Annotated in this window: 103 protein-coding genes and 1 pseudogene (1 of these 104 running past the window's edge); 61 read left to right on the forward strand and 43 right to left on the reverse strand. The window is 61.4% G+C overall.

The window, feature by feature from the left end; all coding sequences use genetic code 11:
- The 7 genes and pseudogenes from ACCD05_RS02795 to ACCD05_RS02825 form a co-directional block, all read right to left on the reverse strand.
- Positions 1-199: pseudogene (locus ACCD05_RS02795) on the reverse strand (hypothetical protein); the annotation flags it as partial.
- A gap of 1 nt (position 200) precedes the next feature.
- On the reverse strand, positions 201-1,421 hold the full coding sequence (locus tag ACCD05_RS02800) for a M20/M25/M40 family metallo-hydrolase (protein ID WP_112949732.1): 1,221 nt from the start codon (positions 1,419-1,421) through the stop codon (positions 201-203).
- A 22-nt stretch (positions 1,422-1,443) separates the two neighbouring features.
- Positions 1,444-3,075 (reverse strand): ABC transporter ATP-binding protein, encoded by a 1,632-nt coding sequence (gene nikE, locus ACCD05_RS02805; RefSeq protein ID WP_112949731.1) that lies wholly within the window; start codon positions 3,073-3,075, stop codon positions 1,444-1,446.
- Positions 3,076-3,085: 10 nt separating this feature from the next.
- Positions 3,086-3,910: an ABC transporter permease gene (locus ACCD05_RS02810; protein ID WP_112949730.1), complete on the reverse strand. Its 825-nt coding sequence runs from the start codon at positions 3,908-3,910 to the stop codon at positions 3,086-3,088.
- A complete protein-coding gene (locus tag ACCD05_RS02815; RefSeq protein WP_111560509.1) occupies positions 3,903-4,850 on the reverse strand; it encodes an ABC transporter permease in 948 nt (315 codons plus the stop codon). Before ACCD05_RS02815 ends, ACCD05_RS02810 begins: the two co-directional genes overlap by 8 nt.
- A 63-nt stretch (positions 4,851-4,913) precedes the next feature.
- Entirely contained in the window at positions 4,914-6,464 is a 1,551-nt protein-coding gene (locus ACCD05_RS02820; protein ID WP_112949729.1) for an ABC transporter substrate-binding protein, read from the reverse strand.
- A 25-nt stretch (positions 6,465-6,489) separates the two neighbouring features.
- Positions 6,490-7,803 carry a M20/M25/M40 family metallo-hydrolase gene (locus ACCD05_RS02825; protein ID WP_112949742.1) on the reverse strand — a complete coding sequence of 438 codons (1,314 nt, stop codon included), beginning with the start codon at positions 7,801-7,803 and terminating at the stop codon, positions 6,490-6,492.
- A 154-nt stretch (positions 7,804-7,957) separates the two neighbouring features.
- Here ACCD05_RS02825 and ACCD05_RS02830 point away from each other — a divergent pair, with 154 nt between their 5' ends.
- Positions 7,958-8,683, forward strand: coding sequence for a GntR family transcriptional regulator (locus tag ACCD05_RS02830; protein ID WP_413391080.1), 726 nt, complete (start codon positions 7,958-7,960; stop codon positions 8,681-8,683).
- A gap of 113 nt (positions 8,684-8,796) precedes the next feature.
- On the opposite strand, the gene ACCD05_RS02835 is transcribed toward ACCD05_RS02830, so the two are convergent.
- A complete protein-coding gene (locus tag ACCD05_RS02835; protein ID WP_112949728.1) occupies positions 8,797-11,586 on the reverse strand; it encodes a bifunctional aconitate hydratase 2/2-methylisocitrate dehydratase in 2,790 nt (929 codons plus the stop codon).
- 566 nt (positions 11,587-12,152) lie between these two features.
- Here ACCD05_RS02835 and ACCD05_RS02840 point away from each other — a divergent pair.
- Together ACCD05_RS02840 and ACCD05_RS02845 are read left to right on the forward strand one after the other, a co-directional pair.
- On the forward strand, positions 12,153-12,482 hold the full coding sequence (locus tag ACCD05_RS02840; RefSeq protein WP_111560513.1) for a metalloregulator ArsR/SmtB family transcription factor: 330 nt from the start codon (positions 12,153-12,155) through the stop codon (positions 12,480-12,482).
- Between the two features lie 223 nt (positions 12,483-12,705).
- A complete protein-coding gene (locus ACCD05_RS02845; protein WP_111560514.1) occupies positions 12,706-13,533 on the forward strand; it encodes an inositol monophosphatase family protein in 828 nt (275 codons plus the stop codon).
- Positions 13,534-13,538: 5 nt separating this feature from the next.
- On the opposite strand, the gene ACCD05_RS02850 is transcribed toward ACCD05_RS02845, so the two are convergent.
- From ACCD05_RS02850 to ACCD05_RS02885, 8 genes are all read right to left on the reverse strand, one after another.
- On the reverse strand, positions 13,539-14,399 hold the full coding sequence (locus tag ACCD05_RS02850; protein ID WP_112949727.1) for a glycerophosphodiester phosphodiesterase family protein: 861 nt from the start codon (positions 14,397-14,399) through the stop codon (positions 13,539-13,541).
- A complete protein-coding gene (locus ACCD05_RS02855; RefSeq protein WP_112949726.1) occupies positions 14,374-15,453 on the reverse strand; it encodes an ABC transporter ATP-binding protein in 1,080 nt (359 codons plus the stop codon). Before ACCD05_RS02855 ends, ACCD05_RS02850 begins: the two co-directional genes overlap by 26 nt.
- A gap of 36 nt (positions 15,454-15,489) precedes the next feature.
- On the reverse strand, positions 15,490-16,317 hold the full coding sequence (locus ACCD05_RS02860; RefSeq protein WP_047504024.1) for an ABC transporter permease: 828 nt from the start codon (positions 16,315-16,317) through the stop codon (positions 15,490-15,492).
- Positions 16,314-17,195, reverse strand: coding sequence for an ABC transporter permease (locus ACCD05_RS02865; protein ID WP_413391084.1), 882 nt, complete (start codon positions 17,193-17,195; stop codon positions 16,314-16,316). Before ACCD05_RS02865 ends, ACCD05_RS02860 begins: the two co-directional genes overlap by 4 nt.
- An 11-nt stretch (positions 17,196-17,206) precedes the next feature.
- The gene (locus tag ACCD05_RS02870; protein WP_112949724.1) at positions 17,207-18,352 is read right to left on the reverse strand and encodes an extracellular solute-binding protein; all 1,146 of its coding nucleotides are present in this window, start codon (positions 18,350-18,352) and stop codon (positions 17,207-17,209) included.
- A gap of 181 nt (positions 18,353-18,533) precedes the next feature.
- Entirely contained in the window at positions 18,534-19,481 is a 948-nt protein-coding gene (locus ACCD05_RS02875) for a lytic transglycosylase domain-containing protein (RefSeq protein ID WP_112436669.1), read from the reverse strand.
- A 124-nt stretch (positions 19,482-19,605) separates the two neighbouring features.
- On the reverse strand, positions 19,606-20,595 hold the full coding sequence (locus tag ACCD05_RS02880) for a LacI family DNA-binding transcriptional regulator (protein WP_111560520.1): 990 nt from the start codon (positions 20,593-20,595) through the stop codon (positions 19,606-19,608).
- Positions 20,596-20,613: 18 nt separating this feature from the next.
- Positions 20,614-21,618 carry a Gfo/Idh/MocA family protein gene (locus tag ACCD05_RS02885; RefSeq protein WP_112436668.1) on the reverse strand — a complete coding sequence of 335 codons (1,005 nt, stop codon included), beginning with the start codon at positions 21,616-21,618 and terminating at the stop codon, positions 20,614-20,616.
- Positions 21,619-21,815: 197 nt separating this feature from the next.
- On the opposite strand from ACCD05_RS02885, the gene ACCD05_RS02890 reads away from it, so the two are divergent.
- The 6 genes from ACCD05_RS02890 to gabD all read left to right on the forward strand — a co-directional run bounded on the left by ACCD05_RS02890 (position 21,816) and on the right by gabD (position 28,543).
- Positions 21,816-23,108 (forward strand): ABC transporter substrate-binding protein, encoded by a 1,293-nt coding sequence (locus tag ACCD05_RS02890; protein WP_111560522.1) that lies wholly within the window; start codon positions 21,816-21,818, stop codon positions 23,106-23,108.
- Positions 23,109-23,193: 85 nt separating this feature from the next.
- On the forward strand, positions 23,194-24,081 hold the full coding sequence (locus ACCD05_RS02895) for a carbohydrate ABC transporter permease (protein ID WP_111560523.1): 888 nt from the start codon (positions 23,194-23,196) through the stop codon (positions 24,079-24,081).
- A 1-nt stretch (position 24,082) separates the two neighbouring features.
- Positions 24,083-24,994, forward strand: a complete 912-nt coding sequence (locus ACCD05_RS02900) for a carbohydrate ABC transporter permease (RefSeq protein WP_111560524.1) — start codon at positions 24,083-24,085, stop codon at positions 24,992-24,994.
- A 21-nt stretch (positions 24,995-25,015) separates the two neighbouring features.
- Positions 25,016-26,101 carry a sn-glycerol-3-phosphate ABC transporter ATP-binding protein UgpC gene (locus tag ACCD05_RS02905; RefSeq protein WP_112949723.1) on the forward strand — a complete coding sequence of 362 codons (1,086 nt, stop codon included), beginning with the start codon at positions 25,016-25,018 and terminating at the stop codon, positions 26,099-26,101.
- A gap of 25 nt (positions 26,102-26,126) precedes the next feature.
- Positions 26,127-26,873: a ThuA domain-containing protein gene (locus ACCD05_RS02910; RefSeq protein ID WP_112949722.1), complete on the forward strand. Its 747-nt coding sequence runs from the start codon at positions 26,127-26,129 to the stop codon at positions 26,871-26,873.
- A 215-nt stretch (positions 26,874-27,088) separates the two neighbouring features.
- Complete coding sequence (gene gabD, locus ACCD05_RS02915; RefSeq protein ID WP_112949741.1) at positions 27,089-28,543, forward strand: NADP-dependent succinate-semialdehyde dehydrogenase; 1,455 nt, start codon at positions 27,089-27,091, stop codon at positions 28,541-28,543.
- A gap of 478 nt (positions 28,544-29,021) precedes the next feature.
- Here gabD and ACCD05_RS02920 read toward each other — a convergent pair whose 3' ends face one another.
- From ACCD05_RS02920 to ACCD05_RS02935, 4 genes are all read right to left on the reverse strand, one after another.
- On the reverse strand, positions 29,022-30,437 hold the full coding sequence (locus ACCD05_RS02920; protein ID WP_413391090.1) for a LysR substrate-binding domain-containing protein: 1,416 nt from the start codon (positions 30,435-30,437) through the stop codon (positions 29,022-29,024).
- Positions 30,438-30,459: 22 nt separating this feature from the next.
- Positions 30,460-32,040, reverse strand: a complete 1,581-nt coding sequence (gene ahpF / locus ACCD05_RS02925) for an alkyl hydroperoxide reductase subunit F (RefSeq protein WP_112988761.1) — start codon at positions 32,038-32,040, stop codon at positions 30,460-30,462.
- A gap of 105 nt (positions 32,041-32,145) precedes the next feature.
- Complete coding sequence (gene ahpC / locus ACCD05_RS02930) at positions 32,146-32,709, reverse strand: alkyl hydroperoxide reductase subunit C (RefSeq protein ID WP_111560530.1); 564 nt, start codon at positions 32,707-32,709, stop codon at positions 32,146-32,148.
- A 189-nt stretch (positions 32,710-32,898) separates the two neighbouring features.
- Complete coding sequence (locus ACCD05_RS02935) at positions 32,899-33,603, reverse strand: SDR family oxidoreductase (protein WP_111560947.1); 705 nt, start codon at positions 33,601-33,603, stop codon at positions 32,899-32,901.
- Positions 33,604-33,731: 128 nt separating this feature from the next.
- Between ACCD05_RS02935 and gcvA the strand changes: the two genes are divergently transcribed.
- Positions 33,732-34,637, forward strand: a complete 906-nt coding sequence (gcvA, locus tag ACCD05_RS02940) for a transcriptional regulator GcvA (protein WP_112949720.1) — start codon at positions 33,732-33,734, stop codon at positions 34,635-34,637.
- A 24-nt stretch (positions 34,638-34,661) separates the two neighbouring features.
- On the opposite strand, the gene ACCD05_RS02945 is transcribed toward gcvA, so the two are convergent.
- Genes ACCD05_RS02945 through ACCD05_RS02955 form a run of 3 tightly spaced genes read right to left on the reverse strand, consistent with a single transcriptional unit; the run spans position 34,662 to position 36,216 of the window.
- Complete coding sequence (locus ACCD05_RS02945) at positions 34,662-35,294, reverse strand: glutathione S-transferase family protein (protein ID WP_112949719.1); 633 nt, start codon at positions 35,292-35,294, stop codon at positions 34,662-34,664.
- Positions 35,294-35,959, reverse strand: a complete 666-nt coding sequence (locus ACCD05_RS02950) for a Rieske (2Fe-2S) protein (protein ID WP_112949718.1) — start codon at positions 35,957-35,959, stop codon at positions 35,294-35,296. The genes ACCD05_RS02945 and ACCD05_RS02950 overlap by 1 nt, the downstream gene beginning before the upstream one ends.
- Positions 35,956-36,216, reverse strand: coding sequence for a hypothetical protein (locus ACCD05_RS02955; RefSeq protein ID WP_112949717.1), 261 nt, complete (start codon positions 36,214-36,216; stop codon positions 35,956-35,958). The genes ACCD05_RS02950 and ACCD05_RS02955 overlap by 4 nt, the downstream gene beginning before the upstream one ends.
- 311 nt (positions 36,217-36,527) lie before the next feature.
- On the opposite strand from ACCD05_RS02955, the gene ACCD05_RS02960 reads away from it, so the two are divergent.
- From ACCD05_RS02960 to guaD, 6 genes are all read left to right on the forward strand, one after another.
- Complete coding sequence (locus tag ACCD05_RS02960) at positions 36,528-37,649, forward strand: BMP family ABC transporter substrate-binding protein (protein WP_111560535.1); 1,122 nt, start codon at positions 36,528-36,530, stop codon at positions 37,647-37,649.
- A 76-nt stretch (positions 37,650-37,725) separates the two neighbouring features.
- The gene (locus tag ACCD05_RS02965) at positions 37,726-39,300 is read left to right on the forward strand and encodes an ABC transporter ATP-binding protein (RefSeq protein WP_413391095.1); all 1,575 of its coding nucleotides are present in this window, start codon (positions 37,726-37,728) and stop codon (positions 39,298-39,300) included.
- Between the two features lies 1 nt (position 39,301).
- Positions 39,302-40,345 (forward strand): ABC transporter permease, encoded by a 1,044-nt coding sequence (locus ACCD05_RS02970; RefSeq protein WP_111560537.1) that lies wholly within the window; start codon positions 39,302-39,304, stop codon positions 40,343-40,345.
- A 10-nt stretch (positions 40,346-40,355) separates the two neighbouring features.
- Positions 40,356-41,291, forward strand: a complete 936-nt coding sequence (locus ACCD05_RS02975; protein ID WP_111560538.1) for an ABC transporter permease — start codon at positions 40,356-40,358, stop codon at positions 41,289-41,291.
- An 88-nt stretch (positions 41,292-41,379) separates the two neighbouring features.
- Entirely contained in the window at positions 41,380-42,234 is an 855-nt protein-coding gene (locus tag ACCD05_RS02980) for an aromatic ring-hydroxylating oxygenase subunit alpha (RefSeq protein WP_111560539.1), read from the forward strand.
- Positions 42,235-42,396: 162 nt separating this feature from the next.
- A complete protein-coding gene (gene guaD / locus ACCD05_RS02985) occupies positions 42,397-43,764 on the forward strand; it encodes a guanine deaminase (protein ID WP_413391098.1) in 1,368 nt (455 codons plus the stop codon).
- Positions 43,765-43,771: 7 nt separating this feature from the next.
- Here the strand turns inward: guaD and mmsB are convergent, their stop codons facing one another.
- Positions 43,772-44,647 carry a 3-hydroxyisobutyrate dehydrogenase gene (gene mmsB, locus ACCD05_RS02990; RefSeq protein ID WP_111560541.1) on the reverse strand — a complete coding sequence of 292 codons (876 nt, stop codon included), beginning with the start codon at positions 44,645-44,647 and terminating at the stop codon, positions 43,772-43,774.
- A 157-nt stretch (positions 44,648-44,804) separates the two neighbouring features.
- Here mmsB and ACCD05_RS02995 point away from each other — a divergent pair, with 157 nt between their 5' ends.
- From ACCD05_RS02995 to ACCD05_RS03010, 4 genes are all read left to right on the forward strand, one after another.
- Entirely contained in the window at positions 44,805-45,992 is a 1,188-nt protein-coding gene (locus ACCD05_RS02995) for an acyl-CoA dehydrogenase (RefSeq protein WP_111560542.1), read from the forward strand.
- A gap of 95 nt (positions 45,993-46,087) precedes the next feature.
- A complete protein-coding gene (locus ACCD05_RS03000; RefSeq protein WP_111560543.1) occupies positions 46,088-46,546 on the forward strand; it encodes a DUF4126 family protein in 459 nt (152 codons plus the stop codon).
- A complete protein-coding gene (locus ACCD05_RS03005; RefSeq protein WP_112949379.1) occupies positions 46,546-47,913 on the forward strand; it encodes an FAD-containing oxidoreductase in 1,368 nt (455 codons plus the stop codon). The genes ACCD05_RS03000 and ACCD05_RS03005 overlap by 1 nt, the downstream gene beginning before the upstream one ends.
- Before the next feature lie 39 nt (positions 47,914-47,952).
- Positions 47,953-48,528, forward strand: a complete 576-nt coding sequence (locus tag ACCD05_RS03010) for a DedA family protein (RefSeq protein WP_111560545.1) — start codon at positions 47,953-47,955, stop codon at positions 48,526-48,528.
- Between the two features lie 11 nt (positions 48,529-48,539).
- Here ACCD05_RS03010 and ACCD05_RS03015 read toward each other — a convergent pair whose 3' ends face one another.
- Complete coding sequence (locus ACCD05_RS03015) at positions 48,540-49,583, reverse strand: NAD(P)-dependent alcohol dehydrogenase (protein ID WP_112949380.1); 1,044 nt, start codon at positions 49,581-49,583, stop codon at positions 48,540-48,542.
- 331 nt (positions 49,584-49,914) lie between these two features.
- On the opposite strand from ACCD05_RS03015, the gene ACCD05_RS03020 reads away from it, so the two are divergent.
- The 5 genes from ACCD05_RS03020 (at position 49,915) to ACCD05_RS03040 (ending at position 55,399) form a co-directional block, all read left to right on the forward strand.
- Positions 49,915-50,940 (forward strand): sulfate ABC transporter substrate-binding protein, encoded by a 1,026-nt coding sequence (locus ACCD05_RS03020; protein ID WP_112949381.1) that lies wholly within the window; start codon positions 49,915-49,917, stop codon positions 50,938-50,940.
- Between the two features lie 8 nt (positions 50,941-50,948).
- Positions 50,949-51,806, forward strand: coding sequence for a sulfate ABC transporter permease subunit CysT (cysT, locus tag ACCD05_RS03025; RefSeq protein ID WP_112949382.1), 858 nt, complete (start codon positions 50,949-50,951; stop codon positions 51,804-51,806).
- Positions 51,796-52,671: a sulfate ABC transporter permease subunit CysW gene (cysW, locus tag ACCD05_RS03030; RefSeq protein WP_112949383.1), complete on the forward strand. Its 876-nt coding sequence runs from the start codon at positions 51,796-51,798 to the stop codon at positions 52,669-52,671. Before cysT ends, cysW begins: the two co-directional genes overlap by 11 nt.
- A gap of 9 nt (positions 52,672-52,680) precedes the next feature.
- Complete coding sequence (locus ACCD05_RS03035; protein ID WP_112949384.1) at positions 52,681-53,721, forward strand: sulfate/molybdate ABC transporter ATP-binding protein; 1,041 nt, start codon at positions 52,681-52,683, stop codon at positions 53,719-53,721.
- 223 nt (positions 53,722-53,944) lie between these two features.
- On the forward strand, positions 53,945-55,399 hold the full coding sequence (locus ACCD05_RS03040; RefSeq protein ID WP_111560551.1) for a sensor domain-containing diguanylate cyclase: 1,455 nt from the start codon (positions 53,945-53,947) through the stop codon (positions 55,397-55,399).
- Between the two features lie 22 nt (positions 55,400-55,421).
- On the opposite strand, the gene ACCD05_RS03045 is transcribed toward ACCD05_RS03040, so the two are convergent.
- The 3 genes from ACCD05_RS03045 to ACCD05_RS03055 all read right to left on the reverse strand — a co-directional run bounded on the left by ACCD05_RS03045 (position 55,422) and on the right by ACCD05_RS03055 (position 58,972).
- Complete coding sequence (locus tag ACCD05_RS03045) at positions 55,422-56,471, reverse strand: alpha/beta hydrolase (RefSeq protein ID WP_413391104.1); 1,050 nt, start codon at positions 56,469-56,471, stop codon at positions 55,422-55,424.
- A gap of 120 nt (positions 56,472-56,591) precedes the next feature.
- Positions 56,592-57,413: an endonuclease/exonuclease/phosphatase family protein gene (locus tag ACCD05_RS03050; protein WP_112949386.1), complete on the reverse strand. Its 822-nt coding sequence runs from the start codon at positions 57,411-57,413 to the stop codon at positions 56,592-56,594.
- A 95-nt stretch (positions 57,414-57,508) separates the two neighbouring features.
- Positions 57,509-58,972 (reverse strand): phospholipase D-like domain-containing protein, encoded by a 1,464-nt coding sequence (locus tag ACCD05_RS03055; protein WP_112949387.1) that lies wholly within the window; start codon positions 58,970-58,972, stop codon positions 57,509-57,511.
- 291 nt (positions 58,973-59,263) lie between these two features.
- On the opposite strand from ACCD05_RS03055, the gene ACCD05_RS03060 reads away from it, so the two are divergent.
- Positions 59,264-59,524 (forward strand): DUF2934 domain-containing protein, encoded by a 261-nt coding sequence (locus tag ACCD05_RS03060; protein ID WP_112949388.1) that lies wholly within the window; start codon positions 59,264-59,266, stop codon positions 59,522-59,524.
- Positions 59,525-59,599: 75 nt separating this feature from the next.
- Here the strand turns inward: ACCD05_RS03060 and ACCD05_RS03065 are convergent, their stop codons facing one another.
- Positions 59,600-59,740: a hypothetical protein gene (locus ACCD05_RS03065; protein ID WP_413391107.1), complete on the reverse strand. Its 141-nt coding sequence runs from the start codon at positions 59,738-59,740 to the stop codon at positions 59,600-59,602.
- An 82-nt stretch (positions 59,741-59,822) separates the two neighbouring features.
- Between ACCD05_RS03065 and ACCD05_RS03070 the strand changes: the two genes are divergently transcribed.
- From ACCD05_RS03070 to glgX, 4 genes are all read left to right on the forward strand, one after another.
- A complete protein-coding gene (locus tag ACCD05_RS03070) occupies positions 59,823-59,996 on the forward strand; it encodes a hypothetical protein (RefSeq protein WP_413391109.1) in 174 nt (57 codons plus the stop codon).
- A 90-nt stretch (positions 59,997-60,086) separates the two neighbouring features.
- Complete coding sequence (locus ACCD05_RS03075; protein ID WP_112949389.1) at positions 60,087-60,818, forward strand: glutathione S-transferase; 732 nt, start codon at positions 60,087-60,089, stop codon at positions 60,816-60,818.
- Positions 60,819-60,895: 77 nt separating this feature from the next.
- Entirely contained in the window at positions 60,896-61,690 is a 795-nt protein-coding gene (locus ACCD05_RS03080) for an SDR family oxidoreductase (RefSeq protein WP_112949390.1), read from the forward strand.
- Positions 61,691-61,789: 99 nt separating this feature from the next.
- The gene (glgX, locus tag ACCD05_RS03085; RefSeq protein WP_112949391.1) at positions 61,790-63,880 is read left to right on the forward strand and encodes a glycogen debranching protein GlgX; all 2,091 of its coding nucleotides are present in this window, start codon (positions 61,790-61,792) and stop codon (positions 63,878-63,880) included.
- 36 nt (positions 63,881-63,916) lie between these two features.
- Here glgX and ACCD05_RS03090 read toward each other — a convergent pair whose 3' ends face one another.
- Positions 63,917-65,437: an adenylate/guanylate cyclase domain-containing protein gene (locus ACCD05_RS03090; RefSeq protein WP_413391234.1), complete on the reverse strand. Its 1,521-nt coding sequence runs from the start codon at positions 65,435-65,437 to the stop codon at positions 63,917-63,919.
- 532 nt (positions 65,438-65,969) lie between these two features.
- Between ACCD05_RS03090 and ACCD05_RS03095 the strand changes: the two genes are divergently transcribed.
- The gene (locus tag ACCD05_RS03095) at positions 65,970-66,800 is read left to right on the forward strand and encodes an MBL fold metallo-hydrolase (protein ID WP_112436644.1); all 831 of its coding nucleotides are present in this window, start codon (positions 65,970-65,972) and stop codon (positions 66,798-66,800) included.
- Here ACCD05_RS03095 and ACCD05_RS03100 read toward each other — a convergent pair.
- Complete coding sequence (locus ACCD05_RS03100) at positions 66,797-67,549, reverse strand: polysaccharide deacetylase family protein (RefSeq protein ID WP_112949392.1); 753 nt, start codon at positions 67,547-67,549, stop codon at positions 66,797-66,799. The two genes, ACCD05_RS03095 and ACCD05_RS03100, sit on opposite strands and share 4 nt — an antisense overlap.
- Positions 67,549-68,634, reverse strand: a complete 1,086-nt coding sequence (locus ACCD05_RS03105; protein ID WP_112949393.1) for a glycosyltransferase family 4 protein — start codon at positions 68,632-68,634, stop codon at positions 67,549-67,551. The genes ACCD05_RS03100 and ACCD05_RS03105 overlap by 1 nt, the downstream gene beginning before the upstream one ends.
- Positions 68,635-68,826: 192 nt before the next feature.
- Between ACCD05_RS03105 and ACCD05_RS03110 the strand changes: the two genes are divergently transcribed.
- Together ACCD05_RS03110 and ACCD05_RS03115 are read left to right on the forward strand one after the other, a co-directional pair.
- Positions 68,827-70,545 (forward strand): adenylate/guanylate cyclase domain-containing protein, encoded by a 1,719-nt coding sequence (locus ACCD05_RS03110; protein WP_112949394.1) that lies wholly within the window; start codon positions 68,827-68,829, stop codon positions 70,543-70,545.
- Positions 70,545-71,423 carry an FkbM family methyltransferase gene (locus tag ACCD05_RS03115; RefSeq protein WP_112949395.1) on the forward strand — a complete coding sequence of 293 codons (879 nt, stop codon included), beginning with the start codon at positions 70,545-70,547 and terminating at the stop codon, positions 71,421-71,423. Before ACCD05_RS03110 ends, ACCD05_RS03115 begins: the two co-directional genes overlap by 1 nt.
- Here the strand turns inward: ACCD05_RS03115 and ACCD05_RS03120 are convergent, their stop codons facing one another.
- Positions 71,424-71,903 carry a class I SAM-dependent methyltransferase gene (locus ACCD05_RS03120; RefSeq protein ID WP_111560949.1) on the reverse strand — a complete coding sequence of 160 codons (480 nt, stop codon included), beginning with the start codon at positions 71,901-71,903 and terminating at the stop codon, positions 71,424-71,426.
- A gap of 316 nt (positions 71,904-72,219) precedes the next feature.
- Here ACCD05_RS03120 and ACCD05_RS03125 point away from each other — a divergent pair, with 316 nt between their 5' ends.
- Entirely contained in the window at positions 72,220-73,395 is a 1,176-nt protein-coding gene (locus tag ACCD05_RS03125; protein ID WP_112949397.1) for a DUF3095 domain-containing protein, read from the forward strand.
- Here the strand turns inward: ACCD05_RS03125 and ACCD05_RS03130 are convergent.
- Complete coding sequence (locus ACCD05_RS03130; protein ID WP_112949398.1) at positions 73,385-74,725, reverse strand: nucleotide sugar dehydrogenase; 1,341 nt, start codon at positions 74,723-74,725, stop codon at positions 73,385-73,387. The two genes, ACCD05_RS03125 and ACCD05_RS03130, sit on opposite strands and share 11 nt — an antisense overlap.
- A gap of 429 nt (positions 74,726-75,154) precedes the next feature.
- On the opposite strand from ACCD05_RS03130, the gene ACCD05_RS03135 reads away from it, so the two are divergent.
- From ACCD05_RS03135 to ACCD05_RS03180, 10 genes are all read left to right on the forward strand, one after another.
- Positions 75,155-76,498, forward strand: a complete 1,344-nt coding sequence (locus ACCD05_RS03135; protein ID WP_112949399.1) for an adenylate/guanylate cyclase domain-containing protein — start codon at positions 75,155-75,157, stop codon at positions 76,496-76,498.
- Between the two features lie 148 nt (positions 76,499-76,646).
- Complete coding sequence (locus tag ACCD05_RS03140; protein WP_112949400.1) at positions 76,647-78,545, forward strand: ABC transporter ATP-binding protein; 1,899 nt, start codon at positions 76,647-76,649, stop codon at positions 78,543-78,545.
- A complete protein-coding gene (locus ACCD05_RS03145) occupies positions 78,539-80,449 on the forward strand; it encodes an ABC transporter substrate-binding protein (protein WP_112949401.1) in 1,911 nt (636 codons plus the stop codon). Before ACCD05_RS03140 ends, ACCD05_RS03145 begins: the two co-directional genes overlap by 7 nt.
- A gap of 3 nt (positions 80,450-80,452) precedes the next feature.
- Positions 80,453-81,451, forward strand: a complete 999-nt coding sequence (locus ACCD05_RS03150; RefSeq protein WP_047504155.1) for an ABC transporter permease — start codon at positions 80,453-80,455, stop codon at positions 81,449-81,451.
- Entirely contained in the window at positions 81,451-82,623 is a 1,173-nt protein-coding gene (locus tag ACCD05_RS03155) for an ABC transporter permease (RefSeq protein ID WP_162717986.1), read from the forward strand. Before ACCD05_RS03150 ends, ACCD05_RS03155 begins: the two co-directional genes overlap by 1 nt.
- An 85-nt stretch (positions 82,624-82,708) precedes the next feature.
- A complete protein-coding gene (locus ACCD05_RS03160; RefSeq protein ID WP_047504158.1) occupies positions 82,709-83,917 on the forward strand; it encodes a glycosyltransferase family protein in 1,209 nt (402 codons plus the stop codon).
- An 11-nt stretch (positions 83,918-83,928) separates the two neighbouring features.
- A complete protein-coding gene (locus tag ACCD05_RS03165) occupies positions 83,929-85,176 on the forward strand; it encodes a glycosyltransferase (protein ID WP_112949402.1) in 1,248 nt (415 codons plus the stop codon).
- Positions 85,173-86,312 carry a glycosyltransferase gene (locus ACCD05_RS03170; RefSeq protein WP_112949403.1) on the forward strand — a complete coding sequence of 380 codons (1,140 nt, stop codon included), beginning with the start codon at positions 85,173-85,175 and terminating at the stop codon, positions 86,310-86,312. The genes ACCD05_RS03165 and ACCD05_RS03170 overlap by 4 nt, the downstream gene beginning before the upstream one ends.
- A 185-nt stretch (positions 86,313-86,497) precedes the next feature.
- A complete protein-coding gene (locus tag ACCD05_RS03175; protein WP_112949404.1) occupies positions 86,498-89,212 on the forward strand; it encodes an ABC transporter ATP-binding protein in 2,715 nt (904 codons plus the stop codon).
- Between the two features lie 94 nt (positions 89,213-89,306).
- A complete protein-coding gene (locus tag ACCD05_RS03180; RefSeq protein WP_018901196.1) occupies positions 89,307-89,774 on the forward strand; it encodes a cyclic nucleotide-binding domain-containing protein in 468 nt (155 codons plus the stop codon).
- Between the two features lie 83 nt (positions 89,775-89,857).
- Here ACCD05_RS03180 and ACCD05_RS03185 read toward each other — a convergent pair whose 3' ends face one another.
- A complete protein-coding gene (locus ACCD05_RS03185; RefSeq protein ID WP_112949405.1) occupies positions 89,858-91,189 on the reverse strand; it encodes an MFS transporter in 1,332 nt (443 codons plus the stop codon).
- Positions 91,190-91,575: 386 nt separating this feature from the next.
- On the opposite strand from ACCD05_RS03185, the gene cyoA reads away from it, so the two are divergent.
- The 7 genes from cyoA (at position 91,576) to ACCD05_RS03220 (ending at position 97,883) form a co-directional block, all read left to right on the forward strand.
- Positions 91,576-92,712, forward strand: a complete 1,137-nt coding sequence (cyoA, locus tag ACCD05_RS03190) for a ubiquinol oxidase subunit II (RefSeq protein ID WP_112949406.1) — start codon at positions 91,576-91,578, stop codon at positions 92,710-92,712.
- 49 nt (positions 92,713-92,761) lie between these two features.
- Positions 92,762-94,765, forward strand: a complete 2,004-nt coding sequence (gene cyoB, locus ACCD05_RS03195; protein WP_018896980.1) for a cytochrome o ubiquinol oxidase subunit I — start codon at positions 92,762-92,764, stop codon at positions 94,763-94,765.
- 4 nt (positions 94,766-94,769) lie between these two features.
- Positions 94,770-95,390: a cytochrome o ubiquinol oxidase subunit III gene (cyoC, locus tag ACCD05_RS03200; protein WP_018896979.1), complete on the forward strand. Its 621-nt coding sequence runs from the start codon at positions 94,770-94,772 to the stop codon at positions 95,388-95,390.
- Entirely contained in the window at positions 95,387-95,788 is a 402-nt protein-coding gene (cyoD, locus tag ACCD05_RS03205) for a cytochrome o ubiquinol oxidase subunit IV (RefSeq protein WP_112949407.1), read from the forward strand. Before cyoC ends, cyoD begins: the two co-directional genes overlap by 4 nt.
- Before the next feature lie 50 nt (positions 95,789-95,838).
- Entirely contained in the window at positions 95,839-96,591 is a 753-nt protein-coding gene (locus tag ACCD05_RS03210; RefSeq protein WP_413391119.1) for an SURF1 family protein, read from the forward strand.
- Positions 96,592-96,688: 97 nt separating this feature from the next.
- Entirely contained in the window at positions 96,689-97,450 is a 762-nt protein-coding gene (locus tag ACCD05_RS03215; RefSeq protein WP_112949455.1) for a phosphoglycerate mutase family protein, read from the forward strand.
- A 202-nt stretch (positions 97,451-97,652) separates the two neighbouring features.
- Positions 97,653-97,883 (forward strand): hypothetical protein, encoded by a 231-nt coding sequence (locus ACCD05_RS03220; protein WP_413391121.1) that lies wholly within the window; start codon positions 97,653-97,655, stop codon positions 97,881-97,883.
- Between the two features lie 20 nt (positions 97,884-97,903).
- Here ACCD05_RS03220 and ACCD05_RS03225 read toward each other — a convergent pair whose 3' ends face one another.
- From ACCD05_RS03225 to ACCD05_RS03240, 4 genes are all read right to left on the reverse strand, one after another.
- Positions 97,904-98,737 (reverse strand): ABC transporter permease subunit, encoded by an 834-nt coding sequence (locus ACCD05_RS03225; RefSeq protein WP_112949409.1) that lies wholly within the window; start codon positions 98,735-98,737, stop codon positions 97,904-97,906.
- Entirely contained in the window at positions 98,737-99,561 is an 825-nt protein-coding gene (locus ACCD05_RS03230; protein ID WP_112949410.1) for an ABC transporter permease subunit, read from the reverse strand. The genes ACCD05_RS03225 and ACCD05_RS03230 overlap by 1 nt, the downstream gene beginning before the upstream one ends.
- A 144-nt stretch (positions 99,562-99,705) precedes the next feature.
- Positions 99,706-100,839, reverse strand: a complete 1,134-nt coding sequence (locus ACCD05_RS03235) for an extracellular solute-binding protein (protein WP_018896972.1) — start codon at positions 100,837-100,839, stop codon at positions 99,706-99,708.
- A gap of 54 nt (positions 100,840-100,893) precedes the next feature.
- Entirely contained in the window at positions 100,894-102,024 is a 1,131-nt protein-coding gene (locus ACCD05_RS03240; RefSeq protein ID WP_112988765.1) for an ABC transporter ATP-binding protein, read from the reverse strand.
- 303 nt (positions 102,025-102,327) lie between these two features.
- Between ACCD05_RS03240 and ACCD05_RS03245 the strand changes: the two genes are divergently transcribed.
- The 5 genes from ACCD05_RS03245 to ACCD05_RS03265 are packed head-to-tail and all read left to right on the forward strand — an operon-like array spanning position 102,328 to position 107,386.
- The gene (locus tag ACCD05_RS03245; protein ID WP_112435228.1) at positions 102,328-103,164 is read left to right on the forward strand and encodes a metallophosphoesterase family protein; all 837 of its coding nucleotides are present in this window, start codon (positions 102,328-102,330) and stop codon (positions 103,162-103,164) included.
- A complete protein-coding gene (locus ACCD05_RS03250) occupies positions 103,161-104,324 on the forward strand; it encodes an ABC transporter ATP-binding protein (protein WP_112949412.1) in 1,164 nt (387 codons plus the stop codon). Before ACCD05_RS03245 ends, ACCD05_RS03250 begins: the two co-directional genes overlap by 4 nt.
- On the forward strand, positions 104,317-105,243 hold the full coding sequence (locus tag ACCD05_RS03255; RefSeq protein ID WP_047504204.1) for a carbohydrate ABC transporter permease: 927 nt from the start codon (positions 104,317-104,319) through the stop codon (positions 105,241-105,243). Before ACCD05_RS03250 ends, ACCD05_RS03255 begins: the two co-directional genes overlap by 8 nt.
- A gap of 11 nt (positions 105,244-105,254) precedes the next feature.
- Complete coding sequence (locus ACCD05_RS03260; RefSeq protein ID WP_112949457.1) at positions 105,255-106,091, forward strand: carbohydrate ABC transporter permease; 837 nt, start codon at positions 105,255-105,257, stop codon at positions 106,089-106,091.
- A 29-nt stretch (positions 106,092-106,120) separates the two neighbouring features.
- Positions 106,121-107,386 carry an ABC transporter substrate-binding protein gene (locus ACCD05_RS03265; protein ID WP_112949413.1) on the forward strand — a complete coding sequence of 422 codons (1,266 nt, stop codon included), beginning with the start codon at positions 106,121-106,123 and terminating at the stop codon, positions 107,384-107,386.
- Between the two features lie 51 nt (positions 107,387-107,437).
- On the opposite strand, the gene ACCD05_RS03270 is transcribed toward ACCD05_RS03265, so the two are convergent.
- Positions 107,438-108,430 (reverse strand): substrate-binding domain-containing protein, encoded by a 993-nt coding sequence (locus ACCD05_RS03270; protein ID WP_112949414.1) that lies wholly within the window; start codon positions 108,428-108,430, stop codon positions 107,438-107,440.
- A gap of 357 nt (positions 108,431-108,787) precedes the next feature.
- Between ACCD05_RS03270 and ACCD05_RS03275 the strand changes: the two genes are divergently transcribed.
- Together ACCD05_RS03275 and ACCD05_RS03280 are read left to right on the forward strand one after the other, a co-directional pair.
- Positions 108,788-109,888 carry a siderophore-interacting protein gene (locus tag ACCD05_RS03275; protein ID WP_112949415.1) on the forward strand — a complete coding sequence of 367 codons (1,101 nt, stop codon included), beginning with the start codon at positions 108,788-108,790 and terminating at the stop codon, positions 109,886-109,888.
- Positions 109,889-110,100: 212 nt separating this feature from the next.
- Positions 110,101-110,331 carry a hypothetical protein gene (locus tag ACCD05_RS03280; RefSeq protein WP_018896963.1) on the forward strand — a complete coding sequence of 77 codons (231 nt, stop codon included), beginning with the start codon at positions 110,101-110,103 and terminating at the stop codon, positions 110,329-110,331.
- A gap of 58 nt (positions 110,332-110,389) precedes the next feature.
- On the opposite strand, the gene minE is transcribed toward ACCD05_RS03280, so the two are convergent.
- The 3 genes from minE to minC are packed head-to-tail and all read right to left on the reverse strand — an operon-like array spanning position 110,390 to position 112,213.
- Entirely contained in the window at positions 110,390-110,647 is a 258-nt protein-coding gene (gene minE, locus ACCD05_RS03285; protein ID WP_018896962.1) for a cell division topological specificity factor MinE, read from the reverse strand.
- Positions 110,644-111,459, reverse strand: a complete 816-nt coding sequence (minD, locus tag ACCD05_RS03290) for a septum site-determining protein MinD (protein ID WP_018896961.1) — start codon at positions 111,457-111,459, stop codon at positions 110,644-110,646. Before minD ends, minE begins: the two co-directional genes overlap by 4 nt.
- Positions 111,460-111,490: 31 nt before the next feature.
- A complete protein-coding gene (gene minC, locus ACCD05_RS03295) occupies positions 111,491-112,213 on the reverse strand; it encodes a septum site-determining protein MinC (RefSeq protein WP_112949416.1) in 723 nt (240 codons plus the stop codon).
- A gap of 393 nt (positions 112,214-112,606) precedes the next feature.
- On the opposite strand from minC, the gene ACCD05_RS03300 reads away from it, so the two are divergent.
- The 3 genes from ACCD05_RS03300 to ACCD05_RS03310 form a co-directional block, all read left to right on the forward strand.
- Positions 112,607-113,500 (forward strand): substrate-binding domain-containing protein, encoded by an 894-nt coding sequence (locus ACCD05_RS03300; protein WP_112949417.1) that lies wholly within the window; start codon positions 112,607-112,609, stop codon positions 113,498-113,500.
- A 174-nt stretch (positions 113,501-113,674) separates the two neighbouring features.
- On the forward strand, positions 113,675-115,192 hold the full coding sequence (locus ACCD05_RS03305; protein ID WP_112949418.1) for a sugar ABC transporter ATP-binding protein: 1,518 nt from the start codon (positions 113,675-113,677) through the stop codon (positions 115,190-115,192).
- Positions 115,189-115,343: the start of an ABC transporter permease gene (locus tag ACCD05_RS03310; protein WP_018898013.1), read on the forward strand. It continues 808 nt past the right edge of the window; 155 of the gene's 963 nt are visible here — the first part of the coding sequence; its start codon is at positions 115,189-115,191; its stop codon lies off the right edge, out of view. Before ACCD05_RS03305 ends, ACCD05_RS03310 begins: the two co-directional genes overlap by 4 nt.

Below are 115,343 nucleotides of genomic sequence, written 5' to 3' on the forward strand. Positions count from 1 at the left end.
CGTCCCCCCCCAAAAACAACTCCATCCCCCCCCCGCCGCCCTCAAACCGCCCCCCCCGATACATGGTCTCGGAGACGGTATAGCCCGTCAGCCAAGCGAGAAGCTCGCCGCTATCGACAAGCAAGAGATCAGCGCTCGAAGACGCCATGGCATCTCGGGCGAGAGCGATACGGCGATCATATTCCGCCCGGGAGAACATGTTATGCCACCTCGCAGATATCGACGATGGTCAGCATGTAGACGCGGATCATGTCGAGGAAGTCGATGATGTCGACGCGCTCGTCGGGCATGGTGTTGTAGCGGCCGCCGGGACCGCAGACGATGCCTTCCATTCCGAGCTCGTGATGGAGATGACCGGCATCGGTGCCATAGAAGCGGGTTGGCGTAATCGCGCCGGTAGGCTGCTTTTCGCCTCGGACGGCTTCATAGGCGGCGTTGATCGACTTCACGATACGGCTGTCCGGAGAAACCTCGAAGGGCGGCATCAGCGGACGGCCTTCGATCATCTCGGGGACCAGCTTGGCTTTGAGGCCCGGGAAGCGCTCTTCGAGCGCGCGCAGTTCGCGCTCGAGGTCGGCAAGCACGCCTTCCTGCGTCTGGCCGGGAGCATAGCGGCAGGAGCCCTTGAGGCGGACGAAATCGGCCACCTGTGGCGGACGCCACTCTTCCAGATCGCGGCCGAGCGCGCCATGGACGACGCCGACATGGCCACGATTGATCGAACGATGCACGTCGCTTTTTGCGCCGCTGAAAATCATGGCATTGATGCGCGGGATGATGTCGCAAGCGGCTGCGATAGCATCGACGGATTCTTCGCGCTTGGACAGATGGCGCGTGTCGCCGGTCAGTTCGATGACGTAGCTGAGCGCTGCCGCGTGCATGGTGACGGCAACAAGGTCGCTTGGCTCGCTGTTGATGAAGTAATCGGCCTTCACGCCGCTGTGGATCGCCGCTAGCGTGCCGACGCCGCCCTGCAACTCGCCGACCACGAAGGTGAGCGTCACGTCGCCCTTCAGCTTCACGCCGGCATCGAGCAGCGTCCTCACCGCGCAGAAATAGGCGGCGTCGCCGGCCTTCATGTTGGAGACGCCGATGCCGTAGATGAACTTTTCGTCTACAAGGCCGGCATAGGGATCTACCGTCCAGCCTTCGGTCACCGGGTTCGTATCGAGATGGCCGTTGAACAGCAGGCTCTTGCCCCCGCCAGTTCCCTTCAATCGGCCGATCGTGTTGAAGCGGCGGCCTTCGTCGAACGGCTGGAGTTCGGCGTGGAAACCGATCTTCTCAAGCTCTTTCGCCATCCAGCGGGCGAGATCCTTCTCGCCTTCGGTTTCCGAGTGGCTCTTGTGCTGGACCATCTTCGACAGGAAATCGAGGCAGGCCTTTTCGTCGATCCGGTCCAACAGGGACTTCGGGTCCATTGTCATGCTCCTTGATGCGGTATCACTGGTATTGTGCGGCGGCGCGCGGCACCGCCTCGATCAGGCGGCGCGTGTAGTCCGTCCGGTTTGGGCTATCGATCTCGTCGGCCCTCACTACCTCGATCAGGTCACCGCGATACATCACGGCGATCCGGTGGGCGATCTGGCGGATCAGGTTGAGATCGTGGGTGATGAACAGATAGGCCGTGCCGCTAGCCTTCTGCAGATCGAGCAGAAGCTCGACGACGGAGGCTTGGACCGACACGTCGAGTGCCGAAGTGATCTCGTCGCAGATGACGAGCTTCGGCTTCGATGCGAAGGCGCGCGCGATCGCCACGCGCTGCTTTTCGCCGCCGGACAGCTGGTGCGGATAACGGTTGGCATGGGTGCGCGGCAGGCGCACCTGTTCCAGCATGTCGCCGATCCGCTTGTCCAGATCGGTGCCGTCGCCAAACAGTTTCAGCGGGCGCGAGAGGATTTCGGAAATCTTCTGGCGCGGATTGAGCGAGGCATCCGGATGCTGGAAGATGATCTGCACGTCCTTGCGATAGGCATTGTCCATGTCGCCGAGGCCTTTGATCTCGCGGCCGTCGAACCAGATCTTCCCCTCGAACCGGTTGAGACCGGTCATCGCCTTGGCAAGCGTCGACTTGCCCGAGCCGCTCTCGCCAACGATGCCGAGGATTTCGCCCGGATTGACGCTGAGGCTGATCGCATTGTTGCCGGTCACCCGTTCCATTTTCTTGCCGGTCAGTGCGGCGAGGAAAGGCTTGCGGCCGAAATGCACGCTGACATTCTCGACCTTGACCAGCGGCGTGTCGGCCACGACCACGTCTCCCTTGACCAGCCGATGGGCGGGATTGGGAACGGCCGCGATCAGTTCGCGGGTATAATCCTGCTGCGGGTTGGTGAAGATGTCGCGGACATTGCCCTGTTCGACGATATCGCCGCGCCTGATGACGGCGACACGGCTTGCGGTACGGGCGACCAGCGCCAGGTCGTGCGAGATATAGAGCGAGGCAACGCCGGTTTCGGCCTGCAGTTCGACGAAGAGATCGAGGATCTGGCGCGAGGTGATCACGTCGAGCGCCGTGGTCGGCTCGTCGAAAATGATGCATTCCGGGTTGCAGGCAAAGGCCGACGCTATAACGACGCGCTGCTTTTCGCCGCCGGAAACTTCATGCGGCATGCGGTGCATCATCCGCGCCGGCGTCTTCAGCCCCACATGGGCGAGCCGTTCCTCGCCTTCTTTCCACGCCTGGCTCCGGGTCAGGCCCCGATGACGGACGAGAACTTCCGCCAGCTGGGTGCCGAGCGACAAGGTCGGGTTGAGCGAGGTGCTCGGGTCCTGGAACACCATGCTGATGCGCCGGCCCCGAATGGCTTCCATCTCGCGCTCCGACTTGTCGACAAGATTGTCGCCGCCAAGCAAGATTTTCTCGCCAGGTTCGCGGGCGTTCTTCGGCAGGTAGCGCATGATCGACCAGGCAAGCGAGGTTTTGCCCGAGCCGCTTTCACCGACGAGGCCGAGGATCTCGCCGCGGTTGATGGCGAGATCGATGTTTTTCAGCGCGTGATAAGGGCCGTTGGCGGTCTCGTAATCCAGCGAGTAGTTCTCGATCGCGAGGACCGGCTTGTTTGCGGTATTGGTCATGGGTGTCACCTCAGGTCCGCGGATTGAGGGCATCGCGGAGACCGTCGCCCAGAAGGTTGAAGCCGACGGCGACGATCGCGATCGCCACGCTCGGCCAGATCAGGATGCCGGCGGAAAGATGCATGTAGCGACGGGCTTCCGAGACCATCAGGCCCCATTCGGCGGCCGGCGGCTGGGCACCGAGACCGAGGAAGCTCAAGGTGGCGAACAGCATCACGGCAAACGACACGCGGATGGTCATCTCGACGATGATCGGGGCAATGACGTTCGGCAGCATTTCGCGGCGGATGATGTAGGCGGAGCTTTCGCCACGGGCGATTGCCGCATTCACATAGTCCTGCTTGCGCACCGACAGCGCCACGCTTCGGGTGATGCGGGCCATGCCTGGGGCAAATGCGATGGCGACTGCGACAAGCGCATTGACCGTGCTAGAGCCGAGAAGATTGACCACGAGGAGCGCGAAAAGCAGGCTTGGGATCGACATGACGGCATCGATGGTGCGCATGATGAATTCGTCGGCTCGGCCGCCGAGGAAGGCGGAGGCGGTGCCAATTAGGGCGCCGATCAAGGTGCCCACGATGGTGGCGAAAACAGCCATGACGACGGTGGCACGCGCGCCGATCAGCAGACGGCTGAAGATGTCGCGACCATACTGGTCGGTGCCGAGCCAGTAGGCGGCGCTCGGTCCCTTGTAGCGGGCAAGCGGCGACAGCTTTTCCGGGTCGTAGGGTGCGATCATTGGGCCGAACACGACGATGGCGAGGACCAACACGACGAGGAAGGTGCCGATGGCGCCCTGTGGCGTCCTTAGCAGGCGTTTCATGAACTCAGTCATACTGGATCCTCTTGTCGAGCCATGCATAGAGGATGTCGGCGATGAAATTGACGATCGAATAGGTGGCGGCCATGATCAGCACGCCGGCCTGGATGGCGGGCAGGTCGCGCGCCTGGATGGCGACGATCAGCTGGCGGCCGATGCCGGGAATGGCAAAGATTTCCTCGACGACGATGACGCCGCCGAGAAGATAACCGACATCAAGCGCGACGATGGTGATCGTCGGCAGAAGCGCATTGCGCAGTGCGTGACGGCGAAGCACATGGCCGCGCGACATGCCTTTCAGCCTTGCCGCGCGGATATAATCCGTGTGCAGCACATCGACGAGTTCGGAGCGCACCATGCGCGAAACGTGGGCAATTAGGATGATCGAGATGACGCAGACCGGCAGGACGAGATGCGAGATGCCATCGACAAAATCATCCGTCAGCGGGACATAGCCCGTCGGCGGAAGCCACTTCATCCAGTCGGCGAAGATTAGGACTGCCAGCGTTGCGGTGACGAATTCAGGCAATGCCACGCCTGCATAGGAGATCAGGCTGACGACCATGTCGGCGACCTTGCCGCGCCGGATGGCGGCAATGATGCCGAGCGGAATGGCGAGGATCAGCATCAGACCGATAGACAGGAAGGCGAGCAGCAGCGAGCGCCCGAGGGCCTCGAACATGACCGGGCCGACGGGCTGGCCGGTACGCAGCGATGTGCCAAGATCACCTTGCAGCACATGGCCGAGCCACGTCGCATATTGCTGCCAGATCGGCTGGTCGAGACCCATGCTCTGGCGCAGCGCATCAAGCGCATCCTTGGTGGCGTTTTCGCCCAGCATCATGACGGCGGCGTCGGCGGGCAGGATCTGGGTGATGGCGAAGACGATGAGCGACACGACGAGAAGCGTGTAGACGATCATCACCAGCCGCTTGGCTATGTAGTTCGGAGACAGGTGCGTGTTCCTTGGTCAAAAGGGCCGGACGCCCGATTCAGGCGTCCGGCGAAGTTGACGTCATCAGCCGCGCTTCGGCGCCTTTTCGGTGAGCGAAGCGTAGTCGAGGCGGAAAACCGATGCGCGGGGATGCGCTTCGAACCCTTCGACCCAGCTGCGCTTTGCGGCCAGAACGTCGAAGAAGGACGGGATGATCGAGGGAACATCCTCGTTCATGATTTCCTGCGCCTTGGTATAGAGTTCGGTGCGCTTGGCCTCGTCGATCGTGCCGCGCGCCTCGGAGATTAGCGCGTCGAATGCTTTGTTGTTCCAGCGCGTCTCGTTCCACGAGGCGTCCGACGTATAGAGAAGCTTGAAGATGCCGTCGGGCGTGGGCTGCATGTTGTAGAAGCCGACGTAGAAGCTGCCCTTCTTCCAGACCTGTTCGAGGTAGGTCGCGTGCGGCATGGTCTGCACGTTGATGGTGACGCCAGCGTCCTTCGCCATTTCCTTCAGCGCAACGGCGAGCTGCGTGCGAACCGCCGGGCGATCCGACGCGATGAGGGTTGCTTCGAGGCCGTTCGGGAAACCCGCTTCAGCAAGCAGCTTCTTGGCTTCCTCGATGTTCTTCTCGCGCTTCGCCACGTCCTTGAAGAAGCGGTAGGAAGCATTAAGCGGCGTGTCGTTGCCTTCGGTGCCGAAGCCTTCGGTCACGAAACCGACCATCGCTTCGCGATCGACCGTCAGCGCGATCGCGCGGCGAACGCGGGCGTCGTTGAACGGCGCCGTGTCGCAGCCGAAGTTGATGTTGCAGAACTGGCCGGACGGCGTACGCAGGCCGACAAGACCATCGGTCCCGTCGATGCGCAGGAACTCGGTCGGCTGGATCGTCGAGATGACATCGATATCGCCGGCGATCAGGGCCGAGGTTTCGGCCGAATTGTCGGGGAAGACCTGAACTTCGACACGATCGACATAGGGACGAGCCGGATCGTGGTACTTCTCGTTGCGTTCGACGACGATCAGGCGGTCCGGCTCGTAGGACACGAGCTTGAACGGACCGGTGCCGACGGCCTTGGTGGACAGGCTCTTCAGGTCGCCGGTGGCGATCGAGGCCGGGATGATGCGCGCATTGGTATAGGCCATGGCGACAGGCAAGTCGGCATAGGCGCCAGAGAGCTTGAACAGCACGGTCGCATCGTCGACGGCGACGATATCGGCGATCGGGCCGACATTGTTGCGGCCGGGAGAAGCCGTTGCCGGATCGAGGATGGCCTTGAAGGTGGCGACAACATCATTTGCCGTGAAGGCGGAGCCGTCGTGGAAGGTAACGCCCTTGCGCAGCTTGAAGGTCCATTCTGTCAGGGCATCGTTGGGGCTCCAGCTCTCGGCGAGATCCGGCTCGATCGACATGTCGACCTTGAGGCGCGTCAGGTTGCTGTAGAGCAACTCGGTGACCATGTATTCTGGGTTGACGCGCGTCAGCAGCGGATGGATGACGCTCGCCGCCTGATCGATGGAAATACGCAGCGTGCCGCCTCTGGAAGGCGTTGCCGATTGCGCCAGGCCTAACGCCGGCGCGGCGAAAATGGCGGCGGTCCCCGCCAGGAAGAAGCGGCGTTTCATTTCCAACATGTGTCAGTTCCCTCTTTTGATATAACTAAATGCGGTGTTCTGGAATGGCGTCGGCGGCGAAGTCCGCCGCGAGATAGGCGAGAATACTCTTGGCAAGCGCGACGATGTCCTGTCGCGTCGTGTGTTCTTCCGGGCCATGGATGCAGCTTTCCGGACGACCCAGCCCGCCGAGGAGCACTTCGGGGCCGAAACCCGCCTTCTGGACGTAGCCAAAGTCCGAGCAGCTCGCGGCGCCCCACTTGTGAAAATCCTCGGGCTGGTAGCCAAAGCCGAGCGACAGTGCCCGTTGCCAACGGGGCCAATGCGGACCATCGGGATCATCGGTCGGGATAAGGTGGCCCACGAGGTCGATGGCGAGCCCGAGTTGGGTTCCCGCGACGCAGTCTCGGATCGCAGCCTCGACCTCCGCCCTCGCCTGCTCATAGCTCTCTTCCGGCGCATAGCGGCGGCTGACGAGGATCTTGATCTCGGCGGGAACCTGACCACCGGCCGTTCCGCCATTGACCGCGGATATCGTCAGCTGTGGCCGCAGCGGCCCGCTGGCATGTGGCGGAGGCGCCAGCTTCGACGCGCGGGCGGCCACGATGGGTTTCAGGGCCGCCAGTGCGTTTAGAACCGGCAGCGCGCCTTCGATCGCGTTGACGCCGGAGCCGGTGCGGTTGCCCTCGCCCGCATGCACGGCGTGACCGGTGATCGTCACCTGCAGATTGAAGATGCCGAAGCACCCGGCCCACAGGCGAGGCGCGGCGGACCCGTTGAAGTTGAGAATATGGCCCTTGAGCATGCCCTGCTCCGCCAGATAGCGAATGCCGGGATAAAGCCCCCCCTCTTCGTCGGTGCACAGAAGCATCATCGGGTCGTAGGCAAGCGAGGTTCCGGCTTCCTTGGCTGCGCGCAGGGCCAGAAGCGTCGCGGCGATCGTGCCCTTCATGTCGGCGGCGCCAAGGCCGTAGAGGTCATCGCCCTCGACCGTCAGCGCCAGCGGATCGCGTGACCAGCCCGGAGCCACCGGAACGGTATCGACATGGTAGTAGAGACCACACACCGGACGGCTGGTCTCGCGGCTGGCGATGAGATTGGTGCGTTCACCAGAGGCCGGGCCGCCAGCGACATACCAGAGATCGCGAGGAACGGTCACCCGCTCGAAATGGAACCCAAGCGGCGCCGCCAGTTCGGTCATCAGGTCCGCAAAGGCGTCATAGCCAAGGCCGGGTGGAAAGGACGTATCGACAGCCACCATCCGCGCCAAATCCCGCACCGCCGTCTCGACATCGCGCTCGATCACTGCCATGGCCGACGTGAAAGCGTCTTGATGCGGGACGGAATTCGGCTCAGACATGGTACGGTCCTTGGCATGCATGCGCCGGCTTGTGAGCTTGCGCTTTCATATAAACTATATAGTAATACTGCTTACATCCATTCCATGAGTCAACTCCAAAGAAGAGGCAAAATAATTGCCGGAATCGCCCATTATTTCAGCAGATGCGCCGCGATTGAGCGAGTTATCCGTCCCGCTCTATGAGGTCGTCAAGCGCCAGATCACGGAAGCGATCATGCTTGGAAAACTCGCTCCGGGCTCTGTCCTGCCGAGCGAAGTGGCGCTGTCGCAAACCTATGGGGTCGCCGTTGGGACTATCCGACGCGCATTGATGGATCTCACCAATGACGGACTGCTCAGCCGGCGTCGCAAGACCGGCACGATCGTCACCGGCCGACAGCCGCAACACAGCCTGCGCTTGTTTTTCCAGTACTTCCGGCTGCATGGTCTCGACGGCTCGCTGCGACAATCTATTACTCGGGTCACCGAGATCGCGCGCGGGACGGCTTCGGCGCAGGACGCGCGAAAGCTACAGATAGATGAGGGTGCTGAGGTCGTGACATTCCACCGCGTGCGCAGCGTCGACGAACGGCCGATCATGCATGAAACGCTGACGCTACCGCTGGCACGCGTGCCTGACTTCCCCAATAGGCCGGAGGATATCCCGCCGCTTTTCTATCTCCACCTGCTGGACAACTACAACATCCGCATTTCAGCCATACGCGAACAGATCGGCGCGGACTTGGCCACGGAACAGGATGCACGTTGGCTTGATCTGCCGCAGCCTTTCGCCGTGCTGACGATTGACGAGATTGCCTACGACCAGCTCGCGGTTCCGGTTCTCATATCCTCGCATCGCGCCACGACCGCCAATCATCGCTACGTCAACGAAGTGCAGTGAAGCGGGCTGCTTGGTGAATGATTGATCGCGACAACCGCCGATAGTTCATTGTCCTGAAACGAAAACGCCCCTCAATGGATCGCATTGAGGGGCATTTCTGTCAGATCAGAGCCTTAGTAGTGAACCGACCGGCTATCGATTGGCGTCGTCTTCGGCGGAGTGAACTTCGTCAGGTTGATACCTTCGACGGCGACGCGATATTCCTCGATGCTCGGCGTACGGCCAAGGATCGCGGAGAGAACGACCAGCGGCGTCGAGGCAAGCAGCGACTCGCCCTTCTTTTCCGCCGTATCTTCAACCACCCGGCCCTGGAAGAGGCGGGTCGAGGTGGCGAGAACGGTATCGCCCTTTTCGGCCTTTTCCTGGTTGCCCATGCACAGGTTGCAGCCCGGACGCTCGAGATAGAGGATGTTCTCGTACTCGGTGCGGTTCGCGGTCTTTGGCTTCACGTCATCGAACTCGAAGCCCGAATACTTCTGCAGGATCTCCCAGTCGCCTTCGGCCTTCAGCTCGTCGATGATATTGTAGGTCGGTGCGGCGACGACGAGCGGTGCCTTGAACTCGACCTTGCCCTCGTTCTTCTCGATGTTCTTCAACATCTGGGCGACGATTTTCATGTCGCCCTTGTGCACCATGCAGGAGCCGACGAAGCCGAGGTCCACCTTCTTGGTGCCGCCATAGTAGGAGACCGGGCGGATCGTGTCGTGGGTATAGCGGCGCGAGACGTCGGCATTGTTGACGTCGGGGTCGGCGATCATCGGCTCGTCGATGAGGTCGAGATCGACGACGACTTCGGCGAAATACTTCGCGTTATCGTCCGGCGTTAGCGCCGGCTTTTCGCCCGAACGGATCTCGGCGATGCGGCGATCGGCCTTGGCGATCAGGCCCTTCAGGGTCCGCGCCTCATTGTCCATGCCCTTGTCGATCATGATCTGCATGCGCGACTTGGCGATTTCCAGCGACTCGATCAGCGTCTCGTCTTCGGAGATGCAGATGGATGCCTTGGCCTTCATCTCGGCCGTCCAGTCGGTGAAGGTGAAGGCCTGGTCGGCGAGCAGCGTACCGATATGGACTTCGATGACGCGGCCCTGGAAGACGTTGTCGCCATGCTGCTTAAGCATCTGCGCCTGGGTGGCGTGAACGACGTCGCGGAAGTCCATGTAGGGCTGCATCGTGCCCTTGAAGGTGACCTTGACCGACTGCGGGATCGGCATCGTGGCTTCGCCGGTGGCAAGCGCCAGCGCGACAGTGCCCGAGTCGGCGCCGAAGGCCACGCCCTTCGACATACGGGTGTGGCTGTCGCCGCCGATGATGATGTCCCAATCATCGACAGTGATGTCGTTCAGCACCTTGTGGATGACGTCGGTCATCGCATGGTAACTTCCCTTCGGGTCGCGGGCGGTGATGACGCCGAAGTTGTTCATGAAGGACATGAGCTTCGGAATGTTGGCCTGGGCCTTCTTGTCCCAGACGGATGCCGTGTGGCAGCCAGACTGGTAGGCGCCATCGACCAACGGCGAGATGACGGTGGCCGCCATCGCTTCCAGTTCCTGCGCGGTCATCAGGCCGGTCGTGTCCTGGGAGCCAACGATGTTCACCTTGACGCGGACGTCGGAGCCGGCATGCAGCACCTTGCCAGGCGTCACGCCGACTGCGTTGCGGTTGAAGATCTTCTCGACCGCCGTCAGGCCCTGGCTCTCGATGGCGATTTCCTTGTTCGGTGCGAAGACCGGTGTCGCTTCGACGCCGAGCGTCTGGGCGGCGAAGGTCTGGAGCTTCTTGCCGAAGACGATGGCGTAGGACGAGCCGGCCTTCATGAACTCCATCTTCTGCGGCGTGAAGGAAGACGCCACATCGACGAGCTCGTTGCCGGCCTCGTCGCGCAGCTTCTTGTTCTTCGTGTCGATCTTCAGAACGGTGCCGGTTTCGACCGAGAACTTCTGCTCAAGGATCGGGTTGCCGTCATTGTTGAGGATCGGCTTGCCGCTGTCGTCGAGCTTCTTGACCCAGTTCTTCAGGTTGAGGCCGATGCCGCCGGTAACGTCGACGGTGGTCGCGAAGATCGGCGAGATGCCGTTGGTACCCGCGACGACTGGGGCGAAGTTGACGAAGGGAACGTAGGGGCTCGCCTGCTTGCCGGTCCACAGCGCCACGTTGTTGACACCGGACATGCGCGAGGAGCCGACGCCCATCGTGCCCTTTTCGGCGATCATCATCACCCGCTTGTCCGGGTGCTGCTGCTGCAGGGCGACGATCTCGGCCTGTGCCTCAGGCGTGATCATGCACTGGCCGTGCAGCTGGCGGTCGGAGCGCGAGTGCGCCTGATTGCCGGGAGACAAGAGGTCGGTCGAGATATCGCCTTCGGCGGCGATGAAGGTCACGACCTTGATCTCGTCCTCGACATCGGGAAGCTTGGTGAAGAATTCGGCCTTGGCGTAGCTCTCGAGAACGTCCTTGGCGACGGCATTGCCGGCCTTGTAGGCATCGCGCAAGCGGAACATGTCGGCGTCGTAGAGGAAAACCTGGGTCTTCAGCACGTCGCCGGCCTGACAGGCAATTTCGGCGTCCTTGCCGAGTGCGACGTCGAGCAGCACTTCGACTGACGGACCACCCTTCATGTGCGACAGCAGCTCAAGGGCGAATTTCGGCGTGATCTCGGGGACGATGGCCTCGCCGAGGATGATCTTCTTGAGGAAGGCGGCCTTGACGCCGGCGGCGCTCGTCGTGCCCGGGAGCGTGTTGTAAATGAAGAATTTCAAAGCATCGGCGCGGTGTTCGCTGCCGGTATCCTCGATCAGGGCAATGATTTCGCCGGTCAGCGCGCCGTCATCGATCGGCTTGGGGGCGAGCCCTTGAGTTTCTCTGCTTTTGATTTCGGCCAGGTATTCCAAGTACAGGTTCATCGCAATCCCAACGTCATGGTGTGTGGGGCGCTGACGCGCGGCGCCACCGAACGGCAGTGTTCATCAACCGAGGTCTTTATAGCGTTCACGCGCGACAACCAAGGCCATCCGTGCAGATACCGCAATTCAACAAAAAAAAAATTACTTTAGATCGGCCACTGACGATTTTCGGCTGCAATCGCGCTGGCGCGCCGGACGGTGCTTGGCCATGATATCGTCCGCAGATGAGCGTGCGTCCGGCATCCATAAATCCAATTTTTCATGGGTTTGAAGCGCAGTCGTTAACCATCTTTTCAACAGTGTGAACGATTGTGGCAGAGTAACTTCAACCGGGTGAACATGATGTCCACTATTCCATCACAGCATGGCCAGCCGCCCCATATGGCGGAAAATGCGCTGTTGCCGCCACGGCTTCCACATTGGCTTCCAATACATTCATCCGTCGCCCCTCGCGGGACTGCCCGCCGTATCGGGCTAGTCGTTCAATTTCGTGCTTAAGCTCCGGGGACGACGGACCGCGCAATATCGTGGACGACGCTTCCCGCCTATTTCATTGGGAAAATCATATGCAGGAAGACAATCAGAACCCGCGGAGCATTGCTGCTCTGGCGGAGCAGCTCGCGGTTCTCGGAAACGCAAACCGCCTCGCGATCCTGACCAACCTCGCCGAGGGCGAGATCCAGGTCAACGTGCTTGCCAAGAAACTCGGCCTCGGCCAATCGGCGCTCTCGCAACACCTCGCCATCCTGCGGGCCTGCGAATTCGTCTCGACGCGGCGCGCGTCGCAATCCGTGTTCTACTCGATACAGCCGCGCTCGATCGCAGCGACGCTCGCAAATGTTCGAGATCTGCTGGTTGGCGCGCGAGATGGCGAAGCGGAGCGCGCGATCGGGTAGCTGGTCGGCAAAGCTCAGTCGACGGGCGCCCAGGGTGGGAAAGTTCGGCGCGGGCAAAGCGAACGACCGACGTTTCTCGAGCTATCCGGACGCAGGCCGATTGGAGGCGTGGCCAAGGCTGGCCTAAACATCATGTTTGGAAAGCGCCGCGTACGTCACGAAATCGTCACGCGGCTCTGCCATGCGTGCTGGCCGTATTGCAGTTTCATTACCCGGGTTCCCAATGACATCCTCCCTCATCTCCTCTCGTCTTTCGCCGACCGCCTCCCCGCGCCTGATCAACCTCGCGACGACGGTCGTGAAGGCCGGCGAAACGGCTCGCCGGTCGTTGCAGCGTCGGCGCATCAGCGATGTCGTGTCGAAGGGGCCGCGCGATTACCAGACCGAGATCGACGTTGCTGTCGAGCGGATCATCGTGACCGATATGATCGCGGCCTTCCCCTCCTACTCCATCAAGGGCGAGGAGGATGTCGGCAACAGGGTGGTGGGCGCGGATGCGCCTATTATCTACATCGATCCAATCGATGGGACGACCAATTTCGCCTGGGGCATCCCGCATTTCGGCATGACGATCGCGATCGCCGAAGGCGGCAAGATCGTTGCTGGCGTGGTCTATGACCCCATGCTCGACGAGCTGTTCAGCGCCGAACTCGGCGGCGGCGCCTATCTCAACGGCGAGCGCATCTCGTGCGTCGACAATGCCGACATCGAGAATGTCGTGGTCGGCGCCGGTTTGCCGGTTCCCGGTCAGGTGAAGGCTGTTGCAACGGACGTCTATCTCGAGGCTTTGAAGCGATTGATGGGCAATACCGCCGGCGTGCGGCGGCTGGGCTCGGCGGCATTGTCGATTGCCTATGTCGCAAGCGGCCGCCTGGACGGCTTCTTTGAAGATGGCCTGTCGCCGCATGATTATGGCGCGGCGGCACTCTTGGTCACAGAAGCCGGCGGCACGGTCTCGGCCTTCAAGGGCGGCCCCGTGACGGCGAATGGCGACATCCTCGCCGCCAACACCGCGCTGCACCCCTGGCTCGTGGAAGGCTTCGAAGGCTAGCAGCCCTAGCCGAGAAGCAACCCTTCCAAGCCGACCGGGTCATCGGTGGTGATCTGGTCGACCCTCAGCGCCAGAAGACGGCGCACGACAGGCAATGCCGCCGGAATTGCCGAATTGATGGTGTAGGCGTCGACGCCGCGCCCGGCGCGATGGAAGGAGGCAACGAGGTCGTATCCGGCATCGTCGGCAAACAGAACCAGCTGATGATGCAGGTAGATCATCCCCGCGCGGGGCGAGGCAGCCACGGCATCAGCGACGAAACCGTCGAAGTCACGGCTTTGCTTCAGCCGCTCGATCGCGCCGTGGTGGCACGGGTCGTAGCCGATCGGCATGTCGGGCACGGCTTGGGACAAGCGTTCGACAGCCTCGGGATCGCCGGCAGAGAGGATGACCGACTTTGCGACCGGCGAGATCGCGGCGGCGAAAGCGGCGATATCCTCTTCGCGGATATCGGGGGAATCTTCCTTGAGATCGAGCTGGAGAACAGCACGGCCGTCGCTGCCTACACGCTTTAGTAGTTGGCCGAGATCATCGATCAACATCACCTTGTGGGCCGTCGGCTCGCCGAAGGGGTCGCGCAGATGCAAAGCGCGCAAGTCACTCTCCGTCGCATCGATTACGCGCCCCTCGCCCGTTGTCGCCTTGTTCAGCGTCTCGTCGTGCAAAACGGCGAAGCCGGCGCCATTGAAGCGCACCAGATCGATCTCGATGCTGGCGCCCAGCGCCATCGCCTCGGCGATGCGCTGTCCCGTAAACGAGATGTCGCCGGCATAGCGGTGGCCGCGATGCCATTTCAGCCAGGTCTTGTGGCCGGCCTGATCGATCGCGATGCCGCTGCGATCAAGCGTTTCCGAGGATTCGATCATGATGTCGCTCGCCTGAGGTTGCCGATTGGTAAACCAGCTGGTTGTCACGGAAGGCACGGAATGCTGAAGCTGTCGGCTCGATGCCTACACCCTTGACCCAGTTGCTATCCGGTGCCGTCATCGCCTTCAAGCGCGTCCCATCAGCAAGGTCGATATCCACGATCTTGTGCGTGCCGAAATCGATGCTGCGATGAACGATGGCGGTCGAGAGCGTCTTCGATGGCTGCAGCGACAACGCCTCGGGGCGAAACGCTAGAACGACGTCGCCATCTTCGATCGGCACGGCAACGGGAAAGGCCGGATGCTGGCTGACGCCGCCACGGATGCTGGTCTTCACGAAATTCATCGAGCCGATGAAGCCCGCCACGAATTCCGTCTGCGGCTCGCGGTAGACGATATCGGGTGGCGCGATCTGCTCGGTACTGCCGTCGCGCATGACGACGATGCGGTCGGCGAGCGCCAATGCCTCATCCTGGCCGTGGGTGACGAAGAGCGTGGTGATGCCCACGCGCTGCTGGATGTCGCGCACTTCCTCACGCAGCCGTTCGCGCAGATGCTGGTCGAGGCTGGCGAATGGCTCGTCGAGCAGCAGGATCTTCGGCTCCAGCACCAGCGAACGGGCCAACGCCACGCGCTGCTGCTGGCCACCCGACAACTGCGTCGTCATGCGCCGGCCGTAGTCGGCGAGACCGACCAGCGCCAGGGCGTTTTCGACACGCTCGCGGATCTCGATTTTCGGCAGGCGACGAAGCTTGAGGCCAAAAGCGATGTTGTTGAAGACGTCCATATGGGTCCAGAGCGCGTGGCTCTGGAAGACCATGCCCGTGGGGCGCTTTTCCGGCGGAAGCGTCGTCACGTCCCTGGCATCGATAAGGATCGAGCCGCCGCTCGGCTGCTCGAAGCCGCCAATCATGCGAAGCAGCGTCGACTTGCCGGATCCGGACGGACCAAGCAGGCAGACGAGCTCGCCGTCTTCCACATCGAGCGAGAAATCACGGACCGCGAACGAAGTGCCGAACGTCTTCGAGACATTCTTGATCGTCAAGCGTGCCATATCAAGCCTTTCCTCGGGCGAAGCCCGATCCTAACGTCACGCGCCGAAGCCGCGAGCAAACGCACCCGTTCCGACGACACGGCGGGCAAACATCAGCGCGATGAACGACGGCACCCAAAGCATCACCGAGAGAACGGCGCCATACTGCACCACGATCTGATTGTTGATGAAGGTGATCATCAACACCGGCATGGTGCGGATTTCAGGAGCGCCGATCAGCCATGCGCCTTCGGTTTCATAAAATGTGCCGACGAAGGTCAGCAGCAAAGCGGCAAAGATCGTTGGTGCTGCCTGCGGCAGCGTGATCGACCAGAACACACGCAACGGCCCGGCGCCCGCATCGCGAGCGGCTTCCTCCATCCGACGATCGATATTCTGGAAAGCCGCCACCGGGATCCAGATCATCAGCATCAGCGTCCCGACCAACTGGATCAGGACGACGCCCCAGAAGGTGCTGATCAACCCGAGCTTGAGGAAGATACCGGCGATAGCCACCAACAGGCCGAACTTCGGAAAGGCGTGCGATGCCAGGAACGACAGGAAGAGCACGTTCTTTCCGGGAAACGACATGCGCGCGAAGGCGTATGCCGCCGGCAGACAGATGATGGCGGAGAGAAGCGTGACCGTCGTTGTCAGCCGCAAGCTCAGGAAGAGCGCGTCCCACACATCCGCGCGCGACAGCGTCTGCGACCAGAAGCGGAAGCCGAACTGCTGCGGAATGACCGATGGGTAGCGCCAGACCTCGGTGAATGCCCAGGTGCCGACCACGATCAGCGGCACGGCGATGAAGAGCGTGAGCAGCACGGCAAACAGAATGCCCGCCCAATCGATCTCGGAGCCGTTGACCTTGCTTGCGATCTTCATCGCGACGCCTCCCGGTTTTTGGCGATCGAGCGCACATAAAAGATGCCGAAGACCAGGCAGAAGCCGAAGGAGATCACGGCCTGCGTCAGCGCATTCAGCGGATCGTTCACATCGGAGAAGGTGCGCTGCATGAACGGCCCCATCATTTCCGGCGATGCCGGGCCGAGCACATAGGGCAAGGTGAAGGATGAGAAGATGCCAAGGATGGCGAAGGATGCCGTGACCAGGAGCGAATTGCCCATGCGCGGCAGGATGATCGAGACGAAAACGCGCATCGGCGAAGCACCGACATCACGGGCAGCCTCGACCGAGCTCTTTGGAATATTGCCAAGCCCCGCCGTCAGCATCAGCACCGTCAAAGGAAGATTGTCCCAAACCAGCCCGATAACAGGGCCCCATGGGGTCAGATAGGGAGACGGAATTTTCGGTAGCCCGACAGCGTTCAACAGCAGATCGACGGTGCCGTTGGGCCCGATCGTCCGGATCAGCGCGTAGGACAGGATGATCGATGGCACGAACATCGGGAAAATCGCCATACCCTGCACATAGGCGGGAAGACGTCCCTGCGAAAAGCGCAGATAAAGCGCGATCGGCAAGCCGATCACCAGCAGCAGAACGCCACAGACAACAGTCGTCCACAACGTCACCCATAGATTGGCGAGGCTGTAGGAATCGCTGAAGAAAAATGCATAGGAGGCGAGCGATACCGCCCTCGTGCCATCCGCCTGCGGAATGAACACGGTGGTGATCACGGCCGAAAAGATCGGGTAAACGATCAGCCACCCGAGCAGGAATACCGGCAGGGCGACCAGCAGAAGCCCCACCGGATTTTGCGCTTTGCCCGGCGCGGTTGCCCGCGCCGGCAGCGACAATGTCATGCCTCTACGCATCAGGTGCGGCTGATGCCCGGAGCAACGTTACGGTACCAACCGTCGTTGATGTTGCTTTCCCAATCGCCGGCCGGGAAGGTCGGGATCGTCGTCGGGATGACGTCGGCGTATTTCTGACGGAGTTCGTCGGAGATGTGATCCCAGGAAACGCCGGGGAAGCCACCGATCTCGGTGATGATCGCTTCCTGGATTTCCTTGCTCAGCATGAAGGCCGCGAGCTTCAGCGCGGCGTCCTTGTTGGCACCGTTGGAGAACACCGTCATGCGCGAGAAGCCGCCGCAGAGCGCCAGATCGCTCAGCTGAACAAGGCCGGTCGTCTCAGGCAGGACACCCTGCGACAGAGCCTGCAGCACCTGGTCGGACCAAACCGGCGTCATCGTGACAACGCCTTGGGCGAGCAGCTGGATCGACTGTGTGTTGCCGGCCGTGTAGGCGCCCTTTTCGTAAAGCGACGGCGCGAGATCGTTGAGGATCGCCCAAGCCGGCGTCAGCATCTGGTTGCCAAGCTCGGCGGTATAGTTGTCGGTGGTGAACTTCTTCGGATCACGGCCGTTGGCCTCATGGATCGCGCGGCGCACGAAGTTGCCGCCGGAGCCGCCCTTGTCCGGGCGGTTGTAGATGAACTGACCAGGATTGGCCTTGATCCATGCCGTCAGCTGTTCCCAGGTCTTCGGCGCATCCTTGGGATCGAGCTTGGTCTTGTCGTAGGCGAGCAGCACCTGCGAACCGCGATAGGGAAGCGAATATTCGCTGTCGAAGCTCAGCGGATTGACGTTCGCGAAGCCGTCGATGTTTTCGGCCGAGAACTTGACCCAGAGGCCGGCATCGATAGCGCCAGCAGGCAAACGTGGATCGAAGTGTTCGAAGATATCCGACTGCGGATCCGTCTTCGACTTGAGCGCTGCAAGCGCACGATCTGCAATCGCACGCAAGCCGGCGTTGTCACCTGCATCGGTGACCTTCACGGCAGCTTCAGGGTGGGCCTTTTTGAAGGCCGGAAGCACGGTGTTGTTCCAGAAATCGATGATGTTGGCGTCGGAGCCACTATAGAGGTTGATCGTGCCATCTGCAGCCATCGCAAAGCGTGGCAGGGCCAGCAGACCGGCTGCCGCCGATGATGTGACAAGAAACTCGCGTCTGTTCATGACCGTCTCCATTCGGTTTTGGGGCACTGCCCTTAGGACTGTGGTTTTGCTATCGCCGACGCGTAACAGTGACATGACAAGATAGGGCCGGAATTCATTTTTTTGCACAGCCGTGCAATTTAATTCGCCGAATGGGCCGGGGGCGTCGCGGAAGATCGCGGATGCCACCCAGCGCGACGCCTCAGTTCTTGAAAACCAAGCAGATCTGGTTGGTCTTGCGGATCTGTTTGCAGACATCATTGGCCTCCCCCCTCGTCTGCCGCGCGATGCGGGTCACATAGCGCGGCCGGAAGCCGAAGCTGCGGTCGCGCTGCCGCAGGATCAGCGGCTGCTCCTGATCAAGCGGCGCCGGAAACTGCGCGACAGCCTCGAAGAAGAGGCGACGGGCGACATCGGGATTGGCGCTCGCCGCGATCTGCACGCCCCACGGCGCCCAATTCCCCTCTGGCCGCCAGACCGGCTCGGTCATCTTGCGGCGATCGGCAAGGGCCACGCAGCTCTCGATGAACGGCTGATCTTCGGCCAACGGGCCAGCAGCCTTGTCGGGTGCCGAGGATTTCCACTCCTCGACGCTATGGGCGGTAATCGCCATCACGTAACTGCGCGTCTCCGTCGGCAGGCCGCCGCCATTGAGGAAGTTGGACAGCCCGTTTTCGCCGGCATTGTAGGCCGCGGCCGCGAGGCCGAGGTTACCGAAGCGGTCGCGCAATTCGTCGAGATATTCGGCCGACTTCTGCAAGGCCTCCAGTACATCATAACTATCCTGCAGCCCGCGCAGCTTGGCGGTACCCGGCATGAACTGCGCGATACCCTGCGCACCCTTATAGCTCAGCGCGTCCGGCCTGAACCGGCTCTCGCGCCAGATCAGCCGGGCGAAAAAATCCGGAGGCAGGTCGTGCTCGGCCGCGGTCCTTTCGATCGCGCCGCAGAGATCGCGGTTGAAACTGTCCTTGCGTATGCAGAGTGTCTTTGCCGAGCCGGTCATCGGGCGTGTGTAGAGGCAGGCTGCCTCCGGCTGGGTCTCGGTGGGCTCGGCGGCGCTGGCGGAACCAATCAGCGTCATGCAAAGGGAGAGGCGGAAACCCCACGACACGAATAGACCGATGCTGCGCCGCCTGATCGCGATCATTTGCTCTCGGCGCCACGCTGGCGGCGCCGCCATTGGATGATGTCAGGCGTGCATACCATTTGGTTTGGAGCCCGTAGTCAAGTCACCGCTAAAACAGCGGTCTGTTCGCGCGATGTGGACCGCGTCACGCGGTGGATCCCCAGCGAGCATTACAGGTCAGTGTTATGCTGTGCGGCCCCGGCAGATCGGCATCGTGGCGTTCGATGAGATCGACAACCGCGTCTATGAAGGCGACATGATCGAGGCTGAGCGTCGTAAGATCGTTGCAATCCCATGCGGCCATGGCGATGCCATCCTGGCCGACGATGGCGATGTCATCAGGCGTGTTCTTGCCGAGCATGCGCCGCGCGGCGTCTCGCGCGCCGATCGCCATCACGTCGTTACCGCAAATGATGGCATCAACCTTCGAGCGATGCATCAGAAGTACCGCTTCCTTGAAGCCGGAATCATAGGTGTAGTCGCCAAAGGCCTCGGCCTCGATGGTCAATCCGCGCTTGGCGAGCGCATCGGCGAACCATTTGCGTCGAAGCTTGTCGATCCAGCTCGATTTGGTGCCGGAGAGATAGGCGAAGCGCTTCTTGCCGTCATTGACGATCTTCTCGATGATCTCGTCGGCTGCCGCCGAGCCATCGATGCGGATATTGGAGACGTTCTCATTCTCGAGCGGTTCGAACGAGACGATGATCGGCTTGGTCGTATGGAAGATATCGACCGCGTCCTGCATCGACACCATGTCCGAGAAAACCACGACATGATCCACCTGATAGGTGGATGCCAGCCGCATCAGTTGCAGCCGGTCGTCGTGATCGGCGCAACACAGGATGATTGGAAGCAACTGGCGCGCCTGCAGTCTGTGGACCAGCAATTGCTGCTCCTCGGCCTCGCAAGGGTTTCCGATTGCATTGACGACGAGGGCGACCAGCCTTGAGCGTTGATTGTTCAGCGAGCGGGCAATCGCGTTCGGCTGATAGCCGTGTTCGCGCGCGACCGAAAGAATTCGATCGCGCGTGGCGCTGCCGATCCTGGAATCGGGCGAGAATGCGCGGGAAATGGTGGCGGAGGATACCCCGGCGAGCTTTGCCAGTTCCTTCGAGGTGATCCGCCGCTTGTTCATGTCTGTTGTCCGATACGACTATTCGGCGGGCCGGACGGGCATGCCGTCGGCTGCCGCCGATTCCTTGATTGCGTCCCACAGCCTAGCGAAACGCAGACCCATTTCAACGGAGCCGGTGTTTTCCATCTCACCGGCGCGAATGGCAAGGAAGTTCTTCATCGGGTTTCCGAGGATCTCCGCCTCCTCGCGCGGCTCGTTGACCCGCCCGACGCTGATTTCGCGCCAGCCGCCCCAGGCATCGATCCGAACGATCGCCTTCGAGTAGAAGAAGGTGATGTAGGAGGCGCAGCCGGGAGGCCCCTCGCCTGCAGCTGTCAATGTCGCCATGGCGCCGTTCTTCAGGCGGGCGGAAACGGCGGTGGCGATATCGACCTTGCGGCCGTGCCTGTTCATATAGGCCGATACGCTGGCGAAGTCGGAATTGGCCAGCAAGCAGACGGTATTCATCATGTGCGCGCCGGTGTCGAACATGAAGCCGCCGCCCGAGATTTCCGGCTCCTGCTTCCAGTGACCGGCATAATTGTCGGCCCAGCTTTCCCAGATCATGCCCGATATCGCGATAAGCTCGCCGAACTCGCCTGCAAGCGCGCGTTTGCGCGTATCGATCACCAGCGGCGAGAGGCCGCCCTGGAAAGCAGTAACAACAGTGACGCCGCTCTTCTTCTGTTCCGCGATCAGCGTCTCAGCCTCGGCAACGGTCGTGACCATCGGCTTTTCCAGAAAGAGATCGATGCCGGCCTCGACGACGGCCGCCGCCTGCTCGCCATGAAAGGTGTGCGGCGTGGAGATGTAGACGATGTCTAGCTCATCCCGGCATTTCGTGAGCATCTCGCGGTAGTCCTCGAAGCTCTTCGGTGCCGCTGCGCCGGTTGCGGTGCAGACGTCGATCAGACGCTGGCGCGACGAAGCGGTCGTATCGGCAAGCGCTACGAACTCGATCTCCGGCATCGCTGCCCAGCTCGCCGCATACTCGGCAGCCTTCAGGCCGGCGCCGATAACGCCAAGCCGCAATTTCCGTGTCATGAAACTCCTCCCAGATGATTGTGTACACGATTACACAAACGGAAAACTTGGCGCAAGTTCTATTTTATTACGTAAAATCAATATATTATATGTCGCTGTAAATTCTTTGAGAGATCCGCCTTGCCTCATTGAGGAATGCGTGTACATTTTTCACACGGTGCTGGAGGGCGCCGCCAATCAAAAAGGGAGGACTTCCGTTGAAGAAGACGGTCATTGGTGGCCTGTGCGCCATTTTGCTGAGCGCGGTCTCGACGCTGGCACATGCCGAAACAATCCGAATTGCAAATCACGGCCAGGCCGGCATCGACGCCATGAAGTCGACGGTCGAGGCGATCGAAAAGAAATACGGAGTGACCGTCGAGGTCGTCGAATACCCGGCGCCCGACAAGGACTACCTGACGAAGCTGCTCACCGAGCTTGGCGCCGGCAATGCGCCCGATCTCTTCTCGATCCCGTCGACGGCGGCCGTGGCCGATATGGTCGAAGCCGGATACCTCGCCCCTGTAACCAAGGAGATCACCGCCTGGGACGGCTACGCCAACTTCTATGACGTCGCAAAGCAGCTGGCCGTGAGCCCCGATGGGGAGACCTACGTCATGCCGTTCATGCTCGGCATTCAGGAAATCTACTTCCGCAAGGATGTGCTGGAGAAAGCCGGCATTTCGACCGAACAGCCGAAGACCTGGCGGGAACTGCTGGATCGCGCCGCCGAGGTGAAGGCGAAGACCGGCGCTTATGGCCTGCTCTTCCCGGCCGGTGTGTCCTGGGGCAGCGGTGCCTTCGATGAAGGCTTCCAGCATCTCCTCGTTGGCTCCAAGACGCCGCAGCTGGTCGATGCCGACGGAAAGCTCGATCTCAGCGGCGAAGGCATCAAGGATGTCTTTGGCGTCTACAAGGAGCTGATCGACAAGGATCTGATGCCGACCCAGCCGCTGCTTGGTCCAGAGCCGTGGGTCATTCCCAAGTACCAGATGTTCCCTGAGGGCAAGCTTGCCGCGACCACTTGTGGTTCCTGGTGCTACATCTTCGATTGGGGCAGAGAGAGCAAGAACCCGATCCCGGAGGTGACAAAGATCGTCGGCACCTGGACGGTCCCCGGCCAGACGGGCGGTCAGTACGTGCTCGCGAACCTTGCTGCTCCGTGGGCCGTCAATGCGAAGTCCGCGAACGTGGAACTGGCGACGAAGGCGCTGCTTGAGATCGGCTCGGTCGACACGCAGGTCTCCTACGCCGCGCGCATCGGCAATATTCCGGCAAGCAAGGATGCGGCCAAGAGCGCCGAGTTCCAGAAGCTGACGGAACTCGTTCCGATCCACGCCGCGGCCGGCAACGGCGTCTTCCTGAAACAGGCGTCCGGCTTCGGCACCATCGCCGAAGGCGTGGCACGGGCAACCGAAGCGCTACTGCGCAAGGAGACGGACGCCGCCGGCGCCCAGAAGATCCTTGTCGATTACGTCAAGGAAACGCTCGGCGACGACGTGGTGAAATAAGCCTCAAGCCCTTCGACTTCCGCCCAAGACCGCAGGCGCGGCCCAATGGCCGCGTCTGCGATCATCAGACAAGGTTGCGAGCTTCATGGTCCTCAATTCCCACGAACGACGCGTCGAGCGACAGCTCCTCGTGATCCTGCTGCCGTCGCTGGTCCTGCTTCTGGCTTTCGTGATCTATCCCGCACTTTATTCCGTCTATCTGAGCTTCACCAACGAAGCCCTCACCGGCGCCGCGGCCCTTCGTCCGCGCTTCGTGGGCATTCGCAACTATATGCGGCTTCTCAACGACGCCAAATTCTGGAACGCGCTCATCGTGACGTTCTTCTTCGTGGTCGGCTCCGCGGTGATCGGCCAGTTCGTTCTAGGGCTGATTTCGGCCATTGCCCTGCGTCGGAAAATCATGTTCCGCCAGATTTTCTCCTCCATGATCCTGCTGCCCAACGCGGCACCCGAGGTCGTTGCCGGTTTCATGTGGATTTCGATGCTGGCCGGCGGCGAGAACGCCACGCTCAGCCGCATCGTGAGTTTCTTCGGCGTGACACCCACCGATTGGCTTCAGGTCTTCCCGCTGACGATGATCATCGTCGTCAACACCTGGCGCGGTATCGCCACCGCGATGATTCTCTTGACCGCGGGGCTCAGCACCATTCCGAGCGAAATCTATGAGGCTGCCCGCATGGACGGCGCCACGCCATCACAGATGTTCCGCCGCATCACGCTTCCCCTGATGATGCCGACGATCCTTCTCTACATGCTGATCTCCGCCGTCTCGACGATCGCGGTCTTCGGTCTCGTCTATGCGCTGACGCGCGGCGGCCCTGGTGGTGCGACCGAAGTCATCAGCATCTACATCTACAACCAGTCCTTCACTGCCTTCCAGCTCGGTTACGGCGCCGCGGTCGCGGTCGTCACTCTGGTGATCTCGCTGATCCTCGGCATCGCATACGTGCGGGCAATGAAAGTGGAGGTCTGACATGGCAGTGCTTTCCCCGACAGAAAACGCAAACAAGACCCGATCCGATCTGCTCGCCTACGCCACGCTGTCGCTGATCTCGATCTTCTGCGCCATCCCGTTCCTCTGGGTTCTGCTCGCCTCGCTCGATGGCAATGCCCAGCTCTTCCTCCGCTGGCCGGAGCAATGGACGCTCGACAATTATCTGCGTGTCTTCACCAAGGAGGACGGGGCGAAGTGGCTCTTCAATTCGCTCTTCGTCGTCGGCTCGGCGACGGTGCTGGTCATGGTGCTGGCCGGCCTCGGCGGTTACGCATTGTCGCGCACGCGGGCGTGGTGGAAACTGCCGTTTCTCTACGCGATCCTTCTGATCCGCGTGTTGCCGCCGACAGCACTTGTGGTGCCGCTCTACAAGTTCCTGCTGACGCTCAACAATGCCGAGGGCGCGATACTTCGACCGATCTTCGGCGAATATGCCCGACCGATCATGCGCTGGACTGGCTTCATCGACGGTTACCTCGGCCTGATCCTGGTGCTTGCGACCATGCAGCTGCCGCTTGCGCTGTGGATCATGAAAACCTTCTTCGACGGCCTTCCCCGCGATTATGAGGAAGCAGCCCTGATGGACGGCGCAACGATGACGCAGCGCATCCGTCGCGTATTGATCCCGCTGGCGCTGCCGGGGCTGGCCGCGGCCGGCTTGTTCGCTTTCATGTCGGCATGGGGTGATTTCCTGTTGCCGTTGATCTTCCTCTCGTCACCGGAGCTGCAAACGCTTCCCCTCGGCCTCTTTCGCGCTTTCCTGCGCATCAACGAGATCGATTACGGCCTGCTCGCCGCCCTCGCCTTTATCTACCTCCTGCCGGCCGTGATCGCCTTCGGCTTCGCCCGGCGCTTCCTCGTCCAGACCTTCGCGGGCGGCGTCAAAGGCTGATATCCAGAAAGAGTTTCACAGATGATCAATCTCAAGAACGTTCGCAAGTTCTATGGCGCCCTGGAGGTCATCAAGGGCGTCGACATCACCGTCGAGGACGGCGAGTTCGCCGTGTTCGTCGGCCCGTCCGGTTGCGGCAAGTCGACCCTTCTGCGGATGATCGCCGGGCTGGAAGGCATCGACGACGGCGACCTCATCCTGAACGGCAAGCGCATCAACGATGTGCCGCCGGACAAGCGCGGCATCGCCATGGTGTTTCAGTCCTACGCTCTCTATCCGCATATGACGGTTGCGCAGAACATCGGCTTCTCGCTCAGCCTGAAGAAAGTGCCGGAAGCGGAAATCCGCAAGCAGGTCGAAGGCGTCGCCGAAATCCTGCAGCTAACTGACTATCTCGACCGCCGGCCCGCCGCACTATCCGGCGGCCAACGACAGCGCGTCGCGATCGGTCGCGCCATCATCAAGAAGCCGTCGCTGATCCTGTTCGACGAGCCGTTGTCCAACCTCGATTCCGCGCTGCGTGTACAGATGCGCGCCGAGTTGCAGCGCTTGCACCGCGAATTGAAGGCGACCGTCGTTTACGTCACCCACGACCAGGTCGAGGCCATGACCATGGCGGACCGCATCGTCGTCTTGAACAAGGGGCTTGTCGCCCAGCAGGGCGCGCCGATGGATCTCTATCACAAGCCCGACAACGAATTCGTCGCCACCTTCATCGGCTCTCCACGCATGAACACCGTTCCCGTGACGATCAGCAAGCCACGGGCCGGCGGGCTGCGCGTGCAGAGCCCGATTGGCTTGACGCTCGACCTGCCGGATGGCGCTGGAACGGTGCCCGAGGGGGCCGCCACGCTCGGTATCCGCCCCGAACACTTCAAGATCGCACCCGAGGGCCAGGGCAATTTCACGGCCGACGTCGTCGTTGTCGAGCGCCTTGGCGTCGAGACTTACATGACCGTCGGCTCCGAGGAGCAGCCGATCGTCGTGCGCGCCGAAGGCGATATCGCGGTGCGGCCGGGAGACCGCGTCTCGCTCACAGCCGATAGCGCCGCTTGCCATCTGTTCGACACCACCGGGCGCCTCATCCGCTCGGCTCAAGCATCCTAATCACGTTGATAACATCGAGGACATCATGACGATCAAGGTCACCATCTGGAACGAGGGACGCCACGAGCAGCTGCACAAGGAGGTTCAGGAGATCTATCCTGACCGCATCGACGGTGCGATTGCGGCAGGCATCGCACATCCGGATTTCGAGATTCGCCGAGGCACGCTCGATGATCCCGACGAAGGCCTGCCCGATTCAGTGCTCAACGATACCGACGTCCTGCTCTGGTGGGGCCATATGGCCCATGAGGACGTCAGCGACGGGCTGATCGACCGCGTCCAGCAGCGCGTGCTCAAGGGGATGGGGTTGCTCGTCCTGCATTCCGGGCACCACTCCAAGCTCTTCCGTCGCCTGATGGGCACCAATGCCAACCTCTCCTGGCGCGAAACGCCGGAGGGCGACCTCGAGCGCGTTTGGGTGGTTAATCCGTCTCACCCGATCGCCGAGGGACTGCCGCCCTATTTCGAGGTGAATGCATCGGAGATGTACGGCGAGCCCTTCGACATCCCGCAGCCCGACGAGCTGGTATTCATTTCCTGGTATTCGGGTGGCGAGGTGTTTCGCAGCGGCTGCACCTTCCAGCGCGGCCGGGGACGCATCTTCTTCTTCAGCCCCGGTCACGAGAGCTACCCGATCTATCACGACAAGACCATTCACAAGGTCATCTCGAACGGAATTCGCTGGGCAAAGCAGAACCACACCGACGGCCGCATCCTGGAAAACTGGCACCGCGCCGAGCCGCTGCATGGACGCCCCGCGAAAAAGGTCTGACACCTGCCGATCCGTTGGCTGAACACCGGCGCGGCCCATGGTCGCGCCGTTTTCGGCTTTGAGAAAGGCGTCGCCGGCTCCCGTTGCAAGTCCACAGCAATTCGGCCAATTTGACGTTGCCGGACGGGACACCAGTTTATCCTCCGCACAAGAAAGACGCTGGCCCGATCAGTTCCGGCAGCCATGCCGGCAACGTGTCAAACAGGATGAATGCGATGCAGCTGAAAGACCCCTCCCTTTTTCGCCAGGCCGCTCTTGTTGGCGGAGAATGGATCGATGCCGATCCCGCCAATGCGATCGAGGTGAATAATCCGGCCACCGGCGAGATCATCGGCCGCGTGCCCAAGCTCGGCGGTGCTGAGACGAAGACAGCGATCGAGGCCGCGCGCGTCGCGCAGAAGGGCTGGGCCGCGCGTACCGCCAAGGAGCGTGCCGGCATCCTGCGCAAGTGGTTCGATCTGATGATCGAGAACAAGGACGACCTTGGGCGCATCCTGACGCTCGAGCAAGGCAAGCCGCTCGCTGAAGCCACCGGCGAGATCATCTACGGCGCGAGCTTCATCGAATGGTTCGCGGAAGAGGCACGGCGCATCTATGGCGACCTGATACCGGGCCACCAGCCAGACAAGCGCATCATGGTGATGAAGCAGCCGATCGGTGTGGTCGCGGCAATCACGCCCTGGAATTTCCCGAACGCGATGATCACCCGCAAGGCCGGTCCGGCGCTGGCGGCTGGTTGCGCCATGGTGTTGAAGCCGGCATCGCAGACGCCGTTTTCGGCGATCGCGATCGCGGTGCTTGCCGAGCGCGCCGGCCTGCCGGCGGGACTTTTCTCGGTGCTGACAGGCTCCGCCGCCGCCATCGGCGCGGAGATGACGTCGAACCCCACGGTGCGCAAACTCACCTTCACCGGATCGACCGAAATCGGCGCCGAGCTCTACAAGCAGAGCGCGCCGACAATCAAGAAGCTCGGGCTCGAGCTCGGCGGCAATGCGCCGTTCATCGTCTTCGACGATGCCGATCTCGACGCCGCCGTGGAGGGAGCCCTGATCGCCAAGTTCCGCAACAACGGCCAGACCTGCGTCTGCGCCAACAGGCTTTACGTGCAGGATGGCGTCTATGACGCATTCTCCAAGAAGCTCGCCGAAGCCGTCGGCAAGTTGAAGATCGGCAATGGCTTCGATGAGGGCGTGATCCTCGGGCCGCTGATCGACGAGCCTGCGCTTGAGAAAGTCGAGGAGCATGTGGCCGATGCGCTCGCGAAAGGCGCCAACATCATCCAGGGCGGCAAGCCGCACGCGCTGGGCGGCACCTTCTACGAGGCCACCGTTCTCGCAAACGTCACGAAGGATATGGCGGTCGCGCGCGAGGAAACGTTCGGCCCGCTTGCTCCCCTCTTCCGCTTCAAGGACGAAGCTGATGTGATCGAACAGGCAAACGACACCGAATTCGGCCTCGCTTCCTATTTCTACGCCAAGGACCTCGCGCGCGTGTTCCGCGTGGCCGAGGCGCTGGAATACGGGATGGTCGGTGTGAATACGGGCCTGATCTCGACGGCGGAAGCGCCGTTCGGTGGCGTGAAGCTCTCAGGCCTCGGCCGCGAAGGCTCGCGATACGGCATCGAGGAGTTCACCGAGATCAAATATGTCTGCCTCGGCGGCATCAGCTGACGCAAGACCACGAAAGGCGCGCAAGCCGAATGGTTTGCGCGCTGGCGCTACCGTTTGATCCGGAAAACTGAAAGCTGAAGAACGCGTGGGCCAGAATAGAAAAAGCCTGCCGCGGGAGGAGGTGCGACAGGCTTTTCGAAAATAACCGAATGACAGCTGGGAGGAGGAGTGCTGTCATTCCCACAGGCGCCCTTGGGAGGAGGATAAGGCCACCTGCAACTCGAAGCTCTGCGGGAGGAGATGCATCGCTTCGATGATTTGTTTATACAGCAAGCGCGCTCAAATCATAGGCACAATTCTGCAGAACAGCTATGCGCTATGCGCGGGACGCGCAGCTTCTGTCGCGGATCTGCGCCACATGGCCGTTGCGGCGCAGATCGCCGGCCCCTTGGAATTTCCGCGTTTTCTGCTACCACGCGCCGGAAAACATGAGGAAACGCCGATGAGCGCCGCATTTTATCGTGCCTATGTTGTCGATCTAAAGGCACGTATCGACGATCTGCATACCGACCCCAGCGCCTATCAGACTTACGATCTGACAATGGAGCTGCTCGCCCAGAAAAATCTGATCAGCTACGCGATGAGCCGCAAGCAGAGCCAGGTGGACAGCCTGTTCTACCGTCGCGACACGGCAAGCGGACAGGGTACGCAAATGTCGCAGGAGACAGCGTACCGGGTATTCTCCGGCTTCTTCGGACTGGGCCAGTTCCTGGCGTCGACGGGCCGGGCCAACGGCCTCGGCGAGGAAGCGTTCGCGGAGACACTGACGGCGGGATGGGAATATCCCACCTGCGCGGTCCAGTTCGCCTACCGGAAGAAGGGCCGGCCGCGCGGTGCTTCGATGAAGATGCTGTTTGTCGGACTGAATGGTGACGCGGATGCCGCGACCTTCGAGGCCAAGCTCACGCAGCCCGAGCTCCTGATCGGAACACGACCGTTTTCCTCCACGGTCTTGTGGGAATGGAAGTGAAGTCGCCTTAGGCGGCCGGTGAGCGCCTGATATCGGCGAGCAGTTCCTGGGCAACGTCGCGCAGGAGACCAGCGACAGTTTCCAGAAAAGCGCCCATCGCTGAACCCGTGCGCCAGCAGATGCCGATCCGCCTGTTCGGCGATATGCCCTCGAAACGCAGCAGCCTGATATCCCGGACGCCGGATGCAGCGCGGCGAGCTCCGGCAGAAGCGTGATCCCGACATTGGCGCCGACCATCTGGCGCAGCGTCTCCAGGCTGGTGGCGCGAAACGAGGTGCGCTCGCTCGCACCCGACAAGCGGCACACATCGAGCGCCTGGTCGCGCAGGCAGTGCCCCTCTTCGAGCAGCATGAGGTCGTAACGATCGAGGTCCGCGAGCGTCAGCGACCGCCGCTTTGCCAGCGGATGCGTGCCGGGAACGGCGAGCAGGAAGTCCTCCTCGAAGAGAAACTCTGACTTCAGGTGATCGTCGTTGACGGGGAGAGCGAGGATGGCTGCATCGAGATTGCCGCTTCTGAGACGCGCCAGGAGCGCATCGCTCTTTTCTTCGATCAGCAGCGTCTCCAGCCGCGGGAACTGCCTATAGATGCGCGGCACCGCATGCGGCAGGAAATAGGGTGCAAGCGTCGGGAAGATGCCGAGACGCAGGGTGCCAACCTCCGGATTGAGGCTACGCAAGGCCGATGATTTGATCTCGGCGACCTCTTGCATGATGCGCCTTGCCCGCTTGACGGTATCCTCGCCGAACGGTGTCAGCATGACCGTGCGAGGCGTTCGCTCGATCAAGGGAGCGCCTAGCGTCTCTTCAAGCTTCCGGATCTGCGTCGACAGCGTCGGCTGGCTGACCAGGCACGCCTCGGCGGCCCGGCCAAAATGCCGGTGGTCCGCCAAGGCAATCAGGTACTCCAGCTCGCGAAGCGTCATTTCAGGACCGTGTCGATCAGCCTCAAGCCGCCTTCACCGCATCCTCGTCCGGGCTAGACGTGCGGATCAGATGATCAAAGGCCGCAAGCGATGCCTTGGCGCCCTCGCCGAGCGCAATCACGATCTGCTTGTAAGGCACCGTGGTGCAATCCCCCGCGGCGAAGACGCCGGGGACCGACGTCTGGCCGTGATGATCGACGATGATCTCGCCGCGCGGCGACAGTTCGATGGCGCCCTTCAGCCATTCGGTGTTCGGAAGCAGGCCGATCTGGACGAAAATACCTTCGAGATCAAGCCTGTGCCGCTGACCCGCAACGCGGTTTTCGTAGACGAGCCCGGTCACCTTCTGGCCGTCGCCCAGGACTTCCGTCGTCTTGGCGGAAAGCAGGATATCGACGTTGGGAAGGCTGCGCAGCTTGCGCTGCAAGACGTCGTCGGCACGCAGCTTGTTGTCGAACTCGATCAGCGTCACATGGCTGACGATGTTGGCAAGATCAATCGCCGCTTCAACGCCGGAATTGCCGCCGCCGATGACGGCAACGCGCTTGCCCTTGAACAGTGGACCGTCGCAATGCGGGCAATAGGCAACGCCCTTGTTGCGATACTGGTCTTCGCCGGGAACACCCACCTGCCGCCAGCGCGCGCCGGTGGACAGGATAACCGTCTTCGAGCGCAGCGTCGCGCCATTGGCGAGTTCGACCGCGATCATGTCCTTGCCGGGAACGAGCTTCTCAGCGCGCTGCAAGTTCATGATATCGACGTCGTATTGCTTCACATGCGCTTCCAGCGAGGCCGCGAACTGTGGGCCCTCGGTGTGCTGCACGGAGATGAAGTTTTCGATCGCCATCGTGTCAAGAACCTGACCGCCGAAGCGCTCGGCGGCAACGCCGGTGCGGATGCCCTTGCGAGCGGCGTAAATGGCCGCCGCAGCGCCGGCCGGACCGCCGCCGATGACGAGCACGTCATAGGCGTCGCGGCCATTCAACTTTTCCGCAGCGCGCGCAGCCGAGTTGGTGTCGAGCTTGGAGACGATCTCCTCGACTTCCATTCGGCCCTGACCGAACAGCTGGCCGTTGAGATAGACCGTCGGCACCGACATAACCTGGCGGCTTTGAACTTCTGCGGGGAACACGCCGCCATCGATCGCCACATGCTTCACGCGCGGGTTCAAGACGGCCATCAGGTTTAGCGCCTGCACGACGTCGGGGCAATTCTGGCAGGTGAGCGAGAAATAGGTTTCGAAGAGGAAATCGCCGTCGAGATCCTTGATCTGATCGATGATTGCCTGCTCCGTGCGCGGCGGGTGACCGCCGACCTGCAGCAGAGCGAGCACCAGCGAGGTAAACTCGTGACCCATCGGAATGCCGGCGAAACGCAGGTTGATGTCGTGGCCCGGGCTGGTCAGCGCGAAGGAGGGTGCGCGCTCGCCGTCATCGCGGGTTTCCACGACCGAGATCTTGTCGGAAAGCGCGACCAGTTCGGCCAGAAGCTCCGACATCTCTTTCGACTTGGCGCTGTCATTGACCGAAGCGGTGATCGCGATCGGGCGAACGACCCGTTCCAGATAGCCCTTCAACTGGGATTTCAGATTGTCGTCGAGCATGGGACACTCCGCTAAAAATGGATGGCCGCGCCGCGTTTAAGGCGCTGAATATGGTATTGGGTGCCGCCTTCCGCATGGACCGGAAGGCGGCTTGTCATTTGAACGTCAGATCTTGCCGACGAGGTGCAGCGACGGAGCGAGCGTCTTTTCGCCCTCTTCCCACTTGGCCGGGCAAACTTCACCCGGATGCGCGCGGACATACTGAGCAGCCTTGATGCGACGCAGCAGGTCGACGGCGTTGCGGCCAATGCCTTCGGCGGTGACTTCCATCGCCTGGATGACGCCATCGGGATCGACGACGAAGGTGCCGCGATCGGCAAGGCCTTCGGCTTCGCGCATGACCTCGAAGTTGCGGCTGATCGTTCCGGTCGGGTCGCCGATCATCGTGTACTGGATCTTGCCGATCGTCTCGGAGCTGTCGTGCCACGCCTTGTGGGTGAAGTGCGTGTCGGTCGAGACGGAATAGACCTCGACATCGAGGCGCTGCAGCTCGGCATAGTGATCGGCGACATCGCCGAGTTCCGTCGGGCAAACAAAGGTAAAGTCAGCAGGATAGAAGAAGAATACCGCCCACTTGCCCTTGGTGTCGGCATCGGTCACTTCAATGAATTTGCCCTGCTTGAAGGCCTGCGCCTTGAAGGGCTTAATGGATGTGTTGATAAGGGACATGAAGGCTCCTGTAAAATTGCTGCGAAGCGAAAAACCGCTTTCGCAGCGCAACATAAACAGGGGCCGGCGATAAATGAAATAGATAAAGAAAAATATTTCGATAGATAACCTCTATCGCAGGCCTGCGACGTGACGTTTATCAAGCGGCCGTCAAAAAGCCGCTTGATTCCGCGACGTCAACCGTTTCGATCACACCGATCGGCCGAGCCCGCCATCCACCTTGATATTTTGCCCAGTGATATATCCGGCACCTTCCGATGCCAGAAACGCGACGGTCGCCGCGATCTCTTCGCTCGTGCCATAGCGCTTCATCGGCACCGACTCGCGGCGTTCCTCGGTTGCCGGCAGGCTGTCGATCCAGCCCGGCAGGACGTTGTTCATGCGGACGTTATCTGCCGCATAGGTGTCGGCGAAGATCTTGGTGAAGGAGGCGAGACCGGCGCGGAAGACCGCCGACGTCGGGAACATCGCCGACGGCTCGAAGGCCCAGGCTGTGGAGATATTGACGATCGCGCCAGACTTCTGCGCCTGCATGATCGGCGTGACGATCCGGGTCGGGCGGATGACGTTCATCAGGTAGACATCCATGCCCTTGTGCCAATCCTCGTCGGTGATATCGAGGATCGGCGCGCGCGGGCCGTGGCCGGCGCTGTTGACGAGCACGTCGATGCGGCTCCAGGCCTGCATGGCGAGATCCACAAGGCGTTTGATATCGTCATTCGACTGGTTCGAGCCCGTGACGCCGACGCCACCGAGTTCCTCGGCCAGAGCCTCGCCTTTGCCCGAGGAAGAGAGGATGGCGAGCTTGAAGCCATCGGCCGCCAGACGCTTGGCGGCATCCGCGCCCATGCCGCTGCCGCCCGCTGTCACCAGTGCCACTTTTTCTACTGTCATGACATCCACCCTTTCGTCGTTTGTCTTGCGCATCGCGCATATTTTCAGCTTTGATGCCGCATGATACCATTGGTAAGGCATCGCTTCGAGCCAATTCGATTGGCATCAATCAGTAGAAAATCTATCGCATGAACGATCCGCTTTTTCGCTTTCCGCCGCTGAATGGTCTCCGCGCTTTCGAGGTCGCCGCCCGCCATCTCAACTTTCGCGCCGCGGCCGAGGAACTGGGCGTCACGCAGGCTGCCGTGGCGCAGCAGGTTCGCGGATTGGAGAAGGAACTGAACCTTGCCCTATTCGAGCGCCTCCCCCGCAAGCTTGCCTTGACCGAGGCCGGACGGGGCTATGCCGAAAGCATCCGGCGCGCCTTTGAACTGATCTCCGATGCGACCGCGACTTTGCGGCCGGAGCCGTTGCGGCTGACGATCAGCGTCACGCCGACTTTCGCGTCGAAGTGGCTGATCCCGAGGCTGCCCGATTTCCTGGCCGCCCACCCGGACCTCGATATGCGCATTCTCGCCAGCGAACGCGTCGCCAACTTCCAGTCAGATGACGTTGATATCGCCGTCCGGCTGGCGCGACCGCCCTTTCCGGCCTCGCTGGAGGCCGATCTGCTTCTCGAGCAAGAACTTGTCCCGGTTTGCAGTCCGGCGCTGATGCCGCCTACCGGTCGCCTCGACCCCGCCGATCTCGCGCGTTTCGTGTTGCTCCACGACACCCAAAATCAGTGGCCGGAATTCATCGCCACGATCGCGGGCGCAAGCCCTGTCGCCACATCGAAAAGCGTTCGATTCAACCAGACATCCCACGCCATCGAGGCCGCGCTTGCCGGCCAGGGCATCGCACTGGCAAGCGCGGTCTTCGTCAACGAGGATATCGCCGCCGGCCGTCTGGTGCCGGCTTTCAGGGAAACTACGCATGCGCACTCGGACTTTTACGTCGTCTCGCTCCGAAAGCCGAGGCAAGTCCAATCCGTTGCCAAGGTCAGGGCGTGGTTGCTTCATCATGCCGGCCTGAAAGGCTCCCGCCTCTCGTGAACAGGCCGGCATGTCTTGGCCGGTTCAGTGATAGTCGGGGATACCTGGCATCGTCAGGAAGCCCTTCACCGTGCGGACACGCCGGATCCAGCGGCGCAGCACCGGATACTCGTCATGATCGATCCCGTAGTCACGGCTGAGCGCGAAAGACGGGAACAGGGCAAGATCGGCAAGGGTCGCGTCCTCGCCCACGAACCATTCCTTCCCGTCAAAATGGCGGATCGTCATGTGATCATCCATGATGCGGAAGGCGGCGCGCGCCGATTGGTGAAGCGCATCCGTGTCTCCCGGCAGGTCGAACAGCGCCTGTAACCGCGCCTCGACGGCGGCTGCCAGCGACGTCTCAAAGAAGCTGAGCCAGTGGCTGAGCGCGCCGAAAGTGGCGGCATCATCGGGCAGCCAGCGCTTTGCCGGATCGTAGGCCTTCGCGAGATAGAGCATGATCGCGGTCGTACCGGAGAGGACGAACTCCCCATCGCGCATCACCGGTAGCGCGCCCCGCGGATTGAGCGCCAGCATCGGCGGCTTCCGGTGCTCCCCGCCCGGAAACATGTCGATCGGGACCGTCGACCACTCCAGTCCCAACACGGACAGCGTCAGGCGCGCGCGGTAACTCTGTTCGTCCAGTTCGTAATTGTAGAGCGTGATCGCGGACATCAGGCGACCTCTGCCTTGCGCGATTGCTCGAGCGCGTAGCGAAGGCGTTCGGCCCATTGCGCATAATGCTTCTGCTTGGCGCCACGATAGATCGCGGAAGCCCCGAGGATGATGATATGGGCAGCAGTCTTGGTGTCACGTATCTCCTGGAGACCGATCAGCAAGACGTCGTCTCCCAGGACGAGCCTGCCCGTCTCCGCCGTCAGCGCGGTCATTCCCGCACGCACAAAAGCATCCCTGACGTCTTCAACGGAGCGATCGACGTAGAGACTGCGAACGGGTGTGGCCTCCGACGCGTCCATACATGGCATCATGCTCGCTTCATCGGTCGTCGCCCAGACGATCCCGAATTTCTCCTGGGCGAGATAGGTCGGGACCTTGATCGTCTGCGGCACGTCCAGCGTCGGGTGTGCGGGAATATAGCGACATTGACCGGCGGCGTCGTATTGCCACCCGTGGTACAGGCAGGCGATATGATCGCCTCGTACGAATCCGAAGCTCATGCGCATGCCGCGATGCGGACAGCGATCCTCCCAGACATGGGCCTTCCCGCTGCTGTCGCGCCAGACGACGATCTCGCTGCCTTGGACAATCGCGCCCGCCGACGTGCCCGCCTCGATGGACGATGACAGCGCAACCGGCACCCATCCTTCACTCAATTTCATGTTCCACTCCTGTTGGCGCCGCCGCGCTCGATATCGAGTATGAGGCAATCATAGGGGCCAAGACTGCAGGCCATTTCGAAGGCATCCACGAGATCCTCCTGGCCTTTCACCAAGAGCGTCGCGGACGCTCCGTCGCAAGTATCGACATTAATCGCGAGATCCAGGCGACGGGCGCGGTGAAGCGCGAATTCGATGAAGCTCTCGCGAACGAGCCGCCCCCGAAATATGAAGCGTGCGCATTCGATCACCCCCGACATTCCTTGCCTATCGCCCGCAACAACCGCAACCCATGTTTAAGAATTAACCGAAATGCACAATAACGTATCATGCCCTCATTTTGTGCATTCTAGCCATTGTCGCGCGCGAAATTCAAGTCGGCTCAACTCTGTTCGTTGGTATCGAACTTTGCCGCCATTGAAAAAGCACGCCGGAAAATCGCCGGTTGGCCGCGCGATGCGCACACATCAACGGGGCGGCGGATTGGCATGATTGTTGCGTCGAGAGAGTTCGGGCCAAGACAATCGCAGAACTAGCGCGATCATTCGCGCCAAACAAGTGAGGGGACTAAATGATCGACCTGCGCGCACTCTCCCGCCGCGGATTTCTGAACATGGCAGCCGCCGGCGCCGCCGCGACCATGCTGCCATCAGGCTTCGCACATCAGGCGTTCGCCGCTTCGGCGTTTCCCGCAATCAAGGAAGAGGACGCGGTCGTTGGCTTCGGCCATGTTGGTCCGATCTCCGATGAGGGCTGGACCTGGGCACACCATCAGGGGCTGCTGGCCGTCAAGGAAGCCTATCCCAAGCTGAGGAAGGTCCTGGAAGTCGAGAACGTCCCCTACTCGGCCGACGCGACGCGCACCTATCGACAGTTCGTCTCCGAAGGCGCGAACATGATCTTCGACACCTCGTCCAGCGGTGACTTCCTGCATGAGGTCGTCAAGCGCGCGACCGACGTGGCCTTCATGGAATGCAACGGCCACGTCACGATGGACAATCTCGGCTGGTATTATCTTGCGCATTGGTATCCGACCTATGTGCTCGGCGTTGCCGCGGGCCATCTGTCAAAGACCGGCAAGCTTGGCTACGTGGCCTCGTTCCCGGTTGCCTCGGTCTACGCTTCGACCAACGCCTTCCTGATGGGCGCGCGCACAGTCAACCCGAACGCAACGGTGCAGACGATCGTTATCAACTCCTGGTTCGACCCGCAGGCGGCAACGCAGGCTGGCACCGCCCTGATCGATAATGGCTGCGACTTCCTGTTCGGCATCATGGACGAAGCGGGCTATCTGCAGGTCGCGGAAAAGCGCGGCGTATGGGCAGCCATGTGGAACACCGACATCCGTCGCTACGGCCCGAATTCCTACGTCTCGTCGATCCTGATCGACTTCACCAAGTTCTACGTCGATCAGGTCGCCAAGCGTCTTGCGGGCACCTGGGCGCCGAGCGAGCAGCTGTTTGCGATGGGCGCCGGCGTCGATCGCGACAAGTGGGGCGACAAGGTCCCGGCGGACGTTGCCGCGGCAGCCGATGCGGTACGCGACAAAATCATGAGCGGCTGGTCGCCGTTCACCGGCGAGCTGAAGGATGCGACCGGCAAGGTGCGCGTCGCCGCCGGCCAGAGGATGACCGAGGTCGAACTCTACAACTGGGATTGGTCCGTTGAAGGGGTCACCGGCCTGTCCGCCTGATCCAAGAATGCCCAAGAAAGTGAGCCCGGCCGCCAAGTGCAGGCCGGGCCAATAACCATCCATCTCGGTGACATTGATGACTGAACACGCCACCCGCCATACCCCGCCCGCGGGCACGCCGCCTCTTGTGCGGCTGAAGGGTATCGCCAAGTATTTTCCCGGCGTGATCGCCAACGAAAATGTCGACCTGGAAGTGATGCCTGGCGAAATCCACGCGCTCCTAGGTGAAAACGGGGCCGGCAAATCAACGCTGATGAACATTCTGACCGGCATCTACCAGCCGGATGCGGGCGAGATCATCATCGATGGTAACCGTCAGGAATTTAGTACGCCGGCACAGGCGATTGCATCAGGCATCGGCATGGTGCACCAGCATTTCAAGCTTGTTCAGGCATTCACTGTCGCCGAGAACATTCACCTCGGGTGGGCCGAGACGCCGCCCCGCGCATCCGCCCAGGTGCTCGAACAGCGTACCGCCGCGCTGGCGTCCAAATTCAACCTGCAGACCCGCCCCGGCGCGCGCGTGAGCGAGCTATCCACCGGCGAACAGCAGCGTGTCGAGATCCTGCGTGTTCTGGCGCGGCAAGCCCGCATCCTGATCCTCGACGAACCGACCGCCGTCTTGACGCCCGCCGAAGCGCGCGAACTCTTCAAGGCGCTGCGCGAGTTCGTGGCCGCCGGCAACGCCATCATCTTCATCAGCCACAAGCTTGACGAAGTGCTAGAGATCTCCGACCGCATCAGCATCCTTCGCGGCGGGCGCAAGGTCGCCACGGAAAACACAGCGGATTGCAATCCGCGCATGCTCGCCAAGCTTATGGTTGGCCGCTACATCGTGCTGGCCGACATGCGCCAGCGCCCGGCAGGCGCGGCCCCGATGTCGACGCAGCCTGTGCTGTCACTCGAAAACGTCTCGGCGATCGGCGACGCCGGCAACGAAGCACTGCACGGCATCTCGCTCGATGTCAGGGCCGGCGAGATTGTCGGCGTCGCGGGTGTCGCCGGCAACGGCCAGCGCGAGCTCAGCCAGGTCTTGACCGGCATTCGCCCGGTGAGCGTCGGCCGAATCCTGATCGCCGGCAGACCGGTCGACAGGAGCAATGCCGCGGCCTTTGCTGAAAGCGGCATCGGTCATATCCCGGAAGATCGCCTGCACAGCGGCCTCGCACCGGCGCTAAGTATCACGGTCAATGCCGTGATGCGCGAATACAAGAAGCAGCCCGTCTCATCTGGCGGAAGCTACAAGCCGGGCGCGGCAGCCGCGCTCGCCAAGGAGATCGCCTCGGCCGCCGAGGTCGCTATTCCTGATTTCGCCATGCCGATCCGCAATTTGTCCGGGGGCAACCAGCAGCGCCTTGTTGCCCGGCGCGAAATGCGCATTGCCGACAAGGTTCTGATTGCCGCCTATCCGAGCCGTGGCCTCGACGTTGGCGCGATCAACACGATGCTGCGTTACATCGTCGAGCTGCGCGACGCCGGCGCAGGCATCATCCTGATTTCCGAGGAACTCGAGGAGCTGCTCAACCTCTCCGACCGCATCGCCGTGCTTTATGAAGGGAAGATCATGGGGATCGTCGACAATGACAAGACCGACATCGACGAAATCGGCATGCTGATGGGCGGCCGGCCCCTGGTCCGCGAGGTCGCATAGCATGGCAGGTTCCTTCCGTTTGCAGCGCCTGCCATCCGCCTCGCCCGGGATCGCGCTGGCTGCCCGAGCGGCCGCCATCATTCTCGCGCTCGTCTTTGCCGGCATCATTCTGGCGATAACAGGTGCCAATCCGATCGAACTTGCCTCTGAAGTCGTGGACGCCAGTTTCGGCTCCAGCTTCGGCATGGAAGACCTGGGCGTTCTCGTCATTCCGCTGATTTTGACCGGCCTGTCGGTCGCCGTCGCGCAGCAGATCGGTGCCTGGAACATCGGCGCGGAGGGGCAGTTCTATGCCGGGGCCTTCGCGGCTGCTGTCGTCGGCCTCTTCGTGCCGGGGCCGCCAGCACTCATTCTTGTGCTGATGTTCGTTGCCGGCCTGGTTGGCGGTGCCGTCTGGATCCTCGTGCCGACGTTGGCGCGCGCCTATGCCAGCGTCAACGAACTGATTACCACGCTGTTGATGAACTTCGTGGCGATCCTGCTCGTCTACTATGTCTCCACCAATGCCTGGCGTGACAAGATGGCAAATTCGGCGACGCGGCGGCTTTCCGCTGAAATTCCGGAGCTCTGGGGCTCGATCCATTGGGGGCTGCCGATCGCAATTCTCATCGCGCTTCTGGTCGCCGGTCTGCTTGCCTATTCCCGCTGGGGCTATGAGGTGCGGCTCGTCGGCTCCAATCCAGCGGCGGCGAAATATGCCGGAATGCCGGTCCGCAGGCATCTGATCACCGTCATGCTTCTATCGGGCGCCATTGCCGGGCTCGCCGGCATGCTCGAGATCGCCGGCACGGTGCACCGTCTACAGGGCGGCATCTCCAACAATTACGGCTACCTCGGCATCATGGTGGCTGTCCTCGCCAGAAGCTCCGCCGTCGGCGCCATCTTCTCGGCCGCATTGATGGCTTTCATCCTGAACTCCGGCATCATCCTGCAGACGCAGGGCCTGACGACGTCGACGGTTTTGGCCATCACTGGCCTCATTCTGTTTCTGACGGCAATTGGCGACGAGCTCGCCCATTACCGCATCGCGCGCGACAAGGCTTGAGGAGAGCGACATGGATCTTTTGACCGGCCTCTTCACAACGGCCTTCCTGGCAGGCGGCGTCCTGGCGCTTGCAGCTCTCGGCGAGGTGCTCGCCGAGCGCGTCGGCGTTGTCAATCTGGGCGTCGAAGGCCTGATGGCGATGGGCGCTCTGGCCGCGATCGCAACTGTGGCAGCGATACCCTCGCCCACCATCGGCTTCGTCTCCGCTCTCGCGGTCGGCGCCTTGTTCGGCGCCCTGTTTGCGTTTGCGACCGTCATCCTGCGCGCCAATCAGGTGCTTTGCGGTCTAGCTTTGACCCTCATGGGCAGCGGTATCGCATCCACCATTGGCCGCGCCTACTCCGGCATGCCGGCCCGCGCAACCTTTACGCCGATCGAGGTGCCGCTGTTGAGCAAGATTCCGTTCATTGGCCCGGCCTTCTTCTCGCAGAATATCCTGCTTTATCTGATCTTCATCATCCTGCCGGTCGGTCTGAGCTATCTCATGTTCCGCACTCGCCATGGCTTGAACTTGCGGGCGGTTGGCGAGAACCCGGCGGCGGCTGACGCTGCCGGCATTCCCGTTAATCTCATCCGCTTTGCCTACGTGACGGCAGGCTCCGCGCTCGCCGCGGGCGCCGGAGCCTATCTGACGCTCACCTTCGTGCCGTCCTGGTCCGATGGTGTGGTCGCCGGGCGAGGCTGGATCGCCGTGGCGTTGGTGATCTTTGCGGGATACCGCCCCATTCCAGCGGTTCTATCCGGCCTGCTCTTCGGCTTCATCACGGCGCTCGGCTTCGTCGGTCAGGCGCGGGGCTGGCCAATCGCGCCGGCGTTTCTGTCAATGCTGCCCTATCTCGGCACCATGGCCTTCATCATCGTGCCCGTTCTCGCCTGGCAGCGCATGCGCCGCATCATGGCGGCGCCTGCCGCAATCGGCCTGCCCTACTATAGGGACGTCAGATGACAATGGCCTGCTACTCGACCGTGCGGCATTGCCGAAGGACCACCGAACTGCAAGAATTAGATCCACGAGCAATGAAGGAGAGCGCGTCATGAGATGCTCCGACAAAGCGGCCCTCGATCAATGGTATCCGCTTGGCACAAAAAAAGAGATAGCCCTCGGCCGCACGAACACTCGCCTATTGGGAACAGCGTTGACGATCGATCGCGCCGTGGATGGCTCTCTTGTGGTCATGGCCGATGACAGCGATCGACCGCTTCCGATCATCAACCGCTTCGGCCTAGTCTGGACCACGCTTGGGGAGCCAGCCGGCGGGCTTTTCGCGCTTCCCGAAGCAGACGAAGAGGACCGCCGCGTCGTCAATTGCGGTTCGGTCATGGTGCGGTCATCGGGGTTGCGGATCATCGAGAATTTTCTCGACATGGCGCACTTTCCGTTCGTCCACACGGACATTCTGGGCGCCGAGCCACACACCGAGGTGATGCACTACAACGCTGAAATCCGCCGGGATGTCGACGAGGTCTGGGCCACCAATTGCCAGTTCTTCCAGCCCCAAGCGGCGCTATCGGCGACCGACGGAATCATGACCGACTATATTTACCGGGTGATGACGCCGTTCACGACGCTGCTTTACAAGACCTGTCCGAATTCGGCCAATCGCTGGGACGTTATCTGCCTCTTCGTTCAGCCGCTCGATCCCGACCGCTGTATCGCCCATCCCGTGATGTTCCTGATCGACGACGTGTCGACGACGACGGAACTCGTTCACTTCCAGCAGCTGATCTTCCTGCAGGACCGCATCATTCTGGAAAACCAGCGCCCGCTGCTTCTGCCCATGGAACCGCGTGCGGAAATCCCGACCCGCGCCGACGCGAGCTCAATCGCCTATCGCCGCTGGCTAAAGGAAAAGGGCGTCACCTACGGCACGACGGCCATGGCGGCCTGAGACCGGGCGATTCTCGCTCGCGTTGGAAGCGTCCCATCATTGCACGGCAGCCACCACGAAAACGCAGGGCTCCGGCGATGGACCCCGTCGCCATTCGCTATAGATTTAAATTCGTGCATACGTGCGCCGATACTGACGCGTTGATCGAATTGGAATACAGCATTGGACTTGCGGAATAAAACGCTCTGCGCCTCCGGATTTCACGCACCGGAGCGCGGAAAGATCGATATCCTGGACGAGGTGCTGATCGACATCGGCGCGGATGGCACGATCGCAGCCATGCATCGCCCGAGCGATCCGAACTACCGGACCATTCGCGAGGCCCGCGAGGAAGGCGGCGAACTGGTCACGCTGCCCGTAGGCTCTTATCTCCTTCCGGGTTTCATCGATCTTCACGTCCATGCGCCGCAATATCCCCAGCTTGGCAGCGCGCTCGATGTGCCGCTCGAAGTGTGGCTGCAGAAATACACCTTCCCGCTGGAAGCCCGCTACGAAGACCTTGCCTTCGCGAAGCGCAGCTATGGCCTGCTCGTCGACGACCTCCTCGCAAACGGTACGACCACCGCGCTCTATTTCGCGACCGTGCACCAGGATGCGACGCGATCGCTCGCGGACATATGTCTGGAGAAAGGCCAGCGCGCCCTGATCGGAAAAGTAGCGATGGACAATGCCGACGAGTGTCCGGACTATTATCGTGACGCCTCTTCCGAAGAAGCCATTGAAGGCACGCGCGCACTGATTGAATACATCAACAATCATCCTGATAATGTTGAAAAGAAAGTGCTTCCCGTCATCACGCCGCGCTTCGTGCCATCCTGCACCGACGCGACGCTTGAGGGATTGGGTGCTCTCGCCATGGAGTGCGGCTGCCACGTGCAGACCCACTGTTCGGAGAGCGACTGGGCGCATCGCTATGTGTTGTCCCGCCATGGCGTGACCGATACCGAGGCGCTCGATCGCTTCGGCCTGCTCGGCCGCCGCACGGTTCTGGCACATGCCAACTTCCTGACGGATGGCGACATGGAGAAGGTGCGGGAGCGCGAAGCGGCCGTCGCCCACTGCCCGCTCTCCAACGTATACTTCGCCAACGCCGTCTTCCCTCTCAAGGCCGCGCTCGACAAGGGTATGCATGTCGGTCTCGGTACGGATATCTCCGGCGGACCAAGCGCTTCCATGCTTGAGAACTGCCGCGGCGCGATCCTGATGTCGCGGGCGCTCGAAAGCGGCGTGGATCCTAAGCTCAACGCTGTGGCGCGCGCCAGCTACGGGCCGGCGCAGATCGATTTTGGCGATGCCTTTTACATCGCGACGGCAGGCGGTGGCGTGGCGCTCGATCTGCCGATCGGCCTGTTCAAGCCCGGCTATCTCTTCGATGCCATCGTCATCGACACCAAGGCGCTGAAGGGATCGGTGCGCTTGTTTGACGAGTTCGATAGCGGCGAGCAGATCCTGCAGAAGATCATCAACACGGCCTCGAAACCCAATATCGCGACCGCCTGGGTCGGCGGCACGAACCTGCGCCTGCCGTAACAGGACGTCAGCCGCGCAACATCTCGATGATCGCCGAGAAGTCGCGGCCGCCATTGCCCTGCTTTTCGAAGAGAGCGAACAGCTGCGCGGCTTCGGCGCCAAGCGGCGTCGAGGCGCCTGTCGCGAGCGCCGCCTCCTGTGAGAGGCGCAGATCCTTGAGCATCAAGGCGGCCGCGAAGCCCGGCTTGTAATCGTTGTTGGCGGGCGATGTCGGCACCGGGCCGGGAACCGGGCAGTAGATATTGATCGACCAGCATTGGCCCGATGACGTCGAGGCGACATCGAACAGCGCCTGGTGCGAGAGGCCGAGCTTTTCGCCCAGCGCGAACGCCTCGCAGACGCCGATCATCGATATGCCGAGGATCATGTTGTTGCAGATCTTCGCCGCCTGTCCAGCGCCGGCCTCTCCGCAATGCACGATCTTTCGGCCCATTGCCTCGAGTACAGGTTTGGCTCTGTCAAAGCTCTCCGGCGTTCCTCCCGCCATGAAGGTTAGCGTCCCGGCCGCTGCCCCGCTCGTTCCGCCGGATACTGGTGCATCGAGCGACGGGCAATCGGCCGCTTTTGCCATATCATGCGCCTTGCGCGCGCTATCGACGTCGATCGTCGAGCAATCAATGACAAGCGTTCCCGAGGGAATGGCGCCAAGAATATCCGTCCACGCTGTCAGGACATGCCTACCCTGCGGGAGCATGGTCACCACAACGTCGGCACCACTCACGGCCTCCGAGATATCGCTCGCCGGCTGAACGCCGGTCGCTTGCGCGGCCTGCAGCAACGCCGGCACCAAATCGAGGCCCGTGACCGTGTGCCCCGCCTTGACCAGATTTGCCGCCATCGGCCCACCCATATTGCCGAGGCCGATAAACGCGATTTTTGCCATATCCTGCTCCCATCGTCAGATGCTCCCATGGAAGGATAGCTATGTCATGATCGCGCGCAGTCGAGAGCGACGGGGACCGCCGCGTGTTGACGCTCCCTCGCCCCGGCGGTATCCCAATAGGGTCCGCGACACGCCGATGGATCGAGGAGGATGAACCATGCAGCACACCCGCGAGAGTTTCGACTGGTCCGATCCGTTCCGGCTCGTCGAGCAATTGACGGACGAGGAGCGCATGGTGCTCGACACCGCGCATTCCTATGCGCAGGAAGAGCTTGCGCCGCGTGTGCTCGAAGCCTTCCGCCACGAGAAAACCGATCCCAGCATCTTTCGCGAGATGGGCGAACTCGGCCTGCTGGGCCCGACGATATCACCCGAACATGGTGGCGCGGGCCTCGGATACGTCGCCTACGGGCTGATCGCCCGCGAGGTCGAGCGGGTCGATAGCGGCTATCGCTCCATGATGAGCGTCCAGTCCTCGCTGGTGATGGTGCCGATCGATGCGTTCGGATCCGAAGCGCAAAAGCAGAAATATCTGCCGAAACTAGCCACCGGCGAATGGATCGGCTGCTTCGGCCTTACCGAGCCGAACCATGGTTCCGATCCGGGGTCGATGGCGACGCGCGCAAGAAAGGTCGATGGCGGCTACAGCCTTTCCGGCGCCAAGACGTGGATCTCCAATGCACCGATCGCCGACGTCTTCGTGGTCTGGGCGAAGACCGAGGATGGCGTGATCCGTGGCTTCATCCTTGAAAAGGGCTGGAAGGGCCTCACGGCGCCCGCGATTCACGGCAAGATCGGCCTGCGCGCCTCGATAACAGGCGAAGTGGTGATGGACGGCGTCTTCGTGCCGGAAGAGAACCTGTTGCCAAACGTCTCCGGCCTAAAGGGCCCATTCACCTGCCTCAACTCCGCCCGGTTCGGCATCGCATGGGGTGCGCTTGGCGCCGCCGAGGATTGCTATGCGCGGGCGCGTCAATACACCCTCGACCGAAAGCAGTTCGACCGGCCGCTCGCCGCCAATCAGTTGATCCAGCGGAAGCTCGCCGACATGGCGACCGAGATCACGCTGGGGCTGCAGGGCTGCCTGCGCCTCGGGCGCATGAAGGAAGACGGCCACCCACCGGTCGAGCTCACCTCGATTTTGAAGCGCAATTCCTGCGGCAAGGCGCTCGATATCGCCAGAATGGCGCGCGACATGCTTGGAGGCAACGGGATATCCGATGAGTTCGGCGTCGCGCGACATCTCGTCAACCTCGAGGTGGTCAACACCTATGAGGGCACGCACGACATTCACGCGCTGATCCTCGGCCGCGCGATAACGGGGATAGCGGCCTTCTCGAACTGAGAGAGAATTCTTCGCCGCCAAATTGCAACAGACCCGGCAATATGCAAACTTTCCCCCATCGCGGGGATACCCTGCGCTGCGATGGGGGATTGCGCATGCTTCTGTTTCTCGCATTTCTGATTGGCATCATCGCCGGGCTGCGCGCGCTGACAGCGCCCGCGGCCGTCGCCTGGGGCGCGGCGCTCGGCTGGTTCGACGTATCTCAGACACCGCTCGCCTTCATGGGCTATCGCTGGGCACCGTGGATTTTCACACTGCTGGCGCTGGTCGAACTGGTGACGGATCAATTGCCGTCCACGCCTTCAAGAAAAGCGCCGATGCAGTTCGGCGCGAGGCTGATCATGGGCGCGCTGTCAGGCGCCAGCATCGGCGCCGCTGGCGGATCGCTGATACCAGGGCTCATCGCCGGCATTCTCGGCGCGGCCGCGGGCACACTCGGCGGTGCCGCGGCGCGCGCTAAATTGGCAAGCGTGTTTCAGAAAGATCCGCCGGCCGCCATTCTCGAGGACGCGGTCGCCATTGTCGGCGCGATCCTGATCGTGGCGTCGGTCTGATGCGCGGCTTCGACGCCATCGTTGTCGGCGCCGGCCAATCCGGCCCCTTCCTCGCCGCCCGGATGGCGGAGAAGGGCATGAAGGTCGCGCTGATCGAGCGCAAGTATCTCGGCGGAACATGCGTCAACACCGGCTGCATGCCGACCAAGACCCTCGTCGCCAGCGCCCGCGCGGCCTATGTGGCACGTAATGCCGGCGGCTATGGCGTGACGATCCCGGGCGATATCCGCATCGACATGGCGATCGTGCGCAACCGAGCCGAGACGGTAACCATGGAGGCCCGCAATGGGCTGATCTCCTGGTTCGCGGGCATGGACAACGTGACCGTGATCTACGGCCATGCCTGTTTCGAAAACGAGCGCACAATCAGCGTCAACGGCGAGCTGCTCACCGCGCCGCGCATCTTTATCAACGTCGGCGCGCGGCCCGCCATTCCCGATATGCCTGGGATCGGCGAAATCGACTATCTGACCAGCACATCGATCATCGCGCTGGGCACTTTGCCCCGGCATCTGGTGATCATTGGCGGAAGCTATATCGGCCTCGAGTTCGCGCAGATGTATCGCCGCTTCGGCGCCGAGGTTACGGTCGTCGAGCGCGGCCCCAAGCTCGCCTCGCGCGAGGATGACGATATCTCGGACGCGATCGCCGATATTCTGCGCGCCGAGGGAATTACCGTCCACACCGGCGCGGACCGCATCGCGTTCAAGAACGGCGCGAATGGGATAGAGGTCACGGTCGCCGACGGCATAGCCGAGATCACGGCGAGCCATGTGCTGATTGCAACCGGCCGCGTGCCCAACACCGACGATCTCGGCCTCGATCGCGCCGGCGCCGCCACCGACAAGCGTGGCTACATCACCGTTGACGACAAGCTGGCGACCAATGTCGAGGGCATATGGGCGCTTGGCGACTGCAATGGCCACGGCGCCTTCACGCATACGTCCTACAACGACTTCGAGATCGCGGCCGCGAACCTGCTCGACGGCGAGGATCGCAAGCTCAGCGACCGCATTCTCGCCTACGCGCTCTACATCGACCCGCCGCTCGGCCGCGTCGGCATGTCGGAAAAACAGGCGCGCGCATCGGGCCGCGAGATCATGATCTCGACCCGGCCGATGACCAAGGTCGGCCGCGCCAAGGAGCGGGGCGAGACGAAGGGCTTCATGAAGGTGATCGCCGACGCGCAAACCAAGCAGATCCTGGGTGCCGCCATTCTCGGCATAGAGGGCGACGAGGCGATCCACGGCTTCATCGACGCGATGAACGCCGGGACAACCTATCCCGAGCTGAAATGGGCCGTGCCGATCCACCCGACGGTCTCCGAATTGATCCCGACATTGCTTGGCGACCTCAAGAGCGTGTAGCCTTCAACCCGGCAGGCCAGAAACGCTGAGGGATCAATCGTGTCCATAGAACATCTGATCGAACACTATGGGATTATCGCGATCTTCCTTGGCACCGCGTTCGAGGGAGAAACCGCGGCCTTTTTAGGCGGCATCATCTCCCATCGCGGGCTGCTCACCTATTGGTCGGCCTCGCTGATGGCGTCGGCGGGTTCATTCGCCGGAGACCAGATGTGGTTCTTCGCTGGCCGCTATGCGGCCCGCTGGCACGTCGTCCGCCGGCTGATGGAGACGCCGACGCTGGCGCGGGTCACGTCCCTCCTCGAGCGCTACCCGACAGGCTTCATCCTGGCGTTTCGCTTTCTCGTCGGCCTCCGGACGATCAGCCCGATCGTGATCGGCACGACGCGAATCTCGACCGGAAAGTTCATGATGCTGAATGCGGTCGCGGCACTTGTATGGGGACAGCTGTTCACGGCGCTCGGCTATCTCTTCGGACACGGGATCGAGCAGATCCTCGGTCGTCTGCCGCTGCACCATCACCTCTTTGTGGGGCTCGGGGCCGCGGCCATCGTGGCTGTCGCGGCCCTTGTCTTCAGAAGAGCTTTCAGAAAGACGTCGATTAGCGCGAGCTAACCGACAGGCGCCTATTCCATCACGATCTGGAGCTTCACATCGCTCGGCCGCGCTTCGACCGCGCGGTCGAAAGCCTTGATCGCGTCCTCGAAGCCGAAAGTCTCTGAAATCAGAGGCTTCAGATCAACGCGTCCGGAGCCGAGAAGCGCAATCGAGCGCTCATACTGATGCGCGTAGCGGAATACCGTTTCGATGCGGATTTCCTTGGTCGAAGCAGTCGAGACGTCGAAACCGATCGGGTTGACCGGCAGACCGACGGCAACGATGACCCCGCCGGGGCGCGCCAGATCCATGATCGTTTCCCAGGCCTTCGGCGAACCGGAGCATTCGAAGATCACATCGGCGCCCCAACCGTCCGTCAGCCGCGATACTTCCTCGACGAGGTTAATTTCGCGGATATTGACCGGGATCACGCCCTGATACTGGGCGGCGATATCGAGCTTCGGCTGGGCGAGATCGGCCACGATCGCGCGAGCGCAGCCGCCGGCAAGTGCGGCGATGGCGACCATCGTGCCGATAGGACCGGCGCCGAGCACGACGGCGGTATCACCGGGCGCGATCTTCGCCTTGGTGGCGGCCTGCATGCCGACGGCGAAGGGCTCGACCATGGCGCCTTCGGCGAAGCTCACATTATCAGGCAGCTTGAAGGTGTAGTTGGCGGGGTGAACGACTTCGGGCGTGAGCACGCCGTGAACTGGCGGTGTTGCCCAGAAGGAGACGGCGGGATCGACATTGTACATGCCGAGCCGGCTTGCCTTCGAATTCGGATCGGGAATGCCCGGCTCCATGCAGACGCGATCGCCGACCTTCAGATGCGTGACACCGGCGCCGACCTCGACGACGGTACCCGCCGCCTCGTGCCCGAGAACCATCGGCTCGTTGACGACGAAGGGGCCGATCTTGCCGTGCGTGTAGTAGTGAACGTCGGAGCCGCAGACGCCGACCGTGTGAATCTTGATCTTGACCTCGCCCGGACCGGTTTCCATCGGCAGATCGATTTCACGGATTGCGAGCTCATGCTGGCGCTCCAGCACCAGTGCGCGGACTTTGGTCATTTACGTATTCCTTCCCTTGCCTCCCCGCTCGCGAGTCGAGCGCGGCGTCGGCGGACTATAATCGCCGAACAAGACGGATTTCAATTCCATCGCCAAAGCTTTTGCTCATGAAGCGATGGAATGCCCGCGTCCGCTCACTGGTCGCCCTTAAAGCTTGTTCATCCTTGGGCGGGACGAGTCAGATCGCGGCCACCCGCGGCAGCACATTCATTTCAAATCGGCGGACGAAATGGCACGTCATTCCGTAACCGCCGCATGTAACAGGAACAATCTTCGTTTCATTATACGACCAAGTTGGTAGAGTTTGGATCACAAACGAAGGAGGTTCCCTATGCACGCACAACGGATTACCCGGCTTCTCGCGGCCGCGGTTCTCGCCGGCAGTTTCGCCATCGGCGCTGTCGCACCAGCTTTTGCCGATCAGACGCTTCTCAACGTATCCTACGATCCGACACGGGAACTCTACAAGGATTTCAACGCCGCCTTCGCACAGAAGTGGCGGAAGGACACCGGCGAGACGGTGGCGATCCAGGCCTCGCACGGTGGCTCCGGCGCTCAGGCGCGCTCGGTCATCGACGGTCTCGATGCCGATGTCGTAACGCTCGCTCTCGAAGGCGACATCGACGCGATCGCTGCAAAAACCGGCAAGATCCCCGCCGATTGGAAGAGCAAGCTTCCAAACAACTCGACACCTTACACCTCCACCATCGTGTTCCTGGTGCGCAAGGGCAACCCCAAGGGCATCAAGGACTGGGCCGATCTCGTGAAGGACGACGTTCAGGTCATTACGCCGAACCCGAAGACATCGGGCGGCGCACGCTGGAACTTCCTGGCTGCCTGGGCTTGGGCCAAGCAAGCAAACGGCGGCGATGAGGCGAAGGCCCAGGCCTATGTGACGAGCCTTCTTCAGCACGTTCCCGTTCTCGACACCGGCGCACGCGGCGCAACGACCACCTTCGTTCAGCGCGGCCTTGGTGACGTGCTCCTTGCCTGGGAAAACGAAGCCTATCTCTCGCTCGAAGAACTCGGCCCCGACCAGTTCGAGATCGTAACCCCGAGCTTCTCGATCCGTGCCGACCCGCCGGTTGCCGTGGTCGACGGCAATGTCGACAAGAAGGGCACGCGCAAGGTCGCCGAAGCCTATCTGAACTACCTCTATTCCGACGAGGGCCAGAAGATCGCGGCCAAGCACTATTACCGCCCGATCAAGCCCGAAGCAGCCGACCCTGCCGATATCGCCCGCTTCCCGAAGCTGACGCTTGCAACCATCGACGATTTCGGTGGCTGGAAGGAAGCGCAGCCGAAATTCTTCGGCGATGGCGGCGTGTTTGACCAAATCTACAAGCCGGCACAATAATACATCGCATGAGAGCACATAGCCCCACGCGGTGGCGGTTCAGGCGGCCGAGTGTCATTCCAGGATTTGGAATGGCACTCGGCTTTACCTTGATCTGGCTCACCCTTCTTATCCTCATCCCCCTCTCGGGCCTCGCATGGCGTTCGAGCGAGCTCGGCTGGGAGAAATTCTGGTCGATCGCGATCGATGCCCGTACGATGAACGCGCTGCGGATCAGCTTCGGCACCGCCTTCGCGGCCGCCTGCGTCAACGTCGTCTTCGGCATCGTGCTCGCCTGGGTCCTGGTGCGCTACCGCTTTCCCGGCAAGCGCATCATCGACGCCATGGTCGACCTGCCTTTCGCGCTGCCGACCGCGGTCGCCGGCATCGCGCTTGCGACGCTCTACGCGCCCAACGGCTGGCTTGGTCAGTTCCTGACGCCGCTCGGCATCAGAATCGCCTTCACTCCAGTCGGCATCGTTGTCGCGCTGGTCTTCGTCGGCCTGCCCTTTGTTGTGCGCACGGTCCAGCCAGTCATGGAGGAGATCGACAAGGAGGTCGAGGAGGCCGCCGCCACGCTCGGCGCGAACCGTCTGCAGACGATCACCCGCGTTCTGTTGCCCGGCCTCGCTCCGGCTGTCCTGACGGGCTTCGCGCTGGCTTTCGCACGAGGCGTCGGCGAGTACGGATCGGTCATCTTCATCGCCGGCAACCTGCCGTTCAAATCGGAGATCGCCCCGCTGCTGATCGTCATCAAGCTGGAAGAATATAACTATGCGGCCGCCACCGGCATCGCCGCCGTCATGCTGGTGCTGTCCTTCGCCATGCTTCTCGTGATCAACCTCATCCAGAGCTGGAGCAGACGGAGGTATGGCAATGGCGCATGAGACCCACGCTTCGCCCGCCAGGAAAGTGCGCTCCGTCGTCACCGAGCACCGATGGGCGCGGTGGACGCTGATCGTCGCCTCGCTGGTGTTCCTGACGCTGATCCTGATCCTGCCGCTGACAGCCGTGTTCGTCGAAGCACTGCGGAAGGGGCCGACCGCCTTCTTCACGGCCTTGCAGGATGCGGAAACCTTTTCCGCGATCCGGCTGACCCTGATCGTCGCGGGCATCAGCGTGCCGTTGAACGTCGTCTTCGGCGTGGCCGCCGCCTGGGCAATCGCCAAGTTCGAGTTCAAGGGCAAGGCCTTCCTGACAACGCTGATCGACCTACCCTTCTCGGTCTCGCCGGTCATATCAGGTCTGGTCTTCGTGCTGCTGCTCGGCGCCAACACCTATCTCGGGCAATGGCTGAGCGCCCACAGCATCAAGATCCTGTTCGCGGTTCCAGGATTGATCCTGGCAACCATGTTCGTCACCTTCCCCTTCGTCGCCCGCGAGCTTATCCCGCTCATGCAGGAACAAGGGACCGGTGACGAAGAGGCTGCGATCTCGCTGGGCGCCAGCGGCTGGCAGACCTTCTGGCACGTGACCTTGCCGAACATCAAATGGGGCCTGCTTTACGGCGTACTTCTCTGCAACGCCCGTGCCATGGGCGAGTTCGGCGCCGTCTCGGTCGTTTCCGGCCACATCCGCGCTCAGACCAACACCATGCCGCTGCAGGTCGAAATCCTCTACAACGAGTATAATTTCACCGGGGCTTTCGCCGTTGCCACGCTACTGGCGCTGCTTGCGCTCGTCACCCTTGTTTTGAAGACCTTGCTGGAAATGCGATACAGCGATGAAATCGCCGCGAGCCGGCGGCACTGAGGAATTAGAATGGAAGTTCGTGTTCAAAACCTACGCAAGGAATTCGATCGGTTTCCGGCTCTGCATGACGTTTCGCTCGATATCCGCTCCGGCGAGCTGATCGCGCTGCTTGGTCCGTCCGGCTCCGGCAAGACGACGCTCTTGCGCCTGATCGCCGGGCTCGAAAGCCCGACCGAGGGACTGATCTATTTCGGCGACGAAGACGCGTCTCGCAAGAGCGTTCAGGAGCGCAATATCGGCTTCGTGTTTCAGCACTATGCGCTGTTCCGCCACATGACGGTGCTCGACAATGTCGCCTTCGGCTTGAAGGTCCGCCATTCCTCGCGCCGCCCTCCGAAGAACGAAATACGCCGCAGAGCGCTGGAACTGCTCGACCTCGTCCAGCTCCCCGGCCTCGAAAAGCGCTATCCCGCGCAGCTCTCCGGCGGCCAGCGGCAGCGCGTGGCGCTGGCGCGCGCCATGGCCGTGGAACCGAACGTTTTGCTGCTCGACGAGCCGTTTGGCGCACTCGATGCACAGGTCCGCAAGGATCTGCGCAAGTGGCTGCGCGAGATCCACGACCGGACGGGCCACACGACCATCTTCGTCACCCACGACCAGGACGAGGCGATGGAACTCGCCGACCGGGTGGTGGTGATGAGCCAGGGCGCGATCGAGCAGGTCGGCACGCCCGATGACGTCTACGATCACCCCAATTCGCCCTTCGTCTTCGGCTTCGTCGGCCAATCGAACTGTCTGAAGGTCAAGATTTCCAACGGCGAAATCTGGTTCGACGGGCGCTCGCTCGTTATCCGCGCCGAGGGCGAGGCTGACGGTGAGGCGAGCCTCTACTTCCGTCCGCACGATATCGAAATCCGCAATGGCGCCGAAGGCATCGCCGGTGTCGTCACCAGCAGCCGCCGCGTTGCCGGAACGCGTCACGTCGAGATCGACATCGGACAGGGCCATCCGCCGATCGAGCTTGAACTGCCGCCGGCAGCGGCAGGGGCCATTGACCACAGCGGCATTGCGTTTCGGCCAACCCGTTGGAAGCTCTTTAGGTCCGCCTGAGGCTGACCAGAGAACGAACCAATACGAAAAGAACGGGGCACTGCCGTTCTTTTTGCTTATATGCCGGAGCGTGGCGTTGACGGCAGCCCCACGTGAAAATGTGCGCGACGTCTGCATTATCCCCATTCTCGTCAAGCTCGGCTTTAGAATTGTGCCTTAAGGATGAGTGGGCTGTCGCGGCGTGCGATGGCTTGAAAGCTGATCGCATCGAAAGACCGCCGCCATGACAAGCATTGCTTCCGACCTCGACATTTTTGATCTGGCGCCGATCGCCATGTGGATCGAGGATTTTAGCGGGGTTGCGGCGCAGTTTGATGTCTGGCGGCAGGAAGGGGTCAACGAAATTAGGAGCTTTCTGAAAGAGGATTTGAGCCGCGCGGCGGCCTGCTCGCAGCGGATTCGGATATTGCGGGTCAACCAGAAGACGCTGGACCTCTTCGAGGCAGAAAGCCAGGACCACCTGACCGCCAATCTTTCGTCCATATTCCGGGACGAGATGCTGGAAAGCCATGTCAACGAACTCGCTGCCCTTTGGGACGGACACCTTGAGTTCGACGGCAGCGCCGTCAACTACGCGCTCTCGGGGCGACGCCTCGATATCCAGTTGCGCGGCTCGGTTCTACCGGGCTATGAGAAGACGCTGGAGCGTGTACTGATCACCACCGAGGACGTGACCGCGCGCGAGACCGCGCGGCGTGCCGAACAGGAAAATCGCCTTTACGCCGAGGGCATTTTCGAACACTCTCCCGTGTCGCTCTGGATCGAGGATTTCAGCCGCGTTAAAGCGTTGCTTGAAGACGTTCGCCATCGCGGCATCGTGGATTTCCGTGTGTTTACAGATGTTCATCCGGAGTTCGTCGTACAGTGCATGAGCGAGATCAGCGTGATCGAGGTCAACAAGGCAACGCTCGATCTCTTTGGCGCGCCGGATCGCACCACCCTCCTTCATGGCATTGCGAGCATCTTCCGTGATGACATGGAGAAGACCTTTCGCGAGCAGCTGATCGAGCTCTGGAACGGCGGTCTGTTTCATCAACGCGAAGTCATAAATTACGCGCTGGATGGCTCCGAGCGGCACGTGCTGCTGCAGTTTTCCGTGTTCCCAGGCCATGAGAAGGACTGGTCACGCGTACAGGTCGCCCTGACCGACATTACCGCACGCAAGAAGGCCGAAGCCTATCTCGAATATCTCGGCAAGCACGACGTGCTGACGAAGCTGCATAATCGCGCCTTCTACATGGATGAGCTCAACCGCTTGCAGCGCAAATCGCTGCGGCCGGTATCCGCCTTGATCATCGACCTCGACGGGCTGAAGATCGCCAATGACCAACTCGGCCACGACGCGGGCGACGCGCTGCTGCGCCGCCTCGGCGAAGTGCTGAACGGCGCCGTTTCCATGCCGAACCACGCTGCCCGCGTGGGCGGTGACGAGTTCGCGGTTCTCATGCCCGGCGCCGACCGGCAGGCGGCACAGGCAATGCTTGAGACCATTCAGGAGCTGTTGAAGATCAACAACCAGTTCTATTCGAATGCACCCCTCGATATATCGGTCGGCCTTGCCACCAGCGAAGAGGGTGAAACGATGGAGGCGATGGTCCGACGCGCCGATCTGGCGATGTACGAACAGAAGCGGGCGCATCACGCAAGCCGCAAGGCTGCTCCGTCAGCGGCTCTATAGGCGACAACTGTCGAAACGCTCGCTACTGACGCGGCTTGTCGGCGAAATGGTCAAACGCGAATTCGGCGGCGCGCTGGTTGGATCTGCGGGCATCGTCGAGCCAGAACGGAAACAGCTGCCATTGGTGGATCATTCCGGGCAGCACCTCCGTCGTCACATCGACACCGGCCTGCTTGGCCTTGTCGGCGAGGCGCAAGGTGTCGTCGAGCGAGATCTCCCTGGAGCCAACCTGCATCAAGAGCGGCGGAAAGCCCTTCATGTCGGCATAGAGCGGCGACACGCGCGGGTCCGTCGGCGAGCGATCTCCGAGATAGGCCTTGCGTGCCGCCTCGATCTGCAGTGCATTGCCGAATGGATCGTTGACGGCGTTGCTCCTGATCGATGCACCGGTTGCCGCAAGGTCGGTGACGGCGCTGATGGTGATCACAGCCGCGGGCGGCGGCCCCTGAAGCTTGATCTGCCGCAGCACCGCTTCGATTGCGAGGTTGCCGCCGACGGAATCGCCGAGCACGACGATGTTGCCGCTTTCATATCCGGAATCGAGCAGCCAGAGGTAGGCGGTCAACGTGTCGTCGATCTGGGAGGGATAGGAATATTCCGGCGCCAACCGGTAGTCGATCAGCAGCACATCGGCCGATGCCGCCTTCGCAAAGGACGCGGCCGAAGCGCGATGCGTGTCGAGCGAACCGCTGTAGAAGCCGCCGCCATGGACATAGAGGATGGCACGCTTGCCCATCGAATAGTGAAGCCGCGCCGGCCATATCATCTCGGCATCAACGCCACCGGCGTCCACCTCCTTGATCTGCACCCGTGATGGTCCGGGCGTCGTTTGCATGAGCTGCTCGAAGGCATCGCGGCGTTCCGAAAGCGTGCTCGCCTTCGCATAATGCTCGCCCATCTTGTCCAGCAGGTTCGCGACCTGTGCTCGCGACGCCTCCGTCTGCACGGCTTCGTCTGCGGCGAGCGAGGGAGCCGCAAGACAGAGCGAAAGCAGGGAGACGGCTGCGATGGCACGCCGCGCCTTCGCAATCGACCGGCTGACCGCATCTCCATGATGGCGTGCGCTTGGCATTTCCAGACCTTTCCGTGCCGGCCCTGTGCCGATCCGCGCAGACCCTCTCACGACTGGAGGCTGTGTCAAGGTGCGCGAGGCGCCTATGGTAAACCGGGCGCGGTTGCAGCGCGGCCAGTATCACGCGGACTTGGCGTCTTCCTGCGGATTGACGAAGGCCTTGATTGGCAGATGGTCGGAGGCGACACGCGACAACGGCGTATCGTGTGCCTCCACCGTGGTCAGCAAGCCCTTGCGATTTGCCATGATGCGATCGAGCGCTAGCACCGGCAAACGCGCCGGGAAGCTAGGCACAGGGAGCGGCTGCGGACCGAAGCTCAACTGAAACGAATGAAGCGACGAGCGGTCGCCCAGCCGCCATTCGTTCAAGTCGCCAAGCAGGATGGTCGGCATGTCAGACTTATCCGCCATCAACTCGAGCAGCACCTTCGCCTGCTGCGCCCTCGAATGCCTCAAAAGCCCGAAATGCGCGGCGATGATGCGCAGCGCGCCGCCCCGCTCGAGATCGAGTTCCGCCACGAGCGCGCCGCGCGGCTCCAGGCCCGGAAGCTTGATCTGATGGACGTCCCGAACCAGCCCCTTCTTGAAGAGCACCACATTGCCGTGCCAGCCATGCGCCTTGTTCACGCCGCTGATCGGCACCGGCACCAAGCCGCTCTCTCTTTCCAGGCGCGGCAGATCGAGAATGCCCGTTCGTTCGCCAAAGCGTGTATCCGCTTCCTGAAGGGCGATGACATCGGCGTCGATTTCATGGATCACGCGGCTAGTGCGATCAGGGTCGAAGCGTCTGTCGTTGCCCACGCATTTATGCACATTATAGGACGCAATCAGCGTGCCTTCCGGGCGTGACATTGGACTGGCATGAGCCAGTTCAACGCGCTTCCTGTGGTTTCGGATGGAAGCAAGAATGCTTGCTGGCAGATTGTTGTTCCTGGCATGCATCGCTGTTTTCCGGTGCTCCATGAAGCGAATGGGTTCCCTGGCTTCAGTATAGGCGCTCCGCTCAAAGTTGCCATGTCAGAGCATGCAAAAATCGCTCAGAGATAGGGCGAGCCGAGCCAGAGGACCTTGTTCAGCAGGCGTACCGGAAACGGCGCGGACCGCAAGCCTTGCAGCGTTACCGGCGCAGCGGAGCGGATCGCCTCGTCGATATGTTCCTCGATCTCGTTGGCGAAGCCCTCGTTCAAAACTTCGAGATCGATCTCGAAATTCAGCCGCAGCGAGCGCGGATCGAGATTGGATGACCCGACATAGGACCAGACGCCATCGATCGACAGCAGCTTCGAATGGCTGAACGCGCCACTGGCGCGCCAGATGCGGCAATAGTTGCTGACGATCTGATCGAACTGCGCGGTCATCGCCCTGTCGACCAGAACGAGATTGTTGGCGGCGGGAACCACGATATCGACCTCGACGCCTCGGCGCGCCGCCGTCGCCAGCGCGCTGATCAGCTCCCGATCCGGCAGGAAGTAAGGCGACATGATCTTGATCGACGTGCGGGCGACCGAAAATGCCCCCATCAGCATCTTGTGGTTCGTCTCCACCCTTCTGTCGGGTCCTGACGCGACGACGCGCATGAAGACGGGATCACCAGGCTCCCGCTCGGGTGCTGCGATCCGCCACTCGTCGCCGGTCAGCTCCTCGCCGGTCGTGAAACGCCAGTCTTCGGCCGCGATATCGAACAGGTCGGCGACAACGGGTCCGGTGACCATGAAATGGGTGTCGCGCGCGAAGTCCTCGCCGGCGAACTCGCGCGTGAAACCGGCCCGGATGTTCATCCCGCCGGTCAACGCTACCCGGCCGTCCACGATCACGATCTTTCTGTGGGTTCTCAGGTTCGCATAGGGCAAGCGCAGCCCGATGATGACATTGCCGTTGAACACGGAGACGGAAACACCGCCATCCTCAAGGTAACCGAGGATACTCGGCACCGAGTAACGGGCGCCGACGGCGTCAATCAGCACGCGGACCTGCACGCCGCGTTTCGTCGCCGCGATCAGCGCATCGGCGATCCTGAGCCCGATCGGGTCGCGATCGAAAATATAGGTTTCGAGAAGAACGCTTCGCTCGGCACCGTCGATCGATGCCTTCATCGCGGCGTAGCAATCATCGCCGGTTTCGAGCATGTCGATCGTGTTGCCGGTCGCGATCGGGCTGCGGGCCACACGGTCGCCGAGCGTCTGCAGGGCGGCGAAACGACGGCCGAAACCGCTGATGACGATCTCGGCTTCTGCATCGAAGGTTTCCAGTTCATCGAGATCGGCCTGCGGCATCAGCGCGTCGCGGCGCAGGCTCAGGGAGGCGCGGCGGATGCGGTTGATGCCGGCGATCGCGTAAAGCACGGCGCCGACGATGGGGGACAGGACAATGACGCCGACCCAGCCGATCGCGGCGCGCACTTCTTCCTTCGTCATGGTCGCGTGGATTGCAGCGGCAGCCCCCATGAGCAACGAAATAACAAACAGGATATGCGGCCAATAGGTCGATATGAGATAAAACATGCAACCAAGATATAGCGGTAATTCAGGACTGTTCAATCACGCCCTTGGGTGGCACATGCCTGTCACCTTCAGCGAATCTCCGGCATGGTCTGATGACAGTATAATCGCGCCAGCCGCCGCCCCGGAATGCCCGCATTTGGGGCACAATCCGCGCTTTCGTTAAGCATCGTGCTGCAACGCCACATATATTTTTGCAGTGTGTCAGAAATTACTTGAAACAACGCGATTCGTCTGGAACTCTTCAATCAGTATCGCGTTTGAACGATGACATCCCTGCAGTGGAGATCGGCGATGACGGAAACTCAAAGAGAGTGGGTTCAGAAGCGCGCGTATGCGCTTTGGGAAGAGGAAGGCCGCCCCAGCGGGCGTGATCATGCGCATTGGGAACAGGCGATGAAAGAGCGCGCCGCGCTCGAAGGGTCCGCCGCGTCCGCCGATGGCAAGGAAGTCAAGAGCAGAACGAAACGCGCAGCTCCCGAGATCAAGGTGAGTAGCGCGGCCAAGGCGACCAAAAGTGCGCCTAAGAAATCCACGCCGCGAAAGTCGGCATGATCTCTGCAAATTATTGATTTAAAAGGGCGCCTCCAGGGCGCCCTGTTTTCATTTCAGTCACATCTCTGCATTAATTCAGTCGTATTGAATGAATGCCAGAAAGATCTTCAGTTGCAGCGCAATTTCGGACTTACTTAAAAGTGCTGTGGCGGCGGTTCCCAATGGAACAAAAGTGACCTTTTGACGGTTCTCCTGCAAAACTGGGAGAATGGTCATGAACCGCAGCTACTTCGACGTAATTCTCGTTTCCCTCATCGTGGCAGGTTGCTACATGTTCATCGCTCCGGTGTGAAATACAATGCCGACCCTGGTCCTTGCTGCAACGGCTTATCTGGCGCTCGCCATGCTGCTTGTCGTCGTCGTCGACAATCTCGTGGCCTTCTTCTTCCGCGAAAAATCCACTGCAATTTCCGTGCGCCGCTCGGCGTTTGAACGTATCGTGGCTGTTTCACGCTGGTATGGCCGCAAGTAACGACTGGCGGCGATGCCAATCGCCGATATATTTCAACAGGCGGCGCCTGAACGATGACAGAACGACCAGGCGCCTTTCACGGAGGCGCGGATGGCGTATCAACTCTACTACTGGAACGGCATTCAGGGACGGGGCGAGTTCGTGCGTCTCGCGCTCGAGGAAGCGGGTGCCGATTACATCGATGTCGTGAGACACGAGCAGCCGGGCATGGGCACCGATGCCATGCTGGAAACCCTGGATCACGGGTTGAACTCGACGACCGCATTTGCTCCACCTTTTCTAAAGGATGGCGACATCCTGGTTTCGCATGTTGCCAACATCCTCTTCTACCTCGGCCCGAAGCTCGGGCTTGCGCCTTCCGATGAAAAGCTGCGCTTCACCGCGAACGGGCTTCAGCTGACGATCACCGATTTCGTCTCCGAGGTTCACGACACCCACCATCCGATCTCGACAGGGCTCTACTACGAGGATCAGAAGGCCGAAGCGAAGGCCCGTTCCACGGCGTTCATCGATGAGCGTATCCCGAAGTACCTCGGCTATTTCGAGCGCGCGCTGCAACAGAACCCGAGCGGCTCGCGGCACATCGTCGGCTCGGAGCTTTCCTATGTCGATCTCTCGCTGTTCCAGGTGATCGAAGGTCTCTGCTACGCATTTCCGAATGCGATGAAGAGCTACCAGGACCGCTACACCGCCTTGGCCGATCTGCATGCGGCGGTGCGCGAGCGTCCCCGGATCGCCGCCTATCTCGCCTCCCCTCGCCGGCTCGCCTTCAACGAAGACGGCATCTTCCGGCACTATCCGGAACTTGACGCAGGCAACTGATCTCCAATCTAATCCCGGCGGGACATCATCGCGGCCGGACGAGCTCCGGCGTTCGACAAAACTGGGAGATCGTTTTCATGGCACATCTTGCGCAATCGCTTGCGGCAATCAAAATCCCCGATCTGACCGGCAAGGCCGTTCTGATCACCGGCGCCTCGACGGGGATTGGCGCGGCACTCGCCAGGGCGCTTGCAGCTCAGGAGATGAAAGTCGGGATTCACTACAATTCAAGCCGAGATCAGGCGGAAGCGCTGGCCGACGAGATCAAGGCGGCGGGCGGCCACGTCCATCTCGTCCATGGCGACGTATCCAAAGAGGGTGAGACCGAGCGCGTTGTCGAAGAAACCGCCAAGACCTTCGGCCATCTTGATGGCTTGGTGAACAATGCCGGCGGCATGCTCGGCCGCAAGCCGACCTCGGAATTCACCGACGAGCATTATGAAAAGGTGATGGACCTCAACGCCCGCTCCGTGCTGGCCGCCACCCGCGCCGCCCACCCGTGGCTGAAGAAGCAGGGCGGCTTCATCATCAATACCACATCGATTGCCGCGCGAAACGGCGGCGGTGGCGGCGCAATTCTTTACGCCGCCGCTAAGGGCTTCGTCTCCACCATCACCCGTGGCCATGCGAAGGAATTCGTGCCCGACCGCATCCGCGTCAACGCGGTCGCTCCAGGCGTGATCGCCACGCCGTTCCACGAGCGCTACACCAACGACGAGCAGATGGAGATGCAGCGCAAGTCGATCCCGATGGGCTTCGTCGGCACGCCCGAGGATTGCGTCGGCGCCTATGTGTTTCTTGCATCGCCAACACTGTCAGGCTACGTCACCGGCCAGATCATCGAGGTCAATGGCGGACAGTTGATGCCCTGATCTTCAGTGGCGCAAATCGATACGCTTACGCTGTGATCCAAGGAACTTTTGCAGCGCAACAACGTTCCCTGCAGGCTAACAACCAAGCGGGGGCGTTCCATGAGCTTTTCGTTTTCAGAACTCGACTTCCTCAAGCCTGAACTCGGTGCTGAATATACCGGCCAGGGAACGCATTTCGCGGTGTTTTCCGCCCATGCCGAACAGATGGAGCTCTGCCTCTTCTCGCCCGATGGCAAGGAAGAGGTCGCGCGCATGGCGCTGCCAAAGCGCGAGGGCGACATCTGGTCCGGCTACATCGCGGGCGTCGGCCCCGGCACGGTCTACGGCTATCGCGCTCACGGCCCTTACGACCCGCAGGCCGGCCATCGGTTCAATCCGAACAAGCTGCTGCTGGACCCCTATGCAAAGCAGGTGCTCGGCGAACTCAAATGGGATGACGCGCTTTACGGATACACGATCGGCGCCAAGGACGACGACCTCTCTTTCGACGACCGCGATAGCGCCCCTTATATGGTCAAGGGGATCGTGCAGGACCCGGATTTTGACTGGGATGGAGACCAGGCCATCCGCCGGACCTGGACGGACACGATTATCTACGAGGCGCATGTGCGCGGGATGACGATGACACATCCCGATGTGCCCGACGAGCTGCGCGGCACCTTTCTCGGCATGTGCAGCGAACCGATCATCGACCACCTGACCAAGCTCGGCATCTCGGCGATCGAGCTGCTGCCGATCCAGCATTTTCCAAACGATCGCTATCTCCTGGAAAAAGGCCTTACCAATTACTGGGGCTACCAGACGCTGGGCTTCTTCGCGCCGCAGCCGCGATACCTGTCGGGAAGCAAGATCACCGAGTTCAAGACGATGGTGAAGGCGTTCCACGCCGCCGGTATCGAGGTCATCATGGATGTGGTCTACAACCACACCGCCGAGGGCAGCGAACGCGGACCGACGCTCTCTTTCCGCGGGCTCGACAATGCCAGCTACTACATCCTCTCCCCCGACGATCCTCGCCACACCTACGACACGACGGGCACCGGCAACACACTGAACGTTGCGCACCCCATGGTCATGCGCATGGTGCTCGACAGCCTGCGCTACTGGGTCGGCGTCATGCACGTGGATGGCTTCCGCTTCGACCTCGCCAGCACGCTCGGGCGCCAAGACCTCGATTTCGATCGCCAGGGCATCTTCTTCGGCGCGATCCGTCAGGATCCGATCCTGTCGGGCGTGAAGCTGATCGCCGAACCCTGGGATGTCGGCGAAGGCGGTTACCAGGTCGGCGGCTTTCCCCATCCGTTCCGCGAATGGAACGACAAGTTTCGCGATGACACCAGGCGCTTCTGGAAGGGCGACGGCGGCATGGCGCCCGACATCGCGTCGCGCCTGACCGGCTCGCAGCTGCAGTTCAACCACTCCGATCGCGCGGCGACATCATCGGTCAACCTCCTGTCCGCCCATGACGGCTTCACGTTGATGGACACCGTCTCGTTCAATGACAAGCACAACGAGGCAAACGGCGAGGACAATCGCGACGGCCATTCGGACAATCACTCCGACAATATGGGCGCCGAGGGCTCGACCGACGATGCCGGCATCCGCGACGCGCGCGCGCGCCGCCGCCGCAACATGATGGCGACGCTGCTTCTCAGCCAAGGCGTGCCTATGATCGTGGCCGGCGACGAGGTCGGCAACAGCCAGGGCGGCAACAACAACGCCTACTGCCAGGACAACGAGATCGGCTGGGTCGACTGGTCGGGCCTCGACGATCCCTTCCTCGGCTTCTGCCAGAAGATGATCGCGCTGCGCAAAGACCACCCCGAGCTTCGCCAGGAGCGCTTCCTGACGGGTGCCGTCGGCGAGGATGGGCGCACCGAAATCGCCTGGTACCGTCCTGATGGCGAGGAGATGGGTGAAGACGATTGGAACGATCCGGAGCTTCGCCTGCTCAGCGTCTACATGTCCTACAGCGCCAGCACGCCTGACGTCGACAAGAGCGCTGGTGTGTTCATGGTGTTCAACGCCGGCGGAGACTGCGAGGTCCGACTGCCTCAGGTAAACGGGATCGAGGAGTGGAGCCGTGTGCTGGCGACTGGTGCGGACGAGCCATTCATCAGACTTGATGTCAGTGAACCGCTGACCGTCGAGCGCGAAAGCGTGGCCGTGTTCGTGCCGAGGACCAGCTAAGCGAAACCCGAGCGCGCGCAGCAGCGCTGATTTACTTCAACGCTGCGCGTCGCCCTCGTCGAGCGCAGCCATCGCCTCGGCAAGCGCCGCGCGTACCCGCGCGCGCTCCTTGGGATCTAGCTGACCAAGATCGAGGTGCAGGTCGAGCCCCGAAAAATGCTCGCTCATGACACGGATCGCGTGATCCTCGCCAAGCAGCAGGCCATTGACGGCATAGGGCACGATCTCCCGCTGGATGCCCTTCATCGTGATCGGCGGTAGTGGCGTGGCGTCGACAATATCCTGCACCAGCGCATAGGTTTCGTAGCTGATCACGATCTTGCCGCCCTCGGCGATCGATTGCAGGCGGGCGGCCAGATTGGCCTCGGCGCCGATGATCGTATAGTCCATCCGGTCATTGCTGCCGAAATTGCCGACATTGCAGTAGCCGCTATTGATCCCCATGCGCACGACGAACGGCTCTTCGGTGCCGTCGCCGCGCCATTTCGCTTTCAGCTCGCCAAGCCGGTGCTGCATGTCGATCGCCATTTTCAAACAGGCTTTCGCATCTTCCGCCGCCCCATTGGTCTCGGGATCGCCGAAGAAGACAAGCACGGCGTCGCCGATGAACTTGTCGAGTGTGCCGCCATGCTTCAGCGCGATCGCCGACATCTCGGTCAGGTATTCGTTGAGCATTTCCGTCAACGCCTCCGGCTGCAGGCGTTCGGTCGTCGCGGTGAAATCCTTGATGTCCGAGAAGAAGATCGTCAGCCGCTTGCGTTCGGTATGAACCACGACATCCTTCTGGCCACTGAAGATCCCCTTGTAGATCTGTGGCGACAGGTAGCGGGAAATCTTCATCGATATGCTGGCCAGGAATTCGTTGGCGGATTCCAGGTCGCGGTTGAAGCCCTGGATCAATGCCGCCTGCCGTTGCTGCAGCAAAATCAACGCCATGCCGAGACCAGCTGAACAGAGAAAGTAAAGCAGCAGGTATTTGAAGGCGAAGACGTTGGCGGCAAAGGGCTGCCGGATGATGACCTCCTGAATGCCGCGAACGTCGCCAATCTTCCAATCTCTCTTTGGGCTCTCTGGATGCGTGTTATGGCAGGCAACGCAGGCTTGAGCCATGAGCACCGGCGTGACTAGGCGAAACGTATTGGTGAACCCGCTTCTCTTGATATCGCTCAAGGTCTGTTTTGGATCGGCCCGCAGCGCAGCCAGCGAGGCGGTCTCGAAACGGTCGAGATCATGCGGCGCCCGCTTGTTGAACGGCAGGTCGGAAACGAAGCGATAAGTGATGTTCGCCTGCTGTTGCTTGATCACATCTCCAAGCTCAAGAGAGAGCGTCGCGGGTATGGGGATCGCGCCGGGAATGGTGGCGTATTCGTGGGTGACCGGCGTGCCGCTATCCATTCCAGCCGCGTGTGCCGCCAGTATCCGGCCGACGACATTGGTCGCGTAGTAGGAGCGAATGCTTGTTATCAGCGAGCTCATGTCCTGGGCCTGCCGCTTCAGCGCGCTTTGCGAGAGATTGCTGACATCCATCCACACGGCAAGCGGCAAGCCGGCCAGCATCGCGATCACCACGGCGGTGATGAAGTAGCCGTTCTTCCTCGCAATCGAACCATGATCAGCATCGCCTGCCACGCACCACCTCGTTTTCAACACGGACCGTCCTGGTCCGGACGCGAACTTGAAAGACTGAATGCCATGAAGATGCCGTCGCGGGGAATCGGACGATCAGGCGGCGACGCGCTGGAATAATTGCACGGCGCCTGATCAGCGTCGAGCGAGACGGCAACGAAACCTTCGACTTAAGTGGGATCTGCCGCCATTTGCATTCCCGTATGCGAATTCCCATATATTTTGAAGGAAAATCAGGATTCGGCACTGGAAGCTGGCCAAAAGCGCACCGCAATTTACGGAAATCGAACCATAAGCTGTTGCTTTCTGCAACAAAACCCGGTTGCTTAAGAAATTCGACCGGTCGGGTTGATAGGGTGGATGCGGTACGTAAAACAAGACGGCTTGTGAAATGCCACGCTTGGCATCAGGTTCAAATGATGATCACGTTAGCGCGGTGGGGTCGGACCATTTTGAAAAAGCGATGAGTAAAGATCTCTTTCAAGTAAAGTTCTGGGGCGTTCGCGGCAGTATCCCGGTCTCCGGACCTGAGTTCGATCGCTATGGTGGCAACACCTCATGCATCGAGATTCGCTGTGGCGAACACCGTATGATCTTCGACGCGGGCTCCGGCGCGCGCGAGGCCGGGCTCTGCATGCTCAACGAACAGGTCCGCGACGTCGACCTGTTCTTCAGCCACTGTCACTACGACCACATTATCGGGCTACCGTTCTTCAAGGCCATCTACTATCCATCGATCGATCTGCGCATCTGGTCCGGCCATCTCGACGGCAAGATGACCACGCGTGAGATGATCGAGCAGTTCATCAGCCCGCCATGGTTCCCTGTCAAAACCGACATCTGTCAGGCGACGATGAGCTTCCGCGACTTTCGCGCCGGACAGATTCTGGAGCCGCATCCGGGCGTCAGGATCAAGACCTTCATGCTGAACCACCCCGGCGGGGCCATCGGTTATCGCGTCGAGTATCAGGGCCGCTCCATCGCGCTGGTCTACGACATCGAGCACACGCCAGGCACTCATGACCCCGTTGCGCTGGAAATGATGAAGGACGTCGATCTCGCCGTCTACGACTGCACCTACAACGAAGACGAAATGCAGCGTTTCAAGGGCTTCGGCCACTCGACCTGGGAGCATGGTATCGAACTGGCGAAAATGGCTGGCACCAAGCAGTTCGCGCTCTTCCACCACGCGCCATCGCGCACCGATGCGCAGCTGGAAGACATGGAAAAGCAGGCGCAAGCCGCCTTCCCGAGCTCGTTCGCGGCCCGGGATAACCAAGTTCTGGAACTCTAGGCTTCGACCAAAGAAGCCGCCGATTTCCAGGCGACGGCAGGATGGGCGCTTGTCTCGACCAGAAGGTTGGCGAGGAACGCCCAGGCGGTCTCATCATGCACGAGGTGATGCGTGAGAATGCCGATCGGCTCGGCATCATCATCGAAGCGGGCCCGCAGTTCCTTCACCACGTCAACTACCAGCTCGTCATGCGGCCTGCCGCCACGGATTCCGTGCCAGTTCATGATATCGACGTGGGTATTCAGCAGCGGTATCGGGCTTCCCGATTTCGCGCGCCCATAGACGGACAGGACCTCAAGACCAAGCGCCGGCAATCCCGAAATGACCGCGCCGTTGATCCTGTTCCAGGGCGGTACTAGCATCGAGATGAAATGTGGGCCGAACAGCCGTTGCAGAATGGCAAAGCCGTCGCGCAACTCGCCAAGCACGATATCCGGTGCGCGATGGGCGCCGAGCTCCTGCTTCTTCTCGTCAGGGCCTGCGTGGTTGGTATGCGACCATCCATGCAAGGCCACCAGCACCTGCCGCTCATCAGCCAGTCGCGCTGCCAACCGCTCACCGGTGGACGCCGGGATGACGGCGAGCGTCAACGGCACATTGGCCTCCGTAGTGAGCTTCAGCAGCTGTTCCAACGCCGGCGTCGGCTCGATCGCATCGTCGTCGCGAAGCCAGAAGCGGGCGGTCTTGCCCGCTGCCTGCCACCGGTCGAGCTCAGTCCGCAATGGCGTCCAGATGTCGTGAGCCGTCATCATTGTCTTCCTGTGTATCTGCATAAAATCTCGTCGATCGCCTTTGCCGCGATTGCAAGCGATCGTTCGGCCAGCACGAAACGGCGTGCCGCGTTCGCCATCTCGGTGCGTTTCGAGGCATCGTCGAGCAGTTCGCTGATCGCTGAAGCGTAGGCGACGACGTCCCCCTCTGCCGTCAGTAATCCGGTCAAGCCAGACTGGACGACTTCCGGAACGCCCGCCGTGTCCTGAGCGATCACAGGCAGGCAGGCCGCCTGAGCCTCGAGATAGGCAAGCCCATAGGCCTCGCCACAGCCCGGCCATGCGTAGATGCCCGATCTTCCAAGCTCCTGGACGATATCATCGGCGCCACGCTCTCCGAGCCAATCGATTCGTCCGGGCTCGAATATTGAGAAGAGGCGTTCGACCTCACCACTCATCGGACCGTCACCCACGATGGCAAGCGTCCACGGCTTGTCCCTTATCGCGGCGAGCGCTTCGGCGAGCATTGCGTAGCTCTGCATCTTGTCACCGGCGCGCATCATCGCGACGGTGATCAGCCGTGTCGGTTCCGGCGTTGGCTGGAGGCCTTCAAATGCCGCCGTATCGATAAAGGGGGCGAGTGCCGCGATGTGCGCTTCGGGGATTGCCCGCTCAAGACCCTGTCGGTCGCGCCGCGTGAAGCCGATATTGACCGCGGCATCCCGGACCATCACGCCGATCCGCGCCTGATATGGCGCCCAATCGGTCTGATCGCGTTTGGGGGAATAGGATGCTTCCGCGGTGACAAGGGGAACGCCGAATTCCGCGCAAAGTGCCGGTCCGAACGGATCGACGGACTTGTAATAGGGATGATAGCAGAACCATAGATCAGGCTTATTTCCGCCCGCCCACGCAGCCCGCAGCCGCTGCAGTTCAAAGGCCGCCTCGCCTTCGACCTTTGCCGCCGCCTCCGGCGTCGACGCAAAGCTGCGGAATTCGGATACGACGTCGACCGTATGCCCGCCCATTTGCAAGGCGCGGATCAGCAGCCGCGCCATCAGCCGGTCGCCCGAGGGCACCGGATGGTTGGGCGACTTCAGCGGTGCGTAGAATGCTATGCGCATGTGGTCACGCAGTTTGAGACGCAGTGTTCAAGACCGGCCCCTGTGCCCGCCGGGCGAAAGTTTGCTATGGTCTTCATCCTTACGGCTTGCTGACGAACATGTGACGTGCACGGACGGTCGAAAGGCGGCAATAAAACCTCAATTGCCCTATCACTAGTGCAAATGTGATTTGGGTTTCAAGAACGGTATTGAATGGCGAGCGGCGCAGTCAGCAGCATTTTTTCGGAACGCTCGATCAGGCGCGCGCGGCTTGGCTCCGGCCTTGTCATGTTCGCCTTCGCGTTCCTGCATTTCTCCAATCATGCGCTCGGCCTCATTTCCGTTTCAGCAGCCGAAGACGGCAGGCGGTTTTTCACCGCGCTTTGGCGAAATCCGGTCGGCACGCTGGCGCTCTACGGTGCGATCCTCACCCATATCGCGCTGGTCTTACGCTCGATCTACATCCGCCGCAGCCTCGTCATGCCCAAGGGCGAGCTTGCCCAGATCATTCTCGGCCTGGCAATTCCCATCTTGTTGATCGACCACGTGATCGGCACGCGCGTCGTTCATGCGCTCTACGGTTACCGTGACAACTACGAAACCATCATGCGCACGCTGTGGATCACAGCCCCCGGCAACGGGCTACGCCAGGTGGTCGCGCTCGTGTTCGTCTGGTTCCACGGCTGCATCGGCCTCCACTACTGGCTGCGTTATCGCAACTGGTACAACGACATCGCGGCGTCGCTGCTGGTCGTTGCCATTCTCGTGCCGGTTCTCGCCATTCTTGGTTTCATCGAGATGGGCCGCACCATTGCCGAACCGGCTTACGAGGGGATTGCAGATAGTAGTCGCTACGAATCAAACCTCAATTCCCGCTACATGAAGGATCCCGAGGCGATCGCCGAGGTGAGGATGATCCGCACCGGGCTATACGGCTCGTTCGCGGGCGCCTTGTTCCTTGTCGTCGCGGCCAGAACGCACCGCCGATGGAGGGAGCGTGTCGACCAGATCACGGTGCACTACCAGGGTGGTGAAGTGGTGCGCGTTCCGCGCGGCTTCACTGTTCTCGAAGCGAGCCGGCTGGGTGGGATACCGCATTATTCCGTCTGCGGCGGCAAGGGCCAGTGCTCGACCTGCCGGGTACAGGTGCTGAGCAATCTTGAGGTGCTTCCGGCTCCAGACCGGATGGAGCAATCGACGCTGAAGCGGATCAACGCCGCACCCGATGTCCGGCTTGCCTGCCAGCTGCGCCCGACGCAGGACGTGACCGTGGTGCCGCTTCTGCTTCGCGCGACGGAGACCGCGCTGCCCGCCAACACGCAGGAGACGACACCCGGCCGCGAGCGCGAGATCGCCGTGCTCTTCTGCGACATCCGCGACTTCACGGCGCTGACCGAAGATCGCCTGCCCTTCGATATCGTCTTCCTGCTGAACCGCTATTTCGCGCTGGTTGGCAATGCTGTCGAGAAGGCCGGCGGGCGTGTCGACAAGTTCATCGGCGACGGCGCAATGGCGCTCTTCGGGATCGGCACCTCGCCTGAGGAGGCTTGCCGCCAAGCACTGACGGCTGCGGCATCGATCGCGCGCGACATCGAAAAGCTGAGCGAGGAACTGTCGGACGAACTGTCGATGCCGCTGCGCATCGCCATCGGCATTCATACCGGCCCGGCGGTGGTGGGAACGCTGGGCTTCGGCCGCGCCCGCAGCACGACGGCGATCGGCGACATGGTGAACGTCGCCAGCCGCCTGGAAGCCGCCGCGAAGGAGTTTGAGGTTGCGCTTGTCGTCTCCGAACCGGTAGCGGCTCTCGCCGGTGCCGACATGGGCGGGATAGAAAGTCGTGAAATCAGCGTCAGAGGCCGCGCGCTGCCCTTGAAAGTCTATGTCATTCCGCGAGACAAGGCGATCGAACTGCTCGAAGGACAGACCTGATGCCCGGCCAATCGCGGCTGACCGCCAAATACTGGATGAAGCGCTGGCGCAGGATGCGCAACGCGATCGCCCGCAAGCTCTTAGATACGCGCACCGGCCGCCGTGTCCTGATCGAAAGCATCGGGCCGCGCGTCGTCTCGATGACGGTCGATGCCGGCGATCACCTGATGACCTTCTCACCTTCTGACTACATTGGCCGCAAGGTGTTTCGCAAAGGCCATTTCGAGCGCGATCACGTCGATCGCTTGCTGAAGATCCTGCGGCAGCGCGGCCTGTTGCGCGGTGACAGTCAGCTGCTTGAGATCGGTGGCAATATCGGCACGCAGACGGTCTATTTCGCGCTCAGCGGCGCCTATCGGCACATCGTCACGATCGAGCCGGATCCCCGCAATTTTCCGCTGCTGCAGCTCAATCTGCGGCAGAATCGGCTCGACGCGAAAGTTACGGCGGTCAATTGCGCGGCCGGCGACATGTCCGGCGAGATCGATTTCTTCATGAATGCCAACAATCACGGCAAGAGCAGCGCGATCCGGCAAAGCGCCAGCGACACGAAGATCAGCGTTCCGGTCCGGCCGGTGACGGAAATCCTGGCCGACCTTTCGATCGACCCCGCCGCAATCGGCCTGGTCTGGATGGATATCGAAGGATATGAGCCGGTCGCCTGCCGGTCCATGGTGCCGCTGCTATCGCGCCGCGTGCCGCTCTACATGGAGTTCACGCCGAGCTTTTACGGCCCGACGCAGACAGGCGAATTTATCGCCACGCTTGCCGGTTTCTACGATCGCTGCCTTGTCTTCTTCGAAGACGGAGAGAAGGAAATGGCCGTGACGGACCTTCCCGGAGACATCGATCAGTACGACGTGCTGTTCCTGCCCTGATCAACGCCGACGGTAAAGATAGTAGCGGCCTTCCTTGATGCCTGGTGGAAGCGGAAGCGGCTCAAGCTCTGGCCGTTCGATCGGCAGACCACTGACAGCGATCCCTCCCGTTGCCAGAACGCCAACCATCAGTTGCGGCAGCCATGTCAGCGTCACCGCATCGATCTCATCGTGACCGGTGCCAATATCGGCATGCGCGAGAGCAGCACCGATGCCGAGGAAGGCTTGGCCCGATTCGCGGATCTCGCCGGTCACCATGTTCTCGGCCGGAGGCGTCGAGGACGAGTAGGAGCGTACATCGCGGTCGAAGGCGATGATGCGGCGATCGGGAAAGTGCTCGCGCAGATGATCGTAGGTCCGGCCGTTGCCAAGCCCGAACTCAAGCACGGGGCCGTCTATCTTTTGAACGAGATCGACGATGGAATTCAGAATATCACGCTGGGCCGTCAAACGGCGAATGAAGCTGTCGAGGCGGCTCATTTGCGACTGTGTCCGTTCGTAGTTCTTGATTGCGGATGCGAAAGCATCACGCTGATGGGATGAATTCATGCCTTCCGCGAGCGATTGCTGCGAAGCCGATGCTGCACGGTTTCGCAGCCACGCGTTGCAAGCATGGATGTTGGCGACAGAGCTAACGGCAAAGGGTCAAGCGTGCAAGCCGACATGCGCCGACATACGGCAAACTCACATGAAGGTTATCGTCTTCGCGGCCCGCGTGACGGATTGAAATTGGCCAAGATCGGTCCGCGCCGAAAATGCCATTGCCGCAGATCGGCCTGTCTGTTCTAACTCTCTTATGAACGACATTTCCGATGACAGCTTCTTCGCCAGCGTGCCGGTCTTCGATCAATTCGAAGGCGTGACAGATACGAACAATTATCGCCGCCTGCCCGATGATTGGGTGTTGGCGCTTGCCGATATCGTCGGGTCGACGCAGGCGATCATGGATGGTCGCTACAAGGACGTGAACATGGCCGGCGCGAGCGTCATCTCCGCCGTGCTCAACGCGCTCGGCAAGGGCGACTATCCCTTCGTTTTCGGCGGCGACGGCGCAATCGTCGCCCTGCCCGGCTCGATGGAAACGGCGGCGCGTGAAGCGCTTGCCGCCGCGCAGCGATGGGCCGAGGAAGATCTGCAGCTGACACTGCGCATTGCCCTGGTGCCGCTCAGCGACATCAGGCGCGAGGGATTGGACGTGCGCGTCGCACGCTATTCGGCGAGCCCATTCGTCAGCTACGCGATGTTTGCGGGCGGTGGCGGCAACTGGGCCGAGAGGCAGATGAAGGAAGGGCGATACGCCATCGAGCCGGCACCGACGGGCACGCGCCCGGATCTGACCGGCCTTTCCTGTCGCTGGAACCCGATCGAATCCCGCAATGGCGAAATCGCCTCGATCATCGCGGTGCCGGGCGACCGTGGTGTGACGCCGGAATTCAGGCAGCTGGTTAGCGACGTGGTCGCCATTTCCGCCGAACAGAGCCGCGACGCGCATCCGGTACCGGCCGACGGGCCGGCGCTTGGCTTTTCGTTGAAAGGCATCAACCGCGAGGTCCGGGCGACGGCGCCGCATACGGGGCGGCTGCGGCAGCGCATGATCATCATGCTGCAGATCGCGCTCACCGTAATCTTGCACAAGCTGAACCTGAAGTTCGGGAACTTCGACGCCCGGCTCTACAAGCGCGACGTCGCCGGCAATTCCGACTTTCGCAAATTCGATGATGGCCTGAAGATGACGCTCGACATCGATGCGCATCGCCTTGGTTTGATCCGGGCGCTGCTGGAGAAGGCGCAAGCCGATGGCATCGCGCGCTATGGCCTGCACAGCCAGACATCGGCACTGATGACCTGCTTCGTGCCGACGCCGCTATCGCGCGATCATATGCATTTCATCGATGGAGCAAGCGGCGGCTATGCTGTCGCCGCCAGCCAGATGACCGGCAAGACGCTGTCGATCGACGAAGTCACGCCTTGACGATGGTCTCGGCGGCAATCCCCAGCCGCGCAAAGACGTTGCGCGTGTCGACGATCAGCGCGCCGCTTTCGGCAAGACGCTTGTAGTCGACGCCATCGTGATCCGTCGCGATCAGGATCGCGTCATAGCCTGCAAGCACCTCATCGGTAAGCTCTATCGACTTCCGCCCCTTCAGCGCCTGATACTCACGCGTGGACGGGATTTCTGGCACATGCGGATCGTGATAATCCGCGCGGCCACCACGTTCCTCGATCACCTCGATCAGCCGCAAGGACGGGCTTTCGCGAATATCCGCGACGTTCTTCTTGTAGGCGAGGCCGATCATCAGAACGCGCGAGCGGCTGAGCGCCTTGCCGACGCGGATATCCAGCGCTTCCGCGAGCTTGCCGACCACATAGCGCGGCATCGCCGAGTTGATCTCGCCGGCGAGCTCGATGAAACGGGTGGGAAGTTCGTATTCGCGTGACTTCCAGGTGAGGTAGAAGGGATCGATCGGGATGCAGTGTCCACCCAGCCCCGGTCCGGGATAGAACGGCATGTAGCCGAACGGTTTGGTCTTGGCCGCATCGATCACTTCCCAGACATCGATGCCCATGGCCGCGTAGACCGTCTTCAGCTCGTTGACGAGCGCGATATTGACCGACCGGAAGATGTTTTCCGTCAGCTTGACGGCTTCGGCGGTCGCATTCGACGACACCGGAACCACCGTCTTCACGGCAGCGCCATAGAAAGCGGACATCAACGACAGAGCCTCAGCGCCGTCGCCGGCGACGACCTTGGGGATCGTGGCCGTATTGAAATGCTGATTGCCGGGGTCCTCGCGTTCCGGCGAGAAGCCGACGAAGAAGTCGGTTCCGGATTTCAGGCCGGTTTTCTCAAGGATGACCTTCACAACATCATCAGTCGTTCCAGGGTATGTCGTCGATTCCAGCACGACGAGCTGGCCCTTGCGGAGATGCTCGGCGATCGTCCGCGACGTCGCTTCGACGAAGGACAAGTCCGGATCGCGATGCTTGGTGAGCGGCGTCGGCACGCAGATGATGATGACGTCGCAATCGGCAAGGCCGGCAAACTCTGTGGTCGCCGTAAATCGCCCAGCATCGATCTGAGCCTGCAGATCGGCGCTGGTGACCGCATCGATATAGGAGCTGCGCGCATCGATGGCGACGATCTTCTTCGGATCGACATCGAAGCCGGTGACCGCGAAGCCGCTACGGGCGATCGCCATGGCGAGCGGCAAGCCGACATAGCCGAGGCCGATGATGCCGGCGCGTGCCGTGCGGGTCTCGATCTTGTTGGAAAGATCGTCGAATACAGAGGTGCTTTGCAAAGCGGGTCTCGCCTGAAACAGAAAGGAACTCTGATCTAGTGTAAGATCGCGGCGAATTAAACCCGCCAAACGGCATATTGGACAACTGACGCGAACGTGAACACGCGGTGTCATCTGGCAGGGCGTTCGTCGCGGTGTTGCTAAAATGACTCGGCCTCCCGCAGACATTTGACCGAGCAGCGGAATTTGGTCCGCGCCCATTGTCTCGTGCGGATCGCGGACCTATCTAGAGTGTATAACCAACCATCAAAAGGCAGCTTATCAGGCCGCATTCACCTGTGGCCTGACAGGTACCTCCGCCGCTGTGGCGGATCGTTGACACAATAATACTGCTCGTTCATCCTCATTTCGCCTGGCGCACATGGTGTGGCTGGACGATTATCCGACGTTTTTTCGGGGGTGACGCGCCTTATGAGGATATTGGCAGGCATGGGCGCGATCGATACTCGGGTTTCTTCAATTCTACTGGACCGTGTTGCCGAGTGGCTGACGAATTCGTCGCTTGCCGGCGACGATCTCGAAAACATCGTCCGCGGTTTCTGCGAGCGCATCGCGGCTGCAGGCCTTCCGATCGCGCGCGTTCACCTGACTTTCTCGATGCTGCATCCCCTGTACGATGCGCTGAGCTTCACCTGGCGCAGGGCAAGCGGCGTGACGATCGAAGGGTATCGCCATGCGGCGGGGCAGAAGCCTGATCGCTTCCTGCAGAGCCCTTACTATTATCTCCTCGACAACAATTTGCAGCATATACGACGCCACATCCCGGCCGATGGGCCGGTGGAGTTTCCCGTGTTCGCCGATCTGCGCGCCGAGCGGGTCACCGACTATCTCGCCTTCGTGCAGCCTTTCGGCGATGGCTCTGTGCAGGGCATGATGGGTTCGTGGTCGACCGACAGCCACTCCGGCTTTTCCGACGACATGATCGACGCCCTGTTACGCATGCAGAACCACCTCGCCGTTGCCGCCAAGATGGCGGTGCTCGGCAAGCTCGCCAACAACATGCTGACGACCTATCTCGGCGGCGATGCGGGAAAGCGCGTCTTGAACGGCCAGATCCGCCGCGGAGATGGCGAAACCATCCGTGCAGCGCTCGTGATGGGCGATATGCGCCAGTCGACGGTCTATGCCGAGAAGGAAGGCCGCCAGAATTACATCGATACGCTGAACCAGTTCTTCGATGCGATCGCGGCACCTTTCAACCGCAATGGTGGCGAGATCCTGAGCTTCATCGGCGATGGCTTCCTGGCCGTCTACCCCTGCGGCCGCCACAAGGACCCGTCGAAGATCGCCTGTCAGTCGGCCTTGTCTGCCGTTCACCAGGCGCAATCACGGGTGGCCGAGCTTAACAGCGAGCGACAGGCCAATGGCCTCGGCAAGATTGCCTACGGCATCGGCCTGCATGTGGGTAACGTCATGTTCGGCAATGTCGGCTTGAAGGACAGGCTGACATTTTCGGCCTTTGGTTCCGCCGTCAATGAAGTCCAGAGGTTGCAATCGCTGACCAAGAAATATTCGCGAGAGGTCGTCGCGAGCCAGGCCTTCGCCGGCTATTGCGGTGGCGAATGGACGACGCTGGGCGAGGAAAAGCTGCGCGGCGTGCGCCAGAAGATCACGGTGCTGCAGCCGCATGCGCCGGCCCCGCATCCGCATACCGAGCAGAGCTTCCACGACGTGCCCCAGGACGCCCTGTCGGAGGCAGAGCAGGTCATCCTCCTGCACCGCGATGCGCGCAAGCACGCCAAGGCGCCAACGGCCGACAAGTTCATGCAGTAACCGCTCCGCCCAAACCGTCTGTGGATGGCCGGATAAAAATGCTGAAATGCCCCCAATTTCAATGTGTTCGTCATCAACTGGACACCCTGATTGCCGTACGCTAGTGTCTTCGTAACGGGAACGAAGAAAACTGGGGAATTTCATTGGTATGGCGTCCGCGTCCGATCTGCTGCGCATCGAAAATCTGGATATCTCATTCTCGGTTTTCGGCGACAAACTGCGTGTCGTAAAGAACGCGAATTTGCGCATTTTGCCCGGCAAAGTGACGGCGCTGGTTGGCGAGTCCGGTTCGGGCAAGTCGGTCATCAGCCAGAGCATCATGGGTATCCTGCCCAACCCCGCGCAAGCGTCGGGAAGCATTCTCTTCACCGACCCTCTTGATGGGAAAGCCACCGATATCCTGAAATATTCGCGTGACAGCGAAGAGATGCGCGATCTGCGCGGGCGCCGCATGGCGACCATTTTCCAGGAGCCGATGACATCGCTGTCGCCGCTGCACACGGTTGGCAACCAGATCAGCGAGTCGCTGCTGATCCATACGGACGCAACGAAGAAGGAAGCGCGGCAGAAGACAGAGGAGATGCTCGGCCTTGTCGGTTTCGCCAACCCGAAGCGCACGTTCGACATGTACCCCTTCGAGCTCTCGGGCGGCATGCGCCAGCGCGCCATGATCGCCATGGCGCTCATCTGCAACCCTGCCCTGTTGATCGCTGACGAGCCGACCACCGCGCTCGACGTGACGATCCAGGCGCAGATCCTCGAACTGCTGCGCGATCTGCAGCACAAGCTCGGCATGGCGATGTTGTTGATCACCCATGATCTCGGGGTCGTCGCCAACATGGCCGACGAAGTCGTGGTGATCTACCATGGCGAGATCATGGAAGCCGGGCCGGTGGAATCGATCTTCCGTAATCCGCAGCACCCCTATCTCAAGGGCCTGATGGCGGCCGTTCCGCACTTCGACATGAAGGAAGGCGAGCGGCTGAAGGCGCTGCGCGACGTTCCAGTCAATCTCGAATCCCTCGTCGGCAAGAAAAAGGCCAAGGTGGCGGCCGAGGGACCGGAAGTGTTGCTGTCGGTCAACAATCTGACCAAGACCTTCAAGACACGCAACCGCGGCCTGTTCGGCATGCGCGATCACGCGGGCGTTCGCGCGGTCGACGATGTCAGCTTTGATATTCGTCGCGGCGAATGCCTCGGCCTCGTCGGTGAATCCGGCTGCGGCAAGACCACCGTCAGCAAAATCCTCATGCGGGCGATGTCGCCGGATAGCGGCTCGGTAATCTTCAACGACGGCAAAGATGTCGTCGATGTCCTGTCCGTCACCGGCGACGATCTGCAGGAGCTGCGCACCAATATCCAGATGGTCTTCCAGGACCCAGTGTCGTCGCTGTCTCCACGCATGACCGTTCGCAATATCCTCAGCGAGCCGCTCGAGATCCACGACCGCGGCGACAGCGCGGAACGCAATCGCAAGGTCGAAGCGCTGATGGGCGCGATTGGGCTGGATAAGCGCTATCTCAACCGCTACCCGCACAGCTTCTCCGGCGGCCAGCGCCAGCGCATCGGGATCGCGCGCGCTCTGGCACTCGGGCCGAAGCTCATCATTCTCGACGAGCCCGTCTCGGCACTCGACGTTTCGGTGCAGGCGCAGATCCTCAATCTCCTGAAGGATCTCCAGAAGGAACTGGGGCTGACCTATCTGTTCATTTCGCACAATCTGGCCGTGGTCGATTACATGGCCGATCGCATTGCGGTCATGTGCAAGGGCCGCATTGTCGAGATCGCGCCGCGTGAGATCATCCTGCGCGATCCCGTCCACCCCTACACCAAATCGCTCCTGGCAGCTGTCCCCTTCCCCGATCTCGACCGTCCCCTCGACTTCGAGGCGTTGCGCAAGAACGGCGCTGCCGACAAGCAGAATTGGGGCGTGACCTTTACCGCCGAACATGACGACGCATCGGAACTCGACTATGCCGATCTCGGCAACGGGCATTTCGTGCGCGCGCGAAAAGGCGCCGATGCTAGGGAGTTGCGCGCATGGTAACGCGTCGTGGTTTCATCGGCGGATTGGTTGGCGCGGCGATTTCGCCATCACTGGCGAAAGCAGTGGAAGATCGGGATATCGAGCCCGAATTCCTGCGCGACTGGCTGCGTGCAGATCGCATCCCGCCGATGGTGGAGCGCCTGCCGACCCATCCGAGGATCATCAACATGAAGGCCACCGGGCGGCAGCCCGGCGTCTATGGCGGCACCGTGCGCACCATCATCGGCAGCGCGAAAGACATCCGCTACATGACGGTCTACGGCTATTCCAGGCTGATCGGCTACGACACCAAGCTCCAGTTCCAGCCCGACATCCTGATGGGCTTCACCTCGGAAAACGACTCCGTCTTCACCTTCCATTTGCGCGAGGGACATCGCTGGTCCGACGGATCGCCGTTTACGGTGGATGATTTCCGCTATTGGTGGGAAGACGTCATTCTCAACAAGGACTTGACGCCGGGAGGCGGCGCGCTGGAGCTTCGTCCACACGGAAACCTGCCGCGCTTCGAGGTGCTCGACCCCGTCACCGTGCGCTACACCTGGGATCGGCCGAACCCGAACTTCATGCCGGCGCTTGCCGGCCCGCTGCCGCTGGTCATCTACGGGCCGGGGCATTATCTGAAGCAATTCCACAAGAAGTATCAGGACGACTTTCGTCTTTCGGCGCTGATGAAGCAGAACCGGGTCAAGAAATGGGCCGATCTGCACATCAAGATGTCGCGCGCTTCTCGCCCTGAAAACCCCGATCTGCCGTCGCTCGATCCCTGGGTCAACACCACGCCGCCGCCGGCCGAGCAGTTCGTCTTCGTGCGCAATCCGTTCTTCCATCGGATCGATGAGAACGGCGTGCAGCTGCCTTACATCGACCGGTTCATCATGGGTGTCAGCTCGTCCTCGATCATCGCCGCCAAGGCGGGCGCGGGTGAATCCGACCTGCAGGCCACCGGCGTAGACTTCAACGATTACACCTATCTCAAGGATGCGGAAAAGCGCTTCCCCGTGAAGGTCAATCTCTGGAAGCAGGTGCGTGGCTCGCGAGTGGCCTTGCTGCCAAACCTCAACTGCGCCGACGACGTCTGGCGCAAGCTTTTCCGCGAGACGAGCTTCCGGCGCGCGCTTTCGCTCGCGGTCGACAGGCACGAGATCAACATGGTGGCGTTCTACGGCCTCGGCAAACCGAGCGCAGACACCGTTCTGCCGGATAGCCCGCTGTTCAAGCAGGAATATGCCGACGCCTTCATCGCCCATGATCCTGATGAAGCCAACCGCCTGCTCGACGAACTGGGGCTGACCCAGCGCGACAGCGAAGACATCCGCCTGCTGCCCGACGGGCGCCGCGCCGAGATCACGGTGGAAACGGCCGGCGAGAGCAATCTCGATACCGACGTGCTCGAACTGGTGCGCGATCACTGGCGCGAAGTGGGCATTGCGCTTTACACCCGCACCTCGCAACGCGACGTCTTCCGTGACCGCGCCATGAGCGGACGCATCATGATGTCGATCTGGTTCGGCATCGACAACGGTGTGGCGACCGCCGACATGTCGCCGAGCCAGCTGGCGCCGACCATGGACGACCAGCTGCAATGGCCTCTCTGGGGCATGTATCATCTGTCCGCCGGACAGGCTGGAACCGCGCCTGATCTGCCGGAGGCCGAGCAGCTCGTCAGCTTGCTCAGCCATTGGGGCGCGACCTCTCATTTCGAGGAGCGCCAGGCGATCTGGCACCAGATGCTGTCGCTCTACACGCAGCAGGTCTTCTCGATCGGATTGATCAACAGCACGCTGCAACCCATTCTGAAATCGGCGAAATTGCAAAACGTGCCGGAGCAGGGCCTCTATGGCTTTGACCCGACATCCTATCTCGGCATCTACATGCCCGACACCTTCTGGTTCAAGGAGGCCTGAGCGATGTTGAGATATATCCTCTGGCGCATCGCCGCCATGGTGCCCACGCTGTTCATCATCTCGGCGCTGGTCTTCACCATCATCGAACTGCCACCTGGCGACTTCTTCGAAAGCCAGATCGCCGAATTGCGCGCGCAGGGCGAGAACGCCAACCTGCAGGAGATCGAGGAACTCAGGAAACAGTACGGTTTCGACAAGCCGGCCGTGGTCCGCTATTTCTACTGGGTCGGCGGCATGCTGCATGGCGACTTCGGCTATTCGTTCGAATACCAGCTCCCGGTCTCCGAAGTGGTGGGCGACCGGCTGTGGTTGACCATTCTGGTCTCTTTCGCGACTATCCTTTTGACCTGGCTGATCGCCTTTCCGATCGGCATCTATTCCGCGACCCATCAGTATAGCTGGGGCGATTACGGCCTGACGCTGTTCGGCCTGCTCGGCATCGCCATTCCGAACTTCATGCTGGCGTTGATCCTCATGTATTTCGCCAACATCTGGTTCGGGGTTTCGATTGGCCACTTGATGGACCAGAAATATCTCGCAGAGCCGATGAGCTGGGAAAAGGCGAGATCGATCCTCTCGCATCTGTGGATCCCCGTGATCATCGTCGGCACAGCGGGCACCGCAGGCATGATCCGGCGGCTGCGCGCCAATCTGCTCGATGAGATGCAGAAGCAATATGTGGTGACTGCGCGCGCCAAGGGTCTTCATCCATTGCGCGCACTGCTCAAATATCCGCTGCGCATGGCGCTGAACTTCTTCGTCGCCGATATCGGCTCGATCCTGCCTTCGATCATATCGGGCGCGGAAATTGTCGCGATCGTGCTGTCGCTTGAGACCACCGGCCCGATGCTGATCAAGGCGCTGCAGAGCCAGGACATGTATCTCGCCGGCTCGTTCCTGATGTTTCTGGCCTTCCTGAATGTCATCGGCGTGCTGATATCGGACATCGCCCTCGGCTTCCTCGACCCGCGTATTCGCCTCCAAGGCAGGAGCACCAAATAATGTCGCCCTTGCCCCCACCCGGCGCACCGATGCCGCACTATGTCTCGACCGCGCCGTTCGATCCGATGGCGACCGAAACCATGACGGCGGCGCAATCGCGCATCCACCTGGCTTCGCAAAAGCAGCTGATGTGGTGGAAGTTCAAGCAGCACCGCCTGGCGCTGGCCTCGGCGGTATTCCTGATCGCCGTCTACCTGATGATCATCGTCGTGGAATTCGTGGCGCCCTACGGGCTGCACACCAAGAACGTCGATTTCATCCACTCTCCGCCGCAGCGTGTGCACTTTTTCAATGACGGCAAGTTCGTCGGCCCGTTCGTCTATGGCCGCACCATGTCGCTGGATATGGACACGCTGCACCGGCTCTACAGCGACAAGCCAGATGATGTGCAGCCGATCCGCTTCTTCTGCCGCGGCGACGCCTACAAGTTCTGGGGCGTGTTCGATTCGAACCTGCATATGGTCTGCCCTGCCGAGGGCGGACAGATGTTTCTGCTCGGGACCGACCGGCTGGGGCGCGACGTGCTTTCGCGCATTCTCTACGGCGCTCGCATATCGCTGACGATCGGCCTGATCGGTATCTCGATCAGCTTCTGCCTTGGCATCGTCATCGGCGGCCTTGCGGGCTATCGTGGCGGCGTGTTCGACCTGATCGTGCAACGCCTGATCGAAGTGCTGCAATCTCTCCCGAGCCTGCCGCTGTGGATGGCGCTGGCGGCGATCATGCCGGTGACGTGGAGCCCGCTTGTCATCTATTTCGGCATCACCATCATTCTCGGCATTATCGACTGGACCGGTCTGGCGCGCGCCGTGCGCTCCAAGCTGCTGGCATTGCGTGAGGAGGATTATGTGCAGGCTGCGCAGCTGATGGGCGCCAGCACTTCGCGCGTGATAGGGCGGCATCTCGTGCCGGGCTTCATGTCGCACCTGATCGCCTCGGCAACAATTTCCATTCCGAGCATGATCCTGGGCGAGACCGCGCTGAGCTTCCTCGGGCTTGGCCTGCGTCCGCCGATAACCAGCTGGGGCATTCTGCTGACGGAAGCCAAGAGCGTAAGTGTTATTGCGTTCTATCCGTGGTTGCTTTTCCCGATTATACCTGTGGTCTTGGTGATTTTGGCGTTCAACTTTCTGGGAGACGGGTTGCGCGATGCGGCTGATCCCTACAAATAACGGCCTGCGGCGATCCACCGTGATCCGTCGCAAGCGTCGTTGAAAGCGGCGGTGCTAGATGATGTATAGCCCGGAAGGAATGTCCATGGCCCGGCGCCTGGAAGACGCACGCATCCTCATGTATAGCCACGACACGTTCGGGCTCGGCCATCTGCGCCGCTGTCGCACCATCGCGCATGCCCTGGTCGAGGATTATCGCGGCCTGAACATCCTGATCATCTCAGGCGCGACGATCGCCGGTGCCTTCGACTATCGCGCCCGCGTCGACTTCGTAAAGGTCCCGAGCGTCATCAAGCTGCGCAACGGCGAATACACGTCGATGGCAAGCCATATCGATCTTCAGGATACGCTGAAGATGCGTGAATCGATCATCCGCCACACGGCCGAGACGTTCCAACCCGACATCTTCATCGTCGACAAGGAGCCGATGGGGCTGAAGGGCGAGGTCGAGGAGACGCTCAACTATCTGAAGGCGCGCGGCACGACACTGGTGCTCGGCCTCCGCGAGATCATGGACGCCCCTCACCTGCTCGACGCCGAGTGGAAGAAGAACGGCGTGATGCAGAAGATCGATCAGTATTACGATTCGATCTGGGTCTATGGCCCGCCTGATTTCTATGACCCGCTTGTCGGCCTCGATGTGCCCGCCAGTGTTCGGCGCAAGATGGACTTCGTCGGCTTCCTGCAGCGCAGCGTTTCGGCCAACAAGACCTCGATCAATGCCCGCAGCGACGATTATATTCTCGTCACGACAGGCGGCGGCGGCGATGGCTCCGATCTGGTCCACGACGTGATGAATGCCTATGAGCAGGACCCGACCCTGCAGCAAAAGGCGCTGGTCGTGCTCGGTCCCTATATGCCTGCGGCCGAACGAACGACGCTGGTGCAGAAGGGATCGAAGATCCCCTATATCCAGGTGATCGAGTTCGACAACAACATGGAAGAGCTGATCGCCGGCGCCGCTGGCGTGGTGGCGATGGGCGGCTACAACACCTATTGCGAAATCCTCTCCTTCGACAAGCCGGCGCTGATCGTGCCCCGCGTCAAGCCGCGCGAAGAGCAGTTGTTGCGCGCGCAGCGCGCCAGCGACCTTGGGCTCGTCGAAATGCTTCTGCCGGAAGCATCGGCCGACGCCGCCGTCATGGCAGACGCGCTGAAGCGCCTGCCACACCGCCAGCCGCCCTCAATGAGCGGATCCAACATGCGGCTTGAGGGCCTCAACCATATCTCCGAGACAGTCGGCAGCTGGCTCGACAACCGTGGCCGCCACCTTTCCGTCGTCGGCGCCGAGTGAAAGTCGCATCATTGCCGCCACGCCGGAAATTGCTTGTCGTCCTGAAGGGCTATCCGCGCCTTTCGGAAACCTTCATCGCGCAGGAATTGCTGGGGCTTGAAAAGGCCGGTTTCGACCTGACCTTGATCTCCATGCGCCGCCCGACTGACAAGAAGCGCCATCCCGTCCATGACGAGATCAAGGCCCGCGTCGTCTACCTGCCGGAATATCTCCACGAAGAGCCGCTCAGGGTGATGAAGGGGCTGTTTGCCAGCTTCAGGAAGCCGGGCTTCGGCGCACTGATGAAGCGTTTTTTAAAGGACCTGCCGCGTGATATCTCGCGCAATCGCTTTCGCCGGCTCGGCCAGGCAATGGTGCTCGCCCATGAATGGCCCGACGGCGGAGAGTGGCTGCACGCGCACTTCATCCACACGCCGGCCTCGGTCACCGAATATGCGAGCCTTTTGACCGGCGTGCCGTGGACCTGCTCGGCCCATGCCAAGGACATCTGGACATCGCCCGACTGGGAGCTGACGGAAAAGCTTTCCAGCGCCCGCTGGGCGGTAACCTGCACCCGCAATGGCTACCAGCACATGCGCACGCTGACATCCCGCAAGGACGCGGTGCATCTAAGCTATCACGGCCTCGATCTCGCGCGCTTCGGCCATTTCGCAGGCGAGCGATCCGGCCAGGATGGCAGCGACCCGACGAAGCCCGTCTTTCTGCTCAGCGTCGGGCGCGCGGTGGAGAAGAAGGGCTACGACACCTTGCTGCGCGCGATGGCGCTGCTGCCCAGCGATCTGAACTGGCGCTTCGAGCATATCGGCGGCGGCGATGAACTGGCGAAGCTGAAGGCGCTGGCGAGCGAACTCAAGCTCTCCGAGCGCATCACCTGGAAGGGCGCTCTCGCCCAGGAAGACGTACTCGATCACTATCGCCGCGCCGATCTCTTCGCGCTTGCCTGCCGCATCGCTGCCAATGGCGATCGCGACGGGTTGCCGAACGTTCTCGTCGAGGCATCCAGCCAGCGTCTGCCCTGCATTTCCACCTCCGTGTCCGGTGTGCCCGAGCTGCTGGTCGATGGTGAGAATGGGCTGCTGGTTGAGCCCGACGATCCCCAAGCGCTGGCGAAGGCGCTCGAGACAGCCATTCGCGATCCCGCCTTGCGTCAAAGGTTGGGCGACGCCGCCGAGACGCGCGTGCGCAGCCATTTCGACTACAATGCCAGCATCGTTCAGCTCAGCCAGTTGTTCCAACAGGAGTGGCAGAAAGCATCATGAGCGCTCCGAGGGTCTTCTTCTACGTTCAGCATCTTCTCGGCATAGGCCACATCGCGCGCGCAAGCCGCATCGCCAATGCCCTGCAGAATGACGGCTTCGATGTGACTGTCGTGACCGGCGGCCTGCCGGTCGCGGGCTTTCCTGCGGCCGGCTTGAAGACGGTGGCATTGCCGCCGGTGGTGGCCAGCAATGCCGGCTTCTCCGGGCTCGCCGATGAACGGGGCGTTGCCGTTGACCAAGACTTCCTCGACCAGCGACGCGACCTGCTGCTTCAGGCGTTTCACAATGCGCGGCCCGACGTCGTCATCATCGAGGCTTTTCCGTTTGGACGCAGGCAGATGCGCTTCGAACTTCTGCCGCTCATCGAAGCGATCGAAGCGTCGAGCCCACGACCGAAGCTCTTGAGCTCCGTGCGCGACATCTTGCAGGAGAACCGCAAGGCGGGGCGCGACGCTGAGACCGTGGGCCTTGTGCAGGCGCATTTCGACGGCGTGCTCGTTCACGGCGACCCCGATTTCGTTCGCCTCGAGGACACATTCCCGCTGACGGCGGATATCGCCGACAAGGTCTCCTACACCGGGATCGTCGCGCCGCCTCCGCCTGAGCAGGCATCGGAGACGTTTGACATCATCGCCTCCGCCGGCGGCGGCGCGGTTGGGATGGATCTACTGAATGCAGCCGGCGAAGCCGCGACGATGCTGCCGGCCGATCTGCGCTGGCTGCTGATCAGCGGCCCGAACCTGCCGGAGACGGATTTCGCGACATTATCGCAAGCGATCCCATCCAATGTCACGCTCGTCCGGTTCCGTAAGGATTTCCCCTCGCTGCTCGGTGCCGCGCGCGTTTCCATTTCGCAGGCTGGCTACAACACGGTGGGCGACCTCATGCGAACCGATTGCCGTCCGATCCTGATCCCGTTCGTGGCCGGTGGAGAGACGGAGCAGACCGTCAGGGCCGAGCGGCTTGCCAAGCTCGGATTGGCCGAGTTGTTGCCCGAAAAGGGGCTGACGGCGGATCATGTGGCGGCGGCAGTGAGCGCAGCGCTCGCGGCTCCCAAGCGTCGCACAGCCGATCTCAATATCGACCTTGAAGGCGCGAGACGAACGGCCGAAATCATTCGCGCTATGCTCGCGTGAAACTCTCGCCCTTTATGAAAATCATGTGATATAAAACAGACTCTCGCGTGAATCGGCGTCCAGCAATACACGTCTCTTCGCGTTGTTTTTATTGAGCGATCCGGTAGCATGATCCTGTTCTCGGTACCACCGCCCTCTCGTGCAGGATTGATGTCTCAAATTTTCCAGACAATCGACGGTTAGCAATGGAAAAAAGCCTCGCGCGCTACATCTGGTCGAACACGCGGCTGCAGCAGCTTTGGATTCTGGCGGTCGTCGCGCTCTCTATGGTGCCCTACTTCCTGTCGTTCGACCTGCCGAAGCAGATCGTTAACGGACCTATTCAGGGCTCCGGCTTCGAGGGTGAAGGCGCCACGCAGACCTTCATGCATCTGTCCTACACGTTTCCGCTGATCGGAAAGGTGGAGATCTTTCAGGGCATCCAGCTCGGCCGCGAGCAGATGCTGATGGCGCTCAGCCTGGTTTTCCTGGCGCTCGTGGTGCTCAACGGTCTCTTCAAGTTCTACATCAACACCTACAAGGGCCGGCTCGGCGAGCGCATGCTGCGGCGTATCCGCTTTCAGCTGATCGACCGTGTTCTGCGTTTCCCGCCCAATCACTTCAAGCGCGTGAAGTCCGCTGAAATCGCCACCATGATCAAGGACGAAGTGGAGCCCATGGGCGGCTTCACCGGGGACGCCTTCGTTTCGCCTGCCCTACTTGGCGGCCAGGCACTGACGGCGCTCGCCTTCATCATCGTGCAGAACTTCTGGCTAGGCATGATCGCCGCTGCGATCGTCGGTGTTCAGGCCGTCGTCATTCCCCGTATGCGCAAGCGCTTGCTGGAACTCGGTCGCCAGCGCCAGCTGACAGCACGCGAGCTGTCCGGCCGCGTCGGCGAGATCGTCGATGGCATCGGCACGATCCACGGCAACGACACATCGAACCTCGAACGCGCCGACATCGCCGCGCGGCTCGGGCTCATCTTCTCGATCCGCTACGATCTCTATCAGTGGAAGTTCCTGGTCAAGTTCCTGAACAACTTCCTGGCGCAGGTCACCCCGTTCCTGTTCTACGCGATCGGCGGCTATCTGGCGCTTCAGGGCCGGCTCGATATCGGGCAGCTGGTGGCTGTCATCAGCGCCTACAAGGACCTGCCGGGGCCGCTGAAGGAGCTGATCGACTGGGACCAGATGCGCCAGGACGTGCAGGTCAAGTACCAGCAGGTCTACGAGCAGTTCAATGTCGAGCCGTTGATCGACGACAGCATCCACAAGGTTGCCATCGAAGATGTCGCCGCTTTGGCGGCACCCATCATCGTTACCAACCTTGCCGTCAGCGACGACAGCGGCGCCAAGCTCATCGATCACGTCTCCGTCGAAATCAAGCCGAACGAGACGGTCGCTGTCGTCGGCCCCAATTCGAGCGGCGCGGAAGCCTTCGCCGAGGCGCTCGGCCGTGTGGTTTGGCCCAACTCGGGCCGTATCACCATCGACGGAAAGGACCTGCTGGAACTGCCGGAATCGGTTTCGGGCCGTCGGATTTCCTATGCCTCGTCCGATCTCTACTTCTTCCAGGGAACGCTGCGCGACAACCTTCTTTATGGCCTGAAGCACGCGCCGCTGAAGGATCCCGAATACGACGAGCAGACGGCCCAGGAAGCGAAATGGCATGCCGCCGAAGCGATCAAGGCCGGCAACCCGACGCTCGATCCGAACAGCGACTGGGTGGATTATCGCGCAGCCGGCGCCACCGGCCCGGGCGACATCCTGACGGCCATGCGCCCGGCTCTCGACGCCGTGCTGATCACCGAGGACATTCTCGACCTCGCGCTGCGCTCGACGGTCGACACGCACGTCCACACCAAGCTTGCAGAGCATATCGTCGATCTGCGCGCCGCGCTGCGCGAGAAAATGCAGCAGTCGGAACTCGGCAACATTGTCGTTCCCTTCGACTTCGATAGCTACAACGCGCAGGCGACCGTCGGCGAGAACCTGCTTTTCGGCTCGATGAAACGGCCGATCATGAACAACAGGCGCCTGGCGGCGCATCCCTATTTCCAGACGCTGTTCCGCGAAACGGGACTGAGCAACGACCTCTACGCCATGGGCCTGGAAATCGCCGAGAACGCGGTCGAACTCTTCCACGACCTGCCGCCGGACCACCCGTTCTTCCAACAGCTGACCTTCATGACGGCGGACGACATTCCGACCTATCAGGCGCTGTTGCAGAAGCTCAGCAGCCGGAAGTTCGACGACGCCACACCGGAAGAACGCTCGGCCATCATCCGGTTGAGCTTCGCCTATATCGAACCCCGCCACCGCTTCGGTCTACTGACCGACGAGCTGACGGCCAAGATCGTCAGCGCGCGCAAGCAGTTCCACGAGAATATTCCGGATGATCTGGCGGCCGTCATCGAGCGCTACGACCCCGAGCATTTTATTTCGTCGGCAAGCCTGATGGACAACGTCCTGTTCGGTCGTATCGCCTACCAGCGTGCCGACGCGTCCGAGAGTATCCGCTCGATCATGGTCGGCCTCTTCGAGACGCTCGATCTCTTCGATGATGTGCTGTCGATCGGGCTGGAGTTCGACGTCGGCTCTGGCGGCAAGCGGTTGACGATGGTTCAGCGCCAGAAGCTGAACCTGGCACGAACGCTGCTCAGGCGTTCCGACTACATCATTCTCAACCGGCCGCTGTCGGCGTTGGACCAGCGCGTGCAGGATCAGATCACCAACAACCTCGTCAACGAGCTGCATCACGAGGGCGAGCGGCCGGCGATCGTCTGGGTTCTGTCGAACGCTAGACTGGCCGCGCTTTTCGATCGAATCCTGCTTTTCGACCGCGGAAGCCTAGTCGAGGCCGGCAATTTTCCGGAACTTTCCGAACAGAACGGGATGTTCAAGGAACTGTTATCGTAATATTCTACAGGGGCTACAAAAGTGACGTCCTGCCAAAAAGGACGCACGTCATTCTAGCAAGCGCGCCACGAGCGCGCAGGGAGAAAATAAGCTCATGCTGCTTAGAGACGAAGTCGAGATGCTGCGGCGCGTGCCGATCTTTTCACGGATTGCACCAGCCAAGCTCAAACTTTTGGCCTTCACCTCGGACCGCATGACATATAGCGCCGGTCAGGATCTGTTCCGACAAGGCGACCCGGGCGACGCAGCCTATGTGGTGCTCTCGGGAACAGCCGACATTCTTGTTCGCTCGCCCGCTGGCGACATCAAGGTCGCCGATGTTGATCCCAATTCCATCGTCGGCGAGATCGCCATCCTCTGCGACGTGTCCCGTACCGCAACCGTTCGCGCCACGTCGGCGCTTGAGGTGCTGCGCATCAGCAAGGAGCATTTCCTGAAGCTGCTTAGCGACTTTCCCGAGATGGCTGTCGAGATCATGCGCGTCCTCGCGGACCGCCTGAACCACACGACCGCCGAACTGACCGCCGCCCGCGCTGCAAAGAAGCCGGAGCCGGTGAACTAGGCCACCTCTTTCAGCCTATACGGAAACGCAAAAAGCCCGCCCGAACGTCAGTTCAGGCGGGCTTTCTCTGTTGCGTCAATCAATCAGTCACGCTGCTCGAGCGCTCGGCTGAAGGCCAGGGCGGCCAGCGTACAGATGGCACCCGACAGCAGGTAGTAGCCAACGAAGGTCAGGCCGAAGCGGCTGGACAGGCTCAGTGCCACGAGCGGCGCGAAGCCGGCGCCGACGAGCCAGGCCAGGTCGGACGTGAACGCCGCGCCGGTGTAGCGATATCCCCGGCCGAAGCGCGACGAGATCGAGCCCGTGGCTTGGCCGAAAGACAGGCCGAGAACGCCGAAACCGATGATCACGAAGGCATCGTGGCCATTCGAGCCCGAGCCCAGCATGATCGGACCGACGAAGCTGAAGATCGCGATCAGCACTGCGCACACCGCAAGCTGTCCGCGACGGCCGATACGGTCAGCCATCAGGCCGGACGCGATGATCGCCAAGATGCCCACCATGGCGCCGACCGTCTGCACCAGCATGAAGGCGCCGATCGGCTGATCGCCGTAAAGACTCATCCAGCCAAGCGGGAAGATGGTGACGAGGTGGAACATCGCGAAGCTTGCAAGCGGCACGAAGGCGCCGATCAGGATGTCACGGCCATGGATGCGCACGACGTCGCGAATGGGTGCTGCTTCGAGCTCATGCTGTTCCAGCGCCGTGCCGAATTCCTTCGTCATTACCAGGCGAAGGCGCGCAAAGAGCGCGACGACGTTGATGGCGAAAGCAACGAAGAACGGATAGCGCCAGCCCCAGCTGAGGAAGTCCTCCGACGACAGATTGGCGACGAAATAGCCGAACAGCAGGCTTGCCAGCGCAAAGCCGATGGGCGCGCCGAGCTGCGGGATCATCGCGTACCAGCCGCGGTGATTCTTTGGCGCGTTCAGCGCCAAGAGCGACGCCAGGCCGTCCCATGCGCCCCCGAGCGCGAAACCCTGCCCCAATCGGAACAGCGCCAGAAGCGCAATCGACCAGACGCCGATCTCATTATAACCCGGCAGGAACGCAATGGATGCGGTGGATCCTCCGAGCAGGAAAAGGGCGATGGTGAGCTTGGTGCCGCGGCCATACAGGCGGTCGATCGTCATGAAGACCACCGAGCCGACGGGACGTGCCAGGAATGCAAGCGAAAAGATCGCAAAGGAATAAAGTGTTGCTGTCAACCTGTCCGGCGCGAACGGAAAGACAAGCTGCGGAAAGACCAGCACCGAGGCCAGCCCGTAGACGAAAAAATCAAAGAATTCGGATGTGCGTCCAATGACGACACCGATTGCAATGCTGCCCGGCGAAACCGGCTTATCAGCATGAATTTGTCTCGCGTCACGTTCCATGGACGTGGACGAAGGACCATAGTTAGTCACAGTAGCCATATTCAAAACGCCTCCCTCGTTAAGACGCTTGCGGCAAAGCGTCTCAGGTAAGATTTTGAACTAACTGTCGTGCTTATCAAGGGTGGAATGCAGAAATAGTTTATGACCGCCTTCGAAAATTAGCGCCGCGTGAAGAAATGTGCGCGTGAGCGCTAAAATAAGACCCTGAACGGTGGTCGAAGGGCCTTTCTGGGATATATAGTTGCACGAATGCGGCGGCGTGCAAAAAATGCCTCTTTTCGCCGCTTCAAGTTTTTGACATCGCACGCGCTCCGTCGTATCCCGCACTGCGGCAATTCTGCTGCGCTGCGACCAAACACCTCATGTTGCTACAAGTTATAGTGCTTTAGTCGCGGATCGGACGAAACAAAAAGAGCAATAACGACGTGCAAAAGCTGTCAAAGTTTTCCCGCCATCTCGTCATTCTGCCGCTGTTTTTCATGCTCGCAGGATGTAACCTGGTGGTCATGTCGCCTTCCGGCGATATCGCCATGCAACAGCGAGACCTGATCATCGTATCAGTCCTGCTGATGCTGTTGATCATCATCCCGGTGATTTGTCTGACGCTGTTTTTCGCCTGGCGCTACCGCCAGTCGAACACCTCCGCCACGTATGATCCGGAATGGCATCATTCCACGCGTCTCGAAGTGGTCATCTGGTCCGCTCCGCTCGCGATCATCATCGTGCTTGGTGCGATCACCTGGATCACCACGCACAAGCTCGATCCGTATCGTCCGCTCGACCGCATCGACGCGGAGCGCACGATTCCCGCCGACGTAAAGCCCCTGACCGTCCAGGTCGTCGCTCTCGACTGGAAATGGCTGTTCTTCTACCCGGAACTGGGCATCGCAACCGTCAACGAACTGGCGGCTCCGGTCGACGTTCCGATCAACTTCGAGATCACCGCGTCGTCAGTGATGAACTCGTTCTATATCCCCGCACTCGCTGGCCAGATCTACGCGATGCCCGGTATGCAGACCAAGCTGCACGCCGTCATCAACAAGGAAGGCGTGTACGACGGTTTCTCCGCGAACTATAGCGGCGCTGGCTTCTCCCACATGCGCTTCAAGTTCCACGGCATGAACCAGCAGGGCTTCGAAAGCTGGGTGGCTCAGGTCAAGAACCAGGGCACCGCGCTGAACCGCGACGCCTATCTCAAGCTCGAACGTCCGAGCGAGCGCGAGCCGGTTCGCTACTTCGCCACTGCCGACAAGGATCTCTACACCGCGATCCTGAACATGTGCGCCACCCCTGGCAAAATGTGCATGAGCGAAATGATGCACATCGACATGATGGGCGGCGCCGGCAAGGAAAGCCATGAGAACCGCGACAAGCTGAAATTCGACGGTGAGCCGATCGACGGCATCCACCTTCCCGAGCCAGCTGCCGCAGGCGATGCCCCCGCCCATGGCGCCGACAACATGGAAAACATGCCCGGCATGACCATGTCCGGTTCGACCATGCAGCACGACGGCCATACCATGCCGTCGTCCGACGCGAGCGCGCCTGCTGCGACCAAATAATTCAACCTGGCGCTTTGCGTCTAAAAGACACCAATGAACGGGTTACTCCATGTTTTCCAATCCTGACCTTCTGAAGTTGATCTTCGGCCGGTTGACGATCGAGGCAATCCCCTATCACGAGCCAATTCTCGTCGCCACGTTCGGCGCGGTCGTGGTCGGCGGGATCGCGGTCCTCGGTCTCATCACCTACTTCAAACTCTGGACCTATCTCTGGAAAGAGTGGTTCACCAGCGTCGACCACAAGAAGATCGGCATCATGTATGTCATTCTTGCCCTGGTCATGCTGCTGCGCGGCTTTGCCGACGCTCTCATGATGCGTACCCAGCAGGCGATGGCCTTCAACGGCAATCCCGGCATTTTCCCGCCTCACCACTACGACCAGGTCTTCACGGCCCACGGCGTCATCATGATCTTCTTCATGGCCATGCCGTTCGTCACCGGCCTGATGAACCTCGTGGTTCCGCTTCAGATCGGCGCACGCGACGTCTCCTTCCCGTTCCTGAACAACTTCTCGTTCTGGATGACGACGGCCGGCGCAGTGTTGATCATGATGTCGCTGTTCATCGGCGAGTTCGCACGTACCGGCTGGCTGGCCTATCCGCCGCTCTCGGGCGTCGAATATAGCCCTGGCGTCGGTGTCGACTATTACATCTGGGGCCTGCAGGTCGCCGGTATCGGAACGACGTTGTCGGGTATCAACCTGATCGCGACGATCGTTAAGATGCGCGCGCCGGGTATGACCATGATGAAGATGCCCGTCTTCACCTGGACCTCGCTCTGCACCAACGTGCTGATCGTCGCCTCCTTCCCGATCCTGACCGCAACGCTCGCGCTGCTGTCGCTCGACCGCTACGCCGGCACGAACTTCTTCACCAACGACCTTGGTGGCAACCCGATGATGTATGTGAACCTCATCTGGATCTGGGGTCACCCGGAAGTTTACATCCTCGTGCTGCCTGCCTTCGGAATCTTCTCGGAAGTCGTCGCCACCTTCACCGGCAAGCGCCTGTTTGGCTACGCGTCGATGGTTTACGCCACCGTCGTCATCACCATCCTGTCGTACCTCGTCTGGCTGCACCACTTCTTCACCATGGGTTCGGGCGCAAGCGTCAACTCGTTCTTCGGCATCACCACGATGATCATTTCCATCCCGACAGGGGCGAAGATGTTCAACTGGCTGTTCACGATGTATCGCGGTCGTATTCGCTACGAAGTGCCGATGCTGTGGACGATCGGCTTCATGGTGACCTTCGTCATCGGCGGCATGACCGGCGTCATGCTGGCTATCCCGCCGGCCGACTTCGTGCTGCACAACTCGCTGTTCCTCATCGCCCACTTCCACAACGTCATCATCGGCGGCGTGGTGTTCGGTCTGATGGCCGGCGTGACCTACTGGTTCCCGAAGGCTTTCGGCTTCAAGCTCGATCCGTTCTGGGGCAAGATGTCCTTCTGGTTCTGGCTGGTCGGCTTCTACTTCGCCTTCATGCCGCTCTACGTTCTCGGCCTGATGGGCGTAACCCGCCGCATGTCCCAGTTCGAAGATCCGTCGCTGCAGATCTGGTTCATCATCGCTGCCTTCGGCGCCTTCCTCATCGCGCTCGGCATCGGTTCGTTCCTGATCCAGCTCGTCGTCAGCTTCCTGAAGCGCGAAGAGCTGCGTGACACGACCGGCGATCCGTGGGGTGCCCGTACGCTTGAGTGGTCGACCTCGTCGCCGCCTCCGGCCTACAACTTCGCGATGACGCCGATCGTCTACGACCACGACAGCTGGTACGACATGAAGGCTCGCGGCCACGTCCGTCCGACGGAAGGCTTCAAGCCGATCCACATGCCGAAGAACACCGGTACCGGTGTCATCCTCGGTGCTCTGAGCGTCGTCTTCGGCTTCGCGATGATCTGGTACATCTGGTGGCTGGTCGCGGCCTCCGCGCTTGCCATGCTCGTGGTCACCATCGGCCATACCTTCAACTACAAGCGTGACTTCTACATCCCCGTAGAGGAAGTCGTGGAAACGGAAGACAAGCGCACCAAGCTGCTTGCCGAGCAGGTGTAAGATCATGAGCAACTCTGCAATCGATACGGCTGAGAAGCCCGAATTCTACCTGACGGAAGAGCATCACCCGGAAAACAGCACCATGCTGGGTTTCTGGCTCTACCTGATGAGCGACTGCCTGATCTTCGCGATCCTGTTCGCCACCTACGCCGTCCTCGGCCGCAATTATGCGGCCGGCCCGTCGCCGGCAGATCTCTTCGATCTGCCGCTGGTGGCGATCAACACCTCCATGCTTCTCCTCTCCTCCATCACCTATGGCTTCGCCATGCTGCAGATGGAGCGGGCGAAGAAGGCTGAAACACTGTTCTGGCTCGCCGTTACCGGCGTGTTCGGCGCCGTGTTCATCGCGCTCGAACTCTACGAGTTCATCCATCTGATCCACGAAGGTGCGGGCCCGCAGCGTTCGGCGTTCCTGTCGGCCTTCTTCACGCTGGTCGGTACCCACGGTCTGCACGTCACCTTCGGCATCATCTGGCTGGTGACGCTGATGGTGCAGGTTTCGATGCATGGCCTGATCCCCGAGAACAAGCGTCGCCTGATGTGCCTTTCTATGTTCTGGCACTTCCTCGACGTGGTCTGGATCGGCGTCTTCTCGATTGTTTATCTTATGGGAGTACTCGGATGAGTTCGCACGCACCCGCACACGAGGATGCTCACGAAGCCCATCATGGGCACAGCCATGGGCACGAAGCAGCGCACGGCAGCTTCAAGAGCTACATGATCGGCTTCGTCCTGTCGGTCGTCCTGACGGCCATTCCTTTCTGGCTCGTCATGGCCGGCGTCTTCGACAGCAAGGCTGTCACCGCTGCCCTGATCATGATTTTCGGCGTGATCCAGATCGTCGTTCACATGATCTTCTTCCTGCACATGAACTCTCGCTCCGAGGGTGGCTGGACGTTGCTGGCGCTGATCTTCACGATCCTGCTCGTGGTCATCGCACTCTCCGGCTCGCTCTGGGTCATGCATCATCTCAATACGAACATGATGCCGATGAATCCGGAAATGATGAAAAACATGCCCTGACGGGCACAATGGACGGGCGGCGGCAACGCCGCCCGTTACGGTTTAAGACCTTGACAAACTCCCCTGCAGACCAAGCCCCCAAACGTCGTTCGGCGATCGCTCTCACGATCTTCTGCGGCTTCCTCGTCGTCGTCCTTTGCGCGGTTTTCGCGCTTGGTGTCTGGCAGGTCGAACGCCGCGCCTGGAAACTGGATCTGATCGCCCGCGTCGATCAGCGCATCCATGCCGAACCGGTGGCTGCCCCCGCCCGTGCTGACTGGGGAAATATCACCAAAGAAAATGACGAATACCGCCGTGTAACGGCCGAAGGTACCTTGCAGAACGACAAGGAGAGCCTCGTCTACGCGGCAACGGCACTTGGCGCCGGCTATTGGGTGATCACGCCCCTGACGCTCGCCGATGGCACATCCGTGATGATCAACCGCGGCTTCGTGCCGACGGACAAGCGCGATGTGAACACGCGCCTCGACGGTCAGGTCTCCGGCCCCGTCAAGATCACCGGTTTGCTCCGCCTCAACGAGCCGGGCGGCACCTTCATCAAGGCGAACGATCCGGCGAACGACCGCTGGTATTCGCGCGACGTGGACGCGATGGCCGCCAAGCGTGGCGTCACCGATATCGCCCCTTACTTCATCGATGCCGATGCCACGGCCAATCCGGGTGGTTTTCCCGTTGGCGGCCTGACGCAGGTCAGCTTCCCCAACAACCATCTCCAGTACGCGCTGACGTGGTTCGCGCTAGCGGCGATGGTGGCCGGCCTTCTGGTTTTCGTACTGCGCAGCGAACTGCGCCGACGTCGATAGCGGGTCGGGCCTTTGAGCCCGACATCCCCGGCGTTGCCCCGGGCGGCCGCACCGGTCATGATACGGCGATTCCATTTCGGACAATCCGGGCCGCATGATGCGCATCTTTCTCGTTCGCCACGGCGAATCCCTCGGCAATCTTGATGAGCGGGCTTACGGCCAGTTCGGCGATCACAATGTCCCGCTGACCAGCTGGGGACACCGGCAGGCCATCGGCGCGGCCGAGGCGATAGCATCCCACCTCAGAACCTTGGCCGACGTTAGACAGCTGCAGATCTGGTATTCGCCATTCTTGAGAACCCGCCAAACCAAGGACGCCCTGCTTTCGGTTCTGCCGCCTGACCTCATAGGCAAGGTCCGGGAAGACTATCTATTGCGCGAGCAGGATTTCGGCCTTTTCACCGAGATCTATGACCATGCGGAGCAGAGGCAGAAATTTCCCGACGAATTCGAGAAATGGGCAAGGCTGCGCAACAACAGCGGAAAGTTCTACGCGCGACCGCCGGATGGTGAGAGCCGTGCCGATGTCGCGCAGCGCATGCGCCTGTTTATCCAGACGGCACTGCGCGACGCCCGCGATGGCGACGACACCGTCATCATCGTCGGCCACGGTGTCACCAACCGGGCATTCGAGATGAACTTCCTGCAACAACCGGTCGACTGGTTCGAGCGCTCCTACAATCCTGGTAATGCCGACGTGACGCTGATCGAGGGATCATACGTGGCGGGATACGCGTCGACGCTGCTTCATCACGCCGCCGATCGCCGGCCAGGCGAGGAAAGCGAGATGCGGGAGGCCTATGGGGCCGAAGTCAGGATCGCACCGAGATCGGGTATTCCCGATGGGAGCGGAACGTGACCCGTTGCCCGCGATGACCGACATCACGACATCCGGCATGGAACCCCGCTCCTGCGGCACATGCACATTGTGCTGTCGGCTGCCTGAGATCGATCAGCTCTCGAAGCCGGCGAATGCGCTGTGCGTAAACTGCGTGACGGGACAAGGCTGTCTGATCTACGACGATCGCCCAGAGCTCTGTCGAGACTTTCTCTGTGCGTGGATGACGAATCCTAAGCTCGGTTCGGAATGGAACCCGACAGTCGCGAAGATGATGGTCTATGGCCAGGGCGATCAGCTCACGGTGCTTGTCGATCCCGACCATCCGCAGTCGTGGCGCGAGGAGCCATACGCCAGCCAGTTGACGTCATGGGCGACGGACGCAGCCGGGCGTGGTGGCTATGTCATCGTCTTCGTCGGAGACGACGTCTACAAGGTCGCGCCGACCAATTAGCTACCGCCGGGAAGCTCGACTCAGCGTCCTACGCGCGACAGCACGTCCGCCTTCAGGAACCGCTCGACGATTAGCATGAAGACGAGCGACGGGATCAGCAGCAGCAGCGCCGTGATCGAAGCGATCTGGTAGTTGCCGCCCGACGCCGTCGTGTAGAGCAGCAACGGCAGCATGTTCACATCAGGCGCGCCGACGAAGTAGCTGCCGGTGAACTCATCGAGGCTTTCCAGGAAGACGAAGATCGCGCTTGCCATCAAGCCGGGAGCGGCGAGCGGAAGCGTGATGTCGAAGAAGGTGCGCAAGGCCCCTGCCCCGGTCACGCGCGCCGCCTGTTCGAGCTCCGCATCGATCGCCGAGAAGGCCGCGGTGGCAATCCACACAGCGTAGACGAGGCCATGCGAGACATGCACGAGGACGACGCCGGGGATCGTGCCGTTGAGGCCGATCTCGTAGAAGATGCGCGCGACATTCACGTAGACCGTGAGGTTCGGGAAGGCTTGGGGAATGAGGAAAGCGAGCAGGATTACGCTGCGCAGCGGCAGCTTCAGCCGCGCCAGCGCATAGCCGGCCGGAATGGCGAGAAGCAGCGAGACGATGACGGTCAAGACCGCGACGACAAGCGAGTTGCGCAGCGAATCCAGCGCTCCACCGCGCGGCGCGAAGACCTTTACCCAGGAGCTGAAGCCGTATTCCAGCGGCAGGCTATGCGGAAAGTACCATTTCTCGGCAACCGTCCACAAAACCAGATTGGCGAGCGGGCCGAAGATGAAGAAGGCCATCAGTCCGAAGACGATGCCGCGTGGCACCCACCACAGTGCGGCGAGAGAGACTCGCGATCGAGAAATCGTCGTCATCACGCGCGCTCCTTCAGACTTTGGCGGAGATAGATCCAGGCCACGGATGATGCCAGCACCAGCGAGACGAGGCCGAGCGCGTTGGCGACACCGTAGTCGCCATAGGCGTTGACGCGAAATGCGATATCGGCGGTCAGCATGGTCGGCGATTGCGCGTTGATCATCAAAGGCACAGAGAGCACCGACATCATGGTGACGAAGGAGAGGATCAGGCCGACGGTGAGCGTGACGGCGACCTGTGGCACGATGATCTCGAACAGCAGCCGCAATTTTGACGCGCCGAGATTGCGGGCGGCCTCGATGGTGTCGCGATTGATGGACGCCATCGCACCGGCAACGAGCAATGCCACGAACGGCGTCTGCTTCCAGACGAAGGCGATGACGATGCCGCGCCAGTCGAGGAAACTCACGGCATCAAGCGGCGTCATCAGGCCGAGGCTGACGGCGGTGTTGTTCATCATGCCGTTCTTCGAGAGAAATGTGCGCAGGATCTGGCCGACGACGATGAACGGAATGAACATCGGCCAGCGATAGAGCCAGCGCAGGATCGCAACGGCACGCGGATGCTCGCCGAGCGTCAGATAGCCGCCGATCGCGATCGAGCCGAGGCCAATCAGCACGGTCGAGAGACCGACGATGACAACAGTAAAGACGATGTCGTTGGTGTAGAGGTCGAAGGTCTTGACGAAGTTGTCGAAGCCGAGCGCTCCGCCTTCCACCCTGAAGGCGCCCACCGCCGACATGATCAGCGGAAGAATGAATAGGGCTGCAATGACCGCCAGCGCGGGCAGAACAAGCAGGAGACCGAGTAGGCGTTTCGACATGTGACGACCTTGAGACGCGAGCGAGGCGGATGAGAGGAGGCGGTGACAGAGACGAGCGCCGCCGAAAGGACGGCGACACCGCGTGCCACCTCTCATCCGGTCAACCGAACCGCCTTCCCCCGGGAGAGAAGGCGGTTCGCAGGCTTACTTTACGGACTTTTCGTAGGCTTCGAGGATCGCGGTATTGTAAGGCGCGATCGGGAAAGGCTTGCCGTTGTTGGCGAGATCGTCAGGCGTGATGTCGACGAAGAGCTTGTTCCAGGTCGCGTCGTCGAGCTTCGGCTTGACGAAGTTAGCGTCGATACCCGGATACCAGTTGAAGCGCTTGACGATACCTTCGGCCTGAACTTCCGGGCTGGTGGCGAGCGCGATGAACTTCTCGGCAAGCGCCTTGTGGCCGGACTTTTCAGGAACGACGTAGTGCATCGGCTGGCCGGGCATGCCCGGTGCCGGCAGCACCAGCTTCATTTCCGGCGGCAGCTGGCCATTGGCCTGCCAGCTGTAGAACATGTCGACCCAGACTGGGCCCATGGCGATTTCGCCACGGCTGAGAAGGTCGAGCGTGCCGGCGTTGCCTGGTGTCAGCGTGGCGTTCTTGGTGAAGTCGGCGAGGCTCTTGAAGGCGCCGTCCCACTTCGTGGTTTCTTCCTGCTTGAACGGACCCGTCATCAGGTTGTTGGCATCGCCGCCGCCGAAGGCATAGACCCAGCCCATAACGAAGGACACGCCCGAAGCGCCGCCCTTGATGCCGTTATAGCCGAACTGCTTCGGATGCGCCTTTGCCCATTCGGCGAGTTCAGCGTAGCTCTTCGGCGGGTTCGGAACCAGCGCCGGGTTATAGGCGATTGCCGTCTGGCTATTGAACATCGGCATGACGAAGCCATCGACATCCGAGCCGAGCGCGTTCTTCGCGTTGCCGCGGGTCACGAGCTTGCCGGTATCGATGTTGCCGCGATACTTCTCGAGGTAACCCTTCTGGACCATCGGGCCGGCGAACTTTTCGTGCACGACGGCAACGTCGACGTCCCAGACCTTAGCTTCGGCTGCCGCCTGCGCGTCGAAACGCTCAAGGATCTTCTGCGAACCCGCATCACCGGGGCCGGTGCCGACGGCGCGAACCGTGTCGCCCGGATTGGCCTTCTCGAACAACGGTCCGAGATACTGGTTGATGTAATCTACCATGTTCTGGTCGCCGGCGGTGGCGACCGTCAGCTCTTCGGCCTTTACCGGCAACGTCGCGAGAGCAATGGCGATAGCGGCATACGTCAATCTCTGCATCAGGCTTCTCCTTGTTATGAAAATGTGAGGTTCTGAAAGTCAGGCATCAAAAGGTCAGGCGTGGACTTTCCCGGGCGAAACCCGGGAAATGGCGTTTGCCGGCTGGGTGCTCGGCGAATTGAAGAGAAACAGGGCGTCGGCAGGCACATGGACGCGGACGCGCTCGCCCGGCTCGAATGCCCGCGGCGCGTCGGCCATGATCTCGCGGTCGCCGACATGAACGACATGGCGCCAGTGGCCGCCGGGGTAGCTGACGGCTGCGATCTTGCCATCGAGCGTAACGCCGGATCCGACAACTGCGGTCTCGGCGGAGAGGATTTGCGCTGCCTCCGGGCGGAAGCGCGCCTCGACGGTGCCTTGCACGAGGTCTCGCCCCATCAGGGCGACATGGCCTGCGGCATTTGCCGGGCCCGCAGCGATAACGAAGTCGTTGCCATCAGGCGCGCCGGTCAGCAAGATCACGTTCTCGGCGCCCATGAAGGCCGCGACGAAGGCCGAGGCTGGCCTGTTGTAGACGTCTTCAGGGGTGCCCTGCTGGGCGATCCGGCCGGCATTGAGGATCACGATCCTGTCGGCCATCACCATCGCTTCTTCGCGGTCATGCGTCACGTGAACGGCGGTGATGCCGAGGCGTTTCTGCAGCGCACGCAGCTCGTGGCGAACGCTGAGCCTTATGCGGGCGTCGAGATTGGAGAGCGGCTCGTCGAGCAGCAGAATCTCCGGATCGACCGCGAGCGCACGGCCGAGCGCGACGCGCTGGCGCTGGCCGCCGGACAAGGCCGCCGGCTTTCGTGCGCCAAGCCCATCCAGCCCCAGGAGGGACTGCATGGCAGAGACCCGCTTGTCGATTTCGCTGCGCTGGACCTTCTTCAGCTTCAGCCCGTAGCCGATATTCTGCGCTACCGTCATATGTGGCCAGAGCGCGTAGGACTGGAAGACGAGCGCCATGCCGCGCTTGTCGGGCGGCAGGTGCGTCACTTCGCGATGGCGCACGGAGACGGATCCCGACGATGGCGTCACGAAGCCGGCCAGAACACGCAGCAATGTCGTCTTTCCGCAGCCAGACGACCCCAGTAAGGCGACGAATTCCCCGCGCTCTATGTTGAGGTCTATGTCCTCCAGAACCTGGGTGTTGCCATATCTGCAGGCAACCGACCGCAATTCCAGAAACGCGCCTTGGCTCATCTTTCAACTCCCGTTGCACAGCTGTGCAATATGCCCAGGAGCTAGTTAGAATGTTTCCTTTACAGTTAGATGACGGTTGCCGCCTTCTCGCTATCCACTGCATCGAATGGATGATCCTTGCGCGGTTTTGCCCTCGATTTCAGGCTCTAACAAGCGGCCCGGATGCGCAGTGACAATTCGATGACGAAAATGAAACGCGGTTGGAAAGGCGTGTTACGCCTACGACACATGATCGCTCTAAAGAGGCGCCGGAAGACGTCGCTGGCCTGAGTTTGGCCTGCGGCTTGGAACCGGAGAAGCGCCGTGAAGATCATCCACATCACCGATACACATCTGAGCCCCAACAAGCCGCATTTCAACGGCAACTGGGCGCCCTTGGTCCGCTGGATCGAGGAAACCGGCGCCGACCTGATCGTCCACACCGGCGATCTCAGCGTTGACGGCGCAGATAAGGACGAAGATCTGACCTTTTCCATGGATCTGATGCGCGAAGTGTCGATCCCCATGCTGATCGTTCCCGGCAATCACGACGTCGGCCACCTCCCCGGCTCCGCTCAGCCGGTCAATCCGGAACGCCTGGCGCGCTGGCGCAATCTCGTCGGCCCCGACTACTGGGTCAAGGATATCGGCGAGTGGCGCATCATCGGCCTCAACAGCCTGCTGATGGGCTTTGAGGACGCGGAAGAGCAGGCGCAGTTCGACTGGCTGCAGAAGACGCTCGCCGAACGCGGTGACCGCCGTGTCGCGATCTTCGCGCACAAGCCGCTGTTCGTGGACGACGCCAATGAAGGCGACACCGGTTACTGGAGCGTGCGCCCGACGCAGCGCCGCAAGCTTTACGACCTGATCGCCGCCCACGACGTCGCGCTCTTTGGCAGCGGCCACCTGCACTGGACGTGGAAGGGTGAATTCGGCCAGACCTCCGTCGTCTGGGCGCCGCCGACGGCCTTTATCCTCGATACGATGGAACGCGAAATGCCGGGCGAGCGCCTGGTTGGTGCAGCCGTGCACGAGCTTGGCGACGACGTCACCACCGAACTGGTCGCCGTACCCGGGATGACCGCCTACTTCCTCGACGATGTCGTGGAGGAGGTCTATCCGCAGGCAGCACCGAAGAAGCAGCGCGAGCGAGCGGAATGAGCGCGCTTTCCCTTCGCGGTATCACCAAGTCCTTCTCCGGCAACGCCATCCTCAAGGGCGTCAGCCTTGACGTCGAGCCGGGCGAGTTCATCGCGCTGGTCGGCCCGTCGGGTTGCGGCAAAAGCACGTTGCTGCGCATCCTTGCCGGCCTCGATCACGCCGACCAGGGCCAGATCGTCATCGGCGGCGAGGATATGTCGGCGATCGCCGCCGCCGATCGCAATATCGCGATGGTCTTCCAGTCCTACGCGCTCTATCCGCATCTGACGGCCGGCCAGAACATTGCCGTTCCGCTCGCCATGCGCCGTCTCTCCGGCGCGCAGCGCTTGCCATTCGTCGGCTCCATGCTTCCCGGCCAGCGGGCCATCAGCGCGGCGATCGCGCGTGATGTCGCCGAAATGGCGAAGTCACTGAAGATCGACCATCTGCTCGACCGAAAGCCCGGCCAGATGTCGGGCGGCCAGCGCCAGCGTGTGGCTCTGGCGCGCGCCATGGTGCGCCATCCGAGCGTCTTTCTTATGGACGAGCCGCTCTCCAACCTGGATGCGAACCTGCGTGTCCACGCCCGTGGGGAGATCGTAGAGCTGCATCGGCGCGCCGGCGTGCCGACCGTCTACGTCACCCATGACCAGGCCGAGGCCCTGTCGATGGCCGACCGCGTGGCCGTGATGATCGGCGGCAATCTGCTTCAACTGGCAAGCCCGCAGGTCATTTACGATGACCCGGCGCATATTGAGGTTGCCCGCTTCGTCGGTCAGCCGCGCATCAATGTCGTGCCGGCGCTCGCCGAAAGCGGCATGGTGTCCTTCGGTGGCGTCAGGCTCGGCTTGCACACCCCTGTTTCGGCCCGCACGCCGGTGAGTCTGGCGATCCGCCCCGAATTCGTCCGCCTGGCGGATAGTCGTGAGGATGGTCTTGCGGCGAAGGTCGAGCGCATCGAGTTCCTCGGCTCCGAGGTCATCCTCTACTGCAAGCTCGATGCGATCGGCGAAACAATGATCGCCAAGCTCTCGCCGGCGGAGGCCAGCGGGGTCTCGGCTGGAATGCCCGTTGCTCTCTCGCTGTCGGCGGACAAGGCCATGGTCTTTGCCGAGGATGGCAGCCGCATGAAGGCAAGCCCGATTACGATCGACGCGACGCTGGAGAAGGCTCATGGCTAGCATCGCCATGGACGCACCTGCGGCCCGCAAGACCACGGCAGCGCGCGAACGCAATGAAGCACGCACGGCCTGGCTTCTAGCACTGCCCGCCATCATCCTGATCTTTGTTTTCGTGCTTCTGCCGGTAGTCGCGGTCGTCCTGCTCGGCTTCACCGATTTCGAGCTTGGCATGGGCAAGTTCCGCTTCGTCGGTTTCGAGAATTACGCGCACCTGATCAACGATCGCGCCTTCCGCAAGGCTCTGTGGAACACGACCTGCTATACGGCGATCGTCGCCCCTGTTTCGATCGTCCTCGGCCTTGTCGTCGCTCTGCTGATCGAAAGCGAGACCACCGCGCGGAGCTTCTTCCGCACGGTCTACTTCCTTCCGGTGGCATCACTGATCGTCGCCATGGCGACCGTCTGGCAATATCTCTTCCACCCGACCATCGGGCCGATCAACAGCCTGCTGGCGCTGGTCGGCATCCCCGGCCCCAACTGGCTGGCGGCCTCCAGCACCGTGCTCTACAGCCTGTCGATCATCGGCGTCTGGCAGTCGGTCGGCTTCAACATGGTGCTCTTCCTGGCCGGCCTCACCGCCATTCCGCGTGAGCTCTATGCGGCTGCCGAAGTCGATGGTGCCCGCTCGGCTTTCGACCGGTTCCGTCTCGTGACCTGGCCGATGCTCGGGCCGACGACGCTGTTCGTCACGACCATCAGCATCATCAACTCGGTGAAGGTCTTCGAGACCGTCCAGACCCTGACCCAGGGCGGGCCGAACCACGCATCCGAAGTGCTGCTTTTTAGCATCTACCAGGAAGGCTTCGTCTATCTGCGCGTTGGTTACGCATCGGCGATGACCGTGGTGTTCCTCGCCATCCTGATGGTGCTCACCTTCCTCCAGTACAATGTTCTCGACCGCCGGGTGCACTACTCATGAGCGTAAACACGATGACCGCCAACCGGTGGACCCTTGGCCGCGTCAGCCGCCTGGCACTCCTTTCTTTCGGAGCGCTGCTGTTCCTCGCGCCCTATGTCTTCATGCTCTCGACGGCAGGCAAGGCGCAGAGCGAGATCTTCACCTCCGCCCTGTCACTGATCCCGACGAATTTCTACTACGTCGCCAACTTCACCAAGGCGCTGACCCGCGTGCCGATGGGAACGCTTCTGTGGAACGGGGTGCTCGTCTGCGGGCTGATCTTCTTCTTCCAGGTGCTGATCGCCATTCCCTGCGCCTACGCCATGGCAAAGCTGAAATTCCGCGCGGCGCGGCTAATGATGGTTCTCGTCATGCTCGGCCTGCTGGTGCCGATCCACGCGACCGCCCTGCCGCTCTATGTCGGCTTCAACAGCCTGTCGCTGCTCAACAGCTACACCGCGCTGGTGGCTCCGTTCTCGATCTCGGTCTTCGCGATCTTCATGTTCCTTCAGTTCTTCCGGTCGATGCCCGACGATCTGATCCATGCAGCGCGCCTTGATGGGATGTCGGAACTCGGGATTGTCGCGCGCGTCATCGTGCCGAATGCCTGGCCCGCCGTCACCGCCTTTTCGATCTTTTCGGTCGTCGCCCACTGGAACGACCTCTACTGGCCTCTCGTCGTCATCACCAAGCAGGACTACGCCACGCCGCCTCTCGGCCTGATGTATTTCCGCGCCGCCGAGGCCGGTGACGACTACGGCGCGCTGATGGCCGCCACCATGATCATCACCCTTCCCCTCGTCGCCGCATTCCTGCTCGCGCAGAAGCGCTTCGTCGAGGGTATCACCATGACCGGTCTCAAAGGCTGACCGGTCGCCTCAACCCAGGAGAACGAGCGATGAAACGTATCACCCAGCTTCTCGCCGCAGCGGCCATCTCGATGGCGACAACCGTACCGGCCTTCGCCGAGACGACGCTGACGGTCCACTACCCGATGCCGGGCTTCTTCAAGGACGTGATGGACACGATCTCGAAGAAGTTCATGGAAGAAAATCCGGATATCAAGATCCAGTTCGCCAGCCCGTCTGCGACCTATGAAGAAGGTATCCAGACGATCCTTCGCCAGGTCGGCACGTCGGAAATGCCTGACCTGACCTTCATCGGCCTGAACCGCCTGCGCATGATCGACGAGCGCGATGTCGCTGTCGATCTCGGCCCGCTCGTCAAAAAAGACGGCAACATGGCCGAGCAGGGCTTCTCGGACACGATCCTGAAGCTCGCCCAGGTCAAGGGCAAGCAGATCGGCCTCGCCTTCGCGACCTCGACCCCGATTATGTACTACAACGCCGATCTCGTTAAGGCCGCCGGTGGCGACCCCGAGAACCCGCCGAAGACCTGGGACGAAGTGATCGCGCTCGGCGGTAAGATCAAGGCGCTCGGCAACGGCGTCGATGGTATCGACTTCCGCTGGCAGGGCGACGACTGGATGTTCTCGGCGCTGCTCTTCGGCGCCGGCGGCTCCATGCTCAGCGAAGACGAGAGCAAGGTCACCTTCAACGGTCCGGAAGGCCAGAAGGCCGGCGAAGTCATCGAGCGCATGGTCAAGGAAGGCGGCCTGCCTGTGTTCACGAAGTCTGCCGGCGAGCAGGCATTCGCGGCCGGCAAGGTCGGCTTCGAGTTCCAGACAACAGGCGCTCTGCGCAACACCATCAAGAACGCCGGCGACAAGTTCGACCTGCGCACGGCTCCGCTGCCGCTGCTCGACCCCGCCAAGGGTCACCTGCCAACCGGTGGCAACGCCGTCGTCATCCTGACCAAGGATGCCGCCAAGCAGGAAGCCGCCTGGAAGTTCGCCAAGTTCGCGGCCGGCCCTTACGGCGCCTCGGTTGTCGTACCGGGCACCGGCTACGTTCCCAACAACGAGCTGGCCGCCAAGTCGCCTGATTATCTCGGTGACTTCTACGCCAAGAACCCGCTGTTCCAGGCCGGCCTGAAGCAGATGCCGCTGATGGTTCCGTGGTACGCCTTCCCGGGCTCCAACGGTGTTCGCGTCACCCAGACGATCGTCGACAACCTCTCGCGCATCGTCGACCAGTCGTCGGCGCCGAAGGAAGCACTCGACGACGCAGCCGCCGACGTCGAAGGCATGCTGCCGCGCAGCTAAGCGCGACCGGATGGTCGTATCGAGCCGTCGCACCCCGTGCGGCGGCTCTTTCTATTTGGATGACTGGTTCAGATCGCGGACGGTCCCGCCCTTGTGCAGCGAGTAGGCGAGCTCCAGATGCCGATCGGGCGCGGCGTTCTCGACCATGTCAAGCAGCAGCGACGCCGCCGTGGTGCCCATGCTGGCATCAGGCATGTTCATCGTCGTCAACGGCGGATCGATCAGTCGGCCGATGACGATGCCATCGAAGCCTGCGACCGACATGTCTCGCGGCACGGACAGACCTTCGCGACGGAGCGCTGCGATCACCCCCAGCGCCAGAAGGTCATTGGAGCCGATGATCGCGGTCGGGCGACCGTCCCGGATGGCGGTCAGGATGTCGATCTGGTCGTATTCCGAAACGAAGGAGATCTGCATCGCATCGAGCGGCGGCTTCCCGACTTCCCGCAACGCTTCGAGATAGCCCTGGTAGCGGCGCGCGGCGCGGTCGGAAGCGGCAAAGCTGCCGGACACGAACAAGATTCGCTCGTGCCCCATCTGCAGCAGATAGCGCGTGAGGTCGCGGCCGGCAGCGAAATTGTCGACGGTAACGGCAGCCGGATGACGCTCGGTCGGCAGATTGTGCAAGAGCACCGTTGGCGGCAAATCGCCAAGGAGCGCCTGGCTGGTCAGGCCGTTGCAGACGGTCAGGATCAATCCGGTCGGCCGTTCGCTCATCAAGCCCGATACGGCATCCGCCTCCTGCAGCGGATCGTAATTGGACTGGGCGATCAGCACACTGTGACCGGCGCTCAGCATGCGATTCTGGATGCCTGACAGGGACGCGGCGAAGACGGGGTTGGTGAGGCTCGGCACGAGCACGCCGATGACGGGGCGTCGCCCGCCCTTGGCAGTGGCGCCGGGAGCGCGATAGCCGAGTTCGCCGGCCGCCTTGCGCACCTTGCCGACCATCGCGGGGCTGACTGGCCCGCTATGGTTCAGAACGCGGCTCGCCGTCGCCGTGGAGCAGCCCGCACGTTCAGCAACTTGGCGCAGTGTCGCCATGGATCGTTTTCCCGCGTTCTCGGACAGAGCCTCCCGCAGCCGGCTTTAGCAGGGATGGCGCGGCGCGCGCAAGAATACGCGCGGTTGCACCTTGTCGCACCCCTTCACCCCCGATGAGCACAATTCAGCCGCCGCCTTGCCGATCGGCAAATTTGCGCACGTCTAAAGCCGGTATGGGTGTAGAAAACCGTTGAAACGTCGCCTATACCGATCCGTACATGCGCACTTTAAGGCAGGTACAAAAGGTAATGGCAGCAGCACGAGCTTCGGGATCATTCCACGGGCGGGATCGGGGTGTCCGATGTCCCATCGGGGATGGCTTGCCATTCCCCGGTCGTTTACCCGAGGTGATACCCGATGACCGAACCCACACGATTGCGTTGCAGCACTGATATCCGCCTGCTGAAGCTGCCTGAATACCTGCATCTGATCGTCGACCGGCTGGCGAGCTTCGACGCCGCCGTCGTACAGACCGATGACAGCGTGACCTTCGAATTCCCCTTCGCCTCCGCGCGTTTCGACATGGCGCCCGAGCAGCTGACGATGGAAGCCTCATCTGTGGACGAAGAGGGCCTTCGCCGCGCCAAGGAACTACTCGGCGTCGCCGTCGAACTCTACGCGAAGAGCGAAAAGCCGCAATTCGTCTGGTCGGGTGATCTCGCCGGCGACACGACACTCTCGTCCTTCCGGCTCATGCGCGTCGAGCGCGCCTGGCAGGTCACGCCGGGCATGCGACGCGTACGTTTGACGGGCAGCCATCTCGAGCGCTTCGACAACCCCAACAGCATGCACATCCGCATGTATTTTCCGACAGCGAATGTCCCCGAGCCGGTGTGGCCGATCGCCGGGCCGAACGGCCTGACGTTCTGGCCATCGGAAGAGCGCAAGCCGGTCGCACGCGTCTACACCATTCGCGAGATGGATGCGAAGGCAGGCTACATAGATGTCGATTTCGTCGTCCACGGCGATGGCGATGGCGCGCATGAAGGTGTCGGCTGCGCCTGGGCCATGCATGCGAAGAAAGGCGACGAGGTCGGCATCATGGGACCGCTCGGCCGCCCGGTGAGGCCGGCGGACTGGTACATCATGGGATGCGACGAGACGGGATTGCCGGCACTGAGCCGAATTCTGGAGCGGCTGCCGGCCGATGCGCGCGGCCATGCCTTCGTGGAAGTCGCGCGCGCGACCGACGAGCAACCGATCACACATCCCGAGGGTATCGAGCTTCGCTGGATCCATCGCAACGGGGTTCCCGGTGGCGAGCACGGCGAATTGGTCCGCGCGATCCGCGCGGTGGATTGGCCCGAGGGCGTCTCGAGCTTCGGCTGGTTCGCCTCCGAGAACGAGGCCACCAAGGAGATCCGCGAGTATTGGCGCGACACGCTGTCCTATGGGCGCGACCAGACGCTGGCTGCCGGCTACTGGAGGCGAGGCTTCACCGGACTAATGGCCGGTTGATCGGGGCGACCTCGCATGCCTTTATAGGGACAGGCATCGGCAGAGCGGTGATGGGAGCGAAGACATCCGCCTCATTCATCGCTGGGCCGCAGCGGACGCTGAGGTGACATTCGGCTTGCGGAACGCCATGTGTCTGCAGTAGGTCACGCTCTCAACCTTTGCGGCCGCGTATGTCGGTCGAACAGCGGCACGTGTCGATAAGGAGTGCTCCGATGAATGAAGCCCAGTTCATGGCACTATGCAAAAGCGGAAAATTCAAGGAAGCACTGGCGCTTGCCCTGGACGGCAAGGAAAAGGCGAAGTTTTCGCCGAGCCGCTTCGCAATCGATAAGAAGTCGGGCACGCCAATATTCTATCGCGGCAACAAACGCGTCGAGATCGGCGCCGATGGCGAGTGGGAACTGGCCAAAAACAACTGGCAGCCTGGCGGTCCACAGGACTGAAGTCCGCCACACCGTCATTTGAAAGCGGCACGTTATGTGCCGCCTCCCCTATTCTCGCTCAGGCAGCGCGGGCTGCGTTCAGCGGAATCTCGACGTCGATCTCGAGGATCGACATGTGCTCATCGCGGTCCATCTTCACATGCACGCGGTCGTTGTCGACCTGCACGTGCTTGGCGATGACGGCGAGGATTTCCTCGCGGAGAACCGTAATCAGATCGGAACCGGTCGACGACCGCTCGTGAGCCAGGAGCACCTGCAGGCGCTCGCGAGCAGCCGGTGCGGTTCTCTGTTTTCCAAAAAGCCGAAAAATGCTCATGCGGCCTTCCTTCCAAAAATCTTGCCGAAGATACCGCGCTTCTCGCCAGGCACCGTCATCGCCACCTCTTCGCCGGCCAGGCGGCGGGCGGCGTCGAAGTAAGCCATGGCGGGTGCACTCTTGCTGTCTGCGAGCGTGACCGGAGCGCCGATGTTGGACGCGCGCAGAACGTCCATGCTCTCAGGAATGATCCCGAGCAGCGGTATGGAGAGGATCTCCAGCACGTCGTCGACCTTCAGCATGTCGCCACGCTCGGCGCGGTTCGCATCATAGCGGGTGAGAAGCAGATGCTTCTCCATCCGCTCGCCGCGCTCGGCCTTGAGCGTTTTGGAATCGAGCAGGCCGATGATGCGGTCCGAATCGCGAACCGACGAGACTTCAGGATTGGTCACAACGACGGCGACATCGGCATGGCGCATGGCAAGCGTCGCGCCGCGCTCGATGCCGGCAGGGCTGTCGCAGATGACCCAGTCGAAATGGCGCTTCAGGTCGGCCATGACGCGCTCGACGCCTTCTGCCGTGAGGTTGTCCTTGTCGCGTGTCTGCGAGGCAGGAAGGAGGAAGAGCGTCTCGAGGCGTTTGTCGCGAATCAGCGCCTGCGACAGCTTGGCGTCGCCCTGGATGACGTTGATCAGGTCGTAGACGACCCGGCGCTCGGCGCCCATGACCAGATCGAGGTTACGCAGCCCGACGTCGAAGTCGACCACGACGACCTTCTCGTTTCTCTGTGCAAGAGCCGCTCCAAGTGCCGCGGTGGAGGTTGTCTTTCCAACTCCGCCCTTGCCTGAAGTGACGACGATGACTTTCCCCATCTTTCTCTCCTAATATCTGGCCAACCTCGGCTCAGCTAAGTTTCTCGGCCTTGATCGCGTCGTCTTCCAGCCAGAGCTGGACGGCTTGTCCGCGAAGCCCCGGCTCCAGGTCTTCCGCCATTTTGTAAATGCCATCGATGGCAACCAGTTCAGCCTCGAGCCTGCGGCAGAAGATGCGAGCCGAGGCATTGCCCAACGACCCCGCCATCGCCCGTCCGCGCAAGGCGCCGTAGACATGGATCGAACCGCCGGCGATGACTTCCGCGCCTGATGAGACCGACCCGATGATGGTCACGTCGCCTTCCGCGAAAATCACAGACTGCCCGGAGCGAACCGGCTCCCGGATAACCAGTGACTGCGGAGTTTGCCGCGTCTCGATTGCGTCAGGCTTGCGTGGCGCTTCGAGCACAGGTTCGTTCTGCGGCATTTCGAAATCGGAAACCGGACGCCCGCCCTTAAGCGCCGGCGGCATGCCCGGTCCGATCAGCGAAGGACGCCCGCCTTCGATGCCCATGATGCTGACATTGCGCTCGCCGAGCGCCGCGATCAGCTCCTTCAATTGCGCGCGATCAACCTCCAGCTCGCTGATATCGAGCACGACGGGGCGACCTAGGAAGAAGCCGGCCGATCGCGCGGCCAGATCATCCAACCGCACCAGCCAGTCATCGAGCGGTAGGTCCGGCGATAGCATCACCGCCAGGAACGAGCGGCCCTTGATACGGATGGAGCGGGCGTCTGTTAGCAATTTGGTCATCTACGTTAAGAAATCGTTGAGAATTTATTAACGATGATTTGGTTAACAAAAGGTTAACGCCAGGTCGCGACAGCGTGAAGCCGACATTGCTCGCGCGACATTTTTCGGGGCTGGTTCGGCGTTCATTCCACGCACCGGGAACCGCCCGAAACTGGCTACGTTGGCACCGCCTGAGCCACCAAGAGCAACCAAAAGCCGACAAATTCGGGCCGGAATTTCGCGGCCCAATGGTTGCCCGAGGCATTCCGTTCTCACCAACTAAATTGACGCACACAGATTTTAAAGTTGACGCGCGCAAAGTTTAATGATGAATAGGCGGCGTCGGTTGGCTCAGGAGGCGGCCAGATCCGACGGCCCCAAGCACAGGCCTCGACACGTTTCCGGGAGGAAGAATTGACTATTTCTCGCATCGCCAAGCCGCTGCTCGTTTCCGCCGCCTTCACGCTCGCCGCTTTCTCCGCACAGGCTGAAGGCATTGGCGCGTCGCTTCTCACGCAGCAGCACCCATTCTATAACGAGCTTGCAAAGGCGATCACCGCTGAAGCCAAGGCCAAGAATGTCTCCGTCGAGATCGCGATCGCCAATCAGGACCTGAACAAGCAGCTCGCCGACATCGAAGACTTCATCGTCAAGGGCGTTGACGTCATCATCATGTCGCCAGTCGACAGCAAGGGCGCGCTCGCAGCCGTCGCCCGCGCTGAGGCAGCCGGCATCAAGGTCATCACCGTCGACGTTCCGGTCGAAGGCGCCAAGGTTTCGTCCTACATCGGCACCGACAACTATGCCGGCGGCGTAAAGGCCGGCGAACTTATGGCCGAGCAGCTCGGCGGCAAGGGCAATGTCGCGATCATCGACTATCCGTTGGTCCAGTCGGTCGTGAACCGCGTCAACGGCTTCAAGGAAGCCATTGCCAAGCACCCCGACATCAAGATCGTATCGATCCAGACCGGCATCACCCGCGCCGAGGCTCTCGCCGTCGCGCAGAACATGCTGCAGGCAAACCCTGACATCAACGGCATTTTCGGCTTCGGCGACGACGCGGCTCTTGCTGCAGCGGTTGCAGTCAAGTCGTCCGGCCTGACCGGCAAGGTCAAGGTCATCGGCTTCGACGGCATGCCTGAGGCGATCAAGGCTGTCGACAGCGATCCCGACATGGTCGGCGTGATCCAGCAGTTCCCGGACCAGATGGGCAAGCTCGCCGTCGATACAGCGCTGGACATCAAGGCCGGCAAGGACGTGCCCGCCGAGCAGCCGATCGTTCCCGGCGTTTACGTCAAGAAGCAGTAAAGTCCTCCCAAGGCGCACTGTGCGAAGGTCCCAAGTATCGCACAGTGACCGCTCCTTCCGGCGGCCGGGTTCTTTCGAAGGGCTGGCCGCCGGAAAGCAGCGATATCCTCGCGACAAATCAGAGCGCCCCACGCATCCGCCCGATGCCTGCGGCTCTTGGTGAAAGGTGACGCCATGGAAACCTCCGGCGACAACGCGATCCTCGAGATCAAGGACATTACAAAAGTCTTCGGCGCGGTGACCGCGTTGAAGAACATGCAGCTGAAGGTTCGGCCCGGCCGGGTTCATACGATCCTCGGTGAAAACGGCGCCGGCAAGTCGACGCTGATGAAGATCCTGGCCGGCGTCTACCAGCCGACATCGGGCTCGATCCTCCTAGACGGCAAACCCTACGCGCCGGCCAATCCGCAGGATGCGGCGGCAGCGGGACTGACGATTGTCTTCCAGGAACTCAGCCTCTGCAACAATTTGAGCGTCGCAGAGAACATTCTCGCGACCCGCGAACCGACCAGGGCCGGCTTCATCAACGACAAGGCGCTGGTGCGCCAGGCGGCGGCGATCGTCGCCGACCTGAAGCTGCCGATATCGGTTCAGGAGCGCGTCGGCGACCTGTCGATCGCCCAGCGCCAGCTGGTCGAGATCGCCAAGGGTCTGAGCATCGACGCCAAGGTCGTCATCCTCGACGAGCCGACGTCCTCGCTCAGCGACAGCGAAGCCGAGATCCTGTTCGAGATCATCGGGCAACTGAAAGCACGCGGCGTGGCCGTGATCTACATCTCGCACCGCATGGAAGAGATCATGCGGCTCAGCGACGACATCACCGTCGTCCGCGATGGTAGCTACATCACCACCCGCGACAAGTCCGAAGCCACGATCGACGAGCTGATCGCCCTGATGGTCGGCCGCGACATGAACGAGATTTACCCGCCGCGCGACGTGCCGGCGCCTGAGCTTGCAGAAAAGCCGGTGCTGGCGGTGAGCGGCCTTTCCAGCCACGACGAGTTTGAGAACATCTCATTCGATGTGCGCCCCGGCGAGATCCTCGGCTTCTTCGGCCTGATCGGTTCCGGCCGTTCGGAAGTGATGAAGACCCTCTTCGGCATGACGCAACCGACCTCGGGCACGATCTCGATCGACGGCAGCGCGGTGACGATCACCTCCCCCGTCGATGCCATCAACCGGCGCATCGGCTTCGTGACCGAGAACCGCAAGGAAGAGGGGCTCGTGCTTAGCCACAGCGTCGAGAGCAACATCTCGATGGTGGCGCTCGACAACTATTCCAGCTCCTTCGGCTTCCTCAAGCGTCGCCGTGAACGCGACGACGCGAAGGTGGAAGTCAGCCGGCTCGCCATCAAGACGGCGTCGCTTGAAACCTCGGCGGGATCGCTATCCGGCGGCAACCAGCAGAAGATCGTGCTGGCCAAGTGGCTGCTGACAAAACCGAGGATCCTCATCCTCGACGAGCCGACACGCGGCGTCGATGTCGGCGCCAAATTCGAAATCTACAAGATCATCCGCCAGCTGGCGGCGGAAGGCACGGCAATCCTGCTGGTGTCCTCCGAACTCCCCGAAGTCATCGGCATGAGCGACCGCGCCGTCGTCATGAGCGAAGGGCGGGCCACCGCCATCGTTGCCGGCGATCAGATGACACCGGAGAAGATCATGAGCTTTGCTACGGGATTTGTATCATGAGCGACAGACACGCAGCTAATGCCGCATTCCGGCAGGTAATGAAGCAGTATGGCGGTATTTTCCTATCGCTGATCGTCCTTTGCGTGATCTTCTCGATCACCAACCAGCGGTTCATGTCCGTTGCCAACTTCCTGAACGTGCTGCAGCAGGT

The organism is Rhizobium sp. Rhizsp42 (assembly GCF_047304155.1).
GTDB lineage: Bacteria > Pseudomonadota > Alphaproteobacteria > Rhizobiales > Rhizobiaceae > Rhizobium.

Bases quoted from the DNA above. Each gene is read 5' to 3' on its own strand.
- ACCD05_RS02920 (WP_413391090.1), bottom strand. From the start codon at position 30,437: ATGACGCTTCGCGAGCTGGAGTACCTGATTGCCTTGGCGGACCACCGG.
- ACCD05_RS03185 (WP_112949405.1), bottom strand. From the start codon at position 91,189: ATGGCTACTGTGACTAACTATGGTCCTTCGTCCACGTCCATGGAACGT.
- ACCD05_RS03305 (WP_112949418.1), top strand. From the start codon at position 113,675: ATGGAAACCTCCGGCGACAACGCGATCCTCGAGATCAAGGACATTACA.
- ACCD05_RS02880 (WP_111560520.1), bottom strand. From the start codon at position 20,595: ATGAACAAGCGGCGGATCACCTCGAAGGAACTGGCAAAGCTCGCCGGG.
- ACCD05_RS03260 (WP_112949457.1), top strand. From the start codon at position 105,255: ATGACCGCCAACCGGTGGACCCTTGGCCGCGTCAGCCGCCTGGCACTC.
- ACCD05_RS02995 (WP_111560542.1), top strand. From the start codon at position 44,805: ATGCAGCACACCCGCGAGAGTTTCGACTGGTCCGATCCGTTCCGGCTC.
- ACCD05_RS03215 (WP_112949455.1), top strand. From the start codon at position 96,689: ATGCGCATCTTTCTCGTTCGCCACGGCGAATCCCTCGGCAATCTTGAT.
- cysT (WP_112949382.1), top strand. From the start codon at position 50,949: ATGAGAGCACATAGCCCCACGCGGTGGCGGTTCAGGCGGCCGAGTGTC.
- ACCD05_RS03055 (WP_112949387.1), bottom strand. From the start codon at position 58,972: ATGTTTTATCTCATATCGACCTATTGGCCGCATATCCTGTTTGTTATT.
- ACCD05_RS02835 (WP_112949728.1), bottom strand. From the start codon at position 11,586: ATGAACCTGTACTTGGAATACCTGGCCGAAATCAAAAGCAGAGAAACT.
- ACCD05_RS03145 (WP_112949401.1), top strand. From the start codon at position 78,539: ATGGTAACGCGTCGTGGTTTCATCGGCGGATTGGTTGGCGCGGCGATT.
- cyoC (WP_018896979.1), top strand. From the start codon at position 94,770: ATGAGCAACTCTGCAATCGATACGGCTGAGAAGCCCGAATTCTACCTG.
- ACCD05_RS02945 (WP_112949719.1), bottom strand. From the start codon at position 35,294: ATGTCCGCGATCACGCTCTACAATTACGAACTGGACGAACAGAGTTAC.
- nikE (WP_112949731.1), bottom strand. From the start codon at position 3,075: ATGACCAATACCGCAAACAAGCCGGTCCTCGCGATCGAGAACTACTCG.
- ACCD05_RS03135 (WP_112949399.1), top strand. From the start codon at position 75,155: ATGGGCGCGATCGATACTCGGGTTTCTTCAATTCTACTGGACCGTGTT.
- ACCD05_RS03095 (WP_112436644.1), top strand. From the start codon at position 65,970: ATGAGTAAAGATCTCTTTCAAGTAAAGTTCTGGGGCGTTCGCGGCAGT.
- ACCD05_RS02855 (WP_112949726.1), bottom strand. From the start codon at position 15,453: ATGGCACGCTTGACGATCAAGAATGTCTCGAAGACGTTCGGCACTTCG.
- ACCD05_RS03140 (WP_112949400.1), top strand. From the start codon at position 76,647: ATGGCGTCCGCGTCCGATCTGCTGCGCATCGAAAATCTGGATATCTCA.
- ACCD05_RS03080 (WP_112949390.1), top strand. From the start codon at position 60,896: ATGGCACATCTTGCGCAATCGCTTGCGGCAATCAAAATCCCCGATCTG.
- ACCD05_RS02935 (WP_111560947.1), bottom strand. From the start codon at position 33,603: ATGACAGTAGAAAAAGTGGCACTGGTGACAGCGGGCGGCAGCGGCATG.
- ACCD05_RS02860 (WP_047504024.1), bottom strand. From the start codon at position 16,317: ATGAAGATCGCAAGCAAGGTCAACGGCTCCGAGATCGATTGGGCGGGC.
- ACCD05_RS02800 (WP_112949732.1), bottom strand. From the start codon at position 1,421: ATGGACCCGAAGTCCCTGTTGGACCGGATCGACGAAAAGGCCTGCCTC.
- ACCD05_RS02975 (WP_111560538.1), top strand. From the start codon at position 40,356: ATGGATCTTTTGACCGGCCTCTTCACAACGGCCTTCCTGGCAGGCGGC.
- ACCD05_RS02840 (WP_111560513.1), top strand. From the start codon at position 12,153: ATGCAGGAAGACAATCAGAACCCGCGGAGCATTGCTGCTCTGGCGGAG.
- ACCD05_RS02965 (WP_413391095.1), top strand. From the start codon at position 37,726: ATGACTGAACACGCCACCCGCCATACCCCGCCCGCGGGCACGCCGCCT.
- ACCD05_RS02910 (WP_112949722.1), top strand. From the start codon at position 26,127: ATGACGATCAAGGTCACCATCTGGAACGAGGGACGCCACGAGCAGCTG.
- ACCD05_RS03050 (WP_112949386.1), bottom strand. From the start codon at position 57,413: ATGCATGCCAGGAACAACAATCTGCCAGCAAGCATTCTTGCTTCCATC.
- ACCD05_RS02865 (WP_413391084.1), bottom strand. From the start codon at position 17,195: ATGACATTGTCGCTGCCGGCGCGGGCAACCGCGCCGGGCAAAGCGCAA.
- ACCD05_RS03105 (WP_112949393.1), bottom strand. From the start codon at position 68,634: ATGCGCATAGCATTCTACGCACCGCTGAAGTCGCCCAACCATCCGGTG.
- ahpC (WP_111560530.1), bottom strand. From the start codon at position 32,709: ATGTCCCTTATCAACACATCCATTAAGCCCTTCAAGGCGCAGGCCTTC.
- cyoD (WP_112949407.1), top strand. From the start codon at position 95,387: ATGAGTTCGCACGCACCCGCACACGAGGATGCTCACGAAGCCCATCAT.
- ACCD05_RS03280 (WP_018896963.1), top strand. From the start codon at position 110,101: ATGAATGAAGCCCAGTTCATGGCACTATGCAAAAGCGGAAAATTCAAG.
- gabD (WP_112949741.1), top strand. From the start codon at position 27,089: ATGCAGCTGAAAGACCCCTCCCTTTTTCGCCAGGCCGCTCTTGTTGGC.
- ACCD05_RS03060 (WP_112949388.1), top strand. From the start codon at position 59,264: ATGACGGAAACTCAAAGAGAGTGGGTTCAGAAGCGCGCGTATGCGCTT.
- ACCD05_RS03175 (WP_112949404.1), top strand. From the start codon at position 86,498: ATGGAAAAAAGCCTCGCGCGCTACATCTGGTCGAACACGCGGCTGCAG.
- ACCD05_RS03115 (WP_112949395.1), top strand. From the start codon at position 70,545: ATGCCCGGCCAATCGCGGCTGACCGCCAAATACTGGATGAAGCGCTGG.
- ACCD05_RS03250 (WP_112949412.1), top strand. From the start codon at position 103,161: ATGAGCGCGCTTTCCCTTCGCGGTATCACCAAGTCCTTCTCCGGCAAC.
- ACCD05_RS02870 (WP_112949724.1), bottom strand. From the start codon at position 18,352: ATGAACAGACGCGAGTTTCTTGTCACATCATCGGCGGCAGCCGGTCTG.
- ACCD05_RS03045 (WP_413391104.1), bottom strand. From the start codon at position 56,471: ATGCCAAGCGCACGCCATCATGGAGATGCGGTCAGCCGGTCGATTGCG.
- ACCD05_RS03070 (WP_413391109.1), top strand. From the start codon at position 59,823: ATGCCGACCCTGGTCCTTGCTGCAACGGCTTATCTGGCGCTCGCCATG.
- ACCD05_RS02885 (WP_112436668.1), bottom strand. From the start codon at position 21,618: ATGACACGGAAATTGCGGCTTGGCGTTATCGGCGCCGGCCTGAAGGCT.
- ACCD05_RS03100 (WP_112949392.1), bottom strand. From the start codon at position 67,549: ATGACGGCTCACGACATCTGGACGCCATTGCGGACTGAGCTCGACCGG.
- ACCD05_RS03015 (WP_112949380.1), bottom strand. From the start codon at position 49,583: ATGACCAAAGTCCGCGCACTGGTGCTGGAGCGCCAGCATGAGCTCGCA.
- ACCD05_RS02845 (WP_111560514.1), top strand. From the start codon at position 12,706: ATGACATCCTCCCTCATCTCCTCTCGTCTTTCGCCGACCGCCTCCCCG.
- ACCD05_RS02895 (WP_111560523.1), top strand. From the start codon at position 23,194: ATGGTCCTCAATTCCCACGAACGACGCGTCGAGCGACAGCTCCTCGTG.
- ACCD05_RS03240 (WP_112988765.1), bottom strand. From the start codon at position 102,024: ATGAGCCAAGGCGCGTTTCTGGAATTGCGGTCGGTTGCCTGCAGATAT.
- ACCD05_RS03065 (WP_413391107.1), bottom strand. From the start codon at position 59,740: ATGACCATTCTCCCAGTTTTGCAGGAGAACCGTCAAAAGGTCACTTTT.
- ACCD05_RS02905 (WP_112949723.1), top strand. From the start codon at position 25,016: ATGATCAATCTCAAGAACGTTCGCAAGTTCTATGGCGCCCTGGAGGTC.
- ACCD05_RS03075 (WP_112949389.1), top strand. From the start codon at position 60,087: ATGGCGTATCAACTCTACTACTGGAACGGCATTCAGGGACGGGGCGAG.
- glgX (WP_112949391.1), top strand. From the start codon at position 61,790: ATGAGCTTTTCGTTTTCAGAACTCGACTTCCTCAAGCCTGAACTCGGT.
- ACCD05_RS03255 (WP_047504204.1), top strand. From the start codon at position 104,317: ATGGCTAGCATCGCCATGGACGCACCTGCGGCCCGCAAGACCACGGCA.
- ACCD05_RS02900 (WP_111560524.1), top strand. From the start codon at position 24,083: ATGGCAGTGCTTTCCCCGACAGAAAACGCAAACAAGACCCGATCCGAT.
- minE (WP_018896962.1), bottom strand. From the start codon at position 110,647: ATGAGCATTTTTCGGCTTTTTGGAAAACAGAGAACCGCACCGGCTGCT.
- ACCD05_RS03155 (WP_162717986.1), top strand. From the start codon at position 81,451: ATGTCGCCCTTGCCCCCACCCGGCGCACCGATGCCGCACTATGTCTCG.
- ACCD05_RS03180 (WP_018901196.1), top strand. From the start codon at position 89,307: ATGCTGCTTAGAGACGAAGTCGAGATGCTGCGGCGCGTGCCGATCTTT.
- ACCD05_RS03120 (WP_111560949.1), bottom strand. From the start codon at position 71,903: ATGAGCCGCCTCGACAGCTTCATTCGCCGTTTGACGGCCCAGCGTGAT.
- ACCD05_RS03275 (WP_112949415.1), top strand. From the start codon at position 108,788: ATGACCGAACCCACACGATTGCGTTGCAGCACTGATATCCGCCTGCTG.
- gcvA (WP_112949720.1), top strand. From the start codon at position 33,732: ATGAACGATCCGCTTTTTCGCTTTCCGCCGCTGAATGGTCTCCGCGCT.
- ACCD05_RS03035 (WP_112949384.1), top strand. From the start codon at position 52,681: ATGGAAGTTCGTGTTCAAAACCTACGCAAGGAATTCGATCGGTTTCCG.
- ACCD05_RS02960 (WP_111560535.1), top strand. From the start codon at position 36,528: ATGATCGACCTGCGCGCACTCTCCCGCCGCGGATTTCTGAACATGGCA.
- ACCD05_RS03170 (WP_112949403.1), top strand. From the start codon at position 85,173: ATGAGCGCTCCGAGGGTCTTCTTCTACGTTCAGCATCTTCTCGGCATA.
- ACCD05_RS03150 (WP_047504155.1), top strand. From the start codon at position 80,453: ATGTTGAGATATATCCTCTGGCGCATCGCCGCCATGGTGCCCACGCTG.
- ACCD05_RS02875 (WP_112436669.1), bottom strand. From the start codon at position 19,481: ATGATCGCGATCAGGCGGCGCAGCATCGGTCTATTCGTGTCGTGGGGT.
- ACCD05_RS02825 (WP_112949742.1), bottom strand. From the start codon at position 7,803: ATGTCTGAGCCGAATTCCGTCCCGCATCAAGACGCTTTCACGTCGGCC.
- ACCD05_RS03265 (WP_112949413.1), top strand. From the start codon at position 106,121: ATGAAACGTATCACCCAGCTTCTCGCCGCAGCGGCCATCTCGATGGCG.
- ACCD05_RS03220 (WP_413391121.1), top strand. From the start codon at position 97,653: ATGACGAATCCTAAGCTCGGTTCGGAATGGAACCCGACAGTCGCGAAG.
- ACCD05_RS03160 (WP_047504158.1), top strand. From the start codon at position 82,709: ATGGCCCGGCGCCTGGAAGACGCACGCATCCTCATGTATAGCCACGAC.
- ACCD05_RS03235 (WP_018896972.1), bottom strand. From the start codon at position 100,839: ATGCAGAGATTGACGTATGCCGCTATCGCCATTGCTCTCGCGACGTTG.
- ACCD05_RS02850 (WP_112949727.1), bottom strand. From the start codon at position 14,399: ATGATCGAATCCTCGGAAACGCTTGATCGCAGCGGCATCGCGATCGAT.
- cyoB (WP_018896980.1), top strand. From the start codon at position 92,762: ATGTTTTCCAATCCTGACCTTCTGAAGTTGATCTTCGGCCGGTTGACG.
- ACCD05_RS03225 (WP_112949409.1), bottom strand. From the start codon at position 98,737: ATGACGACGATTTCTCGATCGCGAGTCTCTCTCGCCGCACTGTGGTGG.
- ahpF (WP_112988761.1), bottom strand. From the start codon at position 32,040: ATGCTCGACGACAATCTGAAATCCCAGTTGAAGGGCTATCTGGAACGG.
- ACCD05_RS02970 (WP_111560537.1), top strand. From the start codon at position 39,302: ATGGCAGGTTCCTTCCGTTTGCAGCGCCTGCCATCCGCCTCGCCCGGG.
- ACCD05_RS03125 (WP_112949397.1), top strand. From the start codon at position 72,220: ATGAACGACATTTCCGATGACAGCTTCTTCGCCAGCGTGCCGGTCTTC.
- ACCD05_RS02820 (WP_112949729.1), bottom strand. From the start codon at position 6,464: ATGTTGGAAATGAAACGCCGCTTCTTCCTGGCGGGGACCGCCGCCATT.
- minD (WP_018896961.1), bottom strand. From the start codon at position 111,459: ATGGGGAAAGTCATCGTCGTCACTTCAGGCAAGGGCGGAGTTGGAAAG.
- mmsB (WP_111560541.1), bottom strand. From the start codon at position 44,647: ATGGCAAAAATCGCGTTTATCGGCCTCGGCAATATGGGTGGGCCGATG.
- ACCD05_RS02810 (WP_112949730.1), bottom strand. From the start codon at position 3,910: ATGACTGAGTTCATGAAACGCCTGCTAAGGACGCCACAGGGCGCCATC.
- ACCD05_RS03005 (WP_112949379.1), top strand. From the start codon at position 46,546: ATGCGCGGCTTCGACGCCATCGTTGTCGGCGCCGGCCAATCCGGCCCC.
- ACCD05_RS03090 (WP_413391234.1), bottom strand. From the start codon at position 65,437: ATGCTGGCCGGCTTGCCGCTTGCCGTGTGGATGGATGTCAGCAATCTC.
- cysW (WP_112949383.1), top strand. From the start codon at position 51,796: ATGGCGCATGAGACCCACGCTTCGCCCGCCAGGAAAGTGCGCTCCGTC.
- ACCD05_RS03230 (WP_112949410.1), bottom strand. From the start codon at position 99,561: ATGTCGAAACGCCTACTCGGTCTCCTGCTTGTTCTGCCCGCGCTGGCG.
- ACCD05_RS03020 (WP_112949381.1), top strand. From the start codon at position 49,915: ATGCACGCACAACGGATTACCCGGCTTCTCGCGGCCGCGGTTCTCGCC.
- ACCD05_RS03040 (WP_111560551.1), top strand. From the start codon at position 53,945: ATGACAAGCATTGCTTCCGACCTCGACATTTTTGATCTGGCGCCGATC.
- minC (WP_112949416.1), bottom strand. From the start codon at position 112,213: ATGACCAAATTGCTAACAGACGCCCGCTCCATCCGTATCAAGGGCCGC.
- ACCD05_RS02955 (WP_112949717.1), bottom strand. From the start codon at position 36,216: ATGTCGGGGGTGATCGAATGCGCACGCTTCATATTTCGGGGGCGGCTC.
- ACCD05_RS03000 (WP_111560543.1), top strand. From the start codon at position 46,088: ATGCTTCTGTTTCTCGCATTTCTGATTGGCATCATCGCCGGGCTGCGC.
- ACCD05_RS03270 (WP_112949414.1), bottom strand. From the start codon at position 108,430: ATGGCGACACTGCGCCAAGTTGCTGAACGTGCGGGCTGCTCCACGGCG.
- ACCD05_RS02950 (WP_112949718.1), bottom strand. From the start codon at position 35,959: ATGAAATTGAGTGAAGGATGGGTGCCGGTTGCGCTGTCATCGTCCATC.
- ACCD05_RS03110 (WP_112949394.1), top strand. From the start codon at position 68,827: ATGGCGAGCGGCGCAGTCAGCAGCATTTTTTCGGAACGCTCGATCAGG.
- ACCD05_RS02980 (WP_111560539.1), top strand. From the start codon at position 41,380: ATGAGATGCTCCGACAAAGCGGCCCTCGATCAATGGTATCCGCTTGGC.